Origin of the sequence: Paenibacillus sp. TCA20 (assembly GCF_000732325.1) — a bacterium.
Taxonomy (GTDB): Bacteria; Bacillota; Bacilli; order Paenibacillales; family Paenibacillaceae; genus Paenibacillus; species Paenibacillus urinalis.
The window spans coordinates 57,672-173,014 of record NZ_BBIW01000009.1 but is presented as its reverse complement, the minus strand read 5'-3'; the positions used below and the strand labels follow the sequence as shown (position 1 = coordinate 173,014).

92 protein-coding genes and 1 pseudogene (2 of these 93 cut by a window edge) are annotated in these 115,343 nt (G+C 45.8%); 21 read left to right on the top strand and 72 right to left on the bottom strand.

Annotated elements, in window-relative coordinates; genetic code table 11:
* The 5 genes and pseudogenes from TCA2_RS17495 to TCA2_RS27680 form a co-directional block, all read right to left on the bottom strand.
* Positions 1-1,931, bottom strand: the 5' portion of a protein-coding gene (locus tag TCA2_RS17495; RefSeq protein WP_047912888.1) for a restriction endonuclease-like protein. Its footprint begins 484 nt before the window's first position; the window shows 1,931 of its 2,415 coding nt (coding positions 1-1,931); the start codon lies at positions 1,929-1,931; the stop codon falls past the left edge of the window.
* Positions 1,903-2,988, bottom strand: coding sequence for an McrB family protein (locus tag TCA2_RS28070; RefSeq protein WP_370510366.1), 1,086 nt, complete (start codon positions 2,986-2,988; stop codon positions 1,903-1,905). The genes TCA2_RS17495 and TCA2_RS28070 overlap by 29 nt, the downstream gene beginning before the upstream one ends.
* Before the next feature lie 150 nt (positions 2,989-3,138).
* Positions 3,139-4,062 (bottom strand): annotated as a pseudogene (locus tag TCA2_RS28065) (DUF3578 domain-containing protein); the annotation flags it as partial.
* A gap of 218 nt (positions 4,063-4,280) precedes the next feature.
* Complete coding sequence (locus TCA2_RS17485; protein ID WP_238546436.1) at positions 4,281-4,667, bottom strand: restriction endonuclease; 387 nt, start codon at positions 4,665-4,667, stop codon at positions 4,281-4,283.
* Between the two features lie 43 nt (positions 4,668-4,710).
* The gene (locus tag TCA2_RS27680; protein WP_238546435.1) at positions 4,711-4,863 is read right to left on the bottom strand and encodes a hypothetical protein; all 153 of its coding nucleotides are present in this window, start codon (positions 4,861-4,863) and stop codon (positions 4,711-4,713) included.
* A gap of 208 nt (positions 4,864-5,071) precedes the next feature.
* On the opposite strand from TCA2_RS27680, the gene TCA2_RS17480 reads away from it, so the two are divergent.
* The gene (locus tag TCA2_RS17480) at positions 5,072-5,797 is read left to right on the top strand and encodes a M48 family metallopeptidase (protein ID WP_047912887.1); all 726 of its coding nucleotides are present in this window, start codon (positions 5,072-5,074) and stop codon (positions 5,795-5,797) included.
* Between the two features lie 34 nt (positions 5,798-5,831).
* On the opposite strand, the gene TCA2_RS17475 is transcribed toward TCA2_RS17480, so the two are convergent.
* From TCA2_RS17475 to TCA2_RS17420, 12 genes are all read right to left on the bottom strand, one after another.
* A complete protein-coding gene (locus tag TCA2_RS17475) occupies positions 5,832-8,759 on the bottom strand; it encodes a type I restriction endonuclease subunit R (protein ID WP_047912886.1) in 2,928 nt (975 codons plus the stop codon).
* 31 nt (positions 8,760-8,790) lie between these two features.
* Positions 8,791-10,095 carry a restriction endonuclease subunit S gene (locus TCA2_RS17470; RefSeq protein WP_047912885.1) on the bottom strand — a complete coding sequence of 435 codons (1,305 nt, stop codon included), beginning with the start codon at positions 10,093-10,095 and terminating at the stop codon, positions 8,791-8,793.
* A complete protein-coding gene (locus TCA2_RS17465; protein WP_047912884.1) occupies positions 10,095-11,588 on the bottom strand; it encodes a type I restriction-modification system subunit M in 1,494 nt (497 codons plus the stop codon). Before TCA2_RS17465 ends, TCA2_RS17470 begins: the two co-directional genes overlap by 1 nt.
* Before the next feature lie 221 nt (positions 11,589-11,809).
* A complete protein-coding gene (locus tag TCA2_RS17460) occupies positions 11,810-14,563 on the bottom strand; it encodes a DEAD/DEAH box helicase (protein ID WP_052512130.1) in 2,754 nt (917 codons plus the stop codon).
* The gene (locus tag TCA2_RS17455; protein ID WP_047912883.1) at positions 14,560-15,834 is read right to left on the bottom strand and encodes an EH signature domain-containing protein; all 1,275 of its coding nucleotides are present in this window, start codon (positions 15,832-15,834) and stop codon (positions 14,560-14,562) included. The genes TCA2_RS17460 and TCA2_RS17455 overlap by 4 nt, the downstream gene beginning before the upstream one ends.
* Entirely contained in the window at positions 15,824-16,600 is a 777-nt protein-coding gene (locus tag TCA2_RS17450; RefSeq protein ID WP_052512128.1) for an OmpA family protein, read from the bottom strand. Before TCA2_RS17450 ends, TCA2_RS17455 begins: the two co-directional genes overlap by 11 nt.
* A 16-nt stretch (positions 16,601-16,616) precedes the next feature.
* Positions 16,617-18,467 (bottom strand): hypothetical protein, encoded by a 1,851-nt coding sequence (locus TCA2_RS17445; protein WP_047912882.1) that lies wholly within the window; start codon positions 18,465-18,467, stop codon positions 16,617-16,619.
* Between the two features lie 81 nt (positions 18,468-18,548).
* Positions 18,549-20,510 (bottom strand): DUF4145 domain-containing protein, encoded by a 1,962-nt coding sequence (locus tag TCA2_RS17440; RefSeq protein ID WP_047912881.1) that lies wholly within the window; start codon positions 20,508-20,510, stop codon positions 18,549-18,551.
* A gap of 43 nt (positions 20,511-20,553) precedes the next feature.
* The gene (locus TCA2_RS17435; protein ID WP_047912880.1) at positions 20,554-21,585 is read right to left on the bottom strand and encodes a restriction endonuclease; all 1,032 of its coding nucleotides are present in this window, start codon (positions 21,583-21,585) and stop codon (positions 20,554-20,556) included.
* 63 nt (positions 21,586-21,648) lie between these two features.
* On the bottom strand, positions 21,649-22,230 hold the full coding sequence (locus TCA2_RS17430; protein WP_274520940.1) for a nuclease-related domain-containing protein: 582 nt from the start codon (positions 22,228-22,230) through the stop codon (positions 21,649-21,651).
* A 145-nt stretch (positions 22,231-22,375) separates the two neighbouring features.
* Positions 22,376-23,329, bottom strand: coding sequence for a YafY family protein (locus TCA2_RS17425; protein WP_047912878.1), 954 nt, complete (start codon positions 23,327-23,329; stop codon positions 22,376-22,378).
* Between the two features lie 270 nt (positions 23,330-23,599).
* Positions 23,600-23,914, bottom strand: a complete 315-nt coding sequence (locus tag TCA2_RS17420; RefSeq protein ID WP_047912877.1) for a hypothetical protein — start codon at positions 23,912-23,914, stop codon at positions 23,600-23,602.
* A 253-nt stretch (positions 23,915-24,167) separates the two neighbouring features.
* On the opposite strand from TCA2_RS17420, the gene TCA2_RS17415 reads away from it, so the two are divergent.
* Positions 24,168-24,839 carry a 3'-5' exonuclease gene (locus tag TCA2_RS17415; protein WP_047912876.1) on the top strand — a complete coding sequence of 224 codons (672 nt, stop codon included), beginning with the start codon at positions 24,168-24,170 and terminating at the stop codon, positions 24,837-24,839.
* Here the strand turns inward: TCA2_RS17415 and TCA2_RS17410 are convergent.
* The gene (locus tag TCA2_RS17410; protein WP_047912875.1) at positions 24,802-25,380 is read right to left on the bottom strand and encodes a hypothetical protein; all 579 of its coding nucleotides are present in this window, start codon (positions 25,378-25,380) and stop codon (positions 24,802-24,804) included. The two genes, TCA2_RS17415 and TCA2_RS17410, sit on opposite strands and share 38 nt — an antisense overlap.
* Before the next feature lie 186 nt (positions 25,381-25,566).
* On the opposite strand from TCA2_RS17410, the gene TCA2_RS28060 reads away from it, so the two are divergent.
* Positions 25,567-25,650 (top strand): putative holin-like toxin, encoded by an 84-nt coding sequence (locus TCA2_RS28060; protein ID WP_370510365.1) that lies wholly within the window; start codon positions 25,567-25,569, stop codon positions 25,648-25,650.
* A gap of 217 nt (positions 25,651-25,867) precedes the next feature.
* Here the strand turns inward: TCA2_RS28060 and TCA2_RS17405 are convergent, their stop codons facing one another.
* From TCA2_RS17405 to TCA2_RS17350, 12 genes are all read right to left on the bottom strand, one after another.
* Positions 25,868-26,302: a hypothetical protein gene (locus tag TCA2_RS17405; protein ID WP_047912874.1), complete on the bottom strand. Its 435-nt coding sequence runs from the start codon at positions 26,300-26,302 to the stop codon at positions 25,868-25,870.
* A gap of 276 nt (positions 26,303-26,578) precedes the next feature.
* Positions 26,579-27,373: an ABC transporter permease subunit gene (locus TCA2_RS17400; protein WP_047912873.1), complete on the bottom strand. Its 795-nt coding sequence runs from the start codon at positions 27,371-27,373 to the stop codon at positions 26,579-26,581.
* A gap of 20 nt (positions 27,374-27,393) precedes the next feature.
* Positions 27,394-28,182 (bottom strand): ABC transporter permease, encoded by a 789-nt coding sequence (locus TCA2_RS17395; protein WP_238546445.1) that lies wholly within the window; start codon positions 28,180-28,182, stop codon positions 27,394-27,396.
* Between the two features lie 12 nt (positions 28,183-28,194).
* Entirely contained in the window at positions 28,195-29,079 is an 885-nt protein-coding gene (locus TCA2_RS17390; protein WP_047912871.1) for an ABC transporter ATP-binding protein, read from the bottom strand.
* Positions 29,080-29,509: 430 nt separating this feature from the next.
* Complete coding sequence (locus tag TCA2_RS17385) at positions 29,510-30,262, bottom strand: ABC transporter ATP-binding protein (RefSeq protein WP_047912870.1); 753 nt, start codon at positions 30,260-30,262, stop codon at positions 29,510-29,512.
* Positions 30,259-31,839: an ATP-binding cassette domain-containing protein gene (locus TCA2_RS17380; protein WP_047912869.1), complete on the bottom strand. Its 1,581-nt coding sequence runs from the start codon at positions 31,837-31,839 to the stop codon at positions 30,259-30,261. The genes TCA2_RS17385 and TCA2_RS17380 overlap by 4 nt, the downstream gene beginning before the upstream one ends.
* Positions 31,836-32,834: an ABC transporter permease gene (locus TCA2_RS17375; protein WP_047912868.1), complete on the bottom strand. Its 999-nt coding sequence runs from the start codon at positions 32,832-32,834 to the stop codon at positions 31,836-31,838. Before TCA2_RS17375 ends, TCA2_RS17380 begins: the two co-directional genes overlap by 4 nt.
* Positions 32,821-34,446, bottom strand: coding sequence for an ABC transporter substrate-binding protein (locus TCA2_RS17370; protein ID WP_047912867.1), 1,626 nt, complete (start codon positions 34,444-34,446; stop codon positions 32,821-32,823). The genes TCA2_RS17375 and TCA2_RS17370 overlap by 14 nt, the downstream gene beginning before the upstream one ends.
* A 52-nt stretch (positions 34,447-34,498) precedes the next feature.
* Positions 34,499-35,104, bottom strand: a complete 606-nt coding sequence (locus tag TCA2_RS17365; protein ID WP_047912866.1) for a hypothetical protein — start codon at positions 35,102-35,104, stop codon at positions 34,499-34,501.
* Positions 35,092-35,745, bottom strand: coding sequence for a hypothetical protein (locus TCA2_RS17360; protein WP_047912865.1), 654 nt, complete (start codon positions 35,743-35,745; stop codon positions 35,092-35,094). Before TCA2_RS17360 ends, TCA2_RS17365 begins: the two co-directional genes overlap by 13 nt.
* Positions 35,742-36,266 (bottom strand): hypothetical protein, encoded by a 525-nt coding sequence (locus tag TCA2_RS17355; protein ID WP_047912864.1) that lies wholly within the window; start codon positions 36,264-36,266, stop codon positions 35,742-35,744. The genes TCA2_RS17360 and TCA2_RS17355 overlap by 4 nt, the downstream gene beginning before the upstream one ends.
* Positions 36,267-36,537: 271 nt before the next feature.
* Positions 36,538-37,056 (bottom strand): ankyrin repeat domain-containing protein, encoded by a 519-nt coding sequence (locus TCA2_RS17350; RefSeq protein WP_047912863.1) that lies wholly within the window; start codon positions 37,054-37,056, stop codon positions 36,538-36,540.
* A 130-nt stretch (positions 37,057-37,186) separates the two neighbouring features.
* Between TCA2_RS17350 and TCA2_RS17345 the strand changes: the two genes are divergently transcribed.
* Positions 37,187-37,873, top strand: a complete 687-nt coding sequence (locus tag TCA2_RS17345; RefSeq protein ID WP_047912862.1) for a lysoplasmalogenase — start codon at positions 37,187-37,189, stop codon at positions 37,871-37,873.
* 98 nt (positions 37,874-37,971) lie between these two features.
* On the opposite strand, the gene TCA2_RS17340 is transcribed toward TCA2_RS17345, so the two are convergent.
* From TCA2_RS17340 to TCA2_RS17325, 4 genes are all read right to left on the bottom strand, one after another.
* Complete coding sequence (locus tag TCA2_RS17340; protein ID WP_047912861.1) at positions 37,972-38,982, bottom strand: hypothetical protein; 1,011 nt, start codon at positions 38,980-38,982, stop codon at positions 37,972-37,974.
* Positions 38,983-39,193: 211 nt separating this feature from the next.
* A complete protein-coding gene (locus TCA2_RS17335; protein WP_047912860.1) occupies positions 39,194-40,816 on the bottom strand; it encodes a Na/Pi cotransporter family protein in 1,623 nt (540 codons plus the stop codon).
* 242 nt (positions 40,817-41,058) lie between these two features.
* Positions 41,059-41,436, bottom strand: a complete 378-nt coding sequence (locus TCA2_RS17330; RefSeq protein ID WP_047912859.1) for a hypothetical protein — start codon at positions 41,434-41,436, stop codon at positions 41,059-41,061.
* 125 nt (positions 41,437-41,561) lie between these two features.
* Complete coding sequence (locus tag TCA2_RS17325) at positions 41,562-42,869, bottom strand: MATE family efflux transporter (RefSeq protein ID WP_081872641.1); 1,308 nt, start codon at positions 42,867-42,869, stop codon at positions 41,562-41,564.
* A 307-nt stretch (positions 42,870-43,176) separates the two neighbouring features.
* On the opposite strand from TCA2_RS17325, the gene TCA2_RS26260 reads away from it, so the two are divergent.
* A complete protein-coding gene (locus tag TCA2_RS26260; RefSeq protein ID WP_052512125.1) occupies positions 43,177-43,791 on the top strand; it encodes a TetR/AcrR family transcriptional regulator in 615 nt (204 codons plus the stop codon).
* Positions 43,792-43,870: 79 nt separating this feature from the next.
* Complete coding sequence (locus tag TCA2_RS17315) at positions 43,871-46,978, top strand: MMPL family transporter (protein WP_047912857.1); 3,108 nt, start codon at positions 43,871-43,873, stop codon at positions 46,976-46,978.
* Between the two features lie 153 nt (positions 46,979-47,131).
* Here TCA2_RS17315 and TCA2_RS17310 read toward each other — a convergent pair whose 3' ends face one another.
* Positions 47,132-48,313 (bottom strand): NupC/NupG family nucleoside CNT transporter, encoded by a 1,182-nt coding sequence (locus TCA2_RS17310; RefSeq protein ID WP_047912856.1) that lies wholly within the window; start codon positions 48,311-48,313, stop codon positions 47,132-47,134.
* A 230-nt stretch (positions 48,314-48,543) separates the two neighbouring features.
* Between TCA2_RS17310 and TCA2_RS17305 the strand changes: the two genes are divergently transcribed.
* Together TCA2_RS17305 and TCA2_RS26725 are read left to right on the top strand one after the other, a co-directional pair.
* A complete protein-coding gene (locus TCA2_RS17305) occupies positions 48,544-49,002 on the top strand; it encodes a hypothetical protein (RefSeq protein WP_047912855.1) in 459 nt (152 codons plus the stop codon).
* An 82-nt stretch (positions 49,003-49,084) separates the two neighbouring features.
* On the top strand, positions 49,085-49,261 hold the full coding sequence (locus TCA2_RS26725) for a DUF2197 domain-containing protein (RefSeq protein WP_081872619.1): 177 nt from the start codon (positions 49,085-49,087) through the stop codon (positions 49,259-49,261).
* 108 nt (positions 49,262-49,369) lie between these two features.
* Here the strand turns inward: TCA2_RS26725 and TCA2_RS17300 are convergent, their stop codons facing one another.
* A complete protein-coding gene (locus TCA2_RS17300) occupies positions 49,370-51,523 on the bottom strand; it encodes an amidase family protein (RefSeq protein WP_238546434.1) in 2,154 nt (717 codons plus the stop codon).
* Between the two features lie 185 nt (positions 51,524-51,708).
* On the opposite strand from TCA2_RS17300, the gene TCA2_RS17295 reads away from it, so the two are divergent.
* Positions 51,709-52,317 carry a transglutaminase family protein gene (locus tag TCA2_RS17295; RefSeq protein ID WP_193746079.1) on the top strand — a complete coding sequence of 203 codons (609 nt, stop codon included), beginning with the start codon at positions 51,709-51,711 and terminating at the stop codon, positions 52,315-52,317.
* Positions 52,318-52,416: 99 nt separating this feature from the next.
* Here the strand turns inward: TCA2_RS17295 and TCA2_RS17290 are convergent, their stop codons facing one another.
* Positions 52,417-54,444: a methyl-accepting chemotaxis protein gene (locus TCA2_RS17290; RefSeq protein WP_052512123.1), complete on the bottom strand. Its 2,028-nt coding sequence runs from the start codon at positions 54,442-54,444 to the stop codon at positions 52,417-52,419.
* Positions 54,445-54,798: 354 nt separating this feature from the next.
* On the opposite strand from TCA2_RS17290, the gene TCA2_RS17285 reads away from it, so the two are divergent.
* The gene (locus TCA2_RS17285; protein WP_238546433.1) at positions 54,799-55,569 is read left to right on the top strand and encodes a YheC/YheD family protein; all 771 of its coding nucleotides are present in this window, start codon (positions 54,799-54,801) and stop codon (positions 55,567-55,569) included.
* Positions 55,570-55,585: 16 nt separating this feature from the next.
* Here TCA2_RS17285 and TCA2_RS17280 read toward each other — a convergent pair whose 3' ends face one another.
* The 8 genes from TCA2_RS17280 to TCA2_RS17240 all read right to left on the bottom strand — a co-directional run bounded on the left by TCA2_RS17280 (position 55,586) and on the right by TCA2_RS17240 (position 69,309).
* On the bottom strand, positions 55,586-57,049 hold the full coding sequence (locus tag TCA2_RS17280; RefSeq protein WP_238546432.1) for a serine hydrolase: 1,464 nt from the start codon (positions 57,047-57,049) through the stop codon (positions 55,586-55,588).
* Entirely contained in the window at positions 57,046-57,450 is a 405-nt protein-coding gene (locus tag TCA2_RS17275; RefSeq protein WP_047912853.1) for an iron chaperone, read from the bottom strand. Before TCA2_RS17275 ends, TCA2_RS17280 begins: the two co-directional genes overlap by 4 nt.
* 563 nt (positions 57,451-58,013) lie before the next feature.
* Positions 58,014-61,475, bottom strand: coding sequence for a glycoside hydrolase family 2 TIM barrel-domain containing protein (locus tag TCA2_RS17265; protein WP_047912851.1), 3,462 nt, complete (start codon positions 61,473-61,475; stop codon positions 58,014-58,016).
* Positions 61,476-61,664: 189 nt separating this feature from the next.
* Positions 61,665-62,804: a glycosyl hydrolase family 18 protein gene (locus TCA2_RS17260; RefSeq protein ID WP_238546431.1), complete on the bottom strand. Its 1,140-nt coding sequence runs from the start codon at positions 62,802-62,804 to the stop codon at positions 61,665-61,667.
* A gap of 44 nt (positions 62,805-62,848) precedes the next feature.
* On the bottom strand, positions 62,849-64,615 hold the full coding sequence (locus tag TCA2_RS17255) for a polysaccharide deacetylase family protein (RefSeq protein ID WP_047912850.1): 1,767 nt from the start codon (positions 64,613-64,615) through the stop codon (positions 62,849-62,851).
* A complete protein-coding gene (locus TCA2_RS17250; protein ID WP_047912849.1) occupies positions 64,616-66,505 on the bottom strand; it encodes a glycosyltransferase in 1,890 nt (629 codons plus the stop codon).
* 21 nt (positions 66,506-66,526) lie between these two features.
* Entirely contained in the window at positions 66,527-67,840 is a 1,314-nt protein-coding gene (locus tag TCA2_RS17245) for a nucleotide sugar dehydrogenase (protein WP_047912848.1), read from the bottom strand.
* A complete protein-coding gene (locus TCA2_RS17240) occupies positions 67,840-69,309 on the bottom strand; it encodes a polysaccharide deacetylase family protein (protein WP_047912847.1) in 1,470 nt (489 codons plus the stop codon). Before TCA2_RS17240 ends, TCA2_RS17245 begins: the two co-directional genes overlap by 1 nt.
* Before the next feature lie 389 nt (positions 69,310-69,698).
* On the opposite strand from TCA2_RS17240, the gene TCA2_RS17235 reads away from it, so the two are divergent.
* Positions 69,699-69,980 (top strand): hypothetical protein, encoded by a 282-nt coding sequence (locus TCA2_RS17235; RefSeq protein ID WP_047912846.1) that lies wholly within the window; start codon positions 69,699-69,701, stop codon positions 69,978-69,980.
* A gap of 130 nt (positions 69,981-70,110) precedes the next feature.
* A complete protein-coding gene (locus TCA2_RS17230) occupies positions 70,111-71,271 on the top strand; it encodes an aminotransferase A (RefSeq protein ID WP_047912951.1) in 1,161 nt (386 codons plus the stop codon).
* 73 nt (positions 71,272-71,344) lie between these two features.
* Here the strand turns inward: TCA2_RS17230 and TCA2_RS17225 are convergent, their stop codons facing one another.
* The 5 genes from TCA2_RS17225 to TCA2_RS17205 all read right to left on the bottom strand — a co-directional run bounded on the left by TCA2_RS17225 (position 71,345) and on the right by TCA2_RS17205 (position 83,384).
* Positions 71,345-72,463 (bottom strand): N-acetyldiaminopimelate deacetylase, encoded by a 1,119-nt coding sequence (locus tag TCA2_RS17225; protein ID WP_047912845.1) that lies wholly within the window; start codon positions 72,461-72,463, stop codon positions 71,345-71,347.
* Positions 72,464-72,602: 139 nt separating this feature from the next.
* Complete coding sequence (dapD, locus tag TCA2_RS17220) at positions 72,603-73,301, bottom strand: 2,3,4,5-tetrahydropyridine-2,6-dicarboxylate N-acetyltransferase (RefSeq protein WP_047912844.1); 699 nt, start codon at positions 73,299-73,301, stop codon at positions 72,603-72,605.
* A 154-nt stretch (positions 73,302-73,455) separates the two neighbouring features.
* A complete protein-coding gene (locus TCA2_RS17215; protein ID WP_152557779.1) occupies positions 73,456-73,923 on the bottom strand; it encodes an N-acetyltransferase in 468 nt (155 codons plus the stop codon).
* Positions 73,924-74,054: 131 nt separating this feature from the next.
* The gene (locus TCA2_RS26255; protein WP_052512121.1) at positions 74,055-75,260 is read right to left on the bottom strand and encodes a HupE/UreJ family protein; all 1,206 of its coding nucleotides are present in this window, start codon (positions 75,258-75,260) and stop codon (positions 74,055-74,057) included.
* A gap of 159 nt (positions 75,261-75,419) precedes the next feature.
* Entirely contained in the window at positions 75,420-83,384 is a 7,965-nt protein-coding gene (locus TCA2_RS17205; protein WP_047912843.1) for a lamin tail domain-containing protein, read from the bottom strand.
* Positions 83,385-83,655: 271 nt separating this feature from the next.
* Here TCA2_RS17205 and TCA2_RS17200 point away from each other — a divergent pair, with 271 nt between their 5' ends.
* From TCA2_RS17200 to TCA2_RS28050, 4 genes are all read left to right on the top strand, one after another.
* Complete coding sequence (locus TCA2_RS17200; RefSeq protein WP_047912842.1) at positions 83,656-85,257, top strand: AraC family transcriptional regulator; 1,602 nt, start codon at positions 83,656-83,658, stop codon at positions 85,255-85,257.
* 221 nt (positions 85,258-85,478) lie between these two features.
* Positions 85,479-85,748, top strand: a complete 270-nt coding sequence (locus TCA2_RS17195; RefSeq protein ID WP_047912841.1) for a hypothetical protein — start codon at positions 85,479-85,481, stop codon at positions 85,746-85,748.
* Positions 85,749-85,920: 172 nt separating this feature from the next.
* Positions 85,921-86,274: a hypothetical protein gene (locus TCA2_RS28055; protein WP_052512119.1), complete on the top strand. Its 354-nt coding sequence runs from the start codon at positions 85,921-85,923 to the stop codon at positions 86,272-86,274.
* 4 nt (positions 86,275-86,278) lie between these two features.
* Positions 86,279-86,482: an N-acetyltransferase gene (locus TCA2_RS28050; protein WP_052512117.1), complete on the top strand. Its 204-nt coding sequence runs from the start codon at positions 86,279-86,281 to the stop codon at positions 86,480-86,482.
* A gap of 73 nt (positions 86,483-86,555) precedes the next feature.
* On the opposite strand, the gene TCA2_RS17185 is transcribed toward TCA2_RS28050, so the two are convergent.
* The 10 genes from TCA2_RS17185 to TCA2_RS17140 all read right to left on the bottom strand — a co-directional run bounded on the left by TCA2_RS17185 (position 86,556) and on the right by TCA2_RS17140 (position 100,083).
* Positions 86,556-87,137, bottom strand: a complete 582-nt coding sequence (locus TCA2_RS17185) for a TIGR00730 family Rossman fold protein (RefSeq protein ID WP_047912840.1) — start codon at positions 87,135-87,137, stop codon at positions 86,556-86,558.
* Positions 87,138-87,353: 216 nt separating this feature from the next.
* Positions 87,354-88,097, bottom strand: a complete 744-nt coding sequence (locus tag TCA2_RS17180) for an SDR family NAD(P)-dependent oxidoreductase (RefSeq protein ID WP_047912839.1) — start codon at positions 88,095-88,097, stop codon at positions 87,354-87,356.
* A 152-nt stretch (positions 88,098-88,249) separates the two neighbouring features.
* On the bottom strand, positions 88,250-89,002 hold the full coding sequence (locus TCA2_RS17175) for a superoxide dismutase family protein (RefSeq protein ID WP_047912838.1): 753 nt from the start codon (positions 89,000-89,002) through the stop codon (positions 88,250-88,252).
* Between the two features lie 148 nt (positions 89,003-89,150).
* Positions 89,151-89,858, bottom strand: coding sequence for a DNA alkylation repair protein (locus tag TCA2_RS17170; protein WP_047912837.1), 708 nt, complete (start codon positions 89,856-89,858; stop codon positions 89,151-89,153).
* A gap of 26 nt (positions 89,859-89,884) precedes the next feature.
* On the bottom strand, positions 89,885-91,054 hold the full coding sequence (locus TCA2_RS17165) for a DUF4317 domain-containing protein (protein WP_047912836.1): 1,170 nt from the start codon (positions 91,052-91,054) through the stop codon (positions 89,885-89,887).
* A 214-nt stretch (positions 91,055-91,268) separates the two neighbouring features.
* Positions 91,269-92,252, bottom strand: a complete 984-nt coding sequence (locus TCA2_RS17160; RefSeq protein WP_047912835.1) for a tRNA-dihydrouridine synthase — start codon at positions 92,250-92,252, stop codon at positions 91,269-91,271.
* Between the two features lie 287 nt (positions 92,253-92,539).
* Positions 92,540-93,700, bottom strand: coding sequence for a cobalamin-independent methionine synthase II family protein (locus TCA2_RS17155; protein WP_047912834.1), 1,161 nt, complete (start codon positions 93,698-93,700; stop codon positions 92,540-92,542).
* A gap of 171 nt (positions 93,701-93,871) precedes the next feature.
* A complete protein-coding gene (locus TCA2_RS17150; protein WP_047912833.1) occupies positions 93,872-94,441 on the bottom strand; it encodes a hypothetical protein in 570 nt (189 codons plus the stop codon).
* 172 nt (positions 94,442-94,613) lie between these two features.
* Complete coding sequence (locus TCA2_RS17145; protein ID WP_047912832.1) at positions 94,614-99,056, bottom strand: endo-1,4-beta-xylanase; 4,443 nt, start codon at positions 99,054-99,056, stop codon at positions 94,614-94,616.
* A 226-nt stretch (positions 99,057-99,282) separates the two neighbouring features.
* On the bottom strand, positions 99,283-100,083 hold the full coding sequence (locus tag TCA2_RS17140; protein WP_047912831.1) for an aminoglycoside phosphotransferase family protein: 801 nt from the start codon (positions 100,081-100,083) through the stop codon (positions 99,283-99,285).
* A gap of 213 nt (positions 100,084-100,296) precedes the next feature.
* Here TCA2_RS17140 and TCA2_RS17135 point away from each other — a divergent pair, with 213 nt between their 5' ends.
* The 3 genes from TCA2_RS17135 (at position 100,297) to TCA2_RS17125 (ending at position 102,052) form a co-directional block, all read left to right on the top strand.
* On the top strand, positions 100,297-100,530 hold the full coding sequence (locus TCA2_RS17135) for a hypothetical protein (protein WP_047912830.1): 234 nt from the start codon (positions 100,297-100,299) through the stop codon (positions 100,528-100,530).
* A 397-nt stretch (positions 100,531-100,927) separates the two neighbouring features.
* Positions 100,928-101,137, top strand: a complete 210-nt coding sequence (locus tag TCA2_RS17130; protein WP_047912829.1) for a YuzF family protein — start codon at positions 100,928-100,930, stop codon at positions 101,135-101,137.
* 24 nt (positions 101,138-101,161) lie between these two features.
* Entirely contained in the window at positions 101,162-102,052 is an 891-nt protein-coding gene (locus TCA2_RS17125; RefSeq protein ID WP_047912828.1) for a manganese catalase family protein, read from the top strand.
* A 135-nt stretch (positions 102,053-102,187) separates the two neighbouring features.
* Here TCA2_RS17125 and TCA2_RS17120 read toward each other — a convergent pair whose 3' ends face one another.
* The gene (locus TCA2_RS17120) at positions 102,188-102,637 is read right to left on the bottom strand and encodes a VOC family protein (RefSeq protein WP_047912827.1); all 450 of its coding nucleotides are present in this window, start codon (positions 102,635-102,637) and stop codon (positions 102,188-102,190) included.
* A gap of 108 nt (positions 102,638-102,745) precedes the next feature.
* Between TCA2_RS17120 and TCA2_RS17115 the strand changes: the two genes are divergently transcribed.
* Entirely contained in the window at positions 102,746-103,687 is a 942-nt protein-coding gene (locus TCA2_RS17115) for a YafY family protein (protein ID WP_047912826.1), read from the top strand.
* A 130-nt stretch (positions 103,688-103,817) separates the two neighbouring features.
* Here the strand turns inward: TCA2_RS17115 and rlmD are convergent, their stop codons facing one another.
* From rlmD to TCA2_RS17095, 4 genes are all read right to left on the bottom strand, one after another.
* Complete coding sequence (gene rlmD / locus TCA2_RS17110; RefSeq protein ID WP_047912948.1) at positions 103,818-105,317, bottom strand: 23S rRNA (uracil(1939)-C(5))-methyltransferase RlmD; 1,500 nt, start codon at positions 105,315-105,317, stop codon at positions 103,818-103,820.
* Positions 105,318-105,614: 297 nt separating this feature from the next.
* Positions 105,615-106,496: a diacylglycerol kinase gene (locus TCA2_RS17105; RefSeq protein WP_047912947.1), complete on the bottom strand. Its 882-nt coding sequence runs from the start codon at positions 106,494-106,496 to the stop codon at positions 105,615-105,617.
* A 412-nt stretch (positions 106,497-106,908) separates the two neighbouring features.
* Entirely contained in the window at positions 106,909-107,682 is a 774-nt protein-coding gene (locus TCA2_RS17100; RefSeq protein WP_047912946.1) for a sirohydrochlorin chelatase, read from the bottom strand.
* Between the two features lie 3 nt (positions 107,683-107,685).
* Positions 107,686-107,976, bottom strand: a complete 291-nt coding sequence (locus TCA2_RS17095; protein WP_047912825.1) for a YerC/YecD family TrpR-related protein — start codon at positions 107,974-107,976, stop codon at positions 107,686-107,688.
* Positions 107,977-108,452: 476 nt separating this feature from the next.
* On the opposite strand from TCA2_RS17095, the gene TCA2_RS17090 reads away from it, so the two are divergent.
* Positions 108,453-109,067 carry a hypothetical protein gene (locus TCA2_RS17090; protein ID WP_047912824.1) on the top strand — a complete coding sequence of 205 codons (615 nt, stop codon included), beginning with the start codon at positions 108,453-108,455 and terminating at the stop codon, positions 109,065-109,067.
* A gap of 110 nt (positions 109,068-109,177) precedes the next feature.
* On the opposite strand, the gene corA is transcribed toward TCA2_RS17090, so the two are convergent.
* The 7 genes from corA to TCA2_RS17055 all read right to left on the bottom strand — a co-directional run.
* On the bottom strand, positions 109,178-110,143 hold the full coding sequence (corA, locus tag TCA2_RS17085) for a magnesium/cobalt transporter CorA (RefSeq protein WP_047912823.1): 966 nt from the start codon (positions 110,141-110,143) through the stop codon (positions 109,178-109,180).
* 315 nt (positions 110,144-110,458) lie between these two features.
* On the bottom strand, positions 110,459-111,445 hold the full coding sequence (locus TCA2_RS17080; RefSeq protein WP_047912822.1) for an inorganic phosphate transporter: 987 nt from the start codon (positions 111,443-111,445) through the stop codon (positions 110,459-110,461).
* A gap of 14 nt (positions 111,446-111,459) precedes the next feature.
* A complete protein-coding gene (locus tag TCA2_RS17075) occupies positions 111,460-112,077 on the bottom strand; it encodes a DUF47 domain-containing protein (protein ID WP_047912821.1) in 618 nt (205 codons plus the stop codon).
* Positions 112,078-112,445: 368 nt separating this feature from the next.
* Entirely contained in the window at positions 112,446-114,284 is a 1,839-nt protein-coding gene (locus TCA2_RS17070) for a cation-translocating P-type ATPase (RefSeq protein ID WP_052512115.1), read from the bottom strand.
* A gap of 28 nt (positions 114,285-114,312) precedes the next feature.
* Positions 114,313-114,552 carry a hypothetical protein gene (locus tag TCA2_RS17065; RefSeq protein ID WP_047912819.1) on the bottom strand — a complete coding sequence of 80 codons (240 nt, stop codon included), beginning with the start codon at positions 114,550-114,552 and terminating at the stop codon, positions 114,313-114,315.
* A gap of 69 nt (positions 114,553-114,621) precedes the next feature.
* Positions 114,622-114,801 (bottom strand): hypothetical protein, encoded by a 180-nt coding sequence (locus tag TCA2_RS17060; protein ID WP_047912818.1) that lies wholly within the window; start codon positions 114,799-114,801, stop codon positions 114,622-114,624.
* Between the two features lie 19 nt (positions 114,802-114,820).
* Positions 114,821-115,343 carry the 3' portion of an ABC transporter ATP-binding protein gene (locus tag TCA2_RS17055; protein WP_047912817.1) on the bottom strand. It continues 86 nt past the right edge of the window, so only the last 523 of its 609 coding nucleotides appear in the window; the start codon falls outside the window, past its right edge — the gene reads right to left on this strand; it ends in the stop codon at positions 114,821-114,823.

Genomic DNA, 115,343 nt, shown 5'->3' with positions numbered 1-115,343 from the left:
TCTAATTGAGCCACTTCTCTTAACGATCCAACGAGTACATTCTTGCCCGCAAGCTTGTTTTTATAGTATCCCTGTGTACCACGTGGTCTCGTAGACCTCTCATATGCTTTTTCCGGGCTATCCATAATAATCTCTTCCAAGAACTTATCCATCAGCTCCGTCGCATTCGGCAAGAAGGGAAAGGCCCCGACGTTGACCATTTCTATGCTCTTATAGAATTTATGCTCTTGATAATTCTGCTCATCATGATATGGAAAAAGCACATAAGCACCAAACATACTACGCTCTAGCTCCTGCCCACCCTCACTGTAGACAATCGCGTCCCGATAGCGATGCATCGTATTAATATCTTCTTCCACCGGCCCGGGCTGCTTATACTTCTCATAATAATAGGAGCCTTCATAGGCAGGATCGATCCGGTACTTGGCATCAAAAATATATTTATACTCCATCGCGGAATCATTCTTCTTCAACGTAAGTACATTATCCGGTCTTTGGCCTAACGTCGCACTCCGGTCCCCACTTGGCAGCCTATTATAATAGAGCGTGAAGATTTCGCCATTCCTTGGGTTGCGGTACACCATCCTTGCGGACTGTGATTTGTCGAGTGTAAAAAACACGCCCGTCCGATTCACCTTAATCATGTCCTGCTTCAATAACTCATACTTCTGACCAAGGAGCTCGTTAATCTTCAGGAAGCACCAATACTCATACAGCTGGGCTAAATCCTTCATCGACAAACGGAATAGATCACTTTGCACGCTCAGACCCTTCATTAGCATTAAATAACTCCGATATACCTCGCGATATCCCGGCGCCATCTGTAGCACTAATGAGACCGATAACTGCTTCATCTCACCAACCTTCATAAAATCAAGCTGTAATAAACGCTGCAGTTGATTTTGAATCGAGGTAATCTTCTTATCCAGTACGGGATCCTGCAATTTACCTGATCCGCTCAGCTTTCTCTTCATCTCCTGCAGCTTCTTCGATACCCGGATCAGCACCCATCTCACAAATCGATTCTCCATTGTATCGAACTGAACCTCGCGTTTCGTTTCAAGTGCATGGGATGGATTCAGGCGCTGCCCCTGATGTGGAATAAATCCATGCGTTTCATGATGCGTCAACAGATACGGACGTTTGGCGAGAAACGCGATGTTTTCTTTTCCCGCCTTCCTGACCTTGGCTGCATCCACGATTCTCTGCTCTTTAACTAGGCTGTAATGAGGGCTCGCGTGAATTCGTTCTACGGCTTGTCTTAGCTGATCAAACACATGCTGCAATATCGCAAAGAACTCCGTTAGACTCTGATTGCGTGTCTCCTTTAACCCTGTCAGATGATAGGTCTTTCTTAAAAAATCAAAGGATAAATTATATATCTGCCGATTAATGTCACTCAGAATCATTTGGTAATCTCTTTTGTAATCCATCTTGGAAGGATAGATCTCGATTTGCAACTGGAATACAGGCTGCCCTTGCTGACGAAGCTCAAGCTCGGTTAACCCTACCTCGTTCTGAAAATTCAAAATACCTGAAAGGATCGACTGCCCGAGAGGTTTAACCGCCTGCCGTATATATAAGTTGTCATGGTAGAACGTTAGATCTGTTTCTTGTTTCTTCTCCACAACAAGCTCGTAAGCTTGTGTCTCATAGAATAATGGATAGCTCTTCTCCCCCGTCTGCCATGGAACCAACTGTCCCTGCTCAGGCGAAAAAACAAATAGGTTCTCCAGCACAAGTTCACTAGAAGAGATACTCACCTGTAGCGTGTTTGAATCCATCCAAGCTCCAGCATCATCCCGATGAAGCTGTAAGGATTCTACCGTCGAATGATAGGGCTTGCCCTGAATATAGAGGTTAAAAAGATTCGTCTCAATCCGGATCAGCTCTACACTCTGATTAAGAAAGCCAATAGGAGGTGAATCCATCTTCCTCTAACCTCCGTATCATAAAGGCAAGCTTCCGTGCAGACTGTGGATACTTCACTTCCTCGGCCTGCTGCTTACTGCCATATTTTATATATAGATCTGATGCATCATCCAAGAGATCCTTAACAGGAATGGACTTGCCAATGGCCTCCTGCATTAAGAGGAGCAATACCTTTTTGATAGATAAGCTGCTTCCTTGAATACGAGGTAGGATCTTCTGGAGTAGCTGTCCATCGAATGCATTGTCCTCTGGTAATAGCTCAAATCGCTGATTATACGCCATGTAAAAGCAGATGGAGTCCCGAATCCGGAAGCCGACATGTGAATGAATCTCCTCTAAAATGTTGTTGATCTTCACCAGTTTATCTGTCGTCGAACGCACAAGCTCTGGATAGGTGCTATACATATCGGTTAGCTGCAAATATTCGCTCCGCAAGAAAGCATTATTTGTACTTGAAGATTCAAGATTATCTATGTTTACTCCATCAGATGGAAATTGCTCTAGATTAATATAGTTGAACTCAATCGTGTTCGCACGATCCAGCACTTTTTTACTAAAAGGATGTGTTGTCTCGTCCATGTTAACTGTTCCAATCACATACACATTGTCCGGCAGAGTCAAGCCACCATATATCGATTGGTCTTCCTCTCTTAATGACTCCGGGCCAATGAGCGCAGACGTCACGATTCGCTTCCCTTGCCATTCCTGGGTTTCCATCACACTCAGCAGATCACTGAAATAATACTCCACGCGAGCTAGGTTCATCTCATCCAGACAGATAAAATACGGCTTGTTCTTATTCTCTGGTTTAGATGCCTCTACTAACACTTCCGTTAGACGCCCAGGTCTAAACACACCCGAAAGATCCTTATACCCTAACAGATCCGATGGATCACTCCAGTCTGGTCTTACCGGGATCAAAGTGAATTGTCCGTTCGTCATCGTTGCTCCCAACGCTTCTGCAAAGAGCTTCACCAGCTTCGTCTTCCCTGTTCCTGATACCCCGGCTAGAATGACGAAAGGCTTGGTCTTGAGGGACAAATAGAAGTTCTCCATCAGACCCTCTGGGTAGAGAAAGCCTTTGTGGTGAATATATTGTTTGACTTGTTCCAGTTGCTCTCGCACATTAATAGTCACTGGAGTTAGCTCCTCCTCTGGAGTAGGTTCATCTTCCCTATTTTGCAGTACCATATCTACATACTGCTTGTAGTTAGACACGAGGTTCTCGAGGTCTTTTAGGAGTACGTCGTCGTCCGGAAGCGAGTCTCTGTCGTATTTGATATAAGCTACCGTTGAGACTTGGTAATCTTGTCCCAGGCCGCTTTTTTCCATGAGATAAATATTCTCGTCCTTATGTAGTCCGTCTAGTGGGATAAGGCTACGAATTTCTTGAGTATTTTACTTGAGGTACTCGTATCCTCTGAGCTTGCCTTGCTTCAAGGGTTCGGTGACACCTTGGATGAACGTAAGATATACAGACTGCATCTCCTCGGAAAACAGGTATACGATGTACTCACCCTGCTGAGTTGTCTGCGTAATTCGCTTGTCCATGAGTGCGATCCAAGGGATCGTGGCCCAGTTCCCCTGCCCAACGGAACCTTGAACCTTGTATTGCTCATTTAAAGATAGTAGGTTCTTCAACTGGCTCGGTATAGAGTTTCTAACTAAGCTACCTAGCGGGTGCTGCGCGAACGGCTCCGTTTTCGCTTGAAGATACGTGTTCAGGATCTGAGATAAGGCATCGTGTAAGGAAAAAGAAGACTGCGTAGTTCTATTCAGTTCTAGCTTCCTATTGTAATTGTCTAGCTCTTGCATGGCGTATTCTTTAAGCTCCTTAAGTGTGTTTTCGTTGAACCAATCTGGATTGGAGAAGGTAATGGTTTGATTTGCAGGGTCGAATGTGAGAACAGAGGATAGGGCATCGATTGGTGTTTTTAGTAGAGATTTGGTTTGGCTTAAGGTGAATTCATTCCATCCCGAAGCTCGTTGCTCTGGTGGTGAATCTACTATGTTTCCTAGCTCGCTTTCGTCTTGGAAGTATTTCAGGAACTTTTGAGCTAGTTGATCCAATGGAGCTTGGAAGGATTGAGTTTCTTCATAGAATTCAATGATGGATAGGATAAGGACCATCTTGTATGATTTTTGTTTGGAGCGGAATATAGTTGAAAGTGATTCTGGTAGCATGATAACCTCCGTGAAATGACTAGGTACTTATAGTATAAAGAAATAAAAGCAGTTTCCACAATGAATCTACGGAAACTGCTTTTATCAGCTCTATTTTTCAGGAACAAGTCGAGTTCATTATCTTCAACAAGCTCTGAATTATCTCATCATCTATATAGTGTAGGTTATGTCCCGGGAACAACAACTTCTTCAAAGCGTGATATCCTCTCGCGTTTCGAATCCAAATGCTGAAGCCATAACTCAACAAGTTGATTTCCATCAATTAACTCTATATTAAGTCCACTTGCATAATTATATGCATTCGAGGTGAATTTCCCTGTTGTTACAACGTACCCTCCAATGGCTCCTTGTTTGACCATTTGTGAGTGAATAATGGCAATAGGATCGAAACTAACTGGATTCTGATCGTTGTAACACTTGACTTGTCCTAGGTATAATCCTTCATCTGTCTCCTCTTCTATATCAACACCATAATCACCAGAACCCTTTGTTACATAAGTACTCCCTCCCCGTACAGAGGCCATTATCTCAGCAGCAAATTGTTCAAACAAAAGTGGGTTCTCTGCTTTCTCTTCTTCAGGATCTCTTTTATATCTATGGTACAAACCAATACGTTTCTTTCATATCTGCATGTGTAGTAATTGCTTCAAGTGCATTATCTCGATAATTTTCAATGGTCTTTTTTTGGTTGGAATACATGTAAAAGAGAATTAGAATCAGCACGATTAATACGCTGACGACGATCATATTTACCACTCCTTTTGACTTCATCCTGTCCAGAACAGATCAAATTAAAACTCAGGCATGGTTCTACGGCAAATTTCCTTATCAGACTATTATAGATAAGACTTCTTAAATAGAGATGGAGAACTATTTATTCGCCTTTATTTTCATACAGACTGCTTGCACATAAACAACAAATTCTTGTTATAATACATGAACAGGAGGAATCATCATGCCATTATTTCAATATGGAACTCAGACCATTGAATACAAATTAAAGAGAAGCGACCGTCGTAAGACAGTGTCCATCTCTGTTAATCAAGAAGGTGTACAAGTGGTCGCTCCTAATACCGCTGAAGAACATGTCATTGAAAATATCTTACATCGTAAAGGGACCTGGCTACGCACTCAATTGTTAAATTTTGAAGAGATGAAGCAGAGCTCTCTCCAACGGAGGTTTGTTTCTGGTGAGAAGCTGCCGTATCTAGGAAGACAATATCGATTAAAGGTGATTAGAACCAATGATTTTACAGCACCAGAAATTAACTTCTATCAAGGTCAATTTCGAGCATACATTCATACTGATATACCAGAACACCAATATAGAGAAATCCTCATGCCACTCTATGTAGAGTGGGTTAAACATCGAGGAATGATCTTTACCAAAGATCGAGTAAGTAAATTCACAGATAAATTTCAACAATATCCCAATAAAATCATTATCAAGGATCAAGAACAACGTTGGGGAAGCTGTACTACTGCCGGCAATATGCTATTAAACTGGCGGATCTTCTTAGCACCTGCCTCAATTGTTGATTATGTACTTGTGCACGAACTGGTACATTTGAAGTATATGAATCATTCCAAGGAATATTGGGAAACCGTACGAATGCTGCTCCCTGATTATGAACAAAAGAAGGATTGGCTGCGTGTAAACGGATCAACACTAAATATATGAAAATGACCAGCAAACAGGTTGCTGGTCATTTTTATTATTTTTTGCCATATTGGGTTTCTGCGAGTGCTGTAAAATATCCTGTCAGCATCGAAGCATCACTCATATTCATCTTCTGTTTGAGCAGCTTTACCTTCAGATCTCCAGTCAATTGACGCTTAAAATCCGTCTTCGTCGTCCAGTCACTAATTGGTGTAACGCGCTCCTCAATAAACTGCTGTACATCAACGGCAATTTCTTTCAATTCATAATCCGCCCGCTGCTCACATACTTCATAGAGTTTGTTGTAGTAAGGCTCCTGCATATAAGTCAGACCGCTGTTTGTATTACCGTTTGCTTTCTCTATCATCTCATCACGGACCGCATCCAGCTTCTCTAACAGCTCGAAGATGGTCATCTGACGCTCTTTATAACGTGCCAGCAATTCCTCAACCTTCTGCTTCAAAGAAGTATAATAGACTTCATCCTCGCCAAGACGAACTGAGATTTCTTTCTTGATCGCATGCTCCATCTGAGCTGCTTTCGTTTCTGGGAGCGTATTCTTATCCAGCTCTTCTTTGAAAGATACATCCAAAATCGATACCGGATCTCTAGCATCAATACCAGCAGAACGCAAAAAGTCATGTACAATCTGCCTAACCTTCTCTCCGCAATCAGAGATGTCCATGCCATCATCAATGGAAAACCGGGATTTAGCTAACTGACGGATGACACCAAGACGCTTTAAGGCTGGTAGGAACCTTTCACCTTTAGGACTTGGCATCACCTTATCCATACTCTCCGCAAATCGTTTATAAGCAATATCAAAGTCCGCGCGTACATCTTCATCTACGAGTCTTAGAATACTTTCTTCCAGCTGATCCGGTTTCAGTCCATCAAAGAAACGCATTGTAGAGCGATGACGCTGCTCAAGTCTTGGTAATTCATTATCAATCGATTGTAATGCTCCCTGAACATCATTCGCGCTGAAGATCTCAAGAGCTTGATCTAAGAAACGGGACACTCCAAAATAATCTACAATAAGTCCATACGATTTATTCGCATCATATTTCCGGTTTGTTCTAGCAATCGCCTGCAGTAAGTTATGTTCTTTGAGAGGTTTATCCAAATACATCACTTGCTCAATTGGTGCATCGAAGCCAGTCAATAACTTATCACAGACGATTAACAACGCTAACTTATCCTCGGAAAATGGCTTCTTAAAACGCTCAATCAGCAGTTTTTCTTCGTCTTTCGAGATGTGATAGTTTCGTAATTCTTCCTCATCATTCTGTCCAGCTGAGAAAATTACTGCTGTTTCAAACTTTCCCATCGCATATTGATCGATCAGTTTCTTATATTCAACTGCAGCCGCGCGGGAGACAGCTACCACCTGACCTTTATAGCCATTGATTAATATACGAGATTCAAAGTGGCGAACGATATCAAGAGCAATTTCTTTCATTCGCTCTGGTGCAGTTAAGAGGAGCTGATCATTCACGTATTTCTTCTGTATCTTCTCTCTGGCATCATCGTCATACTCGAAGAAGGTGCGGGCAAATAACTCGTCCAATGTATCTCCCTTCATATGTAGGTTCGGAAGCCTGGATTCATAATGAATCGGAACCGTAGCCCCATCTTCAACTGCCTGCTCAATCGTATATTTATCGATGTAAGAGCCAAACTTTCCTGTCGTCGAGCGAGTTTTCTTATCTATCGGCGTACCGGTAAATCCAATAAAGGTTGCATTGGGCAATGCCTTACGCATGTTGAGGGCTAGTCCTTTATACTGTGAACGGTGGGATTCATCTGTCATGACGATAATTTGCTCAGATTCCGAGATGATAGGAAAGGCCTTCTCCTCATCACCTTGGAACTTTTGAATCAGCGTCATCACGGTTGTACCTGGACCTTTGGTAAGCTGGTGTTTCAGATCGGCAACTGAACTTGCTTGCGTAGGATTCGGAAATCCTGACTGCTGGAATGTCTTCGTAATTTGATCGTCCAAATCCTGACGATCTGTTACGATGACAAGCATCGGATTCTCTAACGCTGTCTGCCGACGCAGCTTCATCGCTAGATACACCATCGTTAATGATTTACCAGAACCTTGCGTATGCCACACCACGCCGCCGCGACAAGAAGGATTCTTTTCCTTCATGATTCGCTCTATCGTTTTATTGACTGCACGATACTGCTGATAACGAGCTAGTTTCTTTACCTTTCCATCAAAGACGATGAAGTTACGCATAAGATCCAGAACGGTATCCTTACGCAGCATCCCGGATACAAGTACATCCTGCGCCCGGTGACTTCCAATCTCCTCAAAAGTATAAGGATAAGGATCTTTCCATAGACCGTAGTGCTGTGGCTTAGCAAAGATCGTACCTACACGCGCACGATCCCGGCTCGTCACGATCAGCATCTGGTTATACCAGAACAACTTCTCATTTGTGTCCATATAACGTTCGAATTGCCGTACACCTTCAGGAAGCTGCTTGTCTACCTGAAGCTTTGGACTTTTACACTCAATAAGTACAAGTGGTAACCCATTAACGTATAGGATAAGATCAGGACGGATGGTTCCAGCTGCATTTTCAAAGACAATCTGATTGACCACGAGGTAATCGTTGTTCTCGACATTCTCATAATCAAAGAGCTGAACCGTCTGATTCTTCTTACCTGCCCCAACATCCTGCATTACGGATATTCCTTGTCCGAATAGCCAATCGAATATCGTATTATTTGCATGCCATACATCTTCCGCCTGCAAGGAAGTAAACTGCTTTACTACCCGATCTACATTGTATTCGTCAATCCAAGGATTGAGCTTGCGAATTGCATCTGCAAATCTTTGTTCCAAGACGACGCTTGCTCTTGAAGAGCGATCGTTCTCCAATTTAGAACCTTCCATATAGGTATAGCCGTAATTTACTAACTGTTCAGTAAAGGGTTGTTCTACCTCGGTATATTCCAAAGGGTTCATTTTCGTTCACCTCCCGGTTGCGAGCAACGGCTTACACCGTCACTCGTATTTGTCCTGTTAGTAACTGCTGCATTAAACCTTTTTTGAGTTCGAGGTATTTTTCTTTCTCTTGCTCGTAGCTTTCTATCTGTTTATCAACGGATAAAAGGATAGAGGCGATTTTTTGTTGTTCGCTCAGGTTTGGGATAGGGACTGAAAACTTCACAAAATCCTTCACGTTGATATGTTTTATTGTCGAACCTACAAATATATTAGAAAGCCACTTCATTCCTATATCAGAATTTAAATAATATGCTAAATAATTTGGGTCAACAATTGATTCATTAAGTCTAGTTATAATCAGTGCATGACAATAAACTCCATCAAATTGTTCTGTTACTACAGCAGTTGAACCAATATGACCGGATTGAACCGTTAACAAATCGTTTGATTTTACTTTGGCTCTAGTATATTTTTCTGTAAATTCCGAATTAATGTATACGGTTTTAGTTAAATCCAATCTATTCTTCCGTATATTGTTACTTTGTAGATATAAAACACCGTCGGATTTCTCAGTGTAGAACGGAGTTGCGGTACCTACAAATCCATTTGAACAAAAGACACTAACCTCATTTATTGCCTTAACTTCCCACTCAACTGGTATCTCCCCAAGCTTCGTCTGCTTAAATTCGGTATGTCCAATGCCTTTTGTCAGGAGTTGCTGCATTAAACCTTTTTTAAGCTCTTTTGTTTTTTCTATCAGTTGTTCTGTGTTCTCAATCTGCTCATCAACTGTCGAAAGAATCTCGGCGATTTTTTGTTGTTCTTTTAATGAAGGTAATCCAATCTTTAATCCTTTAATTTCAGATACTGCTACCATATTTTTTATCGTTGATCCATGTGTCATATCCAACATTCTTGATTGAACATCCTCTGACATCAATAAAAAATATAAAAAAGTATGGTCAGCTAGGTTTTTCTCTGGTCGAAATCTTAAAAGCGCTTGATTCATTACACCACGTTTTATTCTTTTAGGTACAATTGATACTTTCCCTACTGTCCCTGAACAACTTATAAGGATGTCTTCTGGTAAAACTTCAAAGCCACTAAGTTCATCAAATTTCTCACTTGTAATAAAGTATCTAATATTATTAAATCGATTGTATATAACGTGTTGCTGTTCGTACACTGCAAATCCATCTGCAACAAAAAATTCTTTCTTCAATGCTCCACCAAATGGACCTCGTTTAACCCCAGATCCACCTTTTTGCATAACATCTTGTAACTCCCTTAATTCCCACTCGACCGGTATCTCCCCAAGCTCCGTCATTTTATATCCATCACGAGCCTGCTTCATCACACTTCACCCAACCCTAGTTCACGAAGATAACCATTTAATTTCATTTTTATATCCGCTCGTTTACTTTCCAGCTCAGAAATGTCCATAATTACCGATTCCAGATCCACTTTCTCTTCTTCTTCAGACTTATCAATGTATCGAGTAATATTTAGGTTATAGTCATTGTTCTTAATCTCATCCAATGAAACTACGCGAGCATACTTTTCAACATCTTCATAAGCATCAAAAGCTGCCACGATGTTCTTAATGTCATCTTCTCGAAGTGTGTTCTGGTTCTTACCTTCTTGATATTCACCTTCCGCCGCAATGAACAATACATTGCCTTTACGATCAACAGACTTATTGCGATTGAAGATAAGAACACAAGCAGGGATTCCTGTCCCATAGAACAGATTAGAAGGTAATCCAACAACCGCTTCTAAGAGGTCAGCCTCAACCAATCCTTGACGAATCTTACCTTCTGCCCCTCCACGGAATAGTACACCATGCGGCATAACAACCCCGCACTTTCCATCGGCTTTAAGAGAAGCCACCATATGCTGGATGAAGGCATAGTCTCCCGCATTTTTTGGTGGTATACCATACTGGAAGCGACCATATGGATCATGCTCGGCTTCCTCACGTCCCCACTCTTTTAGGGAAAATGGAGGATTGGCAATAACACGATCGAACAACATAATTTCTCCATCTTCTACGAGCTTAGGCTTACGAATGGTGTCGCCTTTCTCAATGCGATGATCCGGTAAATTATGCAGTAGCAAATTCATCTTGCCGATCGCCCATGTACCCAAGTTCTTTTCTTGACCGAACAAAGATAAAGATTGCGGATTACCGTCATGCTCCCTTACATAATCAACCGATTGAATTAGCATACCACCCGAACCACAAGTCGGATCATATACACGCATGCCTTCCTCAGGCTTAATAAGCTTAACGATTAACTCAACAACTTTGGATGGCGTATAGAACTCTCCGCCTTTCTTCCCTGCATCATCAGCGAACATCTTAATCAAGTATTCGTATGCTCGACCGAGCATATCGGGTTCAGATAAATTTGCATTTCTTAGATCTAATAAGGAAAAATGCTGAAGCAATCGCAGTAATACACTATCTGTCAGCACTTCTTTACGGTTAAAGTCAATTGGTGTTAGGACACCTTCAAGTGTTTGGTTTTCATTTTCAAGTGCTTCAAATGCTACGTTGATTGCTGATCCAATATCGTTAGCATGCTTACGAATCTCTTCCCAACGCGCAGCAGCAGGCACGAAGAATTGGTATTGATCCGGATCATCTGACAAGAGTTGCCCAATCTCTTCCCCATGTTCTTGTACCAACTCTTGCTTCTGCTCTTCAAATACATCACTCAAACGCTTTAAGAATAACAATCCAAAAATATAATTCTTATAATCGCTTGAGTCCACAGACCCACGCAAAATGTCTGCAGATTTCCATAAGTGAGGTTCTAATTCTTGTAAAGTTAACTGACTCATTATTATGTCTTTCCCCCTGTGTTATCCTATAAAAGGCTGTTCTGACTTTTAATAATCATATTTATTACTTTAATTTTATTAAATCTAATTACATAGCCTAGTGCAATCGTAGCATGAAAAAACTAATAATTCGACAGAAATCTCACTCATTCAAGCATCCATATTAGACATTTTTATACTATTTATAAGTTCCAGCTACTTTACCTGGTATCAGAAAATATCTATTGAAATGCACTCTCCAGCACTTCATTCTCTATCTCCAGCTTCCGAGAGGATACAATAATCGAAGAAGCAAGCTCCTGCTTCTCCGATAGAATCCGATGAACAATCTCTTCCACTGTCCCCGAAGAAAGAAAATTTTGCTCAGCTGTTACGATTGGATAGTAAACCTGGACTGGCTTATTCTGACCAATACGATACACGCGATCTGTTGCCTGATTCTCAACCGCAGGATTCCACCACCGTGTATAGTGAATGACATGGTTTGCCGCAGTAATTGTTAGCCCTGTACCCGCTGCCTTTGGTGACAAGATCATCACATCAAATCCAGCTTTCTCATTAAACTGATTTACTACTTCTTGTCTACGATTAGTTACCCCATTAATAATAAAAGGATCAATCTGAAACTCTTCACGTACTGCATCTCGGATAATCTCTTGCATAAGACGAAGCTCGGTAAAAATAAGTGCTTTTTCACCTTTACTTTGTATTTCTCTAAGTAATTTCATCGTTTGTGCGAGCTTAGGTACAGCACCTACGGGTAATGACTTCAAAGTTGGAACCAGAAGAGCCGGATGAGAACAAAGCTCTCTCAATTGTTGAATGGCTTGCAAACCAGATAATGATTTGGACTGAACTTGAGAAATAATAGATGAATACAGCTGTTTTTGTTCCGTACCAAGTGATACGGGTAGTTCAATTAAGCTCTTGGACGGCAATTGACCACTAAGTTCTTCTGACTTTGTTCTACGTTTGTACACCATATTAATTCGAGCCAGCAGTCTTTGCTCCGTCTCCCGGTCTCTTTCCTCAGCTTCTAATTTATCCATGAATTCCTTCTTGAACTCGCTCAGACTCCCAAGCAGCCCGGGTTGCACATAATCCATAATAGACCAAAGTTCGCTCAATCCGTTCTCTACAGGTGTTCCTGTCATGGCCAGTCTAAACTTTACGTTCATTGCTTTGATGACTTTGCTTGCAGCTGTCGTTGGATTTTTAATGGCTTGTGCTTCGTCACAAACTAATGCCTGCCATGCTACTTGTCCGAAGACAAGCTGGTCTCTCACCAGTGTCTGGTAGGTAGTTAGAGTAATCGGTTGCTGTTGTAATCTCTCTGGATCCTTCAAGCGTTGAACTCCAGTATGTATATAAATCTTACTAGCCAGTGGACTAGCAAATTTATGTACTTCAGCGACCCAGTTATCTATAAGAGACTTGGGCACCACGATGAGCGTAGGTGTAAGTTTATTTTGCTCATGTAAATAACTTAGGAATGACACAACTTGAATCGTTTTTCCAAGCCCCATATCGTCAGCTAAGAGTCCGCCCAATTTACGATAGTGGAGAGATTTCATCCACACAAATCCGTCTTGTTGGAATGGTTTTAATTGCGCGTTAAAGTAAGTAGGAGGAGCAGGATCTAAAATCCCTTGATCCATCATTTCCTGGTGTGCAGCCAAAATCGGCTGATTATATTCGAGTTGTGTTATATTTTCAAAAATCTCTAGTACGTAAGGAAGTTTGGTAACATCCACTTCAGGTTTATCACCCAGCGCCTGATGGAAACGACCCACTGCTTCCTCAAACTTTTCCACATCATGTGGGACCTTAATCCAATTTCCATCCAGCTCAATGAATTCGGCACCAGCTTCTCTAGCGTTATTAATTAAATCCTTAAACTGCTCTGTAGAAAAATTGCTATTGGTTTCTCCCTCGGAATCAACTAATGAGACACCAGCATTCAGTTCAAACCATCCTCGTCCTTTTTCTTCTGCATGAACATAAGGTTGTGCCTTATACACTCTTATACCTAGAGATCTAACTCGCTCCCCAAACAGGGATAAATCCAGCTCTCCGAGCTCTGGTAGAAAGGCTTCCGGGTTCTCGGCAAAACGAGGGATATCCTGTCCTCGGATAGGTGCTCTATTTTTTACTACCTTAGCTTGCTGAACTACATCCGTCGAGACAAAAATCTTCCCTGTTTCTGAATCGCTATAATAGGTAGAGTTATTTCCAGCCATCTCATCAAGCAGCTTATCAGGCACTTCATCACTGGATAGATATTTAGGAATAATCTCTATTTCGCTTCCATCGTAGCTAACATCAAGATCTAGCCCATCGGCAAATTTGTAATTTTGTTTCTGTAAATAATCATCTACAGGAATACTAAGCTGTCTAGCCTGAGACTGGACTTTGGCTACGTATGCAAAGACCTGCTCCTTATCCATGACATCAGGTGTTTCCTCGGAGATTAATCTATGAAGTTGATATTGTTCCAATGCCATTAGAATATATGAGCGATCGGGAAGCTGTATCCACGGTCCAATCTGACGAGATGATTTCTCTATATGCCTCCAAGCTGGCAGATGTTTTTCAAGCTTAAACTGAAAACGGGGACTGCCTACGAATCCTTCGTGACCGAGAAACAGCTCAAGCTGAACAGGCTCCGGTACACCAAGTGTTTCTCTGATTTCTGAAGGGGCCTCGACAAGCAATTCATAAGGAAGTAAATATCTATTGTCTGACTCCTGCAGTAATTCTTCGTACCACATGGACTCAATGAGCTCCAGAAGCTCTACATTCGGCTGTTGTCTTATTTCGGCTACTGACATACGAAGTGGGGGAGAGACTATCGTCTGCCCCCCATCACGGAAAAGTTGAATACTAAGTCCCTGCGGCACTTTACCCAATTGCCACGTAATTGCATTATATTCAGGTTCTTTGGTTCTCTTTTTAAGTTTACTCCAAAAACTCATGGTCCTTTATTCCTTTCTGTGTAGCTGTAATTCCCACTCAGATAGTTTTGCATATATCTGGTAAATCTATCCATCCACATTCCCTTTGGAGTATGATGAAGCTTAATTATAAATAAAGGTTCTCCATTAAAAGTCTCATATCTTTCTTTCAATAATGACTCCCTATCTGATGTACCTTTTCTCATATATTCATAACTAGTAGTTCGTGGTAGAATGAAACGCTCAAACCCTGTCTTATAATAGAAATAAACCGCCTTTCCATTTTCGCCAAATTCCACAACTACGAAGTTCTCAAAATATAGAAAAATCACTTTCGGATCATTGGTTCTTTTTAGAGTTTTCACATTATCCATTACTCGTAAATAACGTTTCCAATATTCAAATCTCTCAGTATCGAAATAGTCTTCAAGCTCAGCTTCCACTAGCCATTTATTTACCTCTTCACGTGCTTGTTCCGATAAAAACCGCCAATCTTCATCCCGTTCTCTAGGATCATGAAGTCGCTTAATCGCCTGATCCATGATCTGAAAATGAAACTGTTCAAAAGTTCGACCTTCCAGATAAATCTTCATGAGTTCTTGATATTGTTCAATTGGGTACTTTTCAAACATGCGGGTAATATATTCAATAGTATTTTGTTCTAAGAAATCCTCTCGACTGAGACCCTCTTTTAATCTCTCATAGACCAAAAAATCTTCTAAAGGTGTCTCTGGTTTGATCTTCATCTTCTTCAAAAACTCAGCTATCTTAGGATCTTTATGAATCATAACCTGTAATAGCCCTTGAGCAATTCCTGCCTTATGCATAAAAGCCGGGATAAGCAATTCCTTTAGTTCAGCATCTGTATAATCCGAGTATATAAATGAAATACCCTCATCTTTAAGTAGAAACCTTCTTAGTAAGTCCTCGGTATAAATATGTTTGTAATCTCTCTGGAACTTCTCCCAAATCATATTTGCATTGCCAGGAGTATAACCGTAGGCCAATACCATATTAATCTTTTTCTCTACATCACTTGATTCATTGGTATACGGATAACTATAGGTCAGAACCGAATAGTCTCTCCCTCTAAAAAACTCTGATGCCATTTGTTCCAGACGATCCTCAGATGTACTCCGAATCAGTTCCAGAATTTTTGGAAGCCGTAGATAGCTAATCTGTGAAGCAGTCAGCATATCCACGTCACGATATTTCTCTTCCACCTTTTTTCTTACCGCAGACAATTTGCTCGGTGTAAATGCAAAATGAAAAATATATGATTTATCCTCCATCTTCTTCCACCATTAATCCTTGTAGTTTTTCAAGTAACTGTTCGTCTTTTAATCGGAATTTGAACTCAACACGACGTGATTTATCTTGATCCATCTTCCCGTTCTTATCTAGGATAGGCACACTGAAGGAACGCCCATTCGCCGTAATGACAGCCTTGAGATCCTCTTGATATGGGAACTTAGGAAAGGTCGGTGCAAAAACTTCTTCTACAACGGACAAAGCCCGATCTTGAGAAAGCTTCAAATTATATAGATATCCCCCGTCACTATCGGTATGTCCTTCTACTATAATTTGAGCAATCTCATCCCGGAATTGGTCAGATAATAAAATTTCAATGTATTTGGGTATAAACATTTCAAGGTATTCTGTTCCTTTAACAGAAACAGTACTGCTGTCTTTATTAAAAAATACGCCTCCAGAGAAGCGAATAGCTCCTGTCTGCTGATCAATTTGCAAATCTAAATTAGAATCCTGAAAAGCAAGCATCAATTCTTCGATAATTTTCGACTTAACTCCAACTACCTCTTCAATCAACTGGTTATTCTGGGCAATGACTTCTTCCTTCTGCTTAAGTGCTTCCGCAGCTTCATCCATGGCTTGTTGTTGCTGCTCATAGGCATTTTGCGTGTCATACATTGTAATCATAATCACAAGTGCAAAAATGATTAATAATGCCGACATTAAGTCTGTGTAGGAGATCCAGGAACTTTCCTTTTCTTCTCCTACACCGTTACTACCCTTTGCTCCCCGTATTCCTCGTGCCACTTGATATCCCCCTCACTTAAACGGTTGTAGCACGCTTGGCTTGATTATTTATTTCTATTACAGACTGCTTGAGCTCTTGAATTACATCTGGCATATCAACTAATCCGTCTCTCATGGAATCCACACCTTTTGCTAGAAGATTCACAGACGTAGTAAGCTCTTCATCAAACTTCTCGAACGTTCTCATAATTCCGCGATGCATGTCATCTGTAAATTGACTCATTGAAGTACTCAGCTGCTTACTTAACTTGTCCATAGTCTCTTTATTTTCGGACCAGAGCGAACCTAAATACTCTACGCGCTCGTCCATATCTTCCACTTGCTCCGCTAAATTCGTTTGGATACGTTCAACGAGTTGATCGAAGACCCTACGATCTTTCTCTGCTTGCTGTAACATATCTCCCATTTTTTCCTGCAGATCATTATATTGAACGGCATTGTTCTCAAAATGAATCAGGAGCTTACCAAGCTCTTCACTAGAACTTTGGGTATGACTTGCTTGTTCTGATAAGGAAACTGCTAACTGTTCCTGGCTCAATGTCATTTCTGATATTCGTTCCAAGTTTTGACCCAATAACTCTTGTACGACTACTTGCTTCTCTGTCTGATCCACAATAGATACTACATTGGTTTGAAGTTTTGATATATGTTCGTCAAAGTGTGCGTTAAACACATTTCTTTCTTCAATTATTTTTCCTAATAAGCTACTAGTAGCAGATTGCAGCTCACTATTCGTAGATGTTGTATCATTTAGTTGAGCAACCGTTCCCTCAAGTACTTTCTGATAATTTGTTATATTATCCGTATAGTTATGTATCTCTTGGGTAAGGACTGTCGTTTTATCGACCATTTCCGATTGGTTCTTGGCAGCCTCCTGCATAGAATCTACCAAGCCCGTCATTTCTTCATGGACTTTCTTCTGCCACTCTACCGTTGCCTCCAATGCTTCTCCTAACTGCTTCATATGTTCTCCAGTAAGATCATTTAATGAATTCATGACCTCTGAGGTGAGCTGTTTTACGCCATCCATCTGATTTACAGAAGCACTTGTGATTAACTCATTCATCAGTTCTTGCGTTTTTTCCATAGGAGGCAGCAACGATTGGTTCAGACTTTGGTTAAAACCATTTATCATTTGCGGAATCATCTGCTCTGACATAAATACTTGGAAGTCATTCATTTGATTCTTTTGGTTTTCTAGCATTTGTACTAGAAATGTATTTTGATCCTGAGTTGGGAACGCTTCATCAAACGAATCCCTTATTCTGAAGTACGCATGTTGTAGTCTTGGAAGGAAAAGTTTCTTATCTAGGGATTGCCATGTGATCGAAGCGAATATCCCGAAAATTGACGAAGCAAACTTTGATTGCATACCACTCAAAAGGGAACTTACCCCTGCTCTCATGTTTTCAGAATTCGCATTGAGATCTAGCGATCCGACTCCAACGGCAAGACTCGCAAATGTCCCAAGAATACCAATCGATAGGAACATGCCAGGAATGAGTTCAACGAACTTTCGATTTCCATATTTATGGACTAGTTCTTCCTCTACGAAGAAATCGTAAACGTCAGGAACGAGTTTTAAGCTTACTCCTTGGCTCATATACTTTTGATGGAATGATTTCCAAGCAGGTACAACATAATTCTTCACATATTTACTTTCCTGATTTAGGATCCAGTCATTCATCTGGTTAAAACGTTCCGTTATATCATCTACTTTTTGTATTTCAATCAATTTTTGCTGAATCATTTCAGATTCGTGTAGAACCTCTTTGTTCTGCTTAAACCTACGGATAAGTTGATAGATTCCAAGAATCAAAATTGCTCCAACGCAGACGATAATTACGAAAATTGAAGATACACTCACTGTTAATCCCCCGAATTTATAATTATTTGAAAAAGAACCCTATCGGGTCCTGCTATAACGGATTTGAAGCTATTTTGCGGTCTAAGAGTCCGATTTACGTTCGAAGTAATGAAGCAGTCTGTACTCGCAAATTTCTTTCGTCCACTTATATACCAACTCTCGATCTGCTTCTTTAATCTGAAATCCTACCCTGAACTGATCATTCGAGTAGATCACTTGCTTATTAGATGACTTTGACCAGTGGGTCATTGGCATTCTGCTAATTAATTGAGCGGTACGATCAAGTGGGGCATCCCACAGTTTTTGCGTCTCTGAATCGGAGAAATCGACAGACTTTCTTGTCTCGTCACCCATATAGAAATCATAGAAGAACGGCACCGCTTCGTCCGCGGTGATAGGCTCCATCCAATTCTCCGATCCACGTTCAAGCATCACAAGCAGCAGCGTCATTTTATAGCTTTTGCGTAAAATCGTATTATCCACCTCTTGAAACCACTTTAAATATCGTTTAGCCACACTGGCTTCTTCTTTGTCTAGTTCATTTGCTAAGAATAAGAAGTTGATATATGAATCAAAAAGTGACCGGTACTCCTGACTGACTATAGATCCTTGCTCATGAAGCTCAATATAATTAGGTCGTCTACCTAGTTTCTTTTTCAATTCTCGATAAGCTATCACGGCATTCTCTTTACGTTTACCGGAACCAATTAACTTCTTCTCAACTGCTATCGCTTCTTCTAACTGCTTAACGAAGCGTTCAATCGATTTGGGTCCAACTCCTGGAATATTATCTTGCAGAAGCGAAAGGTTCTCAGGAAGTTCTTGGAGCATAGTAACCTTCAGCTCATTAAATAAATACTCCAAAATGGCCTGGTTACCCTTAAGATTTAATTCGGACATTGACATTCCCGCCATAGAAGCAGGGAAAACAAGTTCTTTATTCAAAAACGATTTCCTGATTTCGATTCTATCGATTACATCATTCTGGGTTTTGATTGTTGTGTTGTCTTGTTCCATAGTCTCAGTAGACTCTACAGTGTCTACTTTTCTAGTCTCATCTTCAGAAATACGCACTTCTGGCATGATAGTTTCCTCGATAGAAGCAGCTATCTCTTCCTTAGAAACATTCATATCTTCGTTATTTATAGGAATGCTAACTGGCTTTTTGTTCAATAAAAACCAGGCAGGGGAACGCTTTGTAGACTGGCTCCCATTCTTCGCAAATTTAAAAAATGCTCCGAGCACTTTAAGTCCAAACAATTCTTCTTTGAGCTCCCAGCCGCCAACAATCCATAGCGCTCCTCCACTCGCCCTTTTGTCTAAAATGTTATGTCCTTTGGAAGATAGGTACTCTCCAATTTCCATATCCGATTTTTCTTGATTGCCAGTTTCTAAGACCTCAATTGAAGTAGTCTGCTGAATATCAGCAGCAGGATTTTCAGCCCTTTCTGTTTGTTCAAACTTATTGCGATTATTCATCTCTGCTATTTGGGCAATGGATTCATGCAATTGTTGAAACTGCTTATTCATTGTTGGGAGAATTTTAGATTCAAATTGAGCGCTAAGCAATTGTTCGATTTGCTCCCCCATATCTACCGAATGATCTTTTTTGGGTATATCTTCATCTTTGATAGGCCTCGGCATCAGGTAATCCGGAAGTTCAATTTCCAACGGACCATAAGCTTCCGCATACCATAATGCTAAAGTGAAAATATGTCTGTGTGCTGACAAAGCCAAATCTATCTGAATGGGTTTTAAATCATGTGCAGCCATATTACCGTTCTTACGCAGCCAGTCAAAGCTGTCCTTCAGTTCATCCGAAATGACATTTCTTCGTGATAGAAGATGAACTCGTTCACTTGGTTTTATTGAATACACAGGCTCCACTTTCTCCATTTTTGAAACGATAGTTGCGAGTTCTTCGCTAAATAACCTTCCTTGAGTCAAGGTTGTGCGTGGATTCGTCCATATATCTGCTTCAGCTTGAATAGCTAAAGTAGACAAGCCTTCATTCACTTCACCCAAGAATTTAAAAATCGACATGTTACCTTAACTTCCTCCATTCACTTCCCTGTATAATAAGTCCCTATTCCTCACCAGCTAGGAGCCACGCTCTTTTTAAAGGAATTTCTGCCTTTATATCTGCATCCAATGAGTCGTATGTTTCTAGTAGCTCATTGATAATCGCCTTCTGATCCCACAATCTCACATTAAAAAACTGTGCTGCAATTTCTTTATCAACAGAGCTTTTGAAGCCGCCCCAAGATACTAGTAATCCATGACTTGCTTTGTGGTTATGCATGGTTCCAATCAATTGATCTAAGGTTGGTCTGTCTACTGGAGTATCAGATGTCTTCACTTGCACACAAATTTTTGGAGTACCAAAGCCTAGATTTCCTGGAGCAGCTAAAATATCTACACCTTTGTCCGGCCCTTCTGGACTTATATAGGTGGTGAAGCCTTTTGCCCTAAGAACGGCATCAATAATTCTAGCCATACCGTGTCCCTTAAATTTACGAATAATATATTTAGCAATGGCATCATTCGCATATTCTTCGAGATCAAACATATTCTCGGTAGCTTCTTGCGGATCTTGGCTAGGAATATTGATTTGAACTTTTGAACCGCTGGTCATCCAGTTATTCTTATGCATCGCTTTAATTCTTTCTTCTGCATCGTTTCTTGATATCCGGCAGACTGTCATAAAGGCTCCGAGTGAATATAGCAGATCTTGGTCAAAATTAGTTCTTGGGATATCTGTGGCAAACCAATTCACTTTTCGGCTGTGATAATAAGGGTTGCTATGATCCGGGTGGAACTCATAGTCTCCCATAATCTCACCGATATGGATTGCAGATTTGAGTTTGCTAGGTAAAATAACCCAGTCCCCTTTTTTCATCTCGCTTACAATCGGCATTATTTGACTTGCCCAGTTCCTAGCTCTGGCTAGCTTCTCTGCTTCATAATCATTCATTAGATATTCGATTAGATCAGATCTTTCTCCAAAACCTCTTAGATCAATATTTAATTCATCCCAAGTTAAATAGATTCTTTGATCACTAAGAAACTTGGACTCGTACTCACCAGAACGTCCGGCACGAAATAGCCACAACGCCAATCTAATATCCCCCTAAATAATTGATTTGAATTTGTTAGTAAGGATTCTTGTATCAAGAAATATTTATGAAGGGGAAGCAGTCTTTGCTCCTTTTACATGCTGCTCTCGCAGAAATGGATCTGTAATGTTCAGATCTCTCAGTTTCCCTACTATTTCTATAATCTCAGTCTCAGAAAGCAATGGGTTCTTTCCTTCCATTTTCAATCTATTAATCTTCCTCTGGATAAACTCCGAAAGCTCTACGTCATATATAATCAGTTCATTGGACTGGATCTTCCTCAGCTCCGGATCGACATTAAATCTGCAACGCATCGTAAATGAAATCATCGAAACATAGGGAACCTTAAAGTCTGGAATATGTGCTTGTATCGCTTTAATATGCCCATAGTTCTGTCTTAGTGGGTTGTAAAGCTTGTATCGATTGCTGACGCCCCATTCCCTGTCTTCCTTCTTTCCTTTGATCTCTCCGTTATAATTCTTCGTTTCAATCACGAATATAGCATACGGAGACACGACAACATGATCGATCTGAGAGTATCCTGAGCGTGACTTGGGATTCACGAGCATTAAGTCGCTGATATAACTACATTCCTTTGGAAGCTGATCCAGCTGAATATTGATCTTGTGCTCACCAAGCTCACCTATACGTGTGGGAGCTACTTTCGGCTTTGTTTTTACTGATGTACTCTTATTTTCCTTCTTAACTTCCTTGTTTACTGTCTTCTTAACTTCTTGCTTCTTCTCGCTCTTAAACCAGCCTAATATCTGTTTGAGAATCTTCTTCTCCTCCTCAGCTCGTGTACAACCGATTCCACTTCTCCAGCCGCTCCCTCATCACTTCCCGGTAGCTCACCGGCTCCAGGATCTCGGCATCTGGACCATACTGGCTCAGCCAGTTTAGGAACTCTCGATCGTGATTTAGCGTCACCTCAAATAAGAGACTTCCATCCTTCATGTCTTTCATCTTCGGACTGACAAATAACTCTTCTTCCTTTATGTATCTAGCTACATCGGCCGAGAACTTCACTTTGAAATGAATCTGCTGCTCTCCGCGCTCGATGGACCATGTATTCTTCATATAACTTTTTAGATTGAAATCCCTGCGGTCGAAGTGTGTCTCTGTCATCTGCATGGAGCGAAAACGGCTTAACCGAAATGTACGGATCTCCTCCGCCTGATGACAATATCCAATGAGATAAAAGCGCTGTTCCCGTGGGACCAGATAATACGGAGCAATCTCACGTTCTGTCAGCTCGTTTCGGCTCTGAGTGTGGTATTGCACCTTGATCCTTTTTTCCTCCAGAATCGCCTGAATGACCTGCAGCAAATAATTCGGAGAATTCTCTCTATACGCAGGTGACCCCATCTGGATGATATCCGTGACATTCTGGAGCAGCTCTGCATCTTTTCGTTTCTTCCGATAATGGGAGGACATCACTTTGTCGTAAGCACTGTCGAATCCCGGCGGCAGGTTGGTCTGATCTACGAACGAAGGAAGCATCCTGAATACAAGCTCCTCTTCATCGGTCCAATTAAATGGAAACATTGCGAAATTGCCCGTAAAAGCATATCCCTTCCCATACCCGATATTCGTAATAGGGACCAGTGTATCTAGTGCCCGCAAATCCCGGTATATGGTCCGTTCGTTCGACTCGCATTTCTCAGCCAGCTCTGGTGCCGTAATACCCGGCCTGGCCTGAATCGCATGTATAATCTTAAACCAGCGAAAAAACTTGTCAGACATAGAACCATACTCCCAGCCATTATAGATTTATTCAAACCACATAATCCAAAAGATTCATTTATAGTTCATACTTCAGAACCACACTCACTATTATATAGAACAATATGGAAATATGTCATATATTTTTGCAATTAAATGAAAAAAAAGGATGAATTTTTGGTGTATATCCTAAGTTTCTTCCATTCATCCCTTCGTTATTATGAAAAAGATTACCCTCTAGGAGGTTGAACTTGTCGACTTTCTTCTCCGGATGGTCGGCTTGATCTCTTGTCAGCGTCCATTTCGTTCCTGGTTATGTCTTTTTCTTTCGTTCAACATCATGATCAGATAGCTAAGGACAATGACTGCCATAAGAATATCTATGAACAGCTTATAGTACTCCAAGCTGAAATCCAGGATCAAAAACAGGGAATTCAGACCCGTATACCCGACTAATAATAAAGAAAAAGCCATATTTAATGGATTTACGATAATCTGATTCCACCTCTCACTTCGTCCTCTCCCTTCCTTGAAAAATAATAAGATATTAATCAGTAAACACACGATAATCGTTATATTGGCTGAAATAAATGGTACCTCTTGCATAATCATCTCTCTCCTCTTCAATCCATTAATTTCTGCCCATTATGGCATGACCATGTGGCATAGTTCTGTCAGCAAACAAGTGTTCTTTTTATAAAAATAAAAAAACAGAGCTTGAGGCTCCGCTTCATTCTATAACTGGTTTTCAACTTTGTTTGATATTGAACCGTTTTGCGCGAACATATATTCTCTGACAGAATACGGACATTTCCTTCTGCTATACTCGTGCACATCATAGAAGGAGGCGTAGTGCAGCATGGTAAATTACATCGTATTGGATCTCGAGTTCATGTGCCTAAGGGGACGAAGCGGAGGGGATATTATTGAAATCGGTGCAATCAAGATGACAACAAACGAAGCCAACCAAGGTATAATCATGACGGACCTCTTTCATTCGTACGTTAAGCCTGAGCGCAACCCAAAGGTCAACGCTATGACCACGGCACTGACCGGAATAACACAGGAGGATGTTGACGGAGCGTCTGGATTTAAAGATATACTGTCTGCCTTCACGAATTGGATAGGAGATGAGCCATATTATTTCATTGCATGGGGGCCTGATGATAAGTATCAGCTGGTAAGACACTGTCGTGAACGTGACCTTTCCTTGTCCTGGCTCATGAACTATAACGACTTACAGCTGCAGTTTACGATGCTGCACGGGGAGAACTCAGGTAACCGTTTTGGACTAAAGCGAGCGCTCGAGCATTTGAACCTAGTCTTCATGGGACGTCCTCACCAAGCATTAGATGATGCCCTTAACACGGGAAGAATCTTTGCTCATGTCTATCCTAAGCTGACTCTTACAAACAATAATGCAGCGGAGGAACCTCTATATACGAGTGAACTTGTTTATTCATCTGGCAGCGGAGAAGAGAAGAATATGCCTTTCAGTGATCTCGCAAACATGTTGGGAATGGTCCTGTAGGATCATTCCTACTATTTATTTTAGATAATAATGATTGAATTAATTGGCTCTCGCCTAATTCCGAATTTAACGATTTTACTTCATACACAAAAGATTTTGTTTGGTTTATAATCTCACCTCTAAAGTCAGCAAAAGGGATTTCTATGTCCCTCCATCGAGGATATTCGAATCTTTTCTCATCTATAAAAAGGATATACTCGCTGTTATGCAGTGTATCCTTCGCAGCACTGATTTGAACCTGGTTATCTTTCATTCTGAATTCTAACCAGCTGTCTAATGTACCTGCCTCTCTAAAGGCAGCATAGCCAAATTCATATAGCCCCTCTAAAGCAGTTAAATAAAGTTCAAACCAAGCAGTCAGCATCTCATGTCCCATTTCACCATCTCTTAGTTCTCTATCATGATAAAATCCTTCTATTTCAATACCAATTCGGATCGAAAAAAATCCAAATATATCCGCATATTCATCGTCAAACTCTTTGCTACTAACCTTCTTAAGTTCATCCATATCATCAACTATTCTATAATAGATTTTAAACATATAATTTACTCTCCTTTATCCGATATCTCTATGCATCTTGAGCCGCAGCTTTTTTAATCAGATAGATTCCTGACCCTTAAGAAAAATGCAAGAAAAAAGCCCTGATTTCTCAGGGCACATGGTATAATATGGGTTGTACGATACGCCTAGGTGGGCGGGTCTTCCTCCGGAAAGGAGGTGAGGCTCATGCACTTCTCTTTTGCCGATATGTTACTGTTCGCTGGCTTTATCATAGCGCTACTGACATACATCGATTCAAAAAAGAAGTGACCCCTTAGGTTTGGCAACCGGGTCACTTCTTCGCGATATAACACACATGGAGGAGTGCCCACCAAGCTATTGTGCTGAGGACGGACCGCCATCCGTCCTTATTTCTATTGTTATGATAACATAATTGGATTATACAGGCAATTTTGAATCAGAGATCGTGATTCCAGCAACATTTTAAAAATACATTAAAATGATCCGTACTTTAATCATCGTATCCTCACTGGATAGCACTTTGAATTGCTTCTAGATCAATATCATTCGTAATTTCATATTTCTTAGTTTTGTTACCCTTTAAACTGGAGTCATAAATTGAGACATAATTCTCACTATAAAGATCAATCTGATATTCGGGGTTGTTATTAAGTTCTAGTATGAATGTATGGAGTTCTGAGTCTGAATCTGGAGTGAAATTATTCTCCTTCAGTTCCAAGCTCATTAATACATTAATGAATGCTTGGATCTGCGGTTCATCTAGAATCACCTGCTCATTGTTAGCATTTCTTGTGCTGATGTGAGTCACATCTTCAACACTAAAGCCTTCCTGCATTGCATCCTCAAATGTCGTTTCTGTAGGCACAAGATTCCAAACGATAATTACCCCTATTACTAGGACTAAAATTGTCGCAGCAATAATTACATTCCTTTTCCTCATCTTATGTCCCCTCACTGGTAGTATAGATATCCCATATTTCAGACACCGAGTTAGTTCGCTGGGTTTGTCAGCGCTACTGACATACATCGACTCAAAAAAGAAGTGACCCTCTAGGTTTCCGCACCTGGGTCACTTCTTCCACTTATAGCTTTACTCGGAGGAGTTCCCACCAAGCTATTGTGCTGAGGACGGTTTAGCGGACCGTCCTTATTTCTATTGTTATGATAACATAACTGGATTATACAGGCAATTTCTTAATGCTTCGGATCTCCATGGCTACACCATCAAATCCCGCTTACGGAAGGCCGTATAGGTGATGACCAGCAGGACTCCAATGAGTAGCACGGACAGAAGGACATAGATGAGATCGAATCCTCCCCCGTACATCATCTCCTTCGCCTCAAAATACTTGAATGGCGTGAAATACTTCAGACCTTCAAGTCTCTCATTCAGATCAATGGCAATGGATAAGATGAACGCAGCGAGTAATATGCCGGAAGATATAGAAGCCGCCTGCTTCACACGCTTGGATACGGAGGCAAGTGCTGTTCCGACGAGGAGGAAGATGATCTGTAGAATAAGCATCCCGATCATCAGAACGGCAATATCATCATTTACCTGCTCTCCGTTATTGTACATGCTGACGATCATAACGCTCGATGCCCAAGTGACCAGGTTAAGGATGAGGATCTGCAGCAGAGCAGCTGTTATTTTGGCGGTGATGACTGTGTTTCTGGTCAAGGGCTTGGTGAATAGGAATTCTGCTGTTCTGTCCTGCTCTTCCTTGGCAATCATGCTGGCCCCGAGCGTTACGGCATGAATGGTGACGGCGAAGAACAAATACAGCATGAACATTCCGTAATATCCGCTGGCCTTCGACAGATCATAGGCTCCCGCCCCCATCATAGCCTGCAGGGATTCCGGCATATCTGCAATCACCTGGTTCAGCTCACCTCCGGCAGCTGTCGCTTCGTATTTGTTCATTCCCGCCGCTATTAGCAGTACAATGCCGATGCACCAGAACAGCAGGGACTTCCGATAGCTCTTCATTTCTCTCCGAAATATGTTCATGAACTCACCCTCCCGCAAGGCTAGGCAGATATATCTCTTCTTATATACATGTAATAGCAGACAGCGGTACATACCATCATGATCCCGGCTGCGGCCGTCATGTAGGGTACTTCATAGCTTGCCGTCTCCAGGACTCTCTTCGTGTCAAAATACTTGAACGGAGACAAATATCGCTTCATTCCTCCCTCATCTCCAGCCACAAGCATCCCGATCATATAAAAAACAAGCACGGTCGTCAGCGATACAGGAAGAATGGCTTTGATTCTCGGCAGCAGCACGGAAACGAGGAGACCGATCCCAACAAACATCAGCTGCACGAACAGAAGGGTCATCGAGAGCATGAAGTACAATTTGACATCATACGCACTGGGTTGAAGCTGTTCCGCCATAAGCCAGGCCCCGGCAAGATACAGTAGATTGGTCAGCAGAATAGATGCGACCGCAGCCAGCAACTTGGAGGTAAGTACCTTGGTTCGCGTCACGGGCTTGGTCAGGAGGAAATCGGCGGTTCTCTCCCGGGTTTCCCGTGATACGACCGACATGCCCAGCAGCATCGCCTGGATGGCTCCGCACAGCGTAATGTACATCAATATATAAGTGTAGAATCCGAGAAACGTGCCCATACTTTCAATCTGAATACCAAACGCCTGCCTGAACGGTTCCGGATATCCCTCAAGAATGCGCGCAAAGGCATCAAACTCCCTTGAGATGGATGGGAATAAGGAGAGCAGAAATACCATGATGCCAATGATGGACAAGGACCAGATCAGCAGTGATTTTCGGTAAGACTTCAGTTCAAAAAGAAACATGTTCACCCCGAATCAAGCCTCCCTGTCATAGTAATGCATGAAGATTTCTTCGAGATTCGGCTCCTCGATCCATAGATTATCCATCTCTATATGGGCCAGTCTCTGCAGGATCTGATTCAAATTCCCCTTGAACAAAAACCGGGTGATGCTCCCCTCCGCCGTAATATGACTAACACCGTCGATATCCAGCTGCTGCGGGTCCAGAGGAACGGCCGTTTCAATCGCAAACTTTTTATAGTTCGACTCCTTCAGTGCACTGATCTTCTCTACGGTCACAATTCTTCCTTCTTTAATAATCGCAACCCGGTTACACAGCCGCTGAACTTCGCTCAAGATATGGGAGGAAAATAAGATCGCCGCCCCGCGTTCGTTCTCCTCCTTCAGCAATTCAAAAAACGTATGCTGCATCAGCGGATCGAGTCCGCTCGTCGGCTCATCGAGAATAAGCAGCTGGGGACTATGGAGAAGCCCTTGCACGATGCCCACCTTCTTCTTGTTGCCCAGTGACAGGCTCTCCATCTTCTTGCTCAAGTCCAGGTCCATCCGCTCCGCGAGCTCCTTCATGCGTTTCGTACAATCCTTCTTGTAGAAGCTGGCCGAATATTTGAGCAGATCCACAACCCTCATATGATCGTAATAAAAAACCTCCGCAGGCAGATATCCGATCTCCTTCTTAATCTCCGCGCTGTGACGAATGCAGTCCTTACCGAAGATGGAGGCTGTGCCGCTCGTGGGATAGATGAGAGCAAGCAGTGTCCGGATCGTTGTTGATTTGCCTGCCCCGTTCGGTCCGATAAAGCCAAAGATCTCACCTTCCTCAATCGAGAAGCTCACATCAATAATCCCTCTTGCCTTGCCGTACTGCTTGGTTAGATGCTCAATCTCCACGGCATTCATGCGCCATCCCTCCGCTCTATTCCTGCAACTTGGTTTCTGATCAAATCATACGGGATCGCCGCGGCAGGGTAAAATCAGACAGTCAGCAAATTTGCATTAATTTTGGTATTTACAGCAGATGTAGGCCTGAATTATACAGAAGGCGCAGATGATTGGCCGATATGCTTTGTTTTGCTCATCTTCTCATAGTGGAAGGCGGTTTACCTCCGCATCGGAGTGGACCGAGTGAAATTTATATTTTTATGCCCAAAACGACCATCTCCATCTTATGTGATATAAAAAAAGTGACCTTCAGGTTTTCACCCTAGGCCACTTCTATTCGATCTACTTCAATTCGATATCCTACAACATCCACTTTTTGAGAAGTGCAATCTAAACTGAATCGTTTTGATGTCTTTTCCAGCATCGGGCGCTGCTTTGCAAGACCCTTTTAATAGTAGGCGGCTCTCAGCAAAGCCTTCGTGTAATCCGATTGAGGATCGTTAAATACCGCCTCCGCAGGACCAATCTCCTGAATCACTCCATTTTTCATAACGGCGACACGGTCGGCAAAGCCCGAGATCGTCTCAATCCGGTGGGTGATGTACAGAATGGACATCCCTTCGGATCTTTTCAGCGTGAGGAGCAGCTGCAATATTTCTTCCTCAATAGCAGGATCCAGTGCTGAGGTGATCTCATCGGCGACGAGCAGCCGGGGGGACATGGTTAGGGCTCTCGCAATCGCAATCCGCTGCTTCTGTCCACCGGAGCATTCTGCAGGATACCGCTGCATGAAATCGGATGTCAGCTTGACCTTCTCGAGCAGAGCTTCTGCCTGCTTGCGGGCATGCTGCTTCGAATATCCACTCAGCCTGAGCGGCTCTGCGATAATCTCTCCCACTCTCCAGTACGGATTCATGGACCGGTCCGGATTTTGAAAAACGATCTGCATGCTCTGCGCACTCCGGGAACTCTGCTCACTCTGTACAGTCTGCTCTTCCCATCCAATCGACCCGGAGGTAGGCTCCTGCAAGCCGATAACCATCTCCGCCAAGGTGGACTTGCCTGAGCCGCTCTCGCCAATGAGTGCGAATATTTCATTCTCACCCAGCTGGATGGACACGTCATCGACTGCTTTGATAACGTCTCCTTTTCTCTTCCCCGCAAAATGCTTCGACACCTTATCTATACGCAGCAATCTCATTCACCTCCCGCACTCGACTGCTCTTCATACTGCGGTTCCACTGCTCTGCCGCCATGAAGAACGATAATAAGATCTGAAATATGCTCTGCTGCAGGAATATCGTGCGTAATGAGCAGAAGCGCCATTCGGTTCTCCCGGACCTTGGTGACCAGGAGATCGAACACCTCTCTTTTGACAAGAGGGTCCAGCGCCCCTGTCGGCTCGTCCGCAATCAGTACCTTGGGCTTGTTAACAAAAGCCAGGGCAATCAGGGCTCTCGCCAGCATTCCGCCACTGAGCTGATGAGGATAGAGGGACAGCACATGCTCTCCAAGCTGCACCTCCTTCAGGGCTGCAATTGCCGCTGAGTGTTTCTCCTCCCTGTTATGCTGCAGCTTCATCGTTTCATAGAATTGCTGCCCGATGTTCATGATCGGATTGAAGCTGCTTCGCGGATCTTGAAAAATATAAGCAGCATCTATCCAGCGCTGCATCGTATTTACTTTGTCCTTCGCATAAATCGAATGGCCGCCAATCTGTACGCTGCCTGTTACCGAATCATCCGGCACAAGTCCATACACGGCGCGGGCCAGCGTCGTCTTGCCGGAGCCTGACTCACCTACGAGGGAAGTAATGCTGCCTTCCTTCACTTCAAATGAAATGGGATGGACAATGGTCTTATCCCCATAAGTTACCGACAGATCCTGGACGGAGATTGCCGCAGCTTGTCCTTCCCCTCCCCGCTTGGCAGCTTGAGCCGCGATAACCCGGCTCTCCGGACGGTTCAGCTTCGCAGCAAATCCTTGTCTCGTCGGTCTGCCCTCTCCCATCATGGCGAGGGCCATAATAACGATCAGGAGGGCACCCGCTGGAGGCACCACCATCCACAGCCACGCATCGGTCAGGAACGTCTGCGTACGCGAGAATGCATCCTGGAGCATTCGGCCCCAGGATACCGTGCTGGGATCACCAATGCCGAGAAAGGACAAGCTTGCTTCCATCGCTACGGCCGATTGGAATGACACAATGAACTTGGTGCGCACAAGCGGCCAGATGAACGGCAGCAAGTGACGCCGCAGAATATAACTGCTGCTTCCGTTATACAGCTGCGCTGCCTTGACGAACTCCCGCTCTTTCAGTGACAACACGGAAGCCCGGATCAGTCTCATGTAACCAGGCCAGGTCAGCAGACTGAGCGTTAAGATCAGCTGCCAGGTGCCGCCGCCTGTGAATGAAGCCACAATCAAAATTAGCAGCAGCGATGGCAGCACCAGCAGCATGTTGGCGAGACCGTTCAGGAACGGATCAAGCCGTTTGGAATAACCAGCCATCAGACCCAGCGCTGCGCTCAAGAAGGTGCTGATCAGCGCTACAGTGAGCCCGATAATCAGCGTTGTTCTTGCTCCATAGATGAGCTGACTGAATAAATTCTGCCCGATGGCGTTCGTCCCAAGCCAGTATTCGCCAGACGGCGGCATCAGCCGCTCTCCGTCAATAGCATGAGGTGATATGTCAATCACGAGAGGCCCGAATATCCCTATAATGACATACACAGCGAACAGTACTGTCCCTATCTTCTGAGACCAAGTCAGCTTCATGATCTCACCTCACTTGGCTCCGCCTTGCGAATCCGGGGATCGAGATAAGGATACAGCAGATCCCCAATCAGATTCAGAATTAGCACAAATAGCGTCATCAGCAAAAATAAACCGTGCAGCAGCGGGTAATCCCGCCCGAGAATCGCTTCCTGCAGCAGCTTCCCGATGCCCGGATAGGCGAATACCGTCTCAACGAGTACCGATCCGGCAATCAATGACCCTAGTCGAATCATGATCAGCGTGACAAGCGGCAGTGCAGCGTTACGCCCGATATGCCGGAACAGAATAGAGCGTGAACCAAGCCCTTTGGCAGAGGCAAACTCCACGTACGTCTCGTTGCGGACACGAATCGCCTCGTTCCGCATGAGCAGATAGATACCCGACAGACTTGCCAAGGTGAGTGTCACCGCCGGCACAGCAGCATGAAGCATCACATCCGCGGCCTCGGCCATCCAGGAATCGGCACGAAGAAATGCCGTCTTCGCTCCCCCAAGCGGGAACCAGCCGAGCTGTGCTGCGAACGCGATTAGAAGCACCATGCCGATCAGAAATTCCGGTATCGAGCTAACCCCAAGCATGGTCAGAAACAAGCCCCGGTCGGTTCGCCCCGGATGACGCCAAGCGGAATACAGCCCGCCAATAAGTCCGATCAGAATAGAGAAGAGACTCGCGATCCCAACAAGGAGCAGAGTCCAGGGAAGCCGCTCCATGATTACTTCGTACACCGGTGTTTTGTGAATAATAGATAAGCCGAAGTCAAAGGTAACAAGCCCCTTCAAATACCGTATGAATTGTTCCCCTGTAGATTCATCCAGATGATAATATTCCAGCATCGCTGACTTCTGTGCTTCGGTTAAGAATACGGCGCCCTCTTCGCCGCCGCCCGTAATATATTCGACTGGCCCCCCCGGAAGGAGCCGGGGAAGCCAGAAGTTTAAGAGGATAACGAATAGGAGTACGAGCACATAAGAAGCGTATTTTTTACTGTTCCGCATGGATCAGGAATGCCTTGTTCTCCCACAGCGGCATACCGTCGGCGATTCCGCCGTAAGTGTTCTTCCAGCCGTCGAAGACGTTCGCATTGTGAATATCATAGAACGGACGGTGATACAGCACGAGGGTCGGAAGATTCTCAGCGAGAATGTCCTGCATTTGATCAATGATCTCTCCACGCTTCGTCTCATCCAGCTCCTGCATTTGCTGTTCGGCCAGTTCCTGGAAGCCGTCTGCATCAAATACAGTACCGCGGGAAGCCAGTGTGTTGGAGGCTTGTCCAGAGAACCACAGACGCAGAAAGTCTGGATCACCACTTACACCAATATGACCGGTAAGAGCCATGTCGTATTGATTCTCGCCCATTGCGTCAGAGAATGCTGCAGAGTCTACTTGCGCGACGTTCAGCTCAATGCCGACCTCCTTCAGCATCTCCTTCATCATCGTCGATTCCTGCATGCTTGAAGATACCATGACGCTCAGCTTCAGATCCTCTCGCATGCCTTCTGCATTCTTCGTGTAGCCAAGCTCATCAAGAAGCTCGTTTGCTTTTTCAATATTGTAATCATATTGCTTCACGTTCTCGTTGTACCAAGGTGAATCTGGTGGAATGACACCGCCGCTGCCCGGCATCGGTTCGCCGCCTGTAATTTTGCTGGCCATATCTTCACGGTTGAGCGCATAAGCGATCGCCTGGCGAAGACGTTTATCCTGCAGCTGAGGATGATCCAGATTGAAGGCAAGACGCACGACACTGCCTGTCGGTTCTACCTTAATGGACTTGAATCCCGATTGCTCAGCCGTTTGAACATCCGTGTAATTAAATGTGTAGGTTTGGTCGATTTCGCCATTTTGCAGAGCGAGCAGTTTGTCAGGTACATTCACGTAGGCAATTTCTTTGACCATCACTTCACCCTTGAAATATTCTTCGTTTGCTTCATATAGATATTGCCCGGAAGCCGCATCATATTCCGCCAGCTTGTAAGGCCCTGTTCCGATCAGAGCTGCATCCTCCTGGAATTCCACCGGATTGTCAACAGATTCCCATACATGCTGCGGAATGATCGGCACAATTCCTACGAGATCGCTCAGGAACGGTGCATATTTATTGTTCAGGTGGAACTCAACCGTGTGATCGTCCACTTTTTCTACACTTTTAATTTGCGTAAGATCACCCGTCCAGTTGTACGGATAAGTATTGTAGTAGTTGTAGCTGAACACCACGTCATCTGCCGTAAAGGCTTCGCCGTCATGCCATTTTACATCCTCTTCAAGCTCAAACGTATACGTCATGCCGTCTTCAGACATTTCCCAGGACTTGGCCAGCCATGGAATAACGCCCGTATCATCCTTCCAAGTCAGGGTGTCAAAAATATACGAGCTTCTCAAATATCCAAATGGACCGGACGCGCTGAAGGTAAACGGAGAAGGATATCCGACGTTACCGCCTGGAATTCTTAAAGATTCTATCGTTCCGCTCGCGTTCTCCCCTTCCGCAGGTGTGCCGGATGCAGCCGGTTCGTTAGAAGCTGTACTTCCGCCTTCGCTGCCTGTGGAGCATCCGGTTACGACTAAGATGAGGGTAAGCAGGAGCATAAGCATTGATTTTTTCATTTGATTTCGTTATCCCCTTTAAAACTGTGATGTAGTTGAATGAACAAGTGTATCAGAGCCTGCCTTCTGCCAGCCATGGAAGAAATCCGTCCAGGAAGCGCTCTGTAGCAGGCATGAAGTAGGAGCCGTAATGATATTCAGGGTCCAGCGTCGTCAGGATCAGTGTCCCGCTCGTGCTGTCTTTGTCCACATAAAAAATAGAACCGTCGTTTTCAATTTCGATCAGAGACTCTACATCATGCTTCGGAAAGAACACACCATGATAATGCCAGGTGGCATCCGCAAGTGTAATGTAACGGAACAGATCATGCTCCGGCTTGGTCAGGACTAGACCGCTCTTCGCTCCAGGCTCACGCCACCACCAGAAGTTGGTCGGACGGAACTCCCAATGATGTCCTGTGAACCAGTTATTGTGCTGAGCACCGAGTGCGACCACAACCTTGCCCTGGTCGAGAAATGCATGGATACGGTCCAGATGCCGAGTGATAAGCTTCTCATGAATCTGTGAAGGAATGATGAGCACATCATATGGATGGAGATCCACTTCATCCAGCTTAGGCAGATACACGAGCTCTTCAATGTACTGCTTATATTTGGGCTCGGTAAAAGTCCGATGCTGATGTGAGCTGCCCGTGTAGAGAACGGCTATTTTGCGCATGAACGATCCCTCCTGTGCTGAATTGCTTCGTGTTCCTCATAGATGAACCGTTCCAGCTGCTCTCCGATTCTTCCCGCACTGCTATGTCCCATATGTCGATAACGGAACAGGTTACGACCGGCATGAACAATAATAGTGCCTTGGCTGCTATTCCGGTCGATGTAAGTAATGGGCTCACCCTCCGGCAGTGTGAGCAGTACCTCTGCTCCTTCTGGAAGGGGATGATGTCCCCGAGCGAAGAACCCTGCCACACCTTTGTTATACGTAATATCATCAGACAGTACCCCTTCAAAGATCGGATGAGGGAGTACGGTTACGGTATAATCCAAATGATTATGTATCGTTTTGGGAACGAACATCGAGGCTCCCGGTATCCAGTGCCGGAACAAATGACCGCAGAAGAGTAAGATGTTCCCTTGATCAAGAAATGACTTGATCTTCCCTCTGTGCCGGAGCATCAATTCCTGATCGATAAATTCGTCAATGATTAGAAACTTATGGCCTTTTTGCGGTAAATCATAATCTTCCAGATCGTACTGATCCAGCACCATAACTCTTACATCAAGGTCTCCGTCTCTTACATTCTGCTGGCTGAAGCTTGCTCCGGAATCCAGCAGGAGAAAGTCTGCAGCACTCTTCATAGTAGCCTCCTCACTTTCAGCAGCTCATCCTGAGGGAGCGACAGCGCCTTCTCACATAAATCCGCTTTCAACTGGGTATTTGCCTTTGCGTCTTCTTCTGACATTAATCCCTCTCGGCCCTTGTACAAATATTCGTAAAATACCGGAGGAAGAAAGTCCTGCTTCAGCATGACCTCAACCGATGAGCCGCTCTTGTCCGAAATGACAAAAGCATACGACTGTGGACGATACGGGTCATACTGTGCTGCCGGATAATTGACATCCACCGTATATTCTCCGCGTGTTACCGCCCGTGTTGTATACTCAAACGCATCACGAAACCCCGGTCCTGCATGTCCTGATCGTATTGACAGGCTTGCTCGTTCCGGTGCTTCATCACCGTACAGCTCTGCAAGTGCCGCCTGAACAACCCGAAAGCCGACTCCGATGGCCATTAGTGCCACATTGCCGTGATAGTTGCGGAGCTCAGAGAACTGTAAGGACAGCAATTCTCCACGGTCTTTTATTTTGATAACTGACATAAAGCACATCACACCCTTTTTGATTTTATTCATATGTTAAACAAAGAAAGCCGGCATTCTCGTTATGTAGTTGAGAATGATTATCATTGATAATCGCTTCTAATGAGAATACCAACAATGACAATGATAATCAATATCAATAACTGGAACTTAGGGGCTAATTTTGTGTCTAATTGTTGAAGTAATATTTTGGAATATAATAAGGTGCGATCCGAGCACAAGAATCAGCCCATGCGTACCACGCATGGGCTGTCTGATCATTTGATACAAATTAGATTGTCATCTGCTTCAGGACCGCTGCCACCTTCTCGTTCCCTTGCTTCTCGGCGATCTGCAGTGCCGTCTCTCCATCGCCGGTAAGACTGCTCACCTCTGCACCTTGATCGAGCAGCAGCTGAAGGATCTCTGAGCGATCCGTATGATACGCAGCCGAATGCAGTGCCGTATGGCCATCGCTGTCCACTATGTTCGGATCTGCCCCATGAGACAGGAGAAGCTTAATGACGTTAAGACTTCGTTCACCGGCAATCGTCGCATGCAGAGCCGTGTTAGACGGGATATAAGCAATTTTGGAATGGGTCACAGCGTTGACCTCTGCCCCATAATCTAGTAATGTCTGAACTATGTCTTCAAATCCCAGATGTCCTGCATAAGCCAGTGGGGTTAATCCATCTTCATTCTCTGTATTCGCGAGCTGAGGCTGCTCTGTCAGTAGTTCGGATACACGTTCCTTGTCTCCTGCGATCAAAGCTTCAAATAGTGCGGTTACTTGAAGTTTAGCATTCTCCATTTCTTATCCTCCTCAGGTATTATAATCCGTGCTTTTTGCTCCATTCTTTTTCCATGACTTTCCTCGCCATCTGCTATATGATGAATACAGAATTCACTCATAAAAACCCTTACATAAGGAGTGTCCTGACATGATGTACTTCGGGAGGAATCTCTTGCTGCCTCTACTTGTTCTCATCACGAGCATACTATATATCTTCTTCATTCCGGAAGAGCCATTTGAAGTTAAATTGCTCTTCAAGCTGATTCCGATGGCACTTATTATATTGTACGCCCTCCTGCGCATGCGAACTGGCCGGCGTTCGGCGCACGCTCTGCTGCTGGCCGGCTTGTTCTTCTGTATGCTGGGTGACGGCCTGCTGCCGATATGGTTCGTATACGGCCTGCTTGCCTTTTTGATCGGCCATCTATTCTATCTGACCGCTTTTCTAAATCAATGGCGCTTCTCTTGGATTCGGCTGTTAAGCATGATCCCCATCGGCATCTACGCCTGGATTATGGGTGGTAAGCTTGCACAACATATGGCCATGTCAGCCGACTTGAAAGGTCTGGTCATTCCTGTTATTGCGTATGTCACCGTCATTTCACTTATGCTCTGGTCCGCGGTTATGACAGGGAATGTGTGGGCCAGCATCGGGAGTCTGCTCTTTGTCATTTCAGATTCCATCCTGGCATGGAATAAGTTTGTCGAAGCGATCCCTTACGCTGGTGTCCTTATTATGGCAACGTACTACGCTGCCCAGTCTCTAATTGCATGCAGTATCGGTGCTGCTGCACATAGAAGAAGCTCGCTTCTCAAGGTGAACATCAAATATTGACTGTTAATCCGCTGTCGTTGTACATTCCGCCTCTCTCTTCATGGCATTTATGGGGAGGGGCGGCTTTCTATGATTTAAAGCTCAACTTATATGTACTGTTACTTTGCTTCTGATAGGAGCTCCAGCATTTGGTCCAGTATGCTTTCCATTTTCACTACCTCATGCCTTTCAACCAAAAACTCCATTGAATCCTCCTCATATCTGATTGTTGTAAACCACATCGAAGCCACAACAGCATGGACATCCTTTACCACTGCCTGTTCCAGCTCCTGGAGTGGTCTAACCTTGCTGTATCCATCATAAAAAGCATTAAACAGTTGTGGACGATCATCCGTGCTTAGTCCTTCTGCCAGATCCATTTCATTTGCGACCAGAAGACCTTCAACGATCAGGTCCCCAACAAGTGTTTCGTCACCCGCAATATTGTAGTCAAAAATACCCGCAGCTCCGTCTCTCAATACTAAATTGTTTATAGAATAATCGCCCTGCGTCGCATGCCTGGGAAGTTCAGGCCACATGGCTTGAATCCGATTCATTCGGTCCTCATACAGCTGAATAATTCGTTCATACTTCTCTTGATTAAGATATCCCGCTTCACCGAGCTCTCTAAATCGTTCGTAGCCGCTGGCCTCGTTATATCCCGTAACCTTGAAGATCGAATCAGCATCGATGTGACAATCGTCTCTTTCCGAAATGATGTGCATCCTTGCCATGAGCTGTCCTATTCTGCCTGCAGTCTCCACATCAATTGTTCTGATTTCTTCTCCCAAGTAATCTTCAACGATTACATCGAGCTCTACATTTTCAATCCATACAGAAATGCAGTATTGTCCCTCGGATATGTATCTTTTTGGAGTAAGAATTCCATTCCTTCTCATGTGCTCTGAAAATATGCTTTGCTGCTCCATCTTCCATCTTGGATGCTCCTTCTGCTTAATCATCTTAAATACGACAGACGGACGGTCTACAAAATCTGTTCGGATAATTGCCTTTACGCGAGGCGTGTCAGAAACACTATATTGCTTAATATAATCGTGTGTATCTGTGATCTGATTCTTTATTCCGTATGCAAATAGGATTTCTTCGAGATGATACCGTTCGATATTCAATTTGCGGGCCTCCACTTCTATTGCTCATTCTATTTTCAGTTCTTCGGTTCAGCTCCTCAGAAATCCTTCTTCCCTCTGATATTAACGTTTGTATTCACTTCACAATCCATCAAAAAAAACGTGCTCCTCCTCACGAACCTAATTAGTTAATGAGAGGAACACTTCGCTATTTAAAGTCTATTTTAAAATACAGGGTTACACCGAAGCACAATTAGTGCTGTTCGTGGAGTACAAACTGAGCGATATTTTTACTGTGATCCCCAATCCGCTCGAGATTGGTCAGGATATCAAGATAGATTGCCCCTGTACCTCCAGAGCACTGGTTCCGATTCAAACGCTGAATATGATTTTTACGGAATTTCACCTCAAGCTCGTCCAGCTTACTCTCATGCTCCAGAACAGTGCGTGCCGCATCTTCATTCTGATGCTCCAGTGCGATAAGTGCTTGTTCCACCGCCTGATCTGCGATTTCGATCATTTCGGTCAGCTCAGTTGTAGCCTCTTTAGAGAATTCCAGCTTGTTCGTAATACTAAATTCAGCAAGCTCAACCATATTCTCTGCATGATCTCCAATCCGTTCAATGTCGCTGACGGTCTGGAACCAGCCTGTCGCTTTCTCTGTTTCGCCTGCACCCAGTCCTTCGTTGTTCTGATGAATCTTAATAATATAATCCGTAATTTTACGATTCAGTTCATTAATGAGCTCTTCTTTTTGCAGCGCAAGTTCGGCAAGCTTATTGTCCTTCTTAAGGAAATAGCCCGTTGCGTCCTGCAAAGACTCCCGTGCGAATTGCCCCATACGAACAATTTCGTGCTGTGCTTGTCCGAGCGCTAAGGCTGGAGTTGCCAGCAAACGGTCATCCAGATAAATCGCCTTGAACTGGATCTCCTGCATCTTACCAGGAACGGCTTTCGTTACGATCCAGGCCAGTACCGGAATGAGCGGCAGGAAGATGAGGGTATTTGTTACGTTGAAAATACCGTGTGCATATGCAATTTGCATTCGGATGTTAACCCCTTCTCCGATCCAGAGCACGACGGTATGCACCACAGGAAGCAGAATAAGGAAGATGATCGAACCAACCACGTTAAAGATAACATGGACAAGCGCCGTTCGCTTCGCCGCTACTGTAGCTCCGATCGATGCGAGAACCGCAGTAATTGTCGTACCGATGTTGTCCCCGAACAGAATCGGCAGCGCTCCTTGAAGGCTGATCATGCCCTCATCCGCAATCGTCTGCAAGATCCCGATCGTTGCGCTTGAGCTCTGAACAATCATCGTAAAGACCGTACCGACAATAAGTCCGAGAATCGGCTGATCAGACAGCTGTACCATGAAATCTGTGAATACTGGCATTTCCCGAAGAGGCTTAAGCCCTCCGCTCATGGTCGATAGACCAAGGAACAAGGTACCGAAACCGAAAATCACCTGACCTATATACTGGTAGCGCTTCTTATTAATAAAGAACAAGAAGAAGGCACCCACAGCAATAATGGGTAGAGCATATTCATCAATCTTGATTCCGACGATGAATGCAGTCATCGTTGTTCCGATATTCGCACCCATTACAATACCGATAGCCTGACGAAGTGTCATCAGCCCTGCATTTACAAGACCAATGGCCATGACGGTCGTCCCTGAAGACGACTGAATCAGAATAGTGACCCCAATACCGAACAGAACACCCAGAATAGGGTTAGATGTGTACTTCTCCAGTATGCTGCGCATCTTATCGCCGGCTGATTTCTGCAGCCCGTCCGACATATACTTAATACCGAACAGGAATATCCCTAATCCCCCGATAAATTTAAACAAAATATCCTGCCAATCCAATGGTGCAGATCCCCCTTAAAGAGCTATATATTTCAAAAACGAACTATATTAATTTAGCACATTACAAAGAGGAGATAAACTATCTAACTATTGACATATTGCGACTTAAAAAGGGCCGGGGCCGTCGTCAAAAACATCGCACTTTCATGGCTAGGGCGCCCTTTTTATTAACAAATCAAGCCGGATCCTCTACGTTAAATAGCTCATTCCCTTACAAAGGGCCTTCCCAATTTCCATAAATTTTATGGCTGATGCTTCATAACAAATGATTCTTCATGTCCATCCCATTTAATCTTCACCTGAAGTTCAGCTTCCTTCCGAGTTACAGAACAGCCGGAGCAGCTACTCGACATCGTGACTCTCCGGGAATTGTGATCCTTACTCTTAAATATGTGACTCTTATCATCAGCATAGATCTCCAATTTATTAAAATGGACCTCTTGCGGTTCCTCCGCCTTATACTCAAATATAAAGTCTCCATCTTCCTGCGACTCACCAATGATTGCCTTATATTTTCCCGTCCAGTGATCACTCTCTCCTACAAAGGTAATCTCCTCTGTCCGAGTACACCCCGTTAGCACCAACAATAGAATCACAGCAGCGATACCCATATATTTCATGTCTCAGCCTCCATCCGCAAGACTTTGAATACGCACATCTATATCATTAGGATACGATTATTCAATAAATGGATGCAAAAAATACTCCTTCCCCATCAGCTTGGATGGACAAAGAGTATTTTCACTTAAATCAGCTTCCGGCTGTACCACTTCTCGCCCCGGAACCTTAGCCAGAAGATCAGGCCGCGGACACCCCATTCAAAGACCATTGCAATCCATACGCCCATGATACCGTAGCCGAGCGTAATGCCCAGCACATAGCCAAGACCAATGCGGAGAAGCCACATCGACAGCAGCGATGTCATGGACGTAAAATTGGAATCCCCTGCCGCACGAAGCGCAGAAGGTAGAATAAAGCTTGTAGACCACAAAAATGGCTGCGCAATAGCAATCAGCAGCGTCAGGCCGAAGATAATCGGCACGATCTCCTCAGGCGGCGAGAACAGCTGCACCACCAACGGGAACAGCGGCAGCAAGATGGCTGCAATGACAACGAAGAAGATACTCGACAGCCAGAGCAGAGATCTTATAAATTTGCGGGCATCCTCGGTATTCTTGTTACCAATACATTGCCCGACGATCGTAACGATTGCGATGCTCAGCGCGCTGCCGCCGATCTGGAACACAAGTGATATCGAGCCGGCAATCGCATTGGCTGTAATGGCAAACGTCCCCAGCTGAACAATAAAGGTCTGCGTTAGCAGCTTCCCACCATTGAAGAACATTTGCTCCGCGGCGAACGGTATGCCCACGGTCATAATTTTCTTGAGGATAGAGAAATTAAGCTTCAATAAATTTTTGATACGGAACAGCAAGGACTGATTGATCTTCACGAGATAATACAGCGACGCTGCTGCCCCGATCACTCTTGCCGTCAGCATGGATATAATGAGACCCATTACACCCATATCCAGCACGGTGATGAACAAAATGTTCAGCCCTAGAAAGGTCAGATTCATGATAAGCGATAGAATAAGGCACGGTCTTGTCTCCGCCACACCTCGCAGCACCCCGGTACCTGCCTGAAATATAGCTATAAAAGGATAGGACAAGCAGCTTCCGATCAGGTACAGCCTCGCATTATCAAATACAGCGGCTTCTGCTCCGCCAAATAACAGATTTAAGATGGGCGTATGAAAAGCGATCACGAGCACACATAGGAATATGGAAAGAATAGCGACAGCGGATATAGCCTGTGATGCGGATTTGGCTGCCATCTCGGGATTACCGCTGCCCTTGTACTGGGCAACAATGACGGTACCTCCCGTCGCAACGGCGACAAATACGTTAATGAGGAAAATATTCAGGGAGTCGACCATGCTCACCGCACTGACAGCGGCGACTCCAGAGGAGCTGATCATGGCCGTATTTAACAGACTCATCAAAATAATAAAAGCTTGATCCACAAATATCGGGATAATAATCGCGATCATTTGCTTATAATCAAGCGTGTTACCCGTAAAATATTTATTCAGCAAGCCTGCTGAGGTCGATTTGGGTCGTATATAGGGTTCCGGTGAATTCAAAGCTCATCATCTCTTTTTCAGTGTATTAGAATCAATTGCCACACTATTATAGCACCTTCACAGCTCTTGCATAGTGATAACCATCCTTTTTCTCATTTAATCATTCGGCTTGACGTAATACATGGTATAAATGAGATCGAAAATGATGCTTGTAAATCGGTTTCCACTCCTCTATACTAATACCATCATCTTAATAGTAAACAGGTGTTCATTAATGCAAACATTAAAAGAAGAGATCAAAGACCGCATTCTTGCCGCGGCCCTCTCTGAATTCGAACAGTATGGCTATGCTCAATCCTCTATGCGGCGAATTGCCGGCACGGCTGGCATTACAACGGGTAATATCTATCGGTATTTCAAGAATAAGGACGACCTATTCCACGCTGTACTTGAACCGACCTTCGTCAAGTTCATCAAGTATACGATGGATATTAAGGATGCCGTTGACCGCACCAATACGATTGATGCCTTTGAAACGCTCAACTGTATTCAGCTCGTAGACGATACCCTCGTGGAACTAATGAAGGAATCGAGTATTGAGATCAAGATACTGCTGACATTAAGTCAGGGATCTGCTTACGAACAGGCCAAGCAGGATTTGATCGAGATTGTTGCACAAATACTGGAGAAGGTCATGCTCATTGCGAAGAACATTACGGAGTTGCACGATCCGAAGGATCAATTATCTGTTCAAATGTTCGCTACCACCATGATCGAAGGTATATGCATCATTCTGCGTGATCATGAGGAAGGAAGCACCATCAAATACCTGGTAGATGAGCAGCTGTACGTATTCGGAGAAGGATTCGCGAAAAAATTAAGCCGGTGATGTCATCATTGGTTTTTTTTGATCGTAAAATGAACATGTGTTTACTAATCTATCTATAGAAAAAAAGGAGTCAGAGAGAATGCAAAGAATCGTCAAATGGCGGGTGCTCATTCTAGTCGTGTGGCTGGCACTGGCGGGTCTATTGACCGTATTTCAGCCCGATGTGAATGCCATTCTGCATGAGAGAGGACAGGATCCGCTGACAGAGGACAGTCCTTCCAAGGTCGCCAGCCAAATGCTGAAGAAGATTGACGGCGATAAGGGAACGAGCAATATTATTGTTTTTCATAACGAAGACAAATTATCAGACACGGAGCTTGCAGACATTGAAACCGGCATTAACAATATCCGTGATCACATGTCTGGCCTTGGCATTACCGAGCTCCTGGATCCGTTCGGAACACCGGAAGCGAAGTCCTCGCTCATCTCGGAGAACGAAACCACACTTATGGTCAGCTTCAGCATTGATAAGGGCGACCGTGAAGTGAAGGATATCAAGCAGGAGCTTGAATCCGAGCTGTCCGGTGTGGATACGGATTTTTACTTAAGTGGTGAAGATTTCATTCAGAACGACTACTTGGAAGCAACCATCATTGGGGTAGAAAAAAGTGCTGCCCTGACGGTTGCCTTCATACTAATCGTCCTCATTATCATGTTCCGGTCTGCATTGATTCCTTTCATCTCTCTGCTGACTGTCGGGATTACTTATCTCGTCTCCATGGGGATCGCGGCGCAGATTATCGACAAGCTCGATTTCCCTGTAACCAGTGTAACGCAGATGCTGCTTGTTCTTATCCTGTTTGGGATCGGAACGGACTACAACATTCTTCTATTTAATCGTTTCAAGGAAGAGCTGTCCCATGGAGCAGGCGTCGATGAGGCGATATCGACCACGTACCGTACTGCGGGCAAGACGATCTTGTACAGTACCCTTACGGTGTTCATTGCCTTCGCGGCACTCAGCTTCTCCGACTTTGGTATTTACCAATCTGCCAATGTCGTCGCGATCGGTACCGTAATTCTGATCGCTCAAATCTATACCTTAACACCGTTCTTCATGAAGACCCTCGGACCGAAGCTTTTCTGGCCTTCGAAGCAGGATGCAGGTCACAAGGACAGCAAGTTCTGGGGCAAGCTGACGTCTATTTCCGTGCGGTTTCCGGTCCTTACGACCGTTCTCATCATTCTCGTGATGATCCCTGTGCTGATGTTCAGCAAGCAGACCTTGTCATTTGACCAGCTGAAGGAGCTTGGCAATGGCTATCCATCGACCAAGGGCTTCAGCCTTGTTGCCGACAATTTCAGCAAAGGTCAGGCGCTGCCGACCAATGTCGTTATTGAATCGGATGAGCCGATGGATAACAACGAAGCGCTCACCGCGCTGGATCAGGTCACGAATACATTGAAGAGTCTACCGGGTGTAGATCAGGTATCCAGCGTGACACAGCCTCAATTCGAACCAATCGAGGACTTCTATGTTTCGAGTCAAGCCGAAACGATTACCGGTGGCATCTCCGCCTCCAAAGACGGAGTAGATCAGATCAGGGATGGTCTGACCCAGATGGAGGAAGGCTTATCTACACCTGACTTCTCTCAGGTTGATGAGCTTGTATCCGGATCGAGCGAGATTGAGTCCGGATACCGTCAGCTGACCGATGCAGTAGGACAGCTTGGAAGCGGGCTTGATGAAGGCGCCGCTGGTGCTGACGGTCTTGCTGCAGGTATTACAGAGATCAGGAACGGACTTGGTGCCATCGTATCCAGTACTGGAGAGCTGTCGAGTGGACTCACTGAGATTCACAGCCAGTACGAAGCCCTTCGCAGTGGATATACTGCACTATCGGAGCAGCTTCCTGGAATTCAGACCGGTATGGCAGGCATCAATACTCTAGTCTCGGCTCTTGGTGACAGTCATACAGAGCTGCAGCAGGACGAGACATACAATCAGCTTAAGGCGCAAGGTACCGCACTCGAAGGCGGACTCGCCAAGATTACAGGCGGGTTGAATGAATTGAATGAGAATTACGGCAAGCTGAACAGCGGCTTCGATACCGCTGCAGGCGGCTTGGCACAAGTGAACAGCGGCCAAGAGCAGATTCTGGCTGGCCTGAGTGAGCTCGAACAAGGAGCGAAGCAGCTCTCTTCCGGTCTATCCGAAGGTGCAGACGGCTCATCGGTCATTACATCGAACATGGATCAGCTGAATGATGCACTTGCTCAGGTCAATGCGGGACAACAAGAGCTCACCAGCGGATTATCCCAGCTGTCCAGTGGTATGGGCAGCCTGAAGGACGGCCTTGGTCAGAGCGGCAATGGACTTAACGACATATCCGAAGGTCTTGATCAGACAGGTGACTTCCTGGCGCAATATGAATCGGCGAAGACCTTCTTCATTCCGAAGGAAGCTTTGGAAGCAGAAGAATTCAAGACATCGCTTGATACCTTCATGTCCGATGACCGCAAGGTAACGAAGATGATGGTTATTCTGAAGGAAGACCCTTATTCCATGGGAGCAATGGATACGATTGAGGACATTAACGAAACACTGGCTGCAAGTCTGAAGGGTACGGTGCTTGACGGGGCTGCTTACGGAGCTGCCGGACCAAGCTCCTTCACTTATGACACGAACAAAGCACAGCTTGAGTCCTTCAACAGTACAGCCATTCTCGTTATTCTCGGCGTATTTATCGTACTGCTGTTCGTTATCAAGTCACTGCTGCCATCCATCTACATTATTTTGGCGCTGATCGCTTCCTATTACACGGCCATGGCTGCAACGAATTTTGTAACGTATCAGATCTTGGGAGCTGACGGGGTATCCTCCTTCGTTCCATTCTTCTCCTTCATCATCATCGTCGCCGTCGGTGTCGATTACAGCATCTTCTTCATGATGCGCTATAAGGAGTATGGCGATCTTAACCCGACTGCAGCACTTGTGAAGTCCGCGAAAAATATCGGCGGAGTCATCATCTCGGCGATGATTATTCTCGGCGGAACATTCGCCACGCTGATCCCATCCGGACTTGTCCTGCTGATTGAGCTGGCAACAGCCGTAATGGCCGGACTGATCGTGCTGTGCTTCATTCTTCTGCCTATGCTTGTACCAGCACTCATTGTGCTGCCACAGAAATGGGGTAAGAAGAATAAGGCTTCTGATCAAGCATCCCATCAAACGTTTGATGCATAAGGATTGCAGTTTATCATCAATTGGCTCGATCTAGAGCACCAGAGCTTGAAGTATTAAAAATAGAACCCCGATTCTTCATTTGAGAAGGATCGGGGTTCTTTTTGACTTAAACGCTAGTTGCCTTAAGCTACCAGCCTAATAGCTATTAGCCTGTTACACAAACAAACCAGCGATAATACTTGTAATGATGGAGGCAAGTGTCGCAACAAGCAGTACCTTGAGGCCGAATTTGGCAACCACGGCTGCTTTTTCACCACTGATCGCTTGGATCGATCCACTGATAATCCCGATGGAGCTGAAATTCGCAAATGACACCAGGAAAGTAGAGACGATCGCAACCGTCTTGGGACTAAGCTGCTCGATCAGCGGCTGGAACTCCAGCATAGCTACAAATTCATTCGTTGCCAGCTTCATTCCCATAATGGAGCCCGCCGTTACCATTTCACTTGCCGGAATTCCCATAATCCAAGCTATCGGACTGAAGATATATCCTAGAATTGCGGTAAAAGAAATACCTAATATCGATGTTAGAGCTCCATCTAGAAGCGCAATGAGTCCAACATAGGCAATCAGCATCGCACCTACGATCAGTGCAACTCTACCTCCATCCAGTGCACCAGCCGAGATTGCCTCGAAGATGGATTTGGTCTGGGATACTTCCCGTACATCAATCTTCTCATCCTCGCTTGGCTTCGAAGGAGCGACCATCGTTGCTATGATCAGCGCTGACATGGCGTTCAAGATCATGGCTACTAGAACATACTGCGGAGGAATCATTGTCATATATGATCCCATGATGGACGCAGACACCGAACCCATGGCAGAGGCACATACAACAAACAGCTTGTTATCATTCATCTTCTGCAGATGATGCTTGATCGCAATCAGTGACTCGGATTGGCCGAAGAAGATCGAGTTCACCGCATTAAAGGTAAGTACATTCGACAGTCCCGTAATCTTCGCAAGGGCTCCTCCGATATACTTGATTGCCAGCGGCAGCACTCGAATATGTGTCAGTATGGACAACAGCGTTGCCGTAAAGATAATGAGCAGCAGCACGTTGATAAAGAACACGCTTGCTTCTGGCGGAGCCCATCCCCCAACGACAAATTCAATTCCTTGATATCCGTAGGACAGCACCTTCGTTACAAAGTTCGATACACTCTCTACAATGCTTACACCAATGCTCGTTTTGAACATAAATAGGGCAAGCAATATTTGAAGAACGAACAGAACTCCAATGGCTTTGAAGTTGATATTCTTCTTATCGTTGCTGAGCAGGAATCCAAGTCCTAGTGTCAGTATAAGCCCAAGAATTCCAATTACAATTGACATTACGCACCTAAACTCCCTTTTACTTTTGATTAAAGCGCATTTACTCAAAATTACGCGCCTCGTCTACATTACACAGTTACGCAACCTATTGCAAGTCAGCTTTTTCCTCTATATTTCTATTTAAAAAAAGCAATTTCTTAAACTTTACCCCAATTTGCGGCGTTTATTCATATAATGGAAAATAAGCGCTTCTACTGCTCCCAAATCACAATGAAGGAAAGGATCATCTGATGAAGAAGTTTAAACTGATCGCAGGCTTGCCCATTTCCATCCTGTTGACAGCCGCGATACTATGGCGAATTCTGTCACTGCATTATGCTTCTTTCGAAGAGCTGGTACTGGATTACGTAAGAGAAACAGATACATATTATATGATTGATATTACGAAGAGAGTTGAGGACATTGAGGATTGGGAACGTGTTGAAATCACAGACCCATCGGAGATGCAAAAGTTAATATCTCATTTTTCTAAGATGAAACTGGAATCATCCAGTGAGGGTGGCCTCCCATGGGAATACTACACTGTCCGGATCCAGCTGAAGACTGGGGCTCATTTCGATATGGACATATATAATGATCAATATATTCGCATCGAAAATTCACGCAGATCAAGGGACAAATATAACGCGGGCGAATTTAAAATTTCTAATGGGTTTGATACGGCAATTCTGGAACAATATTTCAAGTAGTATTGAATGGAAATAAGGAGACGAGAGAACTGGTTACAATCTTCGATATATCAACTAAGAAGTGATGTAAGGAGGTTACCAAATGTTTTACTATGATGTGCGTTGCTATAATTGTAAGAATACATTCAGGGTATACGAAGGTTCACAAAAATATAAACAAGCTAAAGAAAGAAAGGATAAGTTTTTTTGTTGCGAAGATTGTGCTGATAAAATACGCATTGAAGCAATCATGAATTTTATGCGCGAAATGAATCGTTAGTAATTTGGAAAAAAAAGAGTCTGGCCAACCGAATTAATCGTTAGCCCAGACTCTTTTTTTTCATTCCATCATTTTAGTATAAGGGGAATCCTGAAAGCCAGACTACATTTACAGCTGCAGCCCCATCGCTCTGTACATAAAGGAGGCAAATTCACCACGCGTAACGGTATCCTGTGGTCTATAATTGTCCAGCTCGACCGTTATTCCGTGCTGAGCCAGGATCATAACATCCTCTTTGTGTGCGGTCTTCACATTCGTCGTCACTACCGTGTGCGGACTGTTGGACAGCTTAGGCAGATCAAAGGCTCTTACCAATACAGACGCCATCTGTTCTCTCGTCAGTGACTGCCCACCCATAAACAAATCTGATCCGCCTAGGAGAATTCCTTCACGGTATACTGCAGCTATTACCCCCGCATACTCATCCTCGGATGAAATATCCTCAAAGCCCTCAAGTATGGTACCCGCATTGTCCGGAATATTCAGATGCAAGCCTTTTGCTATAATATCAGCTGTTTCCGCACGGGTGATCGGCTCATTCGGCAGAAATTCGGATTGATCCGCATCGATCGCTCCGGCCGCTGCCAATGACATCACTGCAGGAAAGTATGGACTATTGGGTTTAACATCGGCATAATCTGCAGACTTCTCAATTAATACGGGCAGCTCCCGATGATGGGTTGCCTGTTCATAATCATATGCCATCGCAATCAGCTCGGCTTCTCCCCACATCTCGCCAAAGAACGCGAGGCCAAAGGGTGAGCCATTCTCGTAATATCCTGCAGGCACCGTAATTAATGGCAGGCCGCTGATATTAATCTCGGGCACCGTTGTCGCGCCAATATCGCCTTCGCCCAGCTTCGGAATCCGGTTAGACATTTGTGGATACACAAACCCATCCAGATCATGCTCTTCCATGACACTGTCCAAGATTCGCAGATACTCTTCTCTAACTTCATTGAACTCCGTTAAATCTGGTGTCTTCTTCGCATCTGTAATTGCCGTATCAATATTCGCAAATCTTCCTTCCATAAAACTAAGCGGTCCACCTTTGACCCACGGAACCTCACCGGCCTCTTCAAATACGCTTTGAATAGATAAGGTATCGTCTTCGGGATTTAAATTCTGAATATAGCTCTCCAGGTCATAGAAGAATGTCTCCATGCCGACATTTCCCGTCTTCTTCACATACTCTTTGAAGCCTGATCCGGCAAAAGGATCCTCCACTACAATAGCCCCTTCTTCCTCCAGCTCCTTCACAGCTTGTTCATATAGCGCTGTGGTCTCTGCAGACAGCTCACTATCACGCCAGCCCGGTCCATACAGACCTAACCTCTTGCCCTTAAGCGCCTGATCACTCACGGCTGCTGCGTAGCCTTCCTCAGGAATATGGCCAATAGCAGCCTCTGTTTTCTCATCCTTCTCCGAATAACCGGCCATAACATCGAGCATCACTGCCGCATCCAGCACAGTTCGGGCATGCGGTCCAAGAACGTCCCGGGTGCTCCCGGCAAGCGGTGTAACTCCTGTTGTCGGGATCAGTCCGAACGAGGGCTTGATACCGACGATCGCTTGCGCTGCTGCCGGATTCTGAATCGAGCCTCCCGTCTCCTCGGCAATTCCAAGGACGGCCAAATTCCCCGAGATCGCCATTGCTGTCCCGCTGCTGCTGCCGCCCGGTGCAATGGAAGGATCGACTGCATTATACGTAGGTCCAGCCCAGCTCGTATTCGCATGCGTTCCTGTTGCGCTGAAGGCCGGAATATTCGTCTTCCCGATGATGATGGCCCCTGCTTCCTTCAGCCGTGACACGACCGGAGCATCCTCAGCAGGCATCAGTTCAATGCCACCCGCTGATTTACTAAGGGGGGCCCAGCCGAATGTGCTTGGGAATCCAGCGACATCCACTGCTTCCTTGATGACGACGGGTATACCCGCAAGCGGACCCAGCTCCGCTCCTTCACTTCGAAGACGGTCAATCTCCTCCGCCTCTTGCAGGGCGTTATCATTCATGAAGGTGAACGCGTTATATGTATCCTCATACTTCTCAATTCGATCCAAATAAGCTTGGACGATCTGCTTAGCTGTATATTTTCCACTGTTGTATCCCTCGGTCAATTCACTGACTGTCATCTCTTCCAATCGAATCTGTTCCTGCGCATGCACGGTTGAAGGTGTTCCCGCCAGCTCAGGTATAGCTCCGATCAACATTCCGGAAATGACGAGGGACATGGTTCTTTTTGCTAGAATGGTCATTCTCATGATCATAACTCCTTTCTCTCTCGTAGTTAGTAACTCTCGAAACCTATTTTATACTTCATTTGCTAGATTTCAATTTTTTGTCATATGATCTGACATTACAATTTTTTATAAGTCTTATGCCTTGTAGATTTTCAACGTTTTTTTTGATAGGTTGAAGTCAAGTATGATGAGGAGGAATGCAGATGCTGCAGCTTATCGCCCAATCTGGATCTGTAGAAGACTATTTATGCGAAACAAAGGAAGTGAATTACTCACATCCTTCCATTCAACAACTGGCAAATGAGTTGTACAGCACTTCGGTAAGTGAAACCGAATTCGTAAAAATCGCCTTTGAATATGTCCGGGATCAGATTGCTCACTCCTGGGATATTCAGAGCTCACGCATTACGTGTATCGCATCGGATGTATTGCTATATCAGGAAGGTATATGTTATGCCAAGTCCAATTTACTCTGTGCCATATTGCGGTGCAAAGGAATTCCGACAGGATTTTGTTATCAGCGTCTAACGCTTGGAGATACCCCGGAAATGGGGTACTGCATCCATGCATTAAACAGTGTTTATCTTCAGTCGATAGGCAGATGGATCAGACTTGATGCGAGAGGAAATAAGTCAGGTGTGAATGCAAAATTCTCATTAGATGAGGAACATCTTGCATTTCAGATACGCGATTACTATGAAGAGATGGATTACCCTATAATTTACACAGCTCCTCATCCAAAAACAATTGACGTACTACGCCGACATTCCGATTGTATTCAGATGTATCTTCACGGCCTACCGACAGAAATTTAGTTCCATAAACAGTAGAGGTAAGCACAATGAAGGACCCTTCTTATTCTTCTCAGAAGGGCCCTCTTCGTAATGTACGTACTTATGTCTGAATCCGGAATCCTAAATTTTAAATTGCTGAACCAGCTCCTGCAGTTCTTCAGCAAGCTTGGATAACGAAGCCGAAGCTGCGCTGATTTCCTCCATGGATGCCAGCTGTTCTTGTGTTGAGCTTGCCATATCTTCGGATAAGGAAGCATTCTCCGTGGACAGCGTCAGCAAATTCTGAGCTGTTGATGTGACCTGTCCTGCACTTGCAGCAATCTGCTCAGACAGTGTCGCAACTTCTTCCACCTGAACAGGAATTTCCTGAATATTTTGAATGATGGAAGAGAAGGTCTCTGTCGTATTGAAGGAGATGGTGAGTCCACTCTCTACTTTTTCCGCAGCCAGCTTCATGCTATCCGCTGTGGTCTCCGTTTCCTTAAGGATGTGCCCGATCAGTTCGATAATTTGCTTCGCAGCCTCCTCTGACTGCTTGGCCAGATGACCGACTTCCTCAGCTACCACGGCAAATCCTCTGCCGTGCTCGCCCGCTCTTGCCGCCTCAATGGAAGCGTTAAGGGACAGCAGCTTCGTCTGCCCGGCGATCCCCCCGATGAGATCTACAATCACGGCAATCTCTTGAGAACGCTGTTGCAGCGATTGCAGCTGTTCATTAGATTTATTCACCGATTTGTATATCGCATTCATCTGATCCATCGTCTTCAGTACAGAATCATTCCCATCTACTGCCTGCTCTGCTGCCTGCTTCGTCAAATCCGAGACATGAACCGCATTCCCAGCTACCTTTTGAATGCCCATGCTGATCTGAGTAAGAGCTTCTACCGTTTGGTTCAACTGATCGTTCTGTGTTTCCGCCCGGCTGGCAACTTCCTGCAGGGAAGAAGCTACATATTCTGAAGCCGTGGCTGTTTGCATTGAGCTTGCGGTAAGCTCCTCTGAGGATGCGGCAACATGCTCTGATTTGGAGCCGATTTCCTGGATCAGCGTTCGCAGGTTGTGAGACATTTGATTAAATGAGCCTGCGAGGTCTCCAAGCTCGTCGTTATTTTTCAGCTGAATGTTCTCGGTCAGATCTCCTTCACTAATCCGGGCTGCTGATGTGCGCAGCGCTTGAAGCGGCTTCGTAATGGAGGCAATAAGATAGAATACGAGAGACAAGCCGAGCACAATGGCAACAACAATAACGATACTGGTTGCAATAAGAATAGGCTGGGTAATGCCTTCAATCTCGGTATCAAACACAAAACCGCCGACCTTCCAGCCCGTCAGCTCATTCGTGGTGAACTCCATACGTTTCGATTCCCCTTCAGAGGTAAATGAGAACTCGCCTTGTTCAGATGCGAACATCTGATCAAAGAAATCCTCACCTGCTCTTATACCTAGCTCCATCGTAGGATGAACCACAATATTCCTCTGTTGGTCCAGTACGATCGCATAACCCTCAGTACCGATGTTTACCTGGCCTGCAACTTGGCTCAAATTCTGCAGGTTTATGTCCATGCCGACAACGCCCGAGCCATCCTCTGTCATTTTTGCTACCGCGACGACCAGATTACCGGTTGCTGCTGATACATAGGGATCGGTAACGACGACCTGTCCCTTGTTCTCCATCGCCTTTTTATACCAAGGTCTCTGACGTGGATCGTAATCCTCGTTAAGCTGCTTTCTCGGAACCTGAATCATGACACCCTCTTCTGTTCCGACATACATGCTGTCTAAATCTCTATGGAATTGTATGTAGTTATCGAACTCGGCTCTAATATCAGGACTATCGACTCCATCATATCGCGTTGCATTGACATGGTTGGCGAAGATTACAACATCCTCTCGTTTAGGAGCAATGACATCTGTGATGACTGCGTTGATGACGTCCACGCTCTCATCCGCACTGCGCATGAATTCCTTATCCAGCACATGCTTCGCGGATTGGTACGATAGGGTCCCTATAAGAGAAGATGGGATAATAAGTACGATGAGAAATACGATGATCAGCTTATACTTCACGGTTAATCTCAGCTTGTTTTTGTTGGGCCACTTCAGCTTGCTCTTGTCGAACCCTTTCAGCTTCTTACTTAACTTGCTCACTCTAAAAAACCTCCAGTTCATTGGTTAAGCCATGCTCATTTACTGCATTTTTAATTGCCTATACTCCGCATAAAGTTAAAAGATTTACATTTATTCATCGGTCAAGCAGGATGATTTATTTAACATCACATGTAAAATAATTATTACTGCTGTGTTATGTGACACATTTTTTCTCAAGCAGCAGGCAATAAAAAAAGGCCCAATCCGGACCTTATTCGCAGGATTTATTGGGCCTACGCACCTATTTACACTCTTTTTTATCCGTGTCAGATGCCCCATTATCCCTAGCTAGACTAGTGCACTAACGGACTTCATCAGCCATCATATCCTAAGGTAGAAAGGGGATGAGAACCTGTGAAGAAGAAAATGCACTATACAAGCACAACCATCAAGAGCAAATGGACCAAGACCAAATGGCTCGACAAAAGCCCTGAAGTACAAGATTATCTTCCAAAAACGATGCCGTTCAGCCGAAGTAATCTGAGCAGCATGCTGTCACAGTACTCGACGGTCTTTTTTAAGCCGGAGAACGGTACTGGAGGCTACAACATTATAATAAGAATCAAGAAGCGCGATAATGGATACCAGTACCAGCACAACTCGGTCAAGAAGCAATTCAGTACGCTTGATAATTTATATAACGAATTAAAAAAACGAAATAACCGTGAGCCGTACCTGCTTCAGCAAGGCATTCAGCTTAAGAAAACCAACGGCAAACCGTTCGATATTCGGGTGATGGTTCAGAAATCGAGCAGCGGAAGCTGGAAATCAACTGGTATTTTTACCAAGATCGGTACCCCGGGTAAAGTAGCTACCAACTATCAGCAAGGCGGAAGCATCGGATTTATACGCCCCACCCTATTAAATGCTGGTTTCTCTAACACCACAGCAGAAGAGATCGAAGCAGAACTCAAAAAGCTCGGAAAATCTGTCGGCAAAGTATTTGATTCCCACAAGAATGGCTTCCATGAGCTGGGTCTCGATGTTGCGCTGGATAAGAATGGCGGAATCTGGATTCTGGAGGTCAACACAAGACCTCAGTTTTATCCGCTGAAGAACATGAAGGATAAGAGCCTATATCAGCACATTCTGACTAACGCCAAGAAATATGGACGTAAGAGATAGTTAAAGATTAGAGAGTTCAGGCATCATGCAAATGTCCCAATGCCTGATATTGACGAAGGCCAAGGGAGACGTTCACATGATAGTTCAGCTCGATTTCCCGTTCCGTAAATGCTAAGTGATATGTCACCATATAAGGTGTTTCGATATAGAACAGTGTCAGCTGCAGAGTATCACTGCGCATCCACGAAGCACAAGCTACAACCTCCTGTAAATGAAGGGATAGATCCTTATGGAATATTCCTTGCTGTGTCACCGGTCTGTTGAGGTCGAAGGCAAGCAGCTGATCACGCTCATCTTCATATTTCATTTGAAGCTCCAATCTGTCCCCTATGGTACGAAATTGGATCGAGCGCAGTCCTTCAGGATGCTCGTCAAACCTATAACATCTCCCATCTATCTCTCGAATGCCCGTCAGTACCTTCATAGGCCCCACTCGCTTCGGAAGCCTGGAACTCAGGTGAAGCTTCCTCTCCATCTGATTTAACTTATCGTTGTTTTTCAGGAAAGGGCTCAGCACATACGTATAGATCAGATCCAGCAGCGTTTGCAGCGGCTCCATGCTCTTGAAGCTGGAATTTACCGCAAGCACAATGCCTGCGGAAGGTGCAACGAAGCACAACTGGCCAAAAGATCCATCCCCTCTATAGCAGCCTTGCCTGCACATATGAAACTGGTATCCATATCCTTGCTGCCAGTCTATCCGATCCTTACGATCCGCTGTGTCACTATGCTTCGTCGTCGCCAGTTCAATATATTGTTCGGATACAATGCGCTTGTCTGCATATATTCCTTTATCCAGCAGCATTTGACCGAATCTTGCCACGCTGTCTGTCGTCAGACTGAGCCCCATGCCTCCTGCAGTGATACCCATGGGACAGGTCTCCCATATTGGGCGCGGGATATGCAGCGGATCAAACAATGTCGGCATCAGGAAATCTACCAGATTACGTCCTGTGACACGCTCAAGGATTGCAGAGAGCATATAGGTGGCATGTGTGTTGTACAGATGATGGGTTCCCGGTTCATACTTTACTTCTAAGGAGAGGAAGGCTCTTACCCAGTCCTGCTCCCTGGCGATTTCTGCATAAATATCATCGTGATGCCCCGTGTTCATAGACAGCAGGTGATGAATCGTCATCTTGGCCAGGTTAGGAGAGATCACTGGAGGAAGTTTATCAGGAAAAAAGGAAATGACCGGATCATCTAGACGAATGAGCCCTTGATCCCAAGCAATGCCTATCGCGATGGAAGTAAAGCTCTTGCTTAATGAATACAGCAGCTGAGGGCATCCCTTACGGTAAGGCTCCCGGTAGATCTCAGCCTTTATCACTCCATCCTTCATAAGCACAAGACTATTTACCTCTAGTTGTGATTCTTCAATTTTGGCGATTATCGAGGTCATCTCGTCTGTAGTCCCATCACAAATATCCAGAATACCTGATGTGTTGTCCTTGTCAGGCGTATCCTTTGTCCAACTCATTGACGTTTAACACCAGCCTTCTCCTTGTTCTCCTTCACTCGGAACTTAACGATCCTGCTGATAAGCTCATACGGGAGAGGCTGGTCCATTGGAAATTGCACAGAGCCCTTGGCGCTCTTATACTTCGATAGTTCATCCTTGAACGCGGCGATCCCACTTGCCCCCGGATAGAAGCCGATATGGTGCTTGAAGGCTGAATAATGAACCAGATTACCTGAAAGTGCAAACGTCGGCATCTGATAGCTGATCTTCTCCTTCGCCTCAGGTGCAGCTTCTCTAATGACCTGCCTCAACGTCTGCAATTTATTTTGAACATCAGGCGGGAACTGTGAAATGAAGGTGTCAATTAATTTACTCTCTGATTTATCCGTTGATGGATTTGTCTCTTCATTATTTTTCATATGGCGCTCCTTTAACGTTCGGATCTATAAATGATTGAGTAAGGAATGGTTTACATAGGAACTCGAACAGGTTAATCTTCTATACAATAGCCTCAGTAATATTAATTTATAGCCGATGAGGAGTGGTCTTATTGGAATCTGCAAAGTTTAGAACATTCTATAATCTCTCTATAATTTTAGGAGTTATATTAATTGTTAGTGGTCTCATTCTTTTTATACCTAGAAGTGTTAGATCCGATACTCCCGATAGTTATTTTTATCATATATTTATTTTACGCTATGTACTACCGATTTCGGGAACGCTTCTTATCCTCATCGGGTCATCTATGTATTCCATATATCGAACGCTAAAAGAAGAAATCAATGCACTCACAGAGAAGCTGAACTTAATAGAAAGAGAATCACGGAAATAGAAAGTTAAGCATACAAGCCAATATATTAGGTATTAAAAAGAGGGGTATCTGCCTCAATATCATTAAGATCAGACTTAGCTTAATGATATTAGGCATCTGCCCCCTCTTTTCTCCATTCAATTCTAATCTCTTACCTTACGAGAATCTGTCTTACTTCTCAAATCTAAACCAGCCAAAGTCAAAGTTACTGCCCGGCAGGAAGATGAACGTCACCTTCTGCTGACCTGTTACTGTCTCCAGCTCAAAGACCTGCTCTTCGTATCCGTTCGACTGCGTGAACTCTACAAGCTGATTGCTCTCGCCATCTGGACCTGCAAACCGGATATGAATCGTATTCTTGTCAATCGGTGAGCTGCCGTAGAATACAACTCTTGAGGCGCCTTCCGCCGTGAAGTCCATATCACTGAACTCCAGAGATACGTTATTACCGATCCCCTCTACGTGATCACCTGCAATGGTGAAGGTATCACCATAGATGTGATCGCACTGTGCGGCTGCATTCTGCTCGAAGGCTCTATTCTTCTTCTCGAACGTAAAGCCCTTGACGTGGATCTTCTGATTCAGCACAAAATAGATCGAAGTGATCCCGTTCAGTCGTTTGGACAGGCGGTACGTCTCCTCTTGATACACATTCCATTTGGATTCCTTCTGGTACACTACATCCGCTAGCAGGGTACTGCCTTCTTCCTCCGGCAGGCCCTCCCAGATCTGAATGAAGTATTCCTCATTGGAGAGCGCAAAGATCGGAATGGTCATCGTGTCCGAACCGTAAGCACCAAAGTCGATGTTCTGGAAGCCTACAACGGTCTTCCCATCACGGCTCGTTGCGAAGCCTTTCTCATTCCCGTTGCTGACATCGCCTATCGCATCATCGTACAGACCTCCGGTAATAAAGCCATACGGATCTTTGAAGGCAGTGCCGAGCCCTTCAGCTCTGAATTCCAAGTGGGAGATCAGCTTGGTCTTGTCGGTTCCGTTCTTGCTCGTGGCGCGTACCAGGAATTCACCATCACCAAGTGCGCTGATTGTAGCCGTATGCCCGTCTGCCTCAATCTTCGCGATGTTAGACTCAATCCCGGCATCGTTAACGACAGACCACTCAAGATCCGTATAGGACGTATTCGCCGGATACAGAATCGCTTCTACGGTTAGTACTGTATTCGATGGATTCAGCACCTGACCTTTACTACTAATGAGCTCAATTTTGCGCAGCGGAACCTCAGCTTCACTTCCCATCACAATCGCCATGGCCTCGTTCTTCGTGTTTGCATCGATGCTGCCCAGCTGTGCTTCATCCGCTGCAGGAACAGACTGGAATTCAGCAGATTGTCCTATAAGACCCTCAGAGCTCACCTCAATCTTAATCGCTCCCGGCTCCTTCGTCGCACCAATAATCGCCATCAGCTTGCCGCTGAACAGTCGTTTGCTCTGTCCTTTGTATTGATCATAATCTGTGCTGTCCCCGCTATCGAGACCAATCAGGCGCCCCGCGCCGCTTACGCTGACATTCACACGATTATTTGCATTCTGTACCACGTTCCCTGCTTCGTCTTCCACATTAATCTCTACAAAAATAAGGTCCGTGCCGTCAGCAGTAAGCTCTGTCTTATCCGGCAGCAGGCGAATCTTCGCTGCATCCGTATAGGATTTTTGCACATCTGTCGCAATAACATGGCCATTCTCGTCATATGCAATCGCCTTAAGCTCACCTGGCTCGTAAGGCACCTTCCACCAGCCGACCAGCTGCGTACCGTTCTCATGATCAATGTCATATGTTCCGATCGTACTGCCGTTCAGCTGCAGCTCAATTCTCGGTGCATTGGAGCACACGCGTACATCGATCATTTGACCAGGGCTGAAATCCCAATGAGGGAAAATGTGAACCATCGGTGCTTTCTTATAATCTGTCCAGGCCGATTGATAGATGTAATAGGAATCTTTTTTGAAAGTAGCGGTATCCAGCTGTCCAAAATAAGAGTTCTTCGTATGATACGGCGTCGGCTCACCAATATAATCGAAGCCGGTCCACAAGTATTGTCCAAGGGAGTACGGCGTGTCTCTTTCGGCCAAAATACATGCCTCCGCCGACTTCGCTCCCCAGCTGGTCGTACTGTTGCCAAGCGCAGAGCACTGCTCATCATCGTCGGCCAGGATCGCTTTTTCAAACGGGAAATGATAGATTCCTCGGCTCTGTACGACCGAAGCCGTTTCGCTTCCGTAGATGATCCAGTCCGGATGCTCTTCATGATGCTCGTCATAATACTTCTCAGCATAGTTATAGCCCGCCACTTTCACGATGTCTGCACATTTCTGCGCATTCTCCCATGGCATGTAGTTAGAGCCGATTGTGACACGTCCATTCTGCTTCGGATCAAATTCCAGCACATAGTCCATCAGCATTTGGGTCACTTCTTGTCCGCGCTCATCTGCATGCGTATCATAAATCTCGTTGCCGATACTCCACATAATAAGGCTTGGATGGTTGCGGTCCCGCATCACCCAGCTCTTCACGTCCGTATGTGCCCATTCCGGGAAAAATCTTGCATAGTCATAAGGCGTCTTGGATCTCTCCCACATATCAAAGCCTTCAGAAACAATCAGCATTCCCATCTCATCCGCCAGCTCCATGAACGCCTTCGCCGGCATGTTGTGAGCTGTACGAATGGAGTTCACGCCCATCTCCTTCAGCAGCTCAAATCTTCGGCGCAGAGCAGTCACGTTAAATGCGGCTCCGAGAGCTCCCAAGTCATGATGCTCGCAGACGCCGTTCAGCTTCATCTTCACACCGTTCAAGCGGAAGCCGTCGTTCGGGTCCATACTGACCGTGCGGAAGCCAATATTCTGAGTCACCTTCTGAGCCGTTTCCCCAGCCATCTTCAGTTCAGTGACCAGCTGGTACAGATAAGGCTCATCGGTACTCCACAGTATAGGGTTCACGGCGGTCAGCTGCTGGCGGTTCGTTAATGTGGATTCTGTTCCTGCCGCAAGCTGATCTGAAGAAGCAGCGATAACCTTCCCCTGATCCATAATGGTGTGAACGAGCTCACCGTCCTGCAGAAGCTCTACATCTGTATCCACTTCAACCAGCCAGCCCTGTTCCTGCTGAGTCGTAGATACATAAATTCCGTTCGTCACGATATGATTGCTCTCTCTGGTCTTAAGCCATACGTCACGGTAAATCCCTGCTCCAGAATACCATCTGCTGTTCGGGCTTTGGTGTACAACCTTAACGATAATTTCGTTCTCACCAGGTACCAGTGCCTTCGTGATCTCATGCTCAAAGGCAGAATATCCATACTTCCATTCGCCCACAAGCTGTCCATTTACATAGACAGAGGAATTCATATAAACACCGTCAAAAGCGAGAAGCACCTGCTTCTCACCCTCGCTGTATGTAAATTTCTTGCGATACCAGCCAATGCTGTTCTCATATAAGTCGAGCGAGTTATAGATTAACCAGTCATGAGGAAGATCGACCGGGACATATTGAAGCTCTGCCGCTGCTGCTGCATCCAGTTCACTCGGATCCTGTCCTCCTATCCCCGCGTCCTTTGCTTCAAGGTGCATCTTCGCAAATTCCCAGCCATCATTAAACAATATTTGTTGATTCATAGGTCACCTCTCACATTTACTCATTTGATTATGATGATTGCGTTTATATATATAGGTACTGGCAGGCAAAAAAAGAAGAAGCAAAGAAGGCTCCGCCACCGCACCCTCATTCACTTCCTCATTGTAACATGAAAACGTTTGATTTCTTACCCGGATTCTTCGCAACAAAAAACCGCAATAATTCGACATTCACTCTACCTCACGCAGCAAATCCCGGGTATCTTCTCCCAGCTCACCAAGCCGCCATATAGCATACTTATGAATTCCCTCACGACTTGCTGCCTCCATCCAGCCTTGGAGTGTCTCGTGATCGGCGTACCACACCGTATGGGGTGCCCCATCCTCATCCGTGTAATTAAAATACAAGCTGCAACTCTTCGTATCTCGTTCAGGAGTGATCCGATATAAATCCAGCAAATCTGCGGCTGCCTTCTCCGTAAGAGAGACCGTGCTGCTGCCTTCGGACCAATCAAAGCCCCCCGCTGAAAAAGCAATGACCGGATCCCCGGGCAAATGACTCATTCTCGCAGCAAGCTCCTCAATAAATGCCATATCTGCTTTCGGACCTGGTCCGCTGTGCCCTCCATACAAATTGTAGGCCATCATAACATACTCCGGTCCCTCAGGCAGCTTCAGCTCCTCAATAGGTGCCTTGGGTTCAAGTACAATACGCAGAGACACATTCATCTCGTCAAGCTCAAGAGCCAGCTCCTCATAAAACCGGATCATATTCGGCCAATCCTGATCTTTTATCTGCTCGTAATCAATCTCGATTTGATCCAGGCCATATCGCTCTACGATCTTCGTAATGCTCTCCATATGTCGTGCTCGCGATTCGTTCGTTGCGGTAAGTCGTGTCAGCAGCTCAGGGTCCTTCTGGACCGCACTTCCATCGTCATGAATGATATCATTGACCAGCGTCAGTCCAATTTGTGCATCAGAATCTGCATCCACACCCGTCAGCTCATGCAGCCGGGGAAGAGCATTCGACATCGTCTCTGTAAAATACAGCTCATCCCGCTCATCAAAATAAGCTGCAAACAGCTGTACATCAACGGTCCCCTTGTGCAGGGCAGACCAGTCCTCAATGCCTGCTTCCCACTGCCAGTCGGTAATCCAGACCGACAGCTCCTGAGCGGGCAGCTCTGAAGCCTGCTCGGGAGCTTCAACCGGAGCCTGAGCGCTCTTGTTCTGCATCAGGAAGTACAGCAGGACAGTGAGTAAACCCATTACCAGAAGGGCAACAAGTACAATTCCCGGCTTTCCATACCGTCCTCGCCGTCCAACATTTCCACGTTTCCCGCGCTTAACATCGCTTGTCCTAACCACATCGTATCTCCATTCTATAACTCGTCATGATTGATCGTGCCTCATCAAAAGGTTTCGACTGCCCAATCAATGGCTGAATTGAAAGCATTCCTTACCGAATAGGATACTCTCTCCCAGCCAGTTGGAATATTGCTGTACAGTTTGGAAGGTTCCTCAGCATCCGGTTCACTTACATATACTTCAATCTCTTTAAAGATCCCGTCATAGATCGTGTCCTTCTTGTTCTGCTTGTGATAAGCAGCATAGAGCATAAGCTTACCTTCATCTATGGAAGGATCAACAGGCAGCTGCTTAATCCATTCTGCATCATCTACAGTAACGCTAAGCTTGTCCTTCTGCAGCGATATCTGAATTAGACGTTGATCCGCAATATTAATCGGATATTCCTCATCTGCATCCCGATCTCCCGCCGTTGTCTGCTCCTTGGTATACACAGAGGCTTTATCATACGCCAGGTCTTCATGGGACCAGATCACCGGATCCAGCTTCTCTTCATAGATGGTTTCTTCCTCGTGACCGGCTGTCTTCTGTACGACTCGCAGACTGTTATTTACAAGATCGACCCGCAGGTAGCTCCCCTTCTCTTCATCGTTTCTTAAATACACTCCCTGACGACCCACTACATTGCCTGCAGCTTCGAAGCGCATTGAAATGTCGTTTGAGCCTGTAGAATCAAACAGCGCAAGTCTTCCCATCCCCCCGGCGGGTGATGTGAGAATGATCTCGCCTTCTTTAAACTCAGCTGCCCCTGTTATTAGACGCCACTTCTCTGCTTCGCGCTCATCTCCTTGGACGAACACCAGAGCCTGACCCGAATCCTGCACGATCTTCATCAGCAGATGATTGGTTGACCAATAGGGGGCGGGCTGAACCCGGCTTAGATTATACACTTGATCGGCCTGAGTATTCAGTGCATTGCCCTCCCGATTAAAGTGAAGGTTGAACAGCTCTCTGATCTGCTGCTCATTGGCATTCGTCACCAGCCTGTTCATCCCGTTTCCCAGCGCATTGGCGTGCATGATCATATATACGCCGGGAACATAACCAAGTGAATCCGTATATATATTTTTCATCAGATCATAATCGGTCTTAATTCTGGCTTCCATCTGCGTTCGGTCTTCAGCAGGGATCATATTCTTGTCCCTTATAAAATCCATTAAGTAATGATTGTAGTACTCGATATCTGATTTATCAGGCAGCTCGCTCTCATCCTTCTCTCCGATGAACCGGCCTTCCTCATCAAATACGTTAATATAACTCAGCCGATAGCCATTCGACCCCAGCTCCCAATATCCCGTCTTCGTCATCTTCAGCATTTCCTTCGGCTGCACAAACTTCCGTTCGCTGTTGCCTATCTTGTTGGCATAAGAGAGAAACGTTGCCTTGTAATTAAACCTCTCTAGCAGAGGCTGAGCGAATAAGCTGGAATCGTTCCGACCATCTTCGAAGGACAGAAACAGTGCCTTCTCCGGCAGAGGCTTCCCTTCATGGTAATAATCAAGGATGTCCTGCTGCGATATCGTTACGTACCCCTGATCATACAGTGCCTCCAGCTGATCCTTCAGCTGATCCTTATCCACAAGCTTGGCTGTACCTGCCCGTCCGACACCAAAATAGGATATCGCTATAAAACCGTCCGTTCCCGTCCACGCAGCCCGGTCAGGCTCCTCGTACTTATCGATATTAAACAACGTTTTTATGAGCAATAGGGCTAATAGAATCAGCACAATGAACTGGATCATCGACTTGCGCAGCTTTCGCGCATTCTTCTGGTGAACATCCATAGCGGCAGTCTTATGCTTATTGATCATCTAGGCCTGCCATCCTTTTTTCATTTTTCGTTTGTTCTTGCGCTCTTCCTTCTTCTTCCTTGCCTCAATGTCCTGTGGTGTCTCCCGCGTACCCCAAGTGGACTTCCAGAAGGTGAACCAGGCCACAGGCATCTGCCACAAGAGAATGAACTCATAAAATACGCAGAACACAAATCCGAACACCCACAGCTTGCTCTTCCTGAACAAGAGGTGTGCAAGACTCATCAGCAGTGCCATCATGAACAGTCCCATCAGGAAGGTAAAAGGAAAGACATGATGAACAACCGGCACATAGACGAGGTTATAGAGAACGATAACAGGCGCGGCAATGGGAACAATGACTCCAATATAAAAGAATAATGCCATGAACGGTTCTTTGCGCCATATAAAGGTTCCTGCACGCAAGGACTCACGCAGCCACGAGCGCTTCCACCGCATCTGCTGCTTCAGGAAGACATTCATTTTGGACGGAACGATCGTGGAGCATATGGCCGTATCCTGATAACCTGTCCGGTGGGTTTTTAGAATGTAGTTCGTCATGCTTCGATCGTCGCCGAATGTCGCAGGCTGCCCCAGGAACTTCTGATTCAGCCAAGCATCCGCGTGCTGAAGCACCAATTCCTTGCGATAGCAGGACAACGGACCGGACAAGCAGGTTACACTGTCGAACCAGGATTCCGCTGCTTTCATAATACGAAAAGCGATAAAATAGCGAACGGTCTGCAGCTTGGTGATCGTGTTCGTATACGTATTCTCCACGTCCGTTCGACCAGCAACGCCGCCCATCTTCGGATCCTGGAAGGGCTGCACCAGATGGCGAATAGCCGTTGGCTCAAGAAAGCTGTCCGAGTCAACAAAGACGACAAGGTTATGCTTCGCCATCTTTACCCCTCTAACCAGAGCTTCCCGCTTGCCCCCATTCTCTTCAAGCACAACATAAGAGAGTCTCTCTGCGGTCCCATACCGTTCCGCCTCTTGATGGATCATTTCAATGGTCTCCTGGATGCGCTCTACTGACCGATCTGTGGAGCGGTCATCGACCACAATGACCTCCAGCTTGTTCACCGGGTAATCCTGATTGATACAGCTAAGGATCGTTCGATGAATCCATTCCTCTTCATTGAAGCATGGGATAATAATAGACACACCCGGCGTATACAGCGGATCCACCTTGACATCCCTGTACATCGCGCCGAACAAGTACCGGGTCAGCAAGAAGGCTGCCGCAATCAGACTATATAAGTAAAGAACTACATTATATTTGAAATAAATGATACTCTCTGCTCGCATCAGCATAATCAGCAGCACCGCGAATAGGAGGATGGCACTGGCAGAATAGACAGAATATCCCCAGCGCTTTTTCTGAAGATAAGAGGTCAGCGGCTTCTCAAAATCAAGGGCGATCTGCACACTGCCTTCTGAATCCTCGGTTTGCTCCTGTGTGACAATACGGACCACCTTCGCATCCATATTGACTGACGATTCGAATCCCTCCGGCATAGCCCCCGGCGGGATCTTGAATCTGGCATTCACTCGGCTCCCAACCTGTAAATGATGCTTCGGATGGTACAGTTCCATTAACAGTCCGGTCGAAGAAATATCGATTGACTTGCCTCTAAGCGCATGCCTGCTCTTTCGGCCTTTTGGTGTAACGTTCACTTCAAATTCTGCCAAATAACGCAGACTGAGCTTACGCAGCCGATTAATGTAATCAACATCTATTCCTTCCGTTCCCTCAGCCGCCGCAATACCGCGCCGATCTGTTGAGCCCCGAACCTTCTCGGGGTCTGGCACATAGGACAGCTTCCGCCTGTCTGGACGGGTCTTGGTCAGCTTTTCTCTTGTCAGCTTTTCTTTTTCCTCTTTGATTCTGTCTTTTCTACTTATCATATCGAAGCTCCTATCTGTGGACTACAAGCTCCAGTAGAGAAATCCGCTCTGCTCATACATGTGTCTGTCATATATCCCCTTGATATCAAACATAATCTTCGGCTGTGTATGGCTATATAGCTGCTGCACCTGGTTGAAGCTCATTGCTCTAAAAGATTCGTGGGCTACAGCTACCACTGCGATGTTTAAATCTACTAGATGCGCAGGATCGGAAAGCTCCACGCCGTATTCCTGATAGGCAGTAGCCGCATCGACATAAGGATCGGCTACCAATGGGGTAATCCCATATTCGCTTAGCTCATTCAGAATATCCATCACCTTGGAATTGCGGATATCACTGCAATTCTCTTTGAAAGCAAGTCCGAAAATGCCGATGCGCGTATTTCTCAAATCCATCTGCTGCTTCACCATCATCTTGATGATATTCTGGGCGATGTACTTGCCCATACCGTCGTTAATCTGCCGTCCAGCCAAAATAATTCGCGAATGATAACCGCTGTCCTCCGCTTTGTAAGTCAAATAATAAGGGTCTATACTGATACAATGGCCGCCGACCAGACCCGGACGGAACGGAAGGAAATTCCACTTGGTCCCTGCAGCTCTGAGAACGGCATTCGTATCGATATCCATCTCATGAAACAGCATGGACAGCTCATTCATGAAGGCAATATTAATATCCCGCTGTGCATTCTCGATGACCTTAGCTGCCTCGGCTACCTTGATGCTCTCGGCACGGTGAACCCCGGCCTCGACGATCAGCTCATATAGGCTGGCGACGGTCTCCAGCGCCTCCTCATCATTGCCAGATACAATCTTCACAATATTCTCCAGCCGGTGGACTTGGTCTCCCGGATTAATTCGCTCCGGTGAATACCCCACCATAAAATCCCTTCCACACGTAAGTCCCGAAACTTCCTCGAGAATAGGTATGCATACCTCTTCCGTTACGCCGGGATATACCGTAGATTCATAGACTACGAGCGAGCCTGGTGTCAGCCGCTCGGCTACAAGCCGGCTCGCCTTCTGTACTGCCTCCAGATCAGGAACGTTCCCGCTCTTGACGGGTGTTGGTACGGCAACAATATAGCAGCGTACCCCAGCAAGCTGGTCCCTATCTGACGTAAAGTCTACGCCGCAATGCCGTACGGCTTCATCCCCGATATCACCAGTCAGGTCGATTCCATCCTGATAGGCTTTTATTTTTTGACGATTCACATCAAATCCAATAACATTCAACTTTCTGGCAAAAGCAGCCGCAATAGGCAGCCCGACATAACCAAGTCCAATCACTGCGAGCTTCTCGTTCCCAGCAGCCAGTTCCTCAAACAATCCCATTATTTTACCTCATCACTGTTTATCCATGTTTTGTTCTGTTCCATTAAATCTACCAAGCTGACAAATGTATACCCTTTGGCTCGCAGCTGATCAATAATCCTTGGAAGAGCTTCAACAGAGTGAATACCATCCAGGATGTGAAGCAAAATAATGCTGCCATTTTCCGTTTGGTCCATAACCATATTCACAATGTCGTCTGCAGAATGGGATACGTCCCAATCCATTGCTGTCACATCGTACATCGCAATGTGCTCATATCCTGTCGCAGCAATCACCTTGGCACTCTGAGCGTCGATCGCTCCCGTAGGCGGCCTGAAGAGCATCAACGGCTGCTGTTGGATTGCCTCCGTCAACACCTCATGAGCTTTCACAATTTCCTCCTGCAATTCCTCTGCTGTCAGCGAGGTAACAACCGGATGCGTATACGTATGATTCGCAACATCATGTCCCTCTTCAATGATTGCACGAGCCAGATTGGGATTATCTACTACGCCTCTGGCTCGCAGAAAAAAGGTAGCATGTACTTTTTTCTCGGCCAGGATATCAAGAAATTGGGTTACTGTCTTATCGGTGGCCCAGTCATCCAGTGTCAGAGCCACCTGCTTCTTGTCGGTCTTGACCTTATATATCAGCTCGTATTCGGCGTTCTCATAATCCGGATTGATCTTAGCTGCATCATAGCCGGGTATTTCCTCAAGCGGCTTACGGACTCCGCCATTCTCTGCCAGTTCTCTAAGTGGAATTAACTTATAGCCGATATCCTCCGCGGCTGCCGCAATATACTTAATCGATTCAACAATCTCAGGATTGATATCGGTATTTAAAGTAATAATCCCGCCCCGATGAATATAACGCTCTACATATTCACCAATCTCCTCTGCGCTCTTCATATCCCGATCCTTCGGATTAATGCTGTAGCTTACCACTGCCTTCATCCCCAGATGAGCTGCAGCCAGGGCGAGATCTTCAGGAATATCTCCGGATCTGGTACGGACGTAAACGGGCTCAGCACCCGTATGCTCCTTAATCACCTCATTCGCGAGCTTAACCACCTGATAGATATCGTTGTAATTCATATCGGTGATATCTAGCTGATTCAGCAGATTATTCTCAATTTCATGTCCCCTGTCCAATATCGCCTGAGCAATATCCGGCTCCTCTGCGACCCTCATGCCGGGCAGGAAAAAAGTAGCCTTAATCTTGTACTTGTCCAGCTCATCCAGCAGGCGATCCATCGTCTCCTTGTCACCCATTCCGTTAAAGGTCAGTGAGAGCTCTCTGCGTCCTGTATATACATAGGGAATCTCCTGACTCTTCTCTCCTTCATAACGCTGCACGACCGGATCCGGATTTACATTTGGATCGTTCGTGATTGTGTCCTTCTTCGCAGTGCTGCATCCTGTCAGCAGAACCAGCAGGGACAGAATGATCAGTCCTGCCTGCCTGTAATATGTAGCTGTGCTTGGCATCTTGCTATGCTCCTTTTCATTATTCGACACACTTGTCTAGCATGCAAAAAAATACAATGACCCACTTACATTTCCATGAAATTCTATTCTTCTATTAACCAGACTTGAAGACCCAAGCTCACTTGCTAACTAAGCATATTGGATTAACAATTTTCTAAAAAATGTCACTACTTCAGAACTATTATAAAGCAAAAACACGCACAATATATTAACAATTTTGCGATTTTTGGACATAAAAACAGTGGATTCATCATTATTTTTGTCACCTGTAATATATTAACATTTCAATATTAATATAATTAGTCCTTTATTTTAATATTGCGATGATGTTCGTTCTATACAGTAGGCATATTCTGATCTCAATGGATGGACAACAGGGAGGACTAGAGATGATGGTAGATCAAATTTTGAGAGAAGTACTTGATAGAAGATCTCAGGAAATTGTGGAGATTTGTGAAAGGGAGCATCTCGAGCTATATAAGCTTTTTAGCGAAACACTGGAAAATATGAGGCAGCACATGCCCGAGCATTTATATCATAAAACAGGACAGCTGGAGGATCTCTTTCTTCATAGCAATATTCAGCTGATCAAGACTGCGCATAAGCTTGGTTATGATGATGCACAGTCGCTCAAACAATGGAATGAGCATCTTGATACTACTGCCATATAAAAATAGCCGATACACGTGATATGGAAGCTTAGCAGACCAACGGATATTGTGGGTGCTCCTCTCGAAGTGCTCCGTTCGATATGATATGATGATTACCATTGAAACGCATATAGACGGGACAGGTGAAATTATGGAGCATTTAATCAGGCCGGAGGTTCAGAGCATTGAAGTATCCGGTATTCGAAAAATGGCCAACAAGGTCAGTCAATATGAAGATGTATTGTCACTTACGCTCGGGCAGCCGGATTTTCCAACGCCACAGCATATTCTGGAGGCAGCCAAGCAAGCCATCGACAGTGGGGAGACGGTGTACACGCCGAATGCGGGAACACTCAAGCTGCGTACAGCAGCGGCCGAGTTCATGACGCAGAAGTACGGACTTACATATGATCCTGCGGATGAGATCATCGTGACCACAGGCGCCAGTGAGGCGATTGATGTGACTTTTCGGACGATTCTTACGGAAGGCTGCGAGGTACTCCTTCCAGGCCCGATCTATCCGGGGTATGAACCCATTATTCGCATGTGTGGTGCACAGCCGGTGCATATCGATACGACCGGCAGCGGCTTTAAGCTGACGGCCGATTTGATTCGTCAGCATTTGACTGAGCGTACTCGCTGTATCGTGCTGGCCTCCCCTTCCAATCCGACGGGCTGTACACTGAGCTCCGGGGAGCTTAACGAGATTGCAGATCTGGTTCGGGAACGTGAGCTGTTCGTCCTGTCAGATGAAATCTACAGTGAGCTTGTATTTGACGGGACGCACACCTCCATTGCAGCTCTGCCTGGGATGCGTGAGAAGACCATTGTGATCAACGGCTTGTCCAAGTCACACTCCATGACCGGATGGCGCATCGGCCTGCTGTTCGCTCCGGCTTACCTGGCACGCCATATTGTGAAAGTGCATCAGTATAATGTCACATGCGCGAGCTCTGTCAGCCAAGCGGCGGCGGTTGAAGCGCTGACGGCCGGCATAGATGACGCACTGCCAATGCGAGAGGAGTACGCACGACGCCGTGATTATGCCTATGAGCGGCTGGTCAATGCAGGCTTTGAGGTCACACAGCCAAACGGGGCCTTCTACATCTTCCCATCTGTGGCTAAGTTTGGACTTGATTCCACCACGTTCGCTCATCGTCTGCTTGAAGAGAAACGGGTGGCGGTCGTGCCGGGCGCCGCGTTTGCCCCCTTCGGCGACGACTATATTCGCATCTCCTACGCCTGCTCTATGGAGGTGCTTCATGAGGCGCTGGATCGCATCGAGTCGTTCGTACAAGGACTGTCCAGCTAAACTCGGATGAATGCTACAAAAAAACTGCTTTTGCGCATGAGCGCAGAAGCAGTTTTTGGTCTGGAGACCTTCCTTAAGAAGAACGATGGCGCAAATAGTTAGATACAACGTTAATAGCCACGCCGATCGCTTCCTCCTGTGGCTCGAGCTTTGCATGATGCAGTCCATAGGGCGTGTCGACCCCAAGCCAAAACATCAACCCAGGAATATCACGGAGAAAATATCCGAAATCTTCGCCCGTCATGGCTTCCGTGCATTCAATCAGTTCCACGCCTTCAACATGTTGAACGAAGTTCATAAATCGCTCAGCTTCTTCTTCATGGTTGTACACCTGATAATAATTGGAGCCGTAATCCAGCTCGGTCTTACAGTTAAAGCCGGCCTCTACGCCTGTCAGCAGCGCTTCAATCCGGGCTTTTACATCCGCCATTGAATCGGCTGACAAGGACCGAATTGTGCCTTCCAGACGAACCCGTTCTGCAATAATGTTCTGTTTGGTTCCGCCTGTAATTTTGCCAAGTGTCACAACTACGGAATCCAATGGATCGACATTGCGCGAGACGATAGACTGCATCTGCATGACCAGACTCGACGTCGCAACGATCATATCGATGGCCCGATGCGGATAAGCGGCATGACCGCCTATACCTGTCAGATCAATAAACAGCTCTGATGTGTTCGCGAACAGAATGCCTGGCTTAGTCGCAATCGTTCCTACCGGGTATTCGGGAGCAATATGCAGCCCCATCATGAAATCAGGCTTCCACGCCTTGAATTCCTCGCTGCTAAGCATGGGTAAAGCGCCGCCCGGCCCCTCTTCCGCTGGCTGGAACACGAACAGAACATCATCATTAATTGGCTCTCTCACGATTTCTGTGAGTACCCCAAGACCGATAGCCATATGCAGATCATGTCCACAAGCATGCATGTAACCCGGATGCGTTGACCGGAATTCATAGCTCGTCTCTTCATCGATCGGCAGCCCGTCCATATCCGCCCGGTATCCCAAGCACCGCTCACCAATTAAACCCTTCACTCGAACCAAAATACCCGTACGCCAGGTTTTGACCTCCAGCCGCTCCTGCGGCAGTCCGCCGATGTATTCCAGCAGCAAAGCCTGTGTCTTGAACTCTTCAAAGCCTGGCTCCGGAATCTGGTGAAGCCTCCGTCTTATCTCTACAAACTCGCTCATTCGATCACTCCTCAAGTCACTCGTTAAGCCTTATCGTATCAAGTTATATGCGCCTGCTAACTCAAGCTCTGGCTTAAGCCGCCCATAAACAAACACGCGCCACTGTTGATGGCGCGCGCTTGGATTAATTTAAACTTGCTTATTTCAGGTTACGAAGACCTTCAATAATTGTAGTCTTGGACTTGGTCTTGTCGTCAACCATTTTGATTACACGAGCTGGAATACCCGCAACGACTGCGTTCTCCGGCACATCTTCAATCACGACTGCACCCGCAGCGATTACAGCGCCTTTGCCCACGCGCACACCTTCGAGAACAACAACGTTTGCACCGATGACAACATCATCCTCAATGACAACCGGTTGTGCAGAAGGAGGCTCGATAACGCCAGCGAGTACCGCACCTGCGCCAACGTGGCACATCTTGCCGACTTGAACGCGTCCGCCAAGCGTTGCATTCATATCAATCATCGTACCTTCACCGATCGAGACGCCGATATTGATAACCGCACCCATCATGATAACGGCATTGTTGCCGATCTCTACTTTGTCACGAATAATCGCGCCAGGCTCAATACGTGCATTGATTCCTTTCAGGTCAAGCATCGGAATTGCAGAGTTACGACGATCATGCTCCACCTCGTAAGACTCAATTCCTTTGTCGTTCGCAAGCAGCTCTTGCACTTCTGCCCAATCGCCAAACAGCACGCCGCCGTCACCATAATCAAATACTTTAACGCCTTCTACTGGAGAAGTGATTTTACCGTTGAAGTACACCTTTACAGGCGTAACCTTTTTGCTATCTTTGATGTAATTAATGACTTCCATTGTTTTATCCATGGCTGGTATGTTTTTCTCCTTTTTCTTCAAGCTTATTTTCCTTGCGAACATTGTAGCATACGCGCTCGAACAGAGTCTACTTTTCACACGGCAGGTCTCGACCACACATTCGCTTAAAGCTTACTTCTCGGACTATATCCACCTGGTGTATGTACTATTGAAGTGGCAATGTCAAAAAGTAAGAATAAAATTCGTTATCGATAACATATCCGTGCTTCTCATAAAGCGTCCGTGCTGCCTTATTATCCGGCGCTGTAGATAATGCGATTCCTTTTGCCTGTGTTGTCGTCGCAAACTCCCGTACCTGCTGCAGCAGTAAGTCCGCAACTCCTTCTCTGCGATGTGCTTCCATTACATATAGATCATTAAGGACCCATGATCGCTGCATAGAGATAGATGAGAAGGTAGGATAGAGCTGAGCAAACCCAGCGGCTTGTCCATCAGAAACAGCACGTGCGATAAATATTACCGATTCTGCATGATTAAAGCGGTTGAACAAAAACGACCTGGCTCCCTCAAGATTGGATGATTGCCCATAGAACACACGATAAGAATCAAATAGTGGAACCAAATCATCTAAATCATGAATTGTTGCCTGGACGGCAGAATACTTCATTGTCATTTTAAGAAAGGCCCCTTTTCTAAAGAATAAATCTATAACAGCAGCCCTCTGTTCACTTTACTTCGTTAATGGAGCGCATTATCAAATTATATCTGGCTTTTCAATTTTCATCCATGAATCTTTTTCTATAATTAAATTACCCGAATCACGAACCAGAACAGGCCAAACAGCATGATCCCCCCGGATATCACGGCATTGCTGTACGTATAGACTTTCTTGAATCTTCTCAGCCACAGGAGCAGCGGAATAACCACGGCCAATACTGACAGCTGACCGATCTCCACGCCGACATTGAACGAAATCAGTGCAAGCACAATGGAATCCACAGGCGATTCCTGCAGCACCTGGGCAAACCCGAATCCATGGATCAGACCAAACAGCAGCGCAATGAGCCAGCGCCGATTCACTTGCTTACGGAAGATGTTCTCTACAGCTACATAGGCAATACTGAGTGCAATAAACGGCTCCACGAAGCTCGATGGCAGACGTACTATATCCAGTGCAGCCAGTGCAATGGTCAAGCTGTGCCCGACGGTGAAAGCCGTCAGAACCTTTACATAGTCCCAGGGACGCAGCTTAGCCAACACGAGTGCAAGGATAAACAGCAGATGGTCAATCCCGAACCAGATATGCTGGACTCCGATCACCAAGTAGTTCCAAGCCGTGACGGCCCAGCCCGGCAGTTCAACCGTCGTGCTGCTGCTTCCTTCAGCTGTAATTTCACCGGCAGCCACCTGCTGTCCGTTGGTAAATACAATATCCTTCGAGGCCTCACCCATTCGAATTGCAGCAAAATTCTGATGATTGGCGTCCATATCAAAGAAAAAATTATAGTTAATTGAATAATCATCCGCCGCTTCTGCAAAATCATATCCGAGCAGCATATGCAGATAGCCGGTGTCATTTCGTTCCACAATCCTGATATCATCAATGGTTGCAAGCTCGGCAGCCTGGCCTTCTCCTTCTACAATTAAGGATTCCTCAATCAAGGATCTGAGCTCGTCCTGTGTCCATGCAACCTCGCCCTCGGGAGGCTGATTACCTCCACCCAGTATGAACACCCCGCCAGATCGGACATCCATCCACTGGGCTACCTCCTGCAGATCAAGCTCTATTTCGTATATCAATCCGCCCTGCTCCACCTGGATGTTGGAATATCCCAACGTATTCATGTGTGCACTTGCCGGTTGAGCAAAAATAGAGGATGTCATTACAAAAATGATGAGGGCCGCAAGCCACTTGGTGTATCCTCGCAAATCGATGCAGGGCAAGCTTCTGCGCAAGCTCGAAGCACCCGATTCTTCCTCTGTCCTGCCGCATTGACCATATAATTGCATGCCATATCCTCCTGTAGCGATCTCTTGTACCTCAAATGCAATCAATATAGCATCCTATGTTTATCCGATGATGAAATTATTGTTTAATAATGTAAAATATTCATCTCTTAAAAATAGAAAGGGAGAAAGCCCTTCCTGCAGGCCTTCTCCCTAACCGTGTTATTGCATTTGCTCCAGCATCAGAGCGAGAACCTTCGCTGTCTCAGAACGCAATGCCATGCCTTTAGGATCAAAGCTGTTGTTTCCTTTACCTGCAATGAATCCCAATGCCGTTGCCTTCTTGACCGCTTCCTTGGCCCAATCGCTGATCTGATTGTCATCGGAATAGGCCGTTCCGTTTCCGGTCTCGAGCTCCTTGCCGCTCATATTCTCCAGTGCACGCACAATCATGACAACCATTTCTTCCCGGCTGATCGAATTGCCTGGTTCGAATTGGTCTGCACTTGTACCATAAACAATGCCCGCCTCATAAGCTGCTTGTACAGCTTCTGCATACCAGCTTCCAGCCTTAACATCGCTGAAGGTATCCGAGCCTGTGGATGCTGTAAGACCGAATGCTCTTGCCAGCAGCGTTACGAATTCGGCTCTTGTAGTCGATTTTGCAGCGCCAAATGTGGTGTCGTTAATACCGTTTGCGATACCTTGGAAGCTGAGCAGTTGTACATAAGGATGAGCCCAATGTCCCTCGGTGACGTCAGTATAGAGCTTGTTAAATTCCAGTACGACATACGTACCCGCCTCTTCTACTGATGCTGTATAGCTTCCGTCTGCATAACTTCCGCCAACCCATGTTACTGTACCGTCTTCCGCAATCTGATAAATACCGGACAGAGCAGTATTCTTCACGTTATCGGCCGTAAGCTTAATCGTTACCGAAGCATCCAGCGGCTCCGCTGTGCCATTCACACCGCGTTTGCCAATCTCCACCTTAGCTGGATTGCCGACCACCTTAAAGCTTGCTTTTTGTTCCCTGCTGTAATCTCGGACTGCTCCGTCCACAGCCTCTTCCAAAGCTGCTTCTGTAGAAACATACAGTTGTTCATTCGCACCAAGCTCACCAGCCAATGCAGCTCGTTCTTCTGCACTCAAGGTGATCACGGCACCGTCTGCAAGCGTAATCGTCAAGCTCCGGTTTCCGATACGAGTAAGCGCTGCTGAGGTTAAGATCAAGCCTCTCGTATCGTCCTCTGCTCTCAGGCTTACACTGTCACCATCTGCTGAGATATCTTCTGCCTTGATTGCAGTCCACCCGCTGTCCGTTGATGTACCATTGCCAGAGCCATTGCTATTGTTATTACCAGTACCATTACCGCCGGTACCATTACCGTTTCCGGTACCATTACCGTTTCCGTTACCATCACCATTTCCGTTTCCGTTTCCGTTTCCGTCACCGTCTCCATTGCCATTTCCATTTCCACCGCTGCCCGTGGAGAATTTCCAGATTGGCGAGAGTGTCGAGCTGCCGGATGGATCCGTTGCTTTGGCATACCAGAAATAATTTTGATTCGCGTCTAGTGAAGACCAGGTCGTGCTCGCCCTGCTTCCACTTTCTACGGCTTGCTGTGCCCCGATCTCGTTAGTGCTATAGAGATTCACTCCGATATAATCCGTTGCTACCCGCTTGAGAGGATCCTGTGTCTCAAAAGGAATGTAGAAATCGTCGGAACCGTCCTCAAAATAATTCCAGTCATCGAGATAAGGTGAGTATGTCTTCACATGAATTTGTTCTTCCGCTGGATCGAATTCCAGGAATCGCATGTATCCTGAACCACCCATAGGTCCGGATTGATAATCGGCCAGCATTTCTACGACAACGCGCCCGTCTTCCAAATGCTTGACGTTATAGCCTACGCCATGAATATGACCGCAAAGGACCATTTTCACATTCGGATTCTTCGCTACAATTTCATCCCAGATCATTTGACCTTGACCGGAGTACGCCCCGGAAGGAGAAATATATTCATGCGTTCCGATAATAGCGTAGCGGTCCGGATATTTCTTCAGCACTTCATTCGCCCACTCCACTGTATCCTCCTGGATGCTCCAGCCCAGATACAAAATGATGAAATCCTGACCGTTGGCAGATACAAGATCATAGTGATCGCGGTTGTTGTTCAAATCATCTCCGTAAGTCGGCTGGCTCTCAAACCGATCACGTCCAAAATATTTCCAGTACTCCGTATAATCGGCAGCATTAAAATTGACATCATGATTCCCTGCAACGACACCATATGGAAGACCGGCTTCCTCAATAATCTTAAAGCTCTCATCGGCTATTGCCCATTCGTCCGGTCGATACCAGTCGTCCACAATATCACCGGTATGAATGAGATAACGGATATCCATCTCTTCCTTCATATCAGCGATATACTGCATCTGTGACCGGAAAATATCCGGATAGGAATCTGCGTAGTACTGCGTATCTGTAGAGAAGGCAAAGGTGAATTTGCCATCACCGTCCGGATCTTCGGAAGTGGAGGCATCTTCAGCTACAATCAAGTCCTGAATTAGCACTTGAATCGTCTCGTCTCTTACCATGTCCGCAGCGTTTACGGCAGCTCTCAGTTCGAAGTCTTCGGCACCTACGCCTCTGGCTGCAGCTTCCCATTTGCCCGTGTTATAGTTCCACGTATACATGGTCACCTGACGGCCTTCAACCGAGTGTCCCTGCCACACAACTTCAACGGATTCAATTCCACTTGCATCTTCGTCCAGCTTGAATTCATAGCGCTGGTAAGGGAACAGGCCACTCGCATCTGTAACGTAATATTCCCCGTCCTGCTTCGCAACGAGCGCTTCTGCTTCCGCTGTAAATCCTTCCTCACCTTCTGGATTCAGTTCAATTGGCGGCTCACGGTCAACGGCATTGGAATAGGCTTCAATATCCGACTGCTCGTTGTAATCATAACGATAGCCTTGACCAAAGGACACGTCCACTGCATCTCCATTCGGATCACTTGCAGTTACGCTGAGCACTGCATCACGGCTCACACCTGCTGCACCATCTGCTGGAGTCGGATCCTCAGGAGCGTTCGGTGCCGTTTCATCCGTAGTAAACACACCTTTACGAGTTACCGTATTTCCTGCCGCATCCGTTGCCACTACTTCAAAAATATGCTCGCCCACAGTGAGTTCTGAAGCCTGAACCATCGTTGGCAACTCTACTGCTGATCCGTCAAGGGTAGCCTTAACCGAAGCGACACCGGATACAGCGTCCTCAATAACCGCATTCAGCTCAAATTCACCAGTATACAGCTCGCCGTCTTCAATAGAGAAGCTCTCAAATACAGGCGCGTTATTGTCAACAACAGCGGTTACCTCAGCCGAGTTACCCGAACCTGAGGACAATGTAAACAGATGATCTCCATCCGTTAGTGCTGTTGTGTCTACCTCCGCGTAGATGCTGTGGAATACATCTGCCGGTATGTTAAATGTAATCTCGATATATTCGACATATCCACCGCTATCACCAATCTTGTGGCGGTCAGCGGGATCGATATCGGTAAAGCTGTCTGCATTTAATGTCTTGGCACGTGCTGAAGTCCAATCGGCTGAAGTGCCGTCTGGCAGCAGCAGCTCCACTCCTTCAATTCGATAGTCATCGTTGTTGTTCGATGTACCGAACTCCAGCGGGCTCTCTTTCGTTCCGGCCGTAATTTTGATCGTATTTTCTCCTGGCTGCAGAACGTGCTGCGGAATATCAACATACTTTTGCTGATAGTAAGTACTCACTGGCAATAGCGTAACCAGCTCATCATTGATGAATAAACCATTCTGGAAGCCGCTGTTTATATCGTCAACCCGATAGGTTAGTGTTGGCGCTGTATGCATCGCCGGACTAGTGATGAGCTCATTTCCATCGACCGAGAGGGTCAACGTCTCGCCTGCAGCTTCCGCATTGCCCTGAACAACAGCTGTTCCACTTAAAAATTCGACATTTGCAAAATCAATCCACAACGGTCCATAATTCACAAAACCGAGGCTGTAGTTGTCAGACTGGACGATATTTTGCCCATCCGTTGCTTCAAAGTAATAATCAACATGCGCTGCGCCAAGCAGCAGTGCCTTGTTCACTTCAGCGGACATAAATACATCCGAGCCTTCCGCTGTGCGCTTCATATTAACTTCCGTGTAATCCGTATCCATATCCCGTTTGAAGAACAAGGATACCCGTTTTGCCATTTGATCATCGGTCACCGTTGCTTCAAATGTCAGCGAGCCAAAAGGCGTATCTTCTACTTGCTCTTCATGAATGATGACCGGCTGGTTCGTATCATCTGCTACTTCGACAAGCTGTTCAGGCACCTGTGCCTCAATAAGCTGGCCTGGTGTAGCTGTCATGCGTGCAGAACGCTTCACCATTTTGGTAGAACCGTCCTTAGGATATTCATATACGACACTCGTACCGTCGTTCTCTACCTCATCAACACCGACGTTGAACCAGGCTTGTACGATTGGATTGCGGGCATGGTCGACGGCATAATGCGAATCCTCGGCAAGAATGATCCGGCCTTCATTCGTATTGTTCATACCGATGGAGTAGATCGACATGACCCGATCCTCTGGCAGGTTGACGCCCCAGTGGCTGTTAAAGCTGCTGACCGGCTCGTCCTTGCTTAGATCAGACTGTACCCAGATGACAGCCGTTTCTCCAGCCGGAAGCTCCAGGTTATGCGGCAAATCCCAAGCATCCGTTCCGCCATGATAATAGACATAAACAACCTGGTAATCTTTCAAATTCACAGTTTGCGTCGAATTGTTGTACACCTCAATGTACTCATACATATCGCTTCCCGTACTGTCTGGCACGAGCTCTGTAATTAGCAGCTCTGGAACTACTGAGGAGATGGACTCGAGCACTTTGATTTCGTAAGGCTCGTTCTTCACATCCTTTTTCACAGTAATATGAACTCCGTCCGATGCTTCGAAATAATAGTATAGACGGCTTGCGCCTGTCAGTACTTCTGCCGAAACAACAGCTTCGTATGAATTTCCTGTTTGCTGAGTCATCGCCACAGAAGTGAAGTCTGACATCACATCTGTCTTATAATAGAGCTTCGCTTCTGATACGACGGTATTATCCGTGATCTGAGCGGAGATTGTATAGTCCTCCATCCCGATACTGCCTGCCCCGCGAGTGTGTTCAATAACTGGAGGCAGATAATCATCTGGGAGTGTAACCGTTGTTAAAGGCTTCTGTTCATCCAGTACATAGCCTGGTGTCGGGGTTACTTTTACGCCCCATTTAACCATATCCTCGCTTACATAATTCGGTAAGTACGTAACCGAGGTATCCGTCAAATTATCAGGCGCTGGATTATCTGGAGTTGCATTGTCGTTATAAGCCGCGGATACAACCTTCTGTCCTGATTTGGTTACAACGTTAACCATTCTTGAAGATGTATTCGCAAGGCTGCTGTCCCCTCTGAGATTAACGAGGTCTGCTTCCTCAATCTTTTGATCGCCTGTCAGCTTGTAAGCAGCGTTGAATTTGTCCGCCGTGCCGTTCGCATCCGTCGGCTCCATCCGCAGCACCAATGCTCTGCCGGGCTCCATCTGAACGTTGTCAGTGAACTGCCAAGTATATTGGGTAACACCGCTTAGATCTGTGTAATCAATGTAGTAATCCTGCAGGGAAATGATTTGATCACTGTTGTTGTACAGCTCAATATATTCCCATGCAGGGACGTCAGCACCATTAATATTGGGTCCATTGAACACCATTTCCGTAATCAGCAAATATGGAGGCTCTCCATCAAGCTCGACTTGAAGCCCATAAGTCGCATCTGCCTCTAACGGACTCCGCGAAGTACCATATTCATTTTGAATCGTGAAATAATATTGAATTTGCTGTGCGCTTGCCATCGCCTTAGCCGGAATAACACCTGCTACGGAATAATTCCCTTCGGCGCCCTCTGTAATGGTCATCTCCACACTGCTGTACAAGGTCTCATAGTCTGCCTTGTAATACAGCTTGGCAGCAATCACACCCGTATCACTTGTCACCTCAGCTTCAATGGATACGTCCTGAGGATTCGTGGTCGTCACCGATGGCTCGTAGCTGATGTGAGGCAGCTGTTCAGGGTCATCTACCTGCGGAAGGGGGACTTGCCCTTCCAGAATGGTTCCCGGTGTCGGGATCTGCTTGGTTGCCAGCCTGTCCATCAGAGCGCCGCTTACCGGATATTTATAGACGACACTGGTCTTGTCACCGTTATCTGTCACATCCTTCGGACCGATGACAGCATCGTTATATCTTGCAGATGATACGATCCGGTCATCACTCGTCTTCTTGATGTTAGCCGTGTAGGTTCCTGTATTGACTAGATTGCCTGAGGGTTGATTCATGATTAGTATCTGATCCTGGGTAAGGGATACTCCGTATTCGCTGTTGACGAGCGTGAGGCTGCCATTTTTTCTGAGCAGCACTACCGTTTTCCATGGCTGCAATTCCTGATCGCCTAAGGTCCAGTTATATACGGTTGTACCATTATAGTTCTCGTAGGATACATAGTAGTCTGATAAATTAATCGTTTCGGTGCTGTTGTTGTAGACCTCAATATATTCCGAGTATTCATCATTCGGAGCGTTAAACACGATCTCGGTGATCAGCAGCTCCGGAATTTCCCGGTCAATAGTAAGCCCATATCTCTCTGTGCGGCTCAGCCCTTCTTCATTGCGGGCCGTTATGTAATAATCTATGCTGCCTGAATAGCCAATAGAGGTAAGTCTAATCGTTCCTGAGAGGCTGTAATTTCCTGCTTCTCCTGTGTCCACAGACATTTCAACAGCTGTATAAGTTATTGCTGAGCGGTCTTTAAAATACAGCGTAGCCGATTCCAGAGGGGTTGGACTGTGTACGGAAGAGGTGATCACAACATCCTGCAGAGGCATCGTGCCGGCAGATTGATGGCTGATCACCGGAAGCAGAGACGGATTCTCTGCTGATGGATCCGGCACTTGACCATCCAGCAGCGTTCCTGGTGTCGGGATGCCGAAGCTAAACCATTTTTCCATCACAGCGCTGTTCGTATTAAATTTATAAACCACGCTTGTCTTATCCTGATCTTCACCGTTCTCCGAGCTGTTCACTGCTGCATCGTTGTAACGAACCGATGATAAGGTCTCGTTATCTGCAACCGTCTTAATTGAGGCGGTGTACGTACCTGTGTTCACCAGGTTGCCGCTAGGCTGGGTCATGATTGCAATCTGGTGCTCGGCCAGCGAAACACCGTAGTCACTGTTCACTTGCGATAGACTGCTGTTCTTGCTGAGCAAGACTATCGTCTCCCATGCTTCTGCTTCCTGATCTGGAAGCGTCCAATCCCGAACCGTGCTTCCATCATGATTCTCGTAATGCACATAATAGTCGGATAAATTAATGCGCTGTGGGCTGTTATTGTAAACTTCAATATATTCGGATACCTCTCCAGAGCCCGGAGCATTAAATACAATCTCCGTAATCAGAAGACTCGGCGTCTCTCCTACAGGTGGCTGCTCAATCAATAGCTCATATACCGTCCCGTCTTCAGCCGGACTCCGAGTTGTTCCGTTCTCGCTTGTAACCTCAAAATAATAATTCACCATTTCAGCATCGTGCATGACAGACTCCGGAATAATCCCGGATAATTCCGTGTATCCCTGAGCGGGATTGCCGATGTTCATTGGCGCAGCTTCGAATGTTTCATCATTACTACCCTTATAGTATAGTGTGCCTGTAGTAATCGCAGTTTCACTATATACAGACAATGTAACCGACATGTCCATAGGTACGGTTGACTCCGCTTGCTGCTCATAAATAACCACCGGTGCTGCACCAGCGGCTTCAGTTGGAGCTTCAACTGGAGTCTCAGCAGGTGTTTCGGCTGGAGCTTCAGCAGGAGTCTTGGCAGGTGCTTCAGCTGGAGTCTCGGCAGGTGCTTCAGCTGGAGTCTCGGCAGGTGCTTCGCCTGGAACATCAGCAGGAGTATCGGCAGGTACTTCGCCTGAGGTCTCAGCAAGGGCTTCAGCATATGCTGACTGTACGCCAAGCCATGGCACCGCTCCTCCAGCCGTGCCTGTCACAACCAATACGGCTGTCATACATACGGCTGTCCATCGCTTCATTTGGTTCAAACTAAACATTCCCTCATCTTCATCTCCTCATATTGTATAATGATGAACCTTTTAAAGGGTATCCGAAGAGGAAAGAACACGACAATGGACATTTGATTGGAACCTATGCATTTTTTTAGCTATTTACCGCGAAAAAGCATGAAATGAATAAAATGCAAAAATTCTGAAATATCGACACTAAATTTCTTAACATTCCGATTACATTACATACACATTTATGAAACAATTCTCTATTAGTATTTTGTAAGATACAGCTTGTTTTCGGGGGAGGTTCATTGAGATGAGAATGAGGTGGGACGGCAAATCCATAATGACCATGACGACGATATTTGCACTTATTGCTATCCTGTACCTGTTCACCACCTCCCTGCTGAATAGAGCAGTTACTAATGAAGCGATAAAAGAACACTTATTCCAGTTGGAGCATACCGCCGAACGGCTGAGTGCCTCGCAATCGTCATCGTCACATATAGATATTCCTTATCAGCTTACAGAAGCAGCCCGTCAGGGATTTCTTCCTGAACACCTGATCGTGCTCGCTGCAGATGGGAAGGAGCTGTACCGTTCAGACACAGCAGCACGCTTCCTGCCCCTCCCTTCATTTCAGCCTGGCCAAAATACAGCCCAGATGAATAACCAATACTATTTTTATAAAGACACAATAAATGGATTGAAATGGATAAGTACCGTAGGTAATACGGAAGTAGAACGGTCATCCCTCTTTCTAAATACGATCTTAGCCGTTTTGTACTTTTTACTCGCTATCTGCATCTCAGGGCTGTTCCTGTTCTACACGCAGATTCGCACTCCGATCAAAGCGATCGGACAAGCATTAGCCAGTCATGTTTCAATGAACAATACAGATTCCCGGCTTCACCTCCATTCTGCCGCACTTGAAGTGACCCGCCTATCAAAAGAACGCGACCATTATATGAAGTGGACTGCCAAGATCATGCCTTCCATCATCACCTTAGATCATATCAATGAAATCAAGCATCTCAATCCTGATTTAGAACGAGCAGGACTGCATCCCTCTATCAGCAGCACTGTTATGGTTCTGTATGATTTCCTTCCGGATATGGGTGCAGAAGCAGATGACTCAATAGGCAAATCTTCATACAGCGATACCATGCACCGTTTGATCCTTACGATGCGCGAATTCGCCGAAGCATGTGGACCATCTACCCATACGTTTCAGATCGAACCAATGCACGTCATCTCGATGTTCTATAACATAGACCGGGACATCCTTATTGCCAATCTAGAAGAACAAATTCCTGCATGGGAGCAAGAGCTGCTTCATAGCGGGAAACTGCAAATCGCTGTCAGTGATTCGTATCCTGAACCATGTCAGCTCAGCGGGATCTATGAGCAGACCATGCGCTGGATTGAGCAAGCCTCTACATCTCGGCAGATTCAGCTGATCACGAGGCCTGACGAAGGACAGTTAACCGATCCACTTCTGCCAGAGCAGCAATCAACGGTTCTTATTCAAGCCTCAGATGAGAGAAACGAGGTGAGCGAACCAACGGTCGGAATTAAAGACACGCTTGCCATATATGTGCTTGATATCATTCAGCAGAAGTATCACCAGGACCTGTCACTTAACTATCTGTCTGATCTGCTCAATATGTCCAGTACTTACTTATCAACCTATATCAAAGAAAAAACCGGTAGTACCTTCAGCGAGCATCTGCATCGTGTCCGAGTGGAAAAAGCACAGGAGTTGTTAATAACGACCGGCATGACAATCAACCGGATTGCCGCTCAGGTGGGATATGTCAATTTTTCCTCCTTCAATCGAATGTTCAAGAAGGAAACCGGCATGACACCAGGCCAATACCGTAAACAAGAAATTATACATATTCATAAAAGCGTTTGAATCTAATCCATCACTCATTAAAGTAAGGTAAGGTATTCTGAAGTGGGGTCGTTTATGAAAATATTACCTAAGTCTCTTTCGACATAAGGCGACAAATTTTTCGACTCTGAGAAGGTATGATGTATACGAGAATGTTAATTTCTGATTGATATGAAAAACCGATGAAGAACCCCTAAGCAATAACGAACTTAGACTAATGACATCAACTGGAGGGCTTAGCGATGGTAGAACAAATGATGAAGGATGCATTTGAAAAAAGATCACAGGATATTGTAGAGATCTGCGAGAAGGAACACAATAACCTTTATATGCTTTTCCGCGAGACTCTGGAAGCGATTAACAATCAAACTCCCGACCAATTGGACAACAGCCTCGGATTACTGGAGGATCTCTTTTTGCAGAGCAACACCCGTGTAATGAAGACCGCATACAAAATCGGATTCAAAGATGCTCAAGCGATAAATAAAGAGTTCATTAACTTTCAAGGATAATCCCATCCCCTAAGTGAAGAACGGACTTCACTACGGCCCATATTCCTGCATTGGAGTTTGGGCTGTTTTGTTATGTCATGCTTGATTCTATATTTCATTTCTTTATACCTCGTTGTATATTTATGCATTATTAATTATAATAATTCATTATACACATGAAAGGATTAAGGATATGAATAATACATATATTGAAGAGCTCTCTCTGAATCATTGGCCGTCCTTATCCACCCTTCTCTACGGCGGCTGGCTGCTGCGCTTTGCGAACGGCTTCACGAAGCGGGCAAACTCCATTCATCCCCTATATCATTCAACGGGTGAAACACTCCACAAAATCACAGAATGCGAGAAGCTATATGCAGCTAATGGTCTCCCTGCTGTTTTTAAAATCACACCTTTTATTCATCCTGCAGAGCTGGATTCCACATTAGATCAAGAACCCGAAGAGGATTCATATCCTTATATGACAATGAACAAGTGGTTGCCTGCGGACTTGGCGTTGTGGAGAGAGAATACATCGGCTGTATGATATTGTGACGGATGCCAGATATCGCAATCGCGGCTTCGGTCAACAGATGATATTAAATCTTCTGAGTTGGGGTAAGGATCATGGGGCACGGTTCAGCTATTTGGCAGTCATTGCGAACAACGCACCTGCACTAAGACTCTATTCCAAGATCGGTTATACGGAGAATTATAAGTATTGGTACCGGGTGAGAGCCTTGACCACATCCTGACTGAAGACTAAAAGGCATGAACTCGATCCATGCCTTACAGACTTCATATTCGTAGGGGTCTGACTTCAAAAGACTAAGTACGCTCTTCCGTGAGGTAAGTCTTAACTGACGGAGCCGTGTAGTCTGCGAACTGCTGAAGAAGACCTTCCGGGGTGTGATCAGTAAGAACCATCGAGCGATATTTCGGCTGCATGAATTGCTCACGCTCCATCACATCGAACATAGACACCAGCGAATTGAAATAACCATTGATATTCAGCAACCCGCATGGCTTTTGGTGTAAACCAAGCTGTCCCCAAGTAAATATTTCAAAATATTCCTCCATCGTTCCGGGTCCACCCGGAAGAGCAATAAATCCGTCCGCCAATTCAGCCATCTTGGCTTTACGCTCATGCATGGAATCTACCATAATGAGCTCGGTTAATCCCTTATGTGCAATTTCACGAGCTTGCAGAAAATGAGGCAATACACCAATTACACGTCCGCCATGTTCCAAGACCGCATCAGCAACGGCTCCCATCAGACCTACATTAGATCCGCCGTAAATCAGAGTGATCTGTTGCTCGGCCAACACCTTACCCAGCTGTGCAGCACTTTCTTTGTATATCGAAGAGCTTCCTTCATTGGAGCCACAGAATACAGCGATTGATTTCATTATCCCACTCTCCATTCCTATTATTTAGATACGTAACGGGCTTGAAGCTACTCTTTATGCACTTCTTATTGAGCAAACATTTCCTTAAAAATTTTATCATACCCGCGATCCCCAATCCATGCACAATCACCATCTGAATGCTGAGAAACATGCCAAAAACCTAGAGCTCCCTCTTAGGAGGTGTACTCTAGGTTTTTATTATTTTGCGATATCAAATTAATGCGCTGTATATCCTCCGTCCACAAGAAGGGTCGTACCATTAACGAAGCTGGCATCTTCACTGGCCAGGAACAAGACGGCTTTGGCAACCTCTTCCGGTCTTCCAAGTCTGCCCTGCGGATGAAGTGAGGCCAAATATTGTTTTGTCTCCGCATCCACTTCTTTTAGCAGAGGCGTTTCAATGTATCCGGGACATACAGCATTAATGCGGATCCCCTCCTTGGCATAGGCCGTGCATAGATTTTGAGTTAACAGCTTAACTCCGCCTTTGGCAGAGGAATAAGCTGTTGGATTAGGGAGAGACACAAAGCTGTGAATAGATCCTGCGTTCACGATCGCTCCTCCGCCGCCTTGTTTAAGAAACTGCTCAATCGCATATTTATCGGATAGAAAGACGCCTGACAAGTTAATATCAATGGTACGCTTCCATTTCTCGTAAGACAGCTCATGAGCAGGCGCATCGTCTGCCACACCCGCGTTGGCATACATAATATCCAGCCTGCCATACTTCTCCACCGTTTGGTTGATCATGTTCTGAATGTCTTCTTCCTTTGTTACATCCGTCTTCACGAAGAGCGTATCATACCCGCTCGCATTCAATTCAGCAGATAATTCCCCGCCTCGCTCCGAGAAATCTGCGATGACCACTTTCGCCCCTTCTTCTACAAAAAGACGCACGGTCGCTTCACCAATTCCACTCGCACCACCTGTAATAATCGCTGCTTTATCCTTCAGCTTCATAAGGGTCTCTCCATTCCTTGTTGAAATATTATGCTATTGCCGATACTGCAAAAAAGCGCCTGCTTCCAATAGGAGAACGAGGCGCGATGTCTTCATGGCTCATCTTTATTATTGTTGCCTTAACTCGTGAAAAATTAACATCTCAGGAGATATTATTCCGGGATGTTTCCGCCAAGTACACGTCCGCCGGAATCCCCTGACGGATCGGTCATGTGATCATCTTCACCCGCATGAATAATGAGTGAGCGCCCGAGTACAGAGTGGGCATCCTCTTTTTCAAGTGTGGCCTCTGGCAATAGCACCTCTGCTTCTACCGTCCCATCCTGTCCTGCTTCAAGATTGTGCATATCTCCGACATGACTTCCTTCTGGGTGCTCAAGCCCATGATGCTTGTCTGTTGGGTTAAAATGTCCACCCGCCGTCTCAAAATCGGTTCCCTGTACAGGATTCTCATGCACATGGAATCCATGCTTCCCTGGTGTAAGCCCTGTAGCCGTAACCTTCACGACGACTCCCTCATCTGTCTGCTCTAATGTGGCAAAGCCCGCTTCTTCTCCCTCCGCATTAAATAACGGAACCGCTGGCACGCCTAATGATATCGAATGAGACTCCTCGTCCCAATATACTGGCTGATTGACAAGCTCAGATACCATCCGAACGGGTACATAAGTTGTGTCGTTATGAAGGATGTACTCTGGTGCAGCTGTTCCTGCATTATCGTACTCTCCATTTGCAGAGGATTTGTCCTCTCCATTAACATATACACTTAATTTCGTGGCCGACTGCTTCAGGCTGTCCAAAGTAAGATCTGGACTTGCTGCAGCCAGAGAAAATCCCGAAAACAATACAGCTCCGGCTAGAAATGCCCCTGCCATATGCTTGGTTTCGTACTTTCTTTTTTTCATTTCAGCGCCTCCTGTCCCTGTAGTCTCACCACCCCTTACCCTTATTTTCCAGTCATCAAACTGTTCATCTATGAGCCAGCATTACTCATCCGCACGAAAAAAAAGACACCCGAGGAATGCTCTCGAATGTCTTATGGGAATGGGATGTCTAACATCTCACATATTTGCGTTTGAAGCCAAGCTGATTCTTGTCCACCGCTTTTTGAATATTATCGGTCGCGAGCAAGATCGCCGGCTTCTTATTGTCCCGTTTCATTTCAACAGGGCCTATAGCCTCTGCAGTGAGGGCCGCCTTATCGTGAAGCGCGACATAGGACACGGCTGTTGTGTATACGAAATTGTTCATCGAGGATTTGGTCCGCTCAGGAGATTCGTGAATCGTCTCTTTCACCATGTCCAGCATACGGGCAATCTTGCTCTCCTCAAACTGTATATCTGGGCGACTGCCGAGCAGCCAGCAATAGCAGCTCCATCCTGCTGACATTCTCAGCTCATCTCCACTTGCGATCCACTTATCAGCCACCTCTTGTGCAATATCGGTCTCAGCGAGGGTGACTGCAACGACGTAATCAGACAGCATGTAAAAATAAGCTCCATCGATCCAGCGCTCAAAGTCCGCTTCTGTCATGGATTTTGCATCTGCAATGATGCCCGCAAAGTACATCGCGTCATAGTTTCCTGTCGCATACAGCTGCTCAGCCAAAGGCTGATCAATCTTGATCTTCTTCGCCATGGGCTTCATCGCGCCTGTCGCCACACCAAACAATGGTTCATGGGCGCCATTGGACATGTACATCTTCTTGAGTCGTTCCTTGCCGAGAGCTTCAAGCTCCTGCATGACAGATTCAAAATTCATCGTTTACACAGCCCTTTCTGTTCATCTTAATCTATCAAATTCTCCGTAGCCAGGGTAAATCCTTCGATGACGGCATCTTCGTCAACTTCAATGAGGATGCATCTTTTTCCGCGATAACTCACCTGTTTCAAATACTTTAGATCCTGCGGACTCACTGAAATGGTAGCGACCTTCGTATCAATCTTAATCGATTTGGAGGTGAATTTCGGCATAACGCTGCTCGCTTTAAGCTCATAATTTTTGTCGTCAACGACCGTTTCGAACGCAAGCTCTACCTTTTCTGCCGTCACATTCTCCACACCGCTCGAAGTCAGCATCCGTTCCACATCTTTATAGTCCAGCCTTGGCGGTTCTTCCTGATCGCTTGTCTCAATGACCTGATGAATCTCCTCATAGACATGAGCAATTGTTGCAGCATCGAGCTGTTCTCCTGCGACTTCCTTCACGATATCCTCAAAGATCGTCCGCTCCTCTTGTGCTGTCACCGTTCTCTCTGCCTTCAAGACTTCCTCGATGAATTGGTAGTTTGGCTCGTTGGCTCTCCCTGAGGAATACAGAACACGGTTCACGTCAGAATAATTATCGGTCACGCTTGGATAGAAGAAGCCTTGCTCCGGCGTGTTCAATTTGATGATAGGATCAACAAAGACATTATACTTATATTCCCGCTCGACATAATCAAACATAAGTGTTTTCTTTTGCTGCTCTGTGGAGTTCACACTGCATAAAATAAATGAATTCGCAAAGACCTCATTCTTCTCGCTCTCTTCGACCTCTTCATTTCTTTCCTTCGTCGGTCGGTAGTACTGTCCCCGAACAAAAGTGATCACTGTATCTTGCTTATAATGGGTATCGGCCATCATTCTCTCCACGAGCAGGATCATCAGATCCGTCCATTCATCCGGATCCCCGGTCACCAGCGCTTGATGAAGGAGCTCACGTGTTGGTTCCTCCGCTTCCTCCTGGAACTTTAACTCGAACAGCTTCTGATCCAGTTCACCGGTTAACAGCTTCTTGAAGTTAGCCATGTGCAGCTCCTGCTTCTCCCGATCCAGCAGCTCAAACGGCTGACGCTCGTAATGATAGATCTCGTTGCTCTCCTTCATAATATACACGTTAAGAATTTCGTATAGCTTCAGCATTTCGTGGTCCATTTTAAACTGCTTGCGTATGTGTGCGAGTTCTTTTTTTATCATAATTGATCAGACATCTCCTATAGTAGATTACCCCTGCCAAAATAAACGTTACAGAAGCCCTTCATCCAGAAGGGCTCCTCATTGATTTATCTAAATACGATTATTGTTCAACTAACTCATCATACCATAATACCTTTGTATAGGGGCCCGTAATCATAGTATCGTTCTAACCACTACAGGCACTGAATACGGCAAAATATTCATCAGGGAAGTCCTACTCTTGCTCGGCCTCATCATGCTGCTTGCTTGCAAAATCATCGAGCAATGCCCGCGCTTCATTTGTTGACTTGGTGTTCATGAGGTTATTTCTTAATTCACTTGCTCCTCGAAATCCACGAACATAAATCTTAAAGAAACGAGGAAGGGGCTTGAACGAACGGGATTCCATAGCAGAATACTGATCATGGAGATCCAGATGCAGCCGCAACAGGTTAAGCAGCTCCTCACTGCTATGCTCTCTTGGTTCCTTCTCAAAGGCAAATGGATTGTGGAAAATACCACGTCCAATCATAATACCATCCACCCCGTATTGCTCAGCAAGCTGTAAGCCGACTTGACGGTTCGGGATATCGCCGTTAATCGTCAGTAGCGTACCTGGTGCAACCTCATCACGAAGTTTTTTAATCTCTGGAATGAGTTCCCAATGGGCGTCTACTTTGCTCATTTCCTCTCTTGTCCGCAGATGAATGGATAGATTAACAATGTCTTGCTTCAAGATGTGAGTCAGCCAATCACGCCATTCATCAACCTTACTGAAACCGAGCCTTGTTTTTACAGATACGGGCAGTCCCCCGGCTTTGGCCGCCTGAATGATGTCAGCTGCAGTTTCGGGACGGCAGATCAGACCGCTTCCCTTCCCATTCTCCGCTACATTCGCTACAGGACAACCCATATTAATATCAATCCCCTTAAAGCCTTCTTCCGCCATACCGATACTCATTTGACGAAAATATTCCGGTTTATCTCCCCAGATATGGGCTACAATAGGCTGTTCATCCTCCGTAAAAGTAAGCCGCCCACGCACACTGTGGTTCCCCTCCGGGTGACAATAGCTCTCGGTGTTCGCAAATTCAGTAAAAAACACATCCGGTCTTGCCGCTTCACTCACGACATGGCGGAAAACAACATCCGTTACATCCTCCATCGGTGCCAGTATAAAAAAAGGACGTGGCAAATCACGCCAAAAATTCGTTGTCATATCAAAAACCTCTCTATAGTAACAGGACACAGCTATATCCCTATATTAAAAGCAAACGCTGTTCATGCTTCTTCTACACTTATAGCATGTTTGAGCACTTTTTATCAAACGATCGCATCCATTGATTTTACAGTAAATGTTTAACAAATCAAATGATCAGGTCCTGGAAGTTCCACAGCAGAATAATCGCAGACCTCTCATCACAAGAAAAAGACTGCCTGCAATTACCTCGCCGACAGTCTGAATGGGATCTTCGCTTCCCTCTTTGCTTTATATTATTTCAAATATTAATTCGCCCAATATTGCTCCGCTATACGCTGACCTTGCTTAATCTTCGCCCATTGCTCCGCTTCGGTCAATTCATTTCCGCCATCGCAGGACGCAAATCCGCATTGGTGAGATAAGAGCAGTCTGTCCTTATCAATAATTTTGGACGCTTCATCCAGCATTCTCAAGACACGCTCTTCATCATCCAGCGTATTCGTCTTGGAGGACAGCAGGCCAAGTACAATCTCCGTATTCGGCTTATCTTGGAACACCGCAAGTGCCTCAAGTGATCCTGCACGCTCATCATCCCACTCCAGGAAGAAGCGGTCGTATTTGAGCTGCTTCAAGAACAGATTCGCAATCTTGGCATAGGAACCGCCGCCCATGTTACGGGAGTCGTAGTTACCGCGGCAGTTATGCGTCCACATTTTGAGGCCCAGGCTATGACCAAAGTCAATGACCGTATTGTTGATATCAATGAATTCAGTTGCCAGAGCCTGCACTTCCTCCTGATTGATGTTCTCACCCGTGTAAGGAGAGTTCGGATTGTCATCAGCGAATAGCTCCCACAAGCAATCGTCGAACTGCAGAATTTTACCGCCAGCGGCAGCAAACTCCTCAACAAATTCCTTATAAGCCTTCACCAATCCGTTCTTAAGCTCCTGTCTGTCTTGATACACGGATTCCGTTCCGCCAATGTTATCCGACCAGGACAGTTCACCAAAGATATGGGATGGAGATGGTACGCACAGCTTCGTTTCATGATCGCCAGCCTGTGCTTGAAGCTTCTTATAGATATCAATAAAATGATGGTTCTTACCGCTCAGCTCACCTGTAATGCGGAGTCCAATATCTTTACGAGTCTCATACTTGGAGGACCCATCGGTATCTCTGAAGAAATACCCGTGATCTGCGATGTAGCGTTTGATGCCTTGGAAGCCCCAGACGAAGTCCAGATGCCACATCGATTTGGAGTATTCTCCATCCGTAACAACAGAGATATTGTTAGCAATTTCTTTATCGACTACAGCTTGAATCGCTGAGGACTCAGACTGCTCATATCCCTCGAAATCTTGGTAAAACGGATAGGTTATATCATCGCGATGCTCGATTTGATGCTTATATTCTAATAAATCCGATGGACGGAGTAAGCTGCCTACGATTTGAAATCTATTGCACATGATTAAAGTCCCCCTCTAGATCGCATATGTCGTTTTTGATTCCTTTGATTCTAGCATGGAGGTCTATCCTGTATAAGACTTAAAAGCAATATCTAGTTATAGCTAAAAGCTATAGCGACAAACTTAAGATAACCATTAGCTAGAACGATAACACTCTGTTAAATAGAATCTTTATAATGTATTACGCCGCAGCTCATAGAAGTACTTCACAATAGGATGCTTTAACTTGACCTGCTCGGACATGTTTAAGATCCGCTTTTTCCCAACTCGTCTATCCACTAGAGCTAGAATATTTAACAAGATATCATTGCTCTCCATGCTATCCTCTATTGAAGTAGATAAGAACTTAGTCGCTGTAGCGGCAAAATTGGATTTGCTTAATGAGGTCTGTGCTGACAATAGCTCTTTAGCCAGTACCGTTATTTTTCTGTTTCGTGCGATGACGACTAATCGATCCTCCGGGACAGTCCCTTTGGTATCTGCTCTGACCGCATCAAGCTCTTCATTACTGATCGGAATTTGCACTTCTGGGTCACTCTTAATTTCCTGCTCCGTTTGATACCAACGGATGGTGGTCGTTCGATCGTTCATATTCAGCACGTTCTTTTTATCTACAGCAATGTAACAATCCCCTGATTTATCAGGCAGATAACGGTAACTGGTTGCGCGGTATTCGACCCTTCCAACTAACGCGGGAGATAGGAAACTCTCCAGTTGCTGCTTCAATTTACTCCAGGACATATATATGTATCCTCCTATGTTCTCTTTACAAAAGCATCCCATAAATAGGCGGCCTTAATTCTTTGTCTAAGGCTTCAATCATACCGTATTGTTTTATGGCTTTCAAAAAAAGAAAACTTCCCCGCGTCTAACAATCTACGGGGGAAGTCTCCTTATAATCAGCTGATCTCATTTACATTTTCCAGATCCGGTACAGAATCATCGCTGCTTCAGCGCGGGTCAAGGGTTCGGCTGGGGCAATTTTACCGTCTTTGCCGTTGACTATTCCGCTTCCTACAAGGGAAGCCACACTATTCATGGCGTAAGCGGAAATGCTCTCAGCATCGGAATAAGGCGCTAGATTTCCGTTGCTCCTAAATGACTTACCAGCTGCTTTCAGTGCTTTTGCCGTAAGTACCATCATATCTTGACGGGAAATGCTGCTGTCTGGTTTGAATGAGCTATCTTCAAATCCAGCTGCGATACCAAGCTCTTTGGCAATAGCCACGGCCTGGGCATAATAAGCGTCCGGCTGTATATCGCTGAAGGATGCCGTGTTGGTACCCGGACTCTTCAATTCAAGTGCTCTGACGAGCAAGGTAATAAAATCCGCTCTCGTGATCGAAGCTGCAGGAGCGAAGCTGTCATCAGAGATTCCTTGAATGATATCGCGTGCAGCCATTGCTTCAACGGCTTGTTTTACCCACAGGACCTTTTGCACATCAGCAAAAGACTTGGTTACATTGGCCACAGCATAGGTGCTGAACTCTGTTGTTTTGAACACAACCGAGCCGGACTTAGCATCATACCGTCCATTCGGTATTACTGTTGCCTGTCCTTGATTGTCAATGTTTAGAATGACGATTTGATGTGCATTGACAAGTTCCTGTGCGGCAGGTGTGTACGGAATAGATACCGTTACAGGTGCCGCAGGATTGTTCCAGGCAAGTTCACGATCACCAGCTGTTACGCTTAGGTCGATTACCGGCCGACTGCCTACATTAGCACGATCACCTGCACTCAAGCGATCTGCTGAGCCTTTGTTTATCTGAATAGAGACTTGGTCTGCTTGTTCTGTAATATTAGAAAGCATGTTGGACGGAATCTGAAGTGTTGCATTGGCCGTCTTAAGCACAAACTCAACATTATTGTTGTCTTGCAGGCTTGAAGTCGGAAATTGCACAACATAGGATTGTGCATTTGCCTGCGTCGGCACTTCAATGCTCACCTGTTTCTTGCCATTTGCACCGGGAGTAGACTTCTCAATTGCTTTATTCAGGCTGTCGCTCGAAACGGTTGCTGTGGCTGTTCCATTTTCGACTTTTATTACCGGTACAATAACGGAGTCATTGCCCGGAAGCTGTGGTTGAGGCTGTGGCGTAGTAGCTGGGCTGGATACCCCGTTACCTCCGTCACTGCTGCCTCCCCCCTCGTTACCTCCGCCATTGTCGCCGCCGGAAGAAGGTTTGCCCGTCAGCGTCAATTCACCGAACACGGACGTATCCTGGTAACCTTGACCGGATGCGTCATTCCAAGCGTTCACGCTGATTCGGTTGCCGTCTTTTGCATCATTGATCTGCGCATCAAATCCAATTTTGGCATTGTTCGCAGGCGTTACCTTTTTGAATGGAATTTTCATTTCAACGATGTAGTTAGTACCCGATACAGTAACTTCGGATTCAAAACCTTCAGCGATCTCCGCAGGATTGAAGGTGGCTAAGTTCTCGAAGTTTACTCTGTATTGTCCATCATCCTCTTGGTAGCTCGCTGTTCTACCGTTATTCTCATCGACGAATACCTCTACAGAGTCCTGCTCCCATACATTCGGGTTCGACTTGTTCAGTTGATCGTCTCTGACTTGCACCAAAACGTATAGATTCTCATCATCCCAGAGTGCCTTAGCTGTTCCCGTAGCACCTGACCATGCCATTTGCTTCGTATCCAGCTTCAATTCTGGAGCGTTGCTCCATACGCTGTCTACGGAGCCATCAATCACTGGTGTTCCATAGGAAGCGCCTGATTTCTTGTATTCGATCTCTTCAGGTGCATTGTCCGCCAAGTACTTCTCCGGATCATTTACTGCGTAGTAAGCCTCTTTGGCTTGAAAATCCTTGTCGAACAAGGTTGGGTTCTGCTCGGCTCTCCAGCTGGTGCTGTCATTTAATCCCCAGAAGGTAACACGTGGAATATGCTCACTGTTCTTCTTATAGAGATCCATCAATTGGGCATACAAATAGGCCTGCTGCTTCTCTTCGGTTTCAGTCATGACTGAGTTGGTGCCTGCCATAATGTCCAGCTCGGTGACACTCACTTCTACACCCAAAGAACTGAAACGCTCAAGTGACATTCTGACATTGTCGATCCGAGTACCCAAATTGTAGTGGGCTTGCATGCCGATGCCATCAATCAGTTTCTCACCAGGGTGATCTGCCGCGTACTTCTCATTCAGCTCTTTAACCATGCTGTAGATCGCAGTAGATTTATTCTGGTTGTCATCATTGTAGTCATTGTAATAGAGCTTAATATCCCAGCCATTTTCGTCAATGACTTCTTTGGCCGCAAGGAATGACTCCTCAATAAAGTCTGGGCCGATGGCTTGCAGCCAGCCGGAATTACGTAATGCATTCTTCCAGTCGGTTGGATTCGCAGGGTTATCGTTCATCGCTTCGTTGACAACGTCCCAGGAAATGACTTGGTCCCCAAAATGCTCAACGACCGTCTTCACATGTGTTCTTAGATTATTCAGAGCTTCTTCACGGCTTAAAGGCTCACCACTCGCTGCCGTATGCAGCCATGTAGGTGATTGTGCATGCCATACAAGCACGTGACCATGGATATCAAGGCCTGCATCTTGTACTCGCTTGACAAGCGCATCTTCTGCGGTGAAATCGAATGCTTTGTTTGTATCATAGGCATAATCCGGCTTCATATCATTCTCGAACGTGACGACATTGTAATGCTTCGTCAGAAGCTTGAGCCGAGTCTCGTCGAAGGTAGCAGGATTAACTATGTTACCTATCAGGAATTCATCTGCGTAAGTATCTTTGAGGTTAGGGAGATTCTCTTGAATCGGAGGTGCAGCAGCTACAGGTCCCAAATATTTTAGAGAAAAGTCATCTAAAAAGAAGGTCCGGTTGCCGCCGTCGTCGTTTGCTGTTTCGATATAAGCATTGAGTACGCTTGGAGTCGTGGTGAGCGTATACTTACCCGTTAAGTGTACCCATTCTTGATCGGTAACGGTTGCATTTTGTGATACGTTCGCAAAACCGCTGTCCGCATATTGAACACTGATCCGAAGTGTTGTAGGTTCTTCGCCAGGAGCCATTTTCACCCAAGCGGACAGCTCGTATTCGTGATTCTTTGCCATTTTTCCAGCAGCATCGACTAACGCTGCATCATATTGTTTCGTCGCCGTAACGATCAAGCTTTGCTCGCCATCCGGTGTATGATTATCTGCTTGGGATAGAGCGACCGTTTCACGGCCGTTCCGTGCTTTGAATCCATCCAGACCCTTCTCAAAGTCTGCAGAGATCCCCGTCTTATCTATAACCTCCGGTTCAGTTTGACCAGGGGTCACATCCGTAATCATAACTTCATCAATGTATATATCCGAGGTTAACGTGTTGCCCGATGGTTCAACATAGATGATGACCTCATTTGTTCTAGAAGGAACTTCATAGCCCTTGGTTTCGAACAGCGTCCAATCGGAAGCGGTTACAAGCTTGTTGCCGATAATCCAAGGATATTTCTGATCCTCTTCTAAGATTTCAGAATCGATCTTGGAAGCCAGATGGAACTGACCTTCTCCTGAACCAAGTCTAACCTTGAGTGAGATATCATACTTACGATCGGATTTCATCTTGTCCGTAAGTACGAGAGCAGGAACAGCCTTCTCATCGGCTCGGTTAAAGAACTTCAAAGATTTCGTACCTTCGGAAGCTACGTCATCTACGACCGCAGTATCTCCGTTCGAGCCCCAGGAGAGCTTGTTCCATCCTCCTGTATTTCCATCTTCAAAGCTTTGGTTCAGGACTACCGTAGGCTCGGCAGGTGTTTCTTCTTGGGTAATTGTGATATTCCCGATATAGAAAGATACTTCCTTACCGGCTTCATCCGATTTAATTCGAAGTGCTGTATTGTCCACATTGGCTACAGAGAGATCGGCAGATAATGTAATGCCTTGCCCTGCCTTAAAGTCGGAAGAATAAATCCCTGTGTATCCTTCTCCATCCATGCCCTTATTGGTTACAACCTCCAGGACAGCCTGCCCCGCCGCCGGTGGGTTAGAATCAGCATCCACATAGACGGAAGCAGTTACCGTATATTCTTCGCCAACCTCCAAGCCAAGGTCACCGAACGCAAGGTCCACGCCATCCCAGTTATTGGATCGGTTACTAACTTTCAGAACTGCTCCGTCCTCATTGCCGTCAAACGGCTTGCCTGTTACAGCTTCCAGCTGGGCACCGCCTGATTGAGTTGCCTTGCCTTGACCATTCTGGAATGTTTCTTGATATACAATTGGTGAATCAGATGCCGCTAGATCCGCCGCATTAACTGCTGGAGTAAACAAGCCGACCGGAAGAAGCAGAGCCGCTGCAAGTAACCCAGAAACGGCCTGCTTAAATGATGTTCTCATTCGAAGCAATCCCCCCACACTAAAATTTTTATCACTCATGTGAAGCGCTTACATAATTTGATGTGATCAACCTCCCTCCAACCCAGATAATACCATTTTGTGACAAGGAATTCTTACTCCAAATTAAAGGTGAAACTTAGTTTTTTTCAGATATACTTCAAGGTAACTCGAAACTCACTTTGCTTGAGCGGGAAATGGAGGAATACTCGCTATTTTTCCTTCTTCTCTATATCCAGTCTTCATAATGTTTTTTTATAAATTGAATCTCATTCTCGTAGTGTGCCAAATGTCCCTCATCCATCATTTTTTGAAAGGCTTGATTACCGTTAGCTGCAAAGTTTCTTATCGTATCACATAGTACAACCAATCGATCAATAATCCACTCCTTCATATTGTTAGGAACGGGTAATCCATAAGATTCAAAAAACAATTGTATTCGGCGCCGGCGCTCTTGCGCATCTTTTTCACGCTGATACTGTATTACTTCCATCGTTTCAGAAGAAAAGTCAGGTGTAAAACGACCCAGCGGTACGGACGTGTAAAGGGTATATGCAATATCCCACAGGCGCGGACCTGGGCCAGCCATGTCAAAATCAATGAGTGCTGCGGCCTTCCCATTCTGAAAGACAAGGTTATAGAACGCGGCATCGTTATGACATATTACTTCGTGTTCGGCACCGTCAGGGCCTGTAAGCTGCCATTTGGCTTCAGGACTTGGAACAAAGGATCGGGTCGCATCATGAAATTGTCGTAACAGGTGGGCAAAGTCCACAAGCGTCTCGTCCATCCACCAAGTATGCGATTCTAACTCCGGCTTGTTCATATCACCAGTCACAAATGTTAATATCTCACGGCCAAATTCATCAATGCCAAGAAATTTTGGTGCTCCCTCGAACCCTTGTCTTTCTAAATGCGTAAGCAATTCATGAACACTTGTGCTCCAATATCCTGTAGGACGTCGAACGGTGTCTCCTATACGAACGATATGATTTACGTTTCCGCCGCTTAATACCTCTTCTTGAGTCATAAGGTTTCACTCCTCGCTTCTATAATGTGCTATTCCCCAACAAAAAGAGTCAAATAAACTGTTTTTCAGTCTTTTTTCAAATGAAGTAAAGGGCGCTGGATACGGGCAGCGGGAATTACTGGGGGAAATGCTGGCACTGTACCGCGAAAAGAACCCGGACGTAATGGTAAAAGTAGACCAGCTAGTAGAACTTCTAGGGGGCGAATATTAAAAATGACCGCAGACCGCCTTATAGATCAGCAGCTTAAAGTAGTCGAAGAAGCCGTAGGAAAACATTACGTAAGCCCGCAGCTGGTATTATGCGCTACAGAATTCGCGGAAGAACAGGGGGAACTGCTGCAGAAGTACGACCCAGTACAGCAGCTTTTCTTTTTAACCGACGGGGAACCTTACAGCCACGAAGCCATAGTAAAATACTGCGAAGACAAAAAAGCCGCTGCAAAATAAGCGGCTTTTTTCTGCCTTCTGGCATATTATGAATACGGGAAGCATAAAATTTTTCCAAAGGAAAAAAGCTTTTTGACGACGAAAAATTTTTACTACCCTTATCCAAATAAGCAAAAACAGCCCCGGGACCCCCAGCCCTGGGCTTCTTTTTTATGTTTTTAGGAATAACGTAATACAGATCGTAATACATATTTAACAGATAGGCAGCAGCCTACGGAAAGGGGTAATTTTATGAAAAGTAATATTATACCTTTTAGAATTCGTAAACAGCTGGACGACGACCTTAAGGAACAATTCGAACAGCTGCCCGAAGACCAGGACCGCAGCGAAGTAATAAGGGCAGCTTTAATGAAAAACGTATACTCACTATGAAGCACACTGGAAAAGGAGGATCTAAATGACAAATAACAACCTGTTAAGCTTTTATGATCCCTATGTTTATCAGACCTTATCAACGATCGTTGGTAATGTGGTTACTGTTCAAACCATAAGAGGCAGCGTTCGTGGTTTATTGAAAAACGTATTACCAGATCACATTGTTGTCGAATCTAACGGAACTCCCTTTTTTATTCGTACCCAGCAAATTATTTGGGTTTTTCCTGGTTAACAAAAGGAAAGTGGAGGGGAAATCATGTTTAAAAGAATCAATAAATTAGCAATTGAACTTCCTGTACCCGCACACGGCGATATGAATGCTGCAGCTGCAGTACAAGAGCTCTTGGGCGGCAAGTTTGGGGAGATGTCCACCTTAAATAACTATATGTTTCAGTCTTTTAACTTCAGAAATAAAAAAAAGCTAAAACCCTTCTATGATTTAGTGGCAAGCATTACAGCAGAAGAATTTGGTCATGTAGAGCTTGTTTCTAATGCGATTAATTTGTTATCGGTAGGCAATACTTTTCCAGGTGATCCGGATATCACTCCACTTCAAAATGGGAAGGATGCAAGAAATACCTACCATTTTATTTCTACAGCTCAAACCGCAATACCTGGTGATTCCATGGGAAGACCTTGGACTGGGGATCATGTTTTTAATAGTGGAAATTTAGTCTTAGATTTAACACATAACTTTTTTCTTGAGGTTGGTGCACGTACACATAAAATGAGAGTTTATGAGATGACAGATCATCCAGTGGCTAGAACCATGATTGGGTATTTACTTGTTCGTGGAGGGACACATATCCTCGCCTATGCGAAAGCGATCGAAATTGCTACAGGGGTAGATTTGACGAAAATGCTTCCGGTTCCTAATCTAGATAACTCAAAATTTGATTATTCCAAACCGTTCATTGAAAAAGGCTTAAGCAATGTGTTATTCACATGGAGCGAAACAGATTATAGGGATATCGGAATGATCTGGAAAGGAACGAATCCGGAAAACGGGCAGCCGCTTGAAGTGAAAATTGGTACCCCGGAAGGCGCACCCATTCCAGACTTAGAGGAATTACCTGAAGAATTTGCTCCTGGCATTACTAGGGACGATTATGAATTAATTAAAAAACGTCTCATGGCAAATTTATAACGTGTTCTCTATTTGAAGTGCAAAGCATGAGAAAACATTTAAAACAGGATGCCAAATCGTAATTGATTTAGCATCCTATTCTTTGTTGTTATATATTCAAACGTCAAATATAGCCCCCACCTACAAACAAAAGTTTTATTTTAGTCTATCATCGTACATGAATTGAATTTGAATACCGAACGGATCCTCAATAATGCCATATGCTTTGCTAAATACATTGCTGGATAAAGGAACCATGATTCTTACCCTATCATCTGTAGTCAAGCTGTTGTAAAAATGTTCGATTTCTTCTAAATCAGCACTTTGAATACACAATGAGGTGTTGTTGCCAACTACATATTTTTCTGTGGCATCCATCGGATCTTCTGCGATCATGACTTTTGTTTTTCCAATGGATAAGACGGAATGAGTAATATAATGCTTATTTTCATCCGTAAGCTGCATCGAGCTGTCACGTTTTGCTAGGTCTTCATAGGTTACCAGTAACAATTCCTCTGCATTTAAATGCTGTTTGTAGAAATCAATCGCTTCTTTTGCTTTTCCATTCATAGATAAGAAAATAGCTACTTCTAGCGTTGCACTCATGGTACCGTCTCCTTTTGGATCATATTGTAAGGCCATTTGATGTATACCTTGAGCTTATTATAAAATATAAAGGTATCAACTATTGACACCTTTATAAGGAGATTTACGGTGAATAAATCAGAAAGATTAAATGACATGATTAGATACTTGAATGGCCGAGAGTTCTTCAATCTAAGTGACTTAATGGAACAATACGATATCTCCAAAAGTACGGCATTGCGCGACATTAGCTCCTTAGAGCAATTGGGTATGCCCATTTATTCAGAGCAAGGCAGACATGGACGATATGGCATCTTAAAAAACAGATTATTATCGCCTATTATTTTTACGATGGATGAAGTGTATGCTCTGTATTTTGCCATGCTGACGTTAGAAGCCTATGAATCAACGCCCTTTCATTTAAGTGTCAATCAACTAAACGAGAAGTTTGAAAACTGTCTTTCTAACGAACAAAATAAACAAATTCACAGAATGAAAAAAATCCTGCAATTTGAAATGTACAAGCACCATCATGCGAGTCGTTTCTTAGACAAAATACTAAAAAGCATACTTCACGAGAACAGCTGCCGTATTCAGTACACAAAAAACAACCAGGAAAAAAGTTACCATGTTCAGTTTTTCAAAATTTCCGCCAAGTTTGGTCAATGGTATGCTGCTGGAATAGAGTTAAATACGAATAAACATAGAGTATTCAGGTGCGACAGAATAACTTTTATTGAAGAAGAGGACGCTGAATCTCCCTTTTCCATAGAAGAACTCGTCAGTCGCTCATTAGAAATTTACCGTGCTGAGAACAGTATTGAATTTAAAGTCGAGATTTCAGAAGAAGCTCGAGATATTTTTTATAAAGAACATTATCCTTCGATGAGATTAGAGAGTGGCAATAACACAGTTATACGGGGTTTCTATCATCCAGGAGAAGAAGCTTTTATAGCCGACTATTTTATGAGATTTGGACCTTATGTAAGATCCATACAGCCTGTTTCATTGAAACAAATGATCCAAGATCGAATCGAGAATCTTTTAAATCACTATAACAACAAGTTGTAGATTGTAGAAGTTGATAACTTCGCAGGCTTATTGTAGTAGAGGAATTAGGCTCGTTAACGGGTCAGGCTCATATAGGAAATAAAAAAGAGGGCCACAGCCCTCTTTTTTTATACCGTCAATACTTACTGAATTAATGATCCCTTCCAACTAACACCGCTACACTCTCCACATGCACCGTATGCGGGAACATGTCCACCGGCGTGACCTCCATCGTCTTGAACCCGCCGTCCTCCAGGACGCGCAGATCGCGAGCCAGAGTGGATGGATTACAGGACACATAAACCACACGCTCCGGACGCATCTCCAGAATCGTATCCAAGAGTCTTGGGTCGCAGCCCTTGCGCGGGGGATCGACGACGATTACGTCAGGGGTAATGCCCTGCTCCTTCCACTTCGGAATGACATCCTCGGATGGGCCGGTCTCGAAGGTGGCGTTCGTGATCTCGTTCAGATCCGCATTCTTCTTCGCATCCTCAATCGCTTCCTTCACGATCTCTACGCCGTAGACATGCTCGGCGTGCTGAGCGAGGAACAATGAGATCGTCCCGATTCCGCAGTAAGCGTCAATGACGGTCTCTTTCCCCGTCAACCCGGCATACTCTACCGTCTTGCCATACAGCACCTCAGTCTGTACCGGATTGACTTGATAGAAGGAACGCGCAGAGATGGCAAACTTGATGTCTCCGATATAATCATAAATGACCTCACTGCCCCATAACACTCGGGTAACGTCTCCGAAGATAACGTTGGTTTTTTTCGTATTCACGTTCTGACAGATGCTGGTCACCTGTGGGATCTGCTCCCGAATGCCATGTATCCATGCTTCTACATGTGGAATGCTGTCTCCATTCGTGACGAGCACAAGCATGATCTCGCCGGTGCGGAACGCCTTCTTCACGACCACATGACGAAGCAGTCCTTTGCCTGTTTCTTCATTATATGCTCGAATTCCGACACTACGGCCGATCTGCTTAACCTGCTCCACGACCTCGTCATTGTGCTCATGCTGAATCATGCAGCGCTCCATGTCCACGATGCGGTGACTGCCCTTGGCATAGAAGCCGCCGATCAGACCGCCGTCGATCTCACCCATCGGCACCTGTGCCTTGTTCCGGTAACGCCATGGCTCCTGCATCCCTAATGTCTCAAGCACTCGAATACCTTCATACACAGGCTTGTCCCCAGCACTGTGAGTATCTTCCATATCTGTAGCGGAGTTATCCACTTGTGGATAATCGGGTTGTCCATCGATCACATTCAGCTTGCCGATCCGCGTCAAGTTATCCACGACGATCTGGCGCTTCCATGCCAGCTGTCCTTCGTAGCTCATATGCTGCAGTTGACAGCCGCCGCATTGATCATAGATCGGGCATGGCGCAGCGACGCGGTCCTTACTCTCTGTAATAATCTCCAGCAGCTTCGCATAGCCATACTGCTTCTTCGTCTTCAGTACCTTCACACGGACCTTCTCGCCCGGGAGTGCACCTGCAACAAACAATGTATAGCCATCCGCACGGCCGACACCCTCACCGTCATGATTCATCCCGATGATATCAATGACCGTCTCGTCGTTCTTCGCAACGGGCAGTCCGTGCACAGCAGAAAAAGATGCCTCGCCTTGTGGCCGCATCCCTGTTCTTGACCTTACTCCAGTCTGCTTGTTACCTGTCTTCCCGGCACGACGATCCTTCCCTTGAAGACGTCCTCCATTAGCCTTACCTGCTCCTGCACTCTCTGCTCCAGCCTTTACTTCACTACTCCGGCGGTTTTTTCCACGACCGCTGCGGTTGTTGTTCATCTTTGTGTAATTCCTCTCATTTGTTGATTTTCTCGATTTAAAATGTAATTGAATTCCAGTTATTACTCCATTAACAATTCAGCTGTATACTGAATCAGATTTCACATTACTCGAAGTACCTGCCTCAGTCTATCTGTAGATTTGGATATGATGGGGCATATTTCTGAAGCTTGCCGGAAGGGACCCGCCCAGCTCTCCGTCCAGATTAAGCAGCACTTCACCCGGTGAGGTAACCTCCATATAGTCTGTTTGGAAGTGAATGACCTTCTTGTCACCCAGATGCTCTCCGCGGAGCGCCATCGTTACAAGGCGAATCATCTCCGCCAGATTACATTTCTTCAGTGCAATGACATCGAATAATCCGTCATCAATCGTCGCACCCGGTGCCAGCTTCTCGAATCCACCGACCGAGTTCGTATTGGCGATCAGGAACAGCATGAATTCATCATGAATGTCCTCCTGCCCCCTGGCCTTGATGTAGAGCTCCTGCGGGGTAAGATTAATCATCTTCTCCATGCCCTTCATGTAATAAGCTAGCTGACCAATCATGGTCTTCAGACGGCTTGGTACTTCATAGGTCAGCTCTGTCAGCGTTCCACCACCGGCAATGTTGATAAAATAACGATTATTCACAAGACCCAGATCGACAGGACGTGTCTCCTGGCGGATCACCATATCGCAGTAATCCTCCCAATGCCTTGGGATTCCGAGCGCTCTTGCAAAATCATTGGTCGTCCCCAGCGGAAAAATGCCCAGCGGCGGCCGATTTTCTTTACCTGCCATCCCATTAATGACTTCATACAGCGTTCCGTCTCCACCTGCAGCAATGATCATATCGTATCCGCGATCAATCGCTTCCGATGCTTCCCTAGTCGCATCCCCTTCGCCCGTCGTTGCGTGACAGGATGCTTCAATTCCGCCCTCATCCAAACGCTGCAATATTGACGCGAGTCTTCGCTTCGCCTCTTCCCGACCTGACGTCGGATTATAGATTAATCTCGCCTTTTTCATAGTCATGATCCTTACGCCACCCACTTTTAGCAAATATCCCAATGATCCCATACAACCAGCCTTGGGCACTTATCTTATAATTTCACTCCAGTTCGTAATACCCTGAATACCGCGTTATAAAATGAATCCGAGCAAACGATAGAAATAGTATCATAGCGACAGCGATTATGAAATGAATTCATCTTCTTACTATTCCCAAAAACACGGCCGCTTAATGTCTAACTCAACCTGTTTCTTACATCCAATAGTTTATTATACAACAAAAAACCGGCCGTCGTCTTTATTTCAGTTCGCATCATACCACTGTTTTTAGGACAAACGGCCAGGCCTCTATTCCTTATTCTATTGTATTCCATATGCATTTCCAATAATAACCGAATATAAATAACAATCACGATAGAATTATGTCCTGCTATGCGTCCGCCAAGGCTCTCAGCATATCGTCCACTTGCTCCTCAATCCACTGATGCAGCAAAGGATGCGGTAAGAGCGTACGATCCCCACTGTACTCGACATGAATTCCATCCAGCCGCTTCGGTATCTCTACATTCGTAAAATACCCTGCACTCAAAAACAGCGGCATCACTAGAACCCGGTACCCTTGTTCTATGTAGCCAGCAGCCGTATCCTTGATATGATCTGGATTCAATAGTGCGTAATCCGCTTGAGAAACTCCACTGATGTCCTTAACCAGACGAGCGAGCGTAGAGAAGCCCTGCTCCCATCGCTGCCGAAATTCGTCGTGACGGCTGCCGTGTCCAATCAGCAGAATAACTTCCTCAGAAGGCTCCTGCGAATAGGGCTTCAGCTTGTCCCAGATCATCGTAGCTAGCAGCGGATCATCATGCAGCGGATGTCCATAATGGACACGTGACTTCACCCGAAAAGGCTCAAGATCCGTTTCCTTCTCTGGAACAGGCTTGGCTCCAAGGGCATATTCAATCTCATCTACATGCGTACTTCCCGCTGAAATAAACAAAGGAACAGCGAGTATATCTGTTACACCCTTCTGTTCAAGTTCATCAATTCCATCCTGAATAAGCCTTCCCTCTACATTCTCCAGAAAAGAAGCGTAAACAGGCACTCCTTCAGGCAGTGACAGCTGCATGACGGCATGATCCACAAGCTCAGTCCAGCCCGAATCCTTGGATCCATGGCTGATGATCAGAACTCCCGGCTTCATCATCATTTAGCGTCCCAGGCGCTCCAGCGCCATCTTATAGCCGTCATTTCCGTAATTTAAGCAGCGCTTAACACGAGAAATGGTGGCCGTACTTGCCCCCGTCTCCGACTCAATCTGATTGTACGTATTGCCTTTACCCAGCATACGGGCCACTTCCAGACGCTGAGACAAGGACTGAATCTCGTTCACCGTGCACAGGTCGTCAAAGAATACATAGCACTCCTCGATGTCCTTAAGTGTCAAAATGGCTTCAAATAATTGATCTATACTTTTATCATTTAGCTTCTTCAGCTGCATGTTATCATCCCCTAAGGTTACTATGAATACTATTTCATTGTAACTACACGTTATTGGTATTTCAAGCATTACCGTTTTCACGCGATGCAGAATAAAATCATCCCGAGCCTTCATCGTTATACACAGCTGGTAAGATCAGCACACCGACGCCAAACTACATTATACCATAATGCACAGGTTTGCAATGAATTGTGATACCTTTTGCTCCTGTTATATGAGAAGTCATGGACATATCGATACCCCGACTTCATGTTAATTCGTTCCCCTGTGGATCGAATCCTGTTGACTCTACTCTATTTATCGGTAAATATCCGTACTTTTTTATCCGTAGGTTTTCTCTTTTCTTATGTGGTACAACCGCTTGGGCCGGAGCCCAAATCCGCCAATATCCCGTAAAATCTCGCATTTTCTTAAACGCAGAGCACCTCATCAACATACACTATACTAAACCATGCGCAAAGGAATGTGATCTACCGATGTCTCAACAACACTACAGAAGACGCAGCCGGCAAGCTCGGGCATTCACGGACCCTAATCAGTATTCACCCTATCCTGGGATTCCACACTATAACCAGCCGTCTGCGCCTGCGCCGGCTCCCACTGCACAACCCTATGCATTAGTACCTGCTCAGCCGCAAGCACCTTATGCGATGCCTCAGCAGCAGGCTCCTGTATATCCTGCGAATCAGGTGACACAGCAGGCAGCCGAAACCGAGGCAGCGGCCACAACGGGAGGTCTGCTCGGCAATTTAGGCGGAATTGGGAATAACCTGAGCAATCTGAAAGGTCTGTTTGACCGAATTGGCGGCATTGACGGGATCGTTAATGGGATGGGGAAGGTTCAGCAGGTTGTCAACGGAGTCCAGCAGATGGCCCCGATGATGAAGCTGTTTGCAGGGCTACTCCCCTTTGGAGCTGCTGCAGCAGCAAATAAAGCAGCAGAGTCCACATCACCCACTTACGACGATTCTTACTACCGTCCGAGGAAGAAGCGTAAACGCAGGAAGACGACTTCCACGGGCAAAAAACGCCGCAAAACTTCGTCCTCCAAGCCCTACTCTCCCTCATCCTCCAAAAAGAGAAGGAGATAATTCAAGCCGGCTGATGCAGAACACCTCATAAAGCACCCTTCGCAGCTGGATCTTCAGCGCGGGGTGCTTCTATTTAGGTTAAGGCGACTTTTGAATGGAGCAAGATTTACTTATTTAAACCAGCCTCTCTTCTTAAACCAAATCATCATTCCACTGCCCAGCAGGAGCATCACCACGATGACCGCTGTATATCCATATCGATAGCCGAGCTCTGGCATATAATGAAAATTCATCCCATAGATGCCGGCAATCAGTGTAAGGGGCATGAACAAGGTCGTAATGACTGTCAGCGTCTTCATAATGCTGTTCATTCGATTCGAGTTCAGCGAAATGTAGCTGTCCCGCAGATCTGCCGTCATCTCCCGGTCAGCGTCCAGCATATCTGTCAGCTTCAGCAGATGATCGTAGATATCAATAAAATACAGCTTATGATCACTTCGGCTCTGCCCCTGTATATGCTGTGAGTTGACAATTCGATACAAGAGATCTCGCATGGGCACGATCGTATTGCGCAAACGAAGCAGCTTGCTTCGAATGAGAAATACGTGATTGACCAGCTCATCCATCGGGGCGTTACCGCTCCTTCCTTCCAGCTCGGCCAGCTCATCCTCAATGGCAAACAAGACCGGGAAGTAACCATCGACCAGCTTATCCATCACTGTATAGGCGGCCGCAATGGGCGCTCTGCTCCAGATGGTGCGCCTCTCTGCCTCTCCCCCGATACGCTCCCAGGCCTGATTCAGTTCGTCAAGCGGCTCATGATGATAGGATACCAGCAGGTTCGGGCCAAGAAACAGATCCACCTCGTGCGCCTTCTCCTCCTCCTCACGGATTGCATGAAGCACCATGAATTGAATATCGCCATAGTAATCCAGCTTAGGGCGCTGAAGGACATGCAGGCAATCTTCAACAGCGAGTGGATGAAAATGAAAATAATCCTTTAGCAGCCGGGATTCCTCTTCTGTCGGAGCACTGAAATCTGTCCACACAAAATCATAATCCTCAATACGAATATCAAGCAGATGTAACTCTTTGATCACTTTATGATCATGGGTTATTGCCATCGTCCGAATAATGGGGCATCACGCCTTTCCCTCTCTATCACAAATATTACGGAACAAAAAAGCCCTGCTTCCTCATCTCTGTTCAAACCCACATCGTTGAAAGAGAAGCAAGCACGGACTGTATAATTATAGCTGATTTATCTATCCACAAGTGGATAACTTTTTTATATGACTTTTATTACCCTTAGATGTCCCCATATTCACAGAGTTATAAACATTTTCCACATGGAGCAAACGGAAAACCCGGCAACAACGCGAAATGAATCCACAGCTTCGCGGTGATCCGGGTTCTGTTTATTGTACATCTATTTATAAAAAACGAAGTGCTTAGAAGAATAACCACATAATAAGGCCGGCAAGAAAACCGCAAATCGGAATGGTGATAAACCAGGTTACCACAATACGTCCTGCCAGCGACCATTTCACGGATTTGAAGCGTTTAGCTGAGCCTACACCGAGGATCGCCGAGGTGATCGCATGTGTGGTGCTGACCGGAAGGTGCAGCAGCGTTGCACCGAAGATGACGGATGCTGCCGAGAAATCCGCTGCAAAACCGTTGATCGGCTCAATTTTGAATATTTTAGTACCCATAGTCTTGATAATCTTCCAGCCGCCCACTGCTGTACCTGCGGCCATCGCTGTTGCTGCCGCGATCTTAACCCACAGTGGAACCTCCATTGTATCCTGCACTTTACCTGCAACGAGAGCGAATGTAATAATCCCCATCGCTTTCTGCGCATCATTCGTACCGTGTGTGAAGGATTGAAGTGCAGCTGTAAAGATCTGCATGGTACGGAAGCCCTTGTTGACTGTATGCGGACTGCGCTTGGCAAAGATCCACTTCAGTATCATCATGACAATATAACCGATAACGAAGGCGATGATTGGAGACAAGATCAGACCTTTTACAATATCAACAAATCCGCCCCAATTCAGCTCACTTCTTTCACCGATAAACACGGCACCCGCAAGCGCCCCAATCAGTGCATGAGATGAAGAGGACGGGAGTCCGAACCACCAGGTGATCAAATTCCACGCAATCGCAGCGATAAGCGTCGCAATTACGATATTGATCCCGTTATCCAGCTTGGTGGGGTCTGCTACACTGCCCCCGATCGTTTTCGCAACCCCTGTAAACATCAGCGCACCGATAAAGTTCATGCTGGCTGCAAGAATAATAGCCCGGCGCGGTGTCAGAGCTCTCGTCGATACCGATGTTGCAATGGCATTCGCCGTATCGTGGAACCCGTTAATGAAATCGAAGGCCAGCGCCAGGAAAATAACAATTCCTAATACCCATATCGTAGTTTCCATAATTATTATGCTCCTTACGAGTTCCGCATGATGATCGATTCAAGACGGTTGGCAACATGCTCGCAAGCATCGGTTGTCGTCTCGAGACGCTCGTAAGTTTCTTTGCGTTTAATCAGCTCGATTGGATCCGTAACGGTATCAAACAGGTTCTTAATACAAATACGAAGAAGCTCGTCCCCTTGATTCTCTAGATCGTTCAACCGAATCGTATGCTCACGAATAGCGAGCAGCTTTTTCTGAGAGAGCAAATGTACCGCTTTTTGAATTTCGTAGGCAGACTCGCGAATAATTTCAGCAAACTGCACAATATATTGATCCGGTTCTGTCAGATTGTACATGTAGAAACGGGATGCCGTTGCCTCAATACCGTCCATCACATCATCCAGCGTCGTAGCGAGCGCCATGATATCATCACGTTCAATCGGCGTAATAAACGTCTTGTTCAGTTCTTTGATGATCGTATGTGTGTAGTTGTCACACTCAGACTCATACTTCTTCAATTGATTCGTAAACTCGGCCATGTTGTTCAGGCTTCCGACATGCTGGGCAAAATAATCCGCAGCGTGTACGACCGTATCGGCCATACTCTCCAGTGACTCAAAAAATATATCCTTCTTCTTCTTCAAAGCCATTCTTATATCCCCTTCACAGAAAGATTGCGTGAAATGTAATGTAATGAAATGAAATGACAACATTTGATATCTTAACATACTTTACACCGCGTTTACACAAAAACCGAACAATTTTCATAATTCTACGTTGCCATCTTCATGTAGAGTGACCTGATCATGTCTCAATTATCCAAATGACTCACATAGCTTCCATCTATATCCTTGATATTCCTAGATATAACCATTAGATGTGTAAAAAGAATCATATTCTATCGAGCATGGATGAACTCTGAACTGTGTCATATGTACAACAAAAAAAGCCTCAGCTTGAATTCCGGTTATGACTAAACCATAAATTCAAGCCTAAGGCTCCTAATATGCATATTGAATTATACTGAAAACCCAGCTTTCTTGCGGATCAATCTTGCCGAATTCATCACTACGAATAGTGACGCAACATTATGAATGGCTGCACCCATAACCGGGTCAATCCATCCTGACGCTGCAAGCAGGATACCAATGACATTAAACGCCACGGCAAAGATCCAGATGTTCTGCCTTACGATAAACATCGTTGAACGGCTGATTCGCATGACCTCAGGCAGCTTCTCAAGCCGGTCGCCCATCAAGGCCACCTGTGACGACTGAATCGCCAGATCGGTCCCTGCCGCTCCCATCGCAATCCCTACATCGGCTGCGGCCAGGGCGGGCGCATCATTAATGCCTTCACCTACCATGGCTACAACGTAGCCCTCTCGCTGATAGCGGCGAATAACAGCCAGCTTGTCGTGCGGAAGCAGTCTTGTATGAACATCATCCAGCTTCAGCTCCCGCTGTAACGATGCGGCGGCTCCTTCACTGTCTCCGGTCAGAAGCACAATCCTTGAAACGCCAAGCTTTCGAATATGGGCAAGTGCTTGATCCGCCTCATCCCGCACTTGATCTCCAATGATGAGACCTCCCGCCAATTCTTCTTCTACTATAATGAGGAGGGCTGTCTCATGCTGATGCTCCGCCAGAAACTGCACAGCCGCCTCCGCGTCTGCAGCGCTGCCCGTCCACTGCTCTACGAGACGTTCATTCCCCACCCTAACCCGCTTGCCCGACACGACTGCACTGACACCCATGCCGATTTCCTGCTTGAAGTCCCTCGGCTCTTCGGCAATCCTGAGCTCACGTTCCTCCGCATATTCCTTGATCGCGAGACCGATCGGATGCTCGGAATATCGCTCTGCCCCTTCCACGCAGCATAGCAGCTCTGCTTCCGTCAGGCTTCCAAATGACTTGATCTGCTTCAGCATGGGCTTGCCCTCCGTAAGCGTTCCGGTCTTGTCGAAGCAAACCAGATTAACCCGGGAGAGTGCCTCCATAGCACGCCCGCCTTTTACGAGCACACCCCGCTTGGCAACGTTGCCCACACTGGCAACCACAGCGGTAGGCGTAGCGAGTACAAGTGCACATGGACAGGCAATAACCAGCACGGTCATCGTACGTACAAGATCGTCCGTGAACAGCCAGGTAACTGCAGCAGTTCCGAGAATGATCGGTGTAAAATAACCGGCAATCCGGTCGGCAAGCCTTTGCATGGGGCCCTTCGTTTCCTGTGCATCCAGCACAGAGGCAATAATTCGGCCCATCGTTGTTTCTTCTCCGGTTTTTGCCACGGTCATCTCAATTGAGCCAAACTCTGCAACGGTCCCCTGGTATACCTGACTGCCTGCGGCCTTGTCCTGTGGCATCGGTTCTCCCGTCAGAGCAGCTTCGCTGATGGAAGCCTTGCCTCTCGTCACGGTCCCATCGGCAGGTATACGTTCTCCTGGCCTTACCAGCACGCGGTCACCCGGAGCAAGCTCCGAGGTAGACACCCGCATCCATGATCCGTCTCGCCATACGGAGGCTTCCTCCGGCACAAGTGCCAGCAGCTCCTCGAAAGACTGCCGGGTCCGGTACAGTGTAATTTCCTCAAGCAGCTCACCCACAAGCATCATCAGTGCCACAAGTGCGGCAGCCTTGTAAAACCCGAGGTAGGCACAGCCTGCCATCGTAATAACGACCAGAGTGCCTGCAGTCAGCCTGTGTGTATCCAATACAGCCAGAAGTGCGCGGTATGCGATAACCCCGCCTCCAAGCAGCATGGCATAGAATGCGGGTGGAAATCCCGCGACTTCGTCCAGCATCGGAATATAAGAGACGAGTAAGGCGAGCCCGACAGCAGCGGCAGAAACCATATATACACGTTCCTCAGCTGCACTGTATTCATAATTGACTAAACTCCCAAATGACATAGGCCGTTAAGCCGGCGATAACTACACATGCCGAAATGAGCTTATGACGGGTATTTGCACGCTCTTTACTCAGCTGCCGCTGCTCCGAATCCTGGGATTCATAGCTGTCTTCCTCGTCCGGGTCAGGGCCTCCGGTCCTGCTGTTCCGATTCCGGTTATGATGATGCCGGGTCAATATTCCGTGATAGCCTTCATGCATAACGACTTCCATCGTATAGACACACTCCTCTATTTATACTTGGAAGGGTTGCTGTACCATGCCAGCTCCCTCTAACCAAGACTAAAGTTCAGGCTGAATCTCATGCTGCGCTGTAGTCAGTGATCCGTTCCCTTCCATGGCAGCGGATTCATCCGGCTTCACCGTCTGGCCCGGACGCGGCTTGATGTCTTCACAGGAGGTGTGTCCGGCCAAGAGGGTATAAGCTGCGATAAGTGCAGCTATTCTTATCCATTTCTTCATCTCAGCTCACCGCCAATTCTTATTTTTGATAGGTTGTAAAATCTATCACCCGAGTACAGATCCGATTCAGAAGATGACGGTCATGGCTGACAATGACAAGCCCCATCTTCCGCTTTTCTGCCAAGCCAAGCACCGCCTTCCATATTCGAGCCTGGGTAATGGCATCCAGCATCGTTGTCATCTCATCTGCTATGAAAAACCGGGTCTGCGGAGCCAAAGCACGAGCAATGCAGATTCGCTGCAGCTCCCCGCCGGAGAGCTCCGCCGGCCACCTCTCCAGCCAATCTGGATGGATATCGAGCGCTGCAAGCAGCTCCTCGTCGGGCTGCCAGCCTTCACTTAATATCCGGCCCACCTTCCAGCGAGGATTAACCGCACGTTCTGGATGCTGGAATATGAGCTGGATTGGTCTGTAGCCAGTGCTTGGCAACGGTCTTCCGTCCAGCAGCACCTTGCCCTCAAACTCCTTGTCATAGCCTGACATAATTCGGCATAAAGTGGACTTCCCACAGCCGCTGGGGCCTAGCAATCCTACAGCCTCC

Excerpts from the sequence above, each read along its gene's own strand:
- TCA2_RS28070 (WP_370510366.1), bottom strand. The coding sequence starts at position 2,988 with ATGGAGAACTTCTATTTGTCCCTCAAGACCAAGCCTTTCGTCATTCTA.
- TCA2_RS27680 (WP_238546435.1), bottom strand. The coding sequence starts at position 4,863 with ATGATCGTCGTCAGCGTATTAATCGTGCTGATTCTAATTCTCTTTTAC.
- TCA2_RS17480 (WP_047912887.1), top strand. The coding sequence starts at position 5,072 with ATGCCATTATTTCAATATGGAACTCAGACCATTGAATACAAATTAAAG.
- TCA2_RS17475 (WP_047912886.1), bottom strand. The coding sequence starts at position 8,759 with ATGAACCCTTTGGAATATACCGAGGTAGAACAACCCTTTACTGAACAG.
- TCA2_RS17470 (WP_047912885.1), bottom strand. The coding sequence starts at position 10,095 with ATGAAGCAGGCTCGTGATGGATATAAAATGACGGAGCTTGGGGAGATA.
- TCA2_RS17465 (WP_047912884.1), bottom strand. The coding sequence starts at position 11,588 with ATGAGTCAGTTAACTTTACAAGAATTAGAACCTCACTTATGGAAATCT.
- TCA2_RS17460 (WP_052512130.1), bottom strand. The coding sequence starts at position 14,563 with ATGAGTTTTTGGAGTAAACTTAAAAAGAGAACCAAAGAACCTGAATAT.
- TCA2_RS17455 (WP_047912883.1), bottom strand. The coding sequence starts at position 15,834 with ATGGAGGATAAATCATATATTTTTCATTTTGCATTTACACCGAGCAAA.
- TCA2_RS17440 (WP_047912881.1), bottom strand. The coding sequence starts at position 20,510 with ATGTCGATTTTTAAATTCTTGGGTGAAGTGAATGAAGGCTTGTCTACT.
- TCA2_RS17425 (WP_047912878.1), bottom strand. The coding sequence starts at position 23,329 with ATGTCTGACAAGTTTTTTCGCTGGTTTAAGATTATACATGCGATTCAG.
- TCA2_RS17420 (WP_047912877.1), bottom strand. The coding sequence starts at position 23,914 with ATGCAAGAGGTACCATTTATTTCAGCCAATATAACGATTATCGTGTGT.
- TCA2_RS17415 (WP_047912876.1), top strand. The coding sequence starts at position 24,168 with ATGGTAAATTACATCGTATTGGATCTCGAGTTCATGTGCCTAAGGGGA.
- TCA2_RS17410 (WP_047912875.1), bottom strand. The coding sequence starts at position 25,380 with ATGTTTAAAATCTATTATAGAATAGTTGATGATATGGATGAACTTAAG.
- TCA2_RS28060 (WP_370510365.1), top strand. The coding sequence starts at position 25,567 with ATGCACTTCTCTTTTGCCGATATGTTACTGTTCGCTGGCTTTATCATA.
- TCA2_RS17405 (WP_047912874.1), bottom strand. The coding sequence starts at position 26,302 with ATGAGGAAAAGGAATGTAATTATTGCTGCGACAATTTTAGTCCTAGTA.
- TCA2_RS17400 (WP_047912873.1), bottom strand. The coding sequence starts at position 27,373 with ATGAACATATTTCGGAGAGAAATGAAGAGCTATCGGAAGTCCCTGCTG.
- TCA2_RS17395 (WP_238546445.1), bottom strand. The coding sequence starts at position 28,182 with ATGTTTCTTTTTGAACTGAAGTCTTACCGAAAATCACTGCTGATCTGG.
- TCA2_RS17390 (WP_047912871.1), bottom strand. The coding sequence starts at position 29,079 with ATGAATGCCGTGGAGATTGAGCATCTAACCAAGCAGTACGGCAAGGCA.
- TCA2_RS17385 (WP_047912870.1), bottom strand. The coding sequence starts at position 30,262 with ATGAGATTGCTGCGTATAGATAAGGTGTCGAAGCATTTTGCGGGGAAG.
- TCA2_RS17380 (WP_047912869.1), bottom strand. The coding sequence starts at position 31,839 with ATGAAGCTGACTTGGTCTCAGAAGATAGGGACAGTACTGTTCGCTGTG.
- TCA2_RS17375 (WP_047912868.1), bottom strand. The coding sequence starts at position 32,834 with ATGCGGAACAGTAAAAAATACGCTTCTTATGTGCTCGTACTCCTATTC.
- TCA2_RS17370 (WP_047912867.1), bottom strand. The coding sequence starts at position 34,446 with ATGAAAAAATCAATGCTTATGCTCCTGCTTACCCTCATCTTAGTCGTA.
- TCA2_RS17365 (WP_047912866.1), bottom strand. The coding sequence starts at position 35,104 with ATGCGCAAAATAGCCGTTCTCTACACGGGCAGCTCACATCAGCATCGG.
- TCA2_RS17360 (WP_047912865.1), bottom strand. The coding sequence starts at position 35,745 with ATGAAGAGTGCTGCAGACTTTCTCCTGCTGGATTCCGGAGCAAGCTTC.
- TCA2_RS17355 (WP_047912864.1), bottom strand. The coding sequence starts at position 36,266 with ATGTCAGTTATCAAAATAAAAGACCGTGGAGAATTGCTGTCCTTACAG.
- TCA2_RS17350 (WP_047912863.1), bottom strand. The coding sequence starts at position 37,056 with ATGGAGAATGCTAAACTTCAAGTAACCGCACTATTTGAAGCTTTGATC.
- TCA2_RS17345 (WP_047912862.1), top strand. The coding sequence starts at position 37,187 with ATGATGTACTTCGGGAGGAATCTCTTGCTGCCTCTACTTGTTCTCATC.
- TCA2_RS17330 (WP_047912859.1), bottom strand. The coding sequence starts at position 41,436 with ATGAAATATATGGGTATCGCTGCTGTGATTCTATTGTTGGTGCTAACG.
- TCA2_RS17325 (WP_081872641.1), bottom strand. The coding sequence starts at position 42,869 with ATGATCGCGATTATTATCCCGATATTTGTGGATCAAGCTTTTATTATT.
- TCA2_RS26260 (WP_052512125.1), top strand. The coding sequence starts at position 43,177 with ATGCAAACATTAAAAGAAGAGATCAAAGACCGCATTCTTGCCGCGGCC.
- TCA2_RS17315 (WP_047912857.1), top strand. The coding sequence starts at position 43,871 with ATGCAAAGAATCGTCAAATGGCGGGTGCTCATTCTAGTCGTGTGGCTG.
- TCA2_RS17310 (WP_047912856.1), bottom strand. The coding sequence starts at position 48,313 with ATGTCAATTGTAATTGGAATTCTTGGGCTTATACTGACACTAGGACTT.
- TCA2_RS17305 (WP_047912855.1), top strand. The coding sequence starts at position 48,544 with ATGAAGAAGTTTAAACTGATCGCAGGCTTGCCCATTTCCATCCTGTTG.
- TCA2_RS26725 (WP_081872619.1), top strand. The coding sequence starts at position 49,085 with ATGTTTTACTATGATGTGCGTTGCTATAATTGTAAGAATACATTCAGG.
- TCA2_RS17300 (WP_238546434.1), bottom strand. The coding sequence starts at position 51,523 with ATGAGAATGACCATTCTAGCAAAAAGAACCATGTCCCTCGTCATTTCC.
- TCA2_RS17280 (WP_238546432.1), bottom strand. The coding sequence starts at position 57,049 with ATGAGTTGGACAAAGGATACGCCTGACAAGGACAACACATCAGGTATT.
- TCA2_RS17275 (WP_047912853.1), bottom strand. The coding sequence starts at position 57,450 with ATGAAAAATAATGAAGAGACAAATCCATCAACGGATAAATCAGAGAGT.
- TCA2_RS17265 (WP_047912851.1), bottom strand. The coding sequence starts at position 61,475 with ATGAATCAACAAATATTGTTTAATGATGGCTGGGAATTTGCGAAGATG.
- TCA2_RS17255 (WP_047912850.1), bottom strand. The coding sequence starts at position 64,615 with ATGATCAATAAGCATAAGACTGCCGCTATGGATGTTCACCAGAAGAAT.
- TCA2_RS17250 (WP_047912849.1), bottom strand. The coding sequence starts at position 66,505 with ATGATAAGTAGAAAAGACAGAATCAAAGAGGAAAAAGAAAAGCTGACA.
- TCA2_RS17245 (WP_047912848.1), bottom strand. The coding sequence starts at position 67,840 with ATGGGATTGTTTGAGGAACTGGCTGCTGGGAACGAGAAGCTCGCAGTG.
- TCA2_RS17240 (WP_047912847.1), bottom strand. The coding sequence starts at position 69,309 with ATGCCAAGCACAGCTACATATTACAGGCAGGCAGGACTGATCATTCTG.
- TCA2_RS17235 (WP_047912846.1), top strand. The coding sequence starts at position 69,699 with ATGATGGTAGATCAAATTTTGAGAGAAGTACTTGATAGAAGATCTCAG.
- TCA2_RS17230 (WP_047912951.1), top strand. The coding sequence starts at position 70,111 with ATGGAGCATTTAATCAGGCCGGAGGTTCAGAGCATTGAAGTATCCGGT.
- TCA2_RS17225 (WP_047912845.1), bottom strand. The coding sequence starts at position 72,463 with ATGAGCGAGTTTGTAGAGATAAGACGGAGGCTTCACCAGATTCCGGAG.
- dapD (WP_047912844.1), bottom strand. The coding sequence starts at position 73,301 with ATGGATAAAACAATGGAAGTCATTAATTACATCAAAGATAGCAAAAAG.
- TCA2_RS17215 (WP_152557779.1), bottom strand. The coding sequence starts at position 73,923 with ATGACAATGAAGTATTCTGCCGTCCAGGCAACAATTCATGATTTAGAT.
- TCA2_RS26255 (WP_052512121.1), bottom strand. The coding sequence starts at position 75,260 with ATGCAATTATATGGTCAATGCGGCAGGACAGAGGAAGAATCGGGTGCT.
- TCA2_RS17205 (WP_047912843.1), bottom strand. The coding sequence starts at position 83,384 with ATGTTTAGTTTGAACCAAATGAAGCGATGGACAGCCGTATGTATGACA.
- TCA2_RS17200 (WP_047912842.1), top strand. The coding sequence starts at position 83,656 with ATGAGAATGAGGTGGGACGGCAAATCCATAATGACCATGACGACGATA.
- TCA2_RS17195 (WP_047912841.1), top strand. The coding sequence starts at position 85,479 with ATGGTAGAACAAATGATGAAGGATGCATTTGAAAAAAGATCACAGGAT.
- TCA2_RS28055 (WP_052512119.1), top strand. The coding sequence starts at position 85,921 with ATGAATAATACATATATTGAAGAGCTCTCTCTGAATCATTGGCCGTCC.
- TCA2_RS17185 (WP_047912840.1), bottom strand. The coding sequence starts at position 87,137 with ATGAAATCAATCGCTGTATTCTGTGGCTCCAATGAAGGAAGCTCTTCG.
- TCA2_RS17180 (WP_047912839.1), bottom strand. The coding sequence starts at position 88,097 with ATGAAGCTGAAGGATAAAGCAGCGATTATTACAGGTGGTGCGAGTGGA.
- TCA2_RS17175 (WP_047912838.1), bottom strand. The coding sequence starts at position 89,002 with ATGAAAAAAAGAAAGTACGAAACCAAGCATATGGCAGGGGCATTTCTA.
- TCA2_RS17170 (WP_047912837.1), bottom strand. The coding sequence starts at position 89,858 with ATGAATTTTGAATCTGTCATGCAGGAGCTTGAAGCTCTCGGCAAGGAA.
- TCA2_RS17165 (WP_047912836.1), bottom strand. The coding sequence starts at position 91,054 with ATGATAAAAAAAGAACTCGCACACATACGCAAGCAGTTTAAAATGGAC.
- TCA2_RS17160 (WP_047912835.1), bottom strand. The coding sequence starts at position 92,252 with ATGACAACGAATTTTTGGCGTGATTTGCCACGTCCTTTTTTTATACTG.
- TCA2_RS17155 (WP_047912834.1), bottom strand. The coding sequence starts at position 93,700 with ATGTGCAATAGATTTCAAATCGTAGGCAGCTTACTCCGTCCATCGGAT.
- TCA2_RS17150 (WP_047912833.1), bottom strand. The coding sequence starts at position 94,441 with ATGTCCTGGAGTAAATTGAAGCAGCAACTGGAGAGTTTCCTATCTCCC.
- TCA2_RS17145 (WP_047912832.1), bottom strand. The coding sequence starts at position 99,056 with ATGAGAACATCATTTAAGCAGGCCGTTTCTGGGTTACTTGCAGCGGCT.
- TCA2_RS17140 (WP_047912831.1), bottom strand. The coding sequence starts at position 100,083 with ATGACTCAAGAAGAGGTATTAAGCGGCGGAAACGTAAATCATATCGTT.
- TCA2_RS17135 (WP_047912830.1), top strand. The coding sequence starts at position 100,297 with ATGACCGCAGACCGCCTTATAGATCAGCAGCTTAAAGTAGTCGAAGAA.
- TCA2_RS17130 (WP_047912829.1), top strand. The coding sequence starts at position 100,928 with ATGACAAATAACAACCTGTTAAGCTTTTATGATCCCTATGTTTATCAG.
- TCA2_RS17125 (WP_047912828.1), top strand. The coding sequence starts at position 101,162 with ATGTTTAAAAGAATCAATAAATTAGCAATTGAACTTCCTGTACCCGCA.
- TCA2_RS17120 (WP_047912827.1), bottom strand. The coding sequence starts at position 102,637 with ATGAGTGCAACGCTAGAAGTAGCTATTTTCTTATCTATGAATGGAAAA.
- rlmD (WP_047912948.1), bottom strand. The coding sequence starts at position 105,317 with ATGCGGCCACAAGGCGAGGCATCTTTTTCTGCTGTGCACGGACTGCCC.
- TCA2_RS17105 (WP_047912947.1), bottom strand. The coding sequence starts at position 106,496 with ATGAAAAAGGCGAGATTAATCTATAATCCGACGTCAGGTCGGGAAGAG.
- TCA2_RS17100 (WP_047912946.1), bottom strand. The coding sequence starts at position 107,682 with ATGATGAAGCCGGGAGTTCTGATCATCAGCCATGGATCCAAGGATTCG.
- TCA2_RS17095 (WP_047912825.1), bottom strand. The coding sequence starts at position 107,976 with ATGCAGCTGAAGAAGCTAAATGATAAAAGTATAGATCAATTATTTGAA.
- TCA2_RS17090 (WP_047912824.1), top strand. The coding sequence starts at position 108,453 with ATGTCTCAACAACACTACAGAAGACGCAGCCGGCAAGCTCGGGCATTC.
- TCA2_RS17080 (WP_047912822.1), bottom strand. The coding sequence starts at position 111,445 with ATGGAAACTACGATATGGGTATTAGGAATTGTTATTTTCCTGGCGCTG.
- TCA2_RS17075 (WP_047912821.1), bottom strand. The coding sequence starts at position 112,077 with ATGGCTTTGAAGAAGAAGAAGGATATATTTTTTGAGTCACTGGAGAGT.
- TCA2_RS17070 (WP_052512115.1), bottom strand. The coding sequence starts at position 114,284 with ATGGTTTCTGCCGCTGCTGTCGGGCTCGCCTTACTCGTCTCTTATATT.
- TCA2_RS17065 (WP_047912819.1), bottom strand. The coding sequence starts at position 114,552 with ATGGAAGTCGTTATGCATGAAGGCTATCACGGAATATTGACCCGGCAT.
- TCA2_RS17060 (WP_047912818.1), bottom strand. The coding sequence starts at position 114,801 with ATGAAGAAATGGATAAGAATAGCTGCACTTATCGCAGCTTATACCCTC.